The 106,818-nt window shown below is 60.3% G+C and carries 78 protein-coding genes and 2 pseudogenes; 36 read left to right on the top strand and 44 right to left on the bottom strand.

Translation table 11 applies throughout. The features are described from left to right. The 5 genes from BT116_RS17830 to BT116_RS17810 form a co-directional block, all read left to right on the top strand. Window positions 1–804, top strand: an 804-nt coding sequence (locus BT116_RS17830; RefSeq protein ID WP_139271888.1) for an APC family permease, incomplete at its 5' end; no start/stop codon positions are given. Window positions 805–924: 120 nt separating this feature from the next. Then, the gene (locus BT116_RS17825) at window positions 925–1,647 is read left to right on the top strand and encodes a haloacid dehalogenase type II (protein WP_072346050.1); all 723 of its coding nucleotides are present in this window, start codon (window positions 925–927) and stop codon (window positions 1,645–1,647) included. Between the two features lie 236 nt (window positions 1,648–1,883). Next, the gene (locus BT116_RS17820; protein ID WP_072346048.1) at window positions 1,884–2,576 is read left to right on the top strand and encodes a phosphoribosyltransferase; all 693 of its coding nucleotides are present in this window, start codon (window positions 1,884–1,886) and stop codon (window positions 2,574–2,576) included. Window positions 2,577–3,007: 431 nt separating this feature from the next. Next, a complete protein-coding gene (locus tag BT116_RS17815; protein ID WP_072346046.1) occupies window positions 3,008–3,325 on the top strand; it encodes a helix-turn-helix domain-containing protein in 318 nt (105 codons plus the stop codon). Beyond that, the gene (locus BT116_RS17810; protein WP_072346044.1) at window positions 3,318–4,604 is read left to right on the top strand and encodes a type II toxin-antitoxin system HipA family toxin; all 1,287 of its coding nucleotides are present in this window, start codon (window positions 3,318–3,320) and stop codon (window positions 4,602–4,604) included. Before BT116_RS17815 ends, BT116_RS17810 begins: the two co-directional genes overlap by 8 nt. Before the next feature lie 241 nt (window positions 4,605–4,845). On the opposite strand, the gene BT116_RS17805 is transcribed toward BT116_RS17810, so the two are convergent. The 4 genes from BT116_RS17805 to BT116_RS17790 all read right to left on the bottom strand — a co-directional run bounded on the left by BT116_RS17805 (window position 4,846) and on the right by BT116_RS17790 (window position 8,878). Next, entirely contained in the window at window positions 4,846–5,868 is a 1,023-nt protein-coding gene (locus BT116_RS17805; protein WP_072346042.1) for a transketolase family protein, read from the bottom strand. Beyond that, window positions 5,865–6,713 (bottom strand): transketolase, encoded by an 849-nt coding sequence (locus BT116_RS17800; RefSeq protein WP_072346040.1) that lies wholly within the window; start codon window positions 6,711–6,713, stop codon window positions 5,865–5,867. Before BT116_RS17800 ends, BT116_RS17805 begins: the two co-directional genes overlap by 4 nt. A gap of 17 nt (window positions 6,714–6,730) precedes the next feature. Beyond that, on the bottom strand, window positions 6,731–8,032 hold the full coding sequence (locus BT116_RS17795; protein WP_072346038.1) for an MFS transporter: 1,302 nt from the start codon (window positions 8,030–8,032) through the stop codon (window positions 6,731–6,733). Window positions 8,033–8,128: 96 nt separating this feature from the next. Beyond that, complete coding sequence (locus tag BT116_RS17790; RefSeq protein WP_072346036.1) at window positions 8,129–8,878, bottom strand: SDR family NAD(P)-dependent oxidoreductase; 750 nt, start codon at window positions 8,876–8,878, stop codon at window positions 8,129–8,131. A gap of 191 nt (window positions 8,879–9,069) precedes the next feature. On the opposite strand from BT116_RS17790, the gene BT116_RS17785 reads away from it, so the two are divergent. Beyond that, window positions 9,070–9,987, top strand: coding sequence for a LysR substrate-binding domain-containing protein (locus tag BT116_RS17785; protein WP_072346034.1), 918 nt, complete (start codon window positions 9,070–9,072; stop codon window positions 9,985–9,987). A 114-nt stretch (window positions 9,988–10,101) separates the two neighbouring features. Here the strand turns inward: BT116_RS17785 and BT116_RS17780 are convergent, their stop codons facing one another. After that, complete coding sequence (locus BT116_RS17780) at window positions 10,102–10,485, bottom strand: winged helix-turn-helix transcriptional regulator (RefSeq protein ID WP_072346032.1); 384 nt, start codon at window positions 10,483–10,485, stop codon at window positions 10,102–10,104. Window positions 10,486–10,586: 101 nt separating this feature from the next. Here BT116_RS17780 and BT116_RS17775 point away from each other — a divergent pair, with 101 nt between their 5' ends. Both BT116_RS17775 and BT116_RS17770 read left to right on the top strand, forming a co-directional pair. Continuing rightward, window positions 10,587–11,705 carry an NADH:flavin oxidoreductase gene (locus BT116_RS17775; protein WP_072346030.1) on the top strand — a complete coding sequence of 373 codons (1,119 nt, stop codon included), beginning with the start codon at window positions 10,587–10,589 and terminating at the stop codon, window positions 11,703–11,705. Window positions 11,706–11,963: 258 nt separating this feature from the next. Then, window positions 11,964–12,890: an NADP-dependent oxidoreductase gene (locus BT116_RS17770; RefSeq protein WP_083569161.1), complete on the top strand. Its 927-nt coding sequence runs from the start codon at window positions 11,964–11,966 to the stop codon at window positions 12,888–12,890. A gap of 166 nt (window positions 12,891–13,056) precedes the next feature. On the opposite strand, the gene BT116_RS17765 is transcribed toward BT116_RS17770, so the two are convergent. The 4 genes from BT116_RS17765 to BT116_RS31485 form a co-directional block, all read right to left on the bottom strand. Further along, the gene (locus tag BT116_RS17765) at window positions 13,057–14,475 is read right to left on the bottom strand and encodes a sugar porter family MFS transporter (protein WP_072346026.1); all 1,419 of its coding nucleotides are present in this window, start codon (window positions 14,473–14,475) and stop codon (window positions 13,057–13,059) included. 95 nt (window positions 14,476–14,570) lie between these two features. Then, entirely contained in the window at window positions 14,571–15,530 is a 960-nt protein-coding gene (locus BT116_RS17760; RefSeq protein ID WP_072346024.1) for a sugar phosphate isomerase/epimerase family protein, read from the bottom strand. Continuing rightward, window positions 15,527–16,555, bottom strand: coding sequence for a Gfo/Idh/MocA family oxidoreductase (locus BT116_RS17755; protein WP_072346022.1), 1,029 nt, complete (start codon window positions 16,553–16,555; stop codon window positions 15,527–15,529). The genes BT116_RS17760 and BT116_RS17755 overlap by 4 nt, the downstream gene beginning before the upstream one ends. 13 nt (window positions 16,556–16,568) lie before the next feature. After that, entirely contained in the window at window positions 16,569–16,694 is a 126-nt protein-coding gene (locus BT116_RS31485; protein WP_256572548.1) for a hypothetical protein, read from the bottom strand. A 208-nt stretch (window positions 16,695–16,902) separates the two neighbouring features. On the opposite strand from BT116_RS31485, the gene BT116_RS17745 reads away from it, so the two are divergent. Further along, window positions 16,903–17,928 (top strand): LacI family DNA-binding transcriptional regulator, encoded by a 1,026-nt coding sequence (locus BT116_RS17745; protein ID WP_072346018.1) that lies wholly within the window; start codon window positions 16,903–16,905, stop codon window positions 17,926–17,928. A gap of 395 nt (window positions 17,929–18,323) precedes the next feature. On the opposite strand, the gene BT116_RS17740 is transcribed toward BT116_RS17745, so the two are convergent. The 4 genes from BT116_RS17740 to BT116_RS17725 form a co-directional block, all read right to left on the bottom strand. After that, window positions 18,324–19,553, bottom strand: coding sequence for a hypothetical protein (locus tag BT116_RS17740; protein ID WP_072346016.1), 1,230 nt, complete (start codon window positions 19,551–19,553; stop codon window positions 18,324–18,326). A 303-nt stretch (window positions 19,554–19,856) separates the two neighbouring features. Continuing rightward, complete coding sequence (locus tag BT116_RS17735; protein WP_072346014.1) at window positions 19,857–22,478, bottom strand: AAA family ATPase; 2,622 nt, start codon at window positions 22,476–22,478, stop codon at window positions 19,857–19,859. Between the two features lie 90 nt (window positions 22,479–22,568). After that, entirely contained in the window at window positions 22,569–23,246 is a 678-nt protein-coding gene (locus BT116_RS17730) for a DUF5710 domain-containing protein (protein WP_072346012.1), read from the bottom strand. 297 nt (window positions 23,247–23,543) lie between these two features. Next, entirely contained in the window at window positions 23,544–24,188 is a 645-nt protein-coding gene (locus BT116_RS17725; protein ID WP_072346010.1) for a DUF2026 family protein, read from the bottom strand. A gap of 685 nt (window positions 24,189–24,873) precedes the next feature. On the opposite strand from BT116_RS17725, the gene BT116_RS17715 reads away from it, so the two are divergent. Further along, the gene (locus BT116_RS17715) at window positions 24,874–26,166 is read left to right on the top strand and encodes an AAA family ATPase (protein WP_072346006.1); all 1,293 of its coding nucleotides are present in this window, start codon (window positions 24,874–24,876) and stop codon (window positions 26,164–26,166) included. Continuing rightward, the gene (locus tag BT116_RS17710) at window positions 26,163–26,840 is read left to right on the top strand and encodes an HNH endonuclease family protein (RefSeq protein WP_072346004.1); all 678 of its coding nucleotides are present in this window, start codon (window positions 26,163–26,165) and stop codon (window positions 26,838–26,840) included. Before BT116_RS17715 ends, BT116_RS17710 begins: the two co-directional genes overlap by 4 nt. A gap of 387 nt (window positions 26,841–27,227) precedes the next feature. Here the strand turns inward: BT116_RS17710 and BT116_RS17705 are convergent, their stop codons facing one another. Further along, window positions 27,228–28,142 (bottom strand): LysR family transcriptional regulator, encoded by a 915-nt coding sequence (locus BT116_RS17705; RefSeq protein WP_072346002.1) that lies wholly within the window; start codon window positions 28,140–28,142, stop codon window positions 27,228–27,230. Between the two features lie 257 nt (window positions 28,143–28,399). On the opposite strand from BT116_RS17705, the gene BT116_RS17700 reads away from it, so the two are divergent. From BT116_RS17700 to pgm, 4 genes are all read left to right on the top strand, one after another. Then, window positions 28,400–29,425 carry a zinc-dependent alcohol dehydrogenase family protein gene (locus BT116_RS17700; RefSeq protein WP_072345999.1) on the top strand — a complete coding sequence of 342 codons (1,026 nt, stop codon included), beginning with the start codon at window positions 28,400–28,402 and terminating at the stop codon, window positions 29,423–29,425. Window positions 29,426–30,101: 676 nt separating this feature from the next. Next, the gene (locus BT116_RS17695) at window positions 30,102–31,592 is read left to right on the top strand and encodes a hypothetical protein (protein ID WP_072345997.1); all 1,491 of its coding nucleotides are present in this window, start codon (window positions 30,102–30,104) and stop codon (window positions 31,590–31,592) included. 96 nt (window positions 31,593–31,688) lie between these two features. Then, window positions 31,689–33,086 (top strand): aminotransferase-like domain-containing protein, encoded by a 1,398-nt coding sequence (locus BT116_RS17690; RefSeq protein ID WP_072345995.1) that lies wholly within the window; start codon window positions 31,689–31,691, stop codon window positions 33,084–33,086. Window positions 33,087–33,177: 91 nt separating this feature from the next. Then, entirely contained in the window at window positions 33,178–34,824 is a 1,647-nt protein-coding gene (gene pgm / locus BT116_RS17685; protein ID WP_072345993.1) for a phosphoglucomutase (alpha-D-glucose-1,6-bisphosphate-dependent), read from the top strand. A gap of 175 nt (window positions 34,825–34,999) precedes the next feature. Here pgm and BT116_RS17680 read toward each other — a convergent pair whose 3' ends face one another. Next, the gene (locus BT116_RS17680) at window positions 35,000–35,695 is read right to left on the bottom strand and encodes a pirin family protein (protein ID WP_072345991.1); all 696 of its coding nucleotides are present in this window, start codon (window positions 35,693–35,695) and stop codon (window positions 35,000–35,002) included. A gap of 234 nt (window positions 35,696–35,929) precedes the next feature. Between BT116_RS17680 and BT116_RS17675 the strand changes: the two genes are divergently transcribed. Continuing rightward, window positions 35,930–38,416 (top strand): UvrD-helicase domain-containing protein, encoded by a 2,487-nt coding sequence (locus tag BT116_RS17675; RefSeq protein WP_072345989.1) that lies wholly within the window; start codon window positions 35,930–35,932, stop codon window positions 38,414–38,416. 311 nt (window positions 38,417–38,727) lie between these two features. After that, a complete protein-coding gene (locus BT116_RS17670) occupies window positions 38,728–40,077 on the top strand; it encodes a hypothetical protein (RefSeq protein WP_072345987.1) in 1,350 nt (449 codons plus the stop codon). A gap of 157 nt (window positions 40,078–40,234) precedes the next feature. Here the strand turns inward: BT116_RS17670 and BT116_RS17665 are convergent, their stop codons facing one another. After that, window positions 40,235–40,672, bottom strand: a complete 438-nt coding sequence (locus tag BT116_RS17665; protein ID WP_003202176.1) for an Lrp/AsnC family transcriptional regulator — start codon at window positions 40,670–40,672, stop codon at window positions 40,235–40,237. Window positions 40,673–40,805: 133 nt separating this feature from the next. Between BT116_RS17665 and BT116_RS17660 the strand changes: the two genes are divergently transcribed. Continuing rightward, window positions 40,806–41,699 carry a DMT family transporter gene (locus tag BT116_RS17660; protein WP_072345985.1) on the top strand — a complete coding sequence of 298 codons (894 nt, stop codon included), beginning with the start codon at window positions 40,806–40,808 and terminating at the stop codon, window positions 41,697–41,699. A 19-nt stretch (window positions 41,700–41,718) separates the two neighbouring features. Here the strand turns inward: BT116_RS17660 and BT116_RS17655 are convergent, their stop codons facing one another. The 17 genes and pseudogenes from BT116_RS17655 to BT116_RS31870 all read right to left on the bottom strand — a co-directional run. Continuing rightward, window positions 41,719–43,344, bottom strand: a complete 1,626-nt coding sequence (locus tag BT116_RS17655; protein WP_063321162.1) for an NADP-dependent glyceraldehyde-3-phosphate dehydrogenase — start codon at window positions 43,342–43,344, stop codon at window positions 41,719–41,721. A gap of 196 nt (window positions 43,345–43,540) precedes the next feature. After that, window positions 43,541–44,455, bottom strand: coding sequence for an autotransporter domain-containing protein (locus tag BT116_RS17650; RefSeq protein ID WP_072345983.1), 915 nt, complete (start codon window positions 44,453–44,455; stop codon window positions 43,541–43,543). A 294-nt stretch (window positions 44,456–44,749) separates the two neighbouring features. Beyond that, window positions 44,750–47,209 (bottom strand): autotransporter family protein, encoded by a 2,460-nt coding sequence (locus BT116_RS17645; RefSeq protein ID WP_072345981.1) that lies wholly within the window; start codon window positions 47,207–47,209, stop codon window positions 44,750–44,752. A 387-nt stretch (window positions 47,210–47,596) separates the two neighbouring features. Then, window positions 47,597–48,361 (bottom strand): endonuclease/exonuclease/phosphatase family protein, encoded by a 765-nt coding sequence (locus tag BT116_RS17640; protein ID WP_219737683.1) that lies wholly within the window; start codon window positions 48,359–48,361, stop codon window positions 47,597–47,599. Window positions 48,362–48,560: 199 nt separating this feature from the next. Then, on the bottom strand, window positions 48,561–49,325 hold the full coding sequence (locus BT116_RS17635; protein WP_063321166.1) for a PIG-L deacetylase family protein: 765 nt from the start codon (window positions 49,323–49,325) through the stop codon (window positions 48,561–48,563). Window positions 49,326–49,575: 250 nt separating this feature from the next. Beyond that, window positions 49,576–51,735, bottom strand: a complete 2,160-nt coding sequence (glgX, locus tag BT116_RS17630) for a glycogen debranching protein GlgX (protein WP_072345979.1) — start codon at window positions 51,733–51,735, stop codon at window positions 49,576–49,578. Between the two features lie 229 nt (window positions 51,736–51,964). Continuing rightward, window positions 51,965–52,318, bottom strand: a complete 354-nt coding sequence (locus tag BT116_RS17625; RefSeq protein ID WP_072345977.1) for a DUF2934 domain-containing protein — start codon at window positions 52,316–52,318, stop codon at window positions 51,965–51,967. A gap of 20 nt (window positions 52,319–52,338) precedes the next feature. Beyond that, window positions 52,339–55,125 (bottom strand): malto-oligosyltrehalose synthase, encoded by a 2,787-nt coding sequence (locus BT116_RS17620; protein WP_072345975.1) that lies wholly within the window; start codon window positions 55,123–55,125, stop codon window positions 52,339–52,341. Next, on the bottom strand, window positions 55,122–57,200 hold the full coding sequence (gene malQ / locus BT116_RS17615; protein WP_072345973.1) for a 4-alpha-glucanotransferase: 2,079 nt from the start codon (window positions 57,198–57,200) through the stop codon (window positions 55,122–55,124). Before malQ ends, BT116_RS17620 begins: the two co-directional genes overlap by 4 nt. Further along, window positions 57,197–58,999 (bottom strand): malto-oligosyltrehalose trehalohydrolase, encoded by a 1,803-nt coding sequence (gene treZ / locus BT116_RS17610; protein WP_072345971.1) that lies wholly within the window; start codon window positions 58,997–58,999, stop codon window positions 57,197–57,199. The genes malQ and treZ overlap by 4 nt, the downstream gene beginning before the upstream one ends. A gap of 7 nt (window positions 59,000–59,006) precedes the next feature. Beyond that, complete coding sequence (gene glgA, locus BT116_RS17605) at window positions 59,007–60,578, bottom strand: glycogen synthase GlgA (RefSeq protein ID WP_063321172.1); 1,572 nt, start codon at window positions 60,576–60,578, stop codon at window positions 59,007–59,009. A gap of 619 nt (window positions 60,579–61,197) precedes the next feature. After that, window positions 61,198–62,160, bottom strand: coding sequence for a D-2-hydroxyacid dehydrogenase family protein (locus BT116_RS17600; protein WP_072345969.1), 963 nt, complete (start codon window positions 62,158–62,160; stop codon window positions 61,198–61,200). Window positions 62,161–62,171: 11 nt separating this feature from the next. Then, window positions 62,172–63,203: an alpha/beta fold hydrolase gene (locus tag BT116_RS17595; RefSeq protein WP_072345967.1), complete on the bottom strand. Its 1,032-nt coding sequence runs from the start codon at window positions 63,201–63,203 to the stop codon at window positions 62,172–62,174. Window positions 63,204–63,288: 85 nt separating this feature from the next. After that, a complete protein-coding gene (locus BT116_RS17590) occupies window positions 63,289–63,723 on the bottom strand; it encodes a YqaA family protein (protein ID WP_072345965.1) in 435 nt (144 codons plus the stop codon). Continuing rightward, window positions 63,723–64,169, bottom strand: coding sequence for a DUF411 domain-containing protein (locus BT116_RS17585; protein ID WP_072345963.1), 447 nt, complete (start codon window positions 64,167–64,169; stop codon window positions 63,723–63,725). Before BT116_RS17585 ends, BT116_RS17590 begins: the two co-directional genes overlap by 1 nt. Window positions 64,170–64,386: 217 nt before the next feature. Further along, window positions 64,387–64,914 (bottom strand): annotated as a pseudogene (locus tag BT116_RS31875) (methyl-accepting chemotaxis protein); the annotation flags it as partial. Window positions 64,915–65,247: 333 nt separating this feature from the next. Further along, a pseudogene (locus BT116_RS31870) lies at window positions 65,248–66,327 on the bottom strand (HAMP domain-containing protein); the annotation flags it as partial. Between the two features lie 306 nt (window positions 66,328–66,633). Here BT116_RS31870 and BT116_RS17575 point away from each other — a divergent pair. After that, on the top strand, window positions 66,634–66,822 hold the full coding sequence (locus BT116_RS17575; protein WP_003202135.1) for a hypothetical protein: 189 nt from the start codon (window positions 66,634–66,636) through the stop codon (window positions 66,820–66,822). 9 nt (window positions 66,823–66,831) lie between these two features. On the opposite strand, the gene BT116_RS17570 is transcribed toward BT116_RS17575, so the two are convergent. Next, complete coding sequence (locus BT116_RS17570; protein WP_072345959.1) at window positions 66,832–67,212, bottom strand: fe2+ zn2+ uptake regulation protein; 381 nt, start codon at window positions 67,210–67,212, stop codon at window positions 66,832–66,834. Between the two features lie 294 nt (window positions 67,213–67,506). Here BT116_RS17570 and BT116_RS17565 point away from each other — a divergent pair, with 294 nt between their 5' ends. Further along, the gene (locus BT116_RS17565; protein ID WP_072345957.1) at window positions 67,507–69,855 is read left to right on the top strand and encodes a bifunctional acylase PvdQ; all 2,349 of its coding nucleotides are present in this window, start codon (window positions 67,507–67,509) and stop codon (window positions 69,853–69,855) included. Window positions 69,856–69,921: 66 nt separating this feature from the next. On the opposite strand, the gene BT116_RS17560 is transcribed toward BT116_RS17565, so the two are convergent. Together BT116_RS17560 and BT116_RS17555 are read right to left on the bottom strand one after the other, a co-directional pair. Then, window positions 69,922–70,923 (bottom strand): FecR family protein, encoded by a 1,002-nt coding sequence (locus BT116_RS17560; RefSeq protein ID WP_072345955.1) that lies wholly within the window; start codon window positions 70,921–70,923, stop codon window positions 69,922–69,924. 159 nt (window positions 70,924–71,082) lie between these two features. Continuing rightward, on the bottom strand, window positions 71,083–75,915 hold the full coding sequence (locus BT116_RS17555) for a dermonecrotic toxin domain-containing protein (RefSeq protein ID WP_072345953.1): 4,833 nt from the start codon (window positions 75,913–75,915) through the stop codon (window positions 71,083–71,085). A gap of 234 nt (window positions 75,916–76,149) precedes the next feature. On the opposite strand from BT116_RS17555, the gene BT116_RS17550 reads away from it, so the two are divergent. Then, a complete protein-coding gene (locus BT116_RS17550) occupies window positions 76,150–77,181 on the top strand; it encodes an Ldh family oxidoreductase (protein ID WP_072345951.1) in 1,032 nt (343 codons plus the stop codon). Window positions 77,182–77,281: 100 nt separating this feature from the next. Continuing rightward, window positions 77,282–77,995 (top strand): GntR family transcriptional regulator, encoded by a 714-nt coding sequence (locus BT116_RS17545; protein ID WP_063321180.1) that lies wholly within the window; start codon window positions 77,282–77,284, stop codon window positions 77,993–77,995. Window positions 77,996–78,189: 194 nt separating this feature from the next. Here BT116_RS17545 and BT116_RS17540 read toward each other — a convergent pair whose 3' ends face one another. Both BT116_RS17540 and BT116_RS17535 read right to left on the bottom strand, forming a co-directional pair. Next, window positions 78,190–79,140 (bottom strand): PDR/VanB family oxidoreductase, encoded by a 951-nt coding sequence (locus BT116_RS17540; protein ID WP_072345949.1) that lies wholly within the window; start codon window positions 79,138–79,140, stop codon window positions 78,190–78,192. Further along, on the bottom strand, window positions 79,137–80,222 hold the full coding sequence (locus BT116_RS17535; protein ID WP_072345947.1) for an aromatic ring-hydroxylating oxygenase subunit alpha: 1,086 nt from the start codon (window positions 80,220–80,222) through the stop codon (window positions 79,137–79,139). Before BT116_RS17535 ends, BT116_RS17540 begins: the two co-directional genes overlap by 4 nt. A gap of 281 nt (window positions 80,223–80,503) precedes the next feature. Between BT116_RS17535 and BT116_RS17530 the strand changes: the two genes are divergently transcribed. The 4 genes from BT116_RS17530 to BT116_RS17515 all read left to right on the top strand — a co-directional run bounded on the left by BT116_RS17530 (window position 80,504) and on the right by BT116_RS17515 (window position 87,994). Continuing rightward, window positions 80,504–80,929 carry a heme-binding protein gene (locus BT116_RS17530; RefSeq protein WP_072345945.1) on the top strand — a complete coding sequence of 142 codons (426 nt, stop codon included), beginning with the start codon at window positions 80,504–80,506 and terminating at the stop codon, window positions 80,927–80,929. A gap of 179 nt (window positions 80,930–81,108) precedes the next feature. After that, window positions 81,109–81,945 (top strand): AraC family transcriptional regulator, encoded by an 837-nt coding sequence (locus BT116_RS17525; RefSeq protein ID WP_072345943.1) that lies wholly within the window; start codon window positions 81,109–81,111, stop codon window positions 81,943–81,945. A gap of 54 nt (window positions 81,946–81,999) precedes the next feature. Continuing rightward, entirely contained in the window at window positions 82,000–82,602 is a 603-nt protein-coding gene (locus BT116_RS17520) for a LysE family translocator (RefSeq protein ID WP_072345941.1), read from the top strand. A gap of 295 nt (window positions 82,603–82,897) precedes the next feature. Beyond that, window positions 82,898–87,994, top strand: a complete 5,097-nt coding sequence (locus BT116_RS17515) for a dermonecrotic toxin domain-containing protein (protein ID WP_072345939.1) — start codon at window positions 82,898–82,900, stop codon at window positions 87,992–87,994. 3 nt (window positions 87,995–87,997) lie between these two features. Here BT116_RS17515 and BT116_RS17510 read toward each other — a convergent pair whose 3' ends face one another. Then, complete coding sequence (locus BT116_RS17510) at window positions 87,998–88,960, bottom strand: class I SAM-dependent methyltransferase (protein ID WP_072345937.1); 963 nt, start codon at window positions 88,958–88,960, stop codon at window positions 87,998–88,000. Window positions 88,961–89,142: 182 nt separating this feature from the next. Continuing rightward, entirely contained in the window at window positions 89,143–89,826 is a 684-nt protein-coding gene (locus tag BT116_RS17505) for a murein L,D-transpeptidase catalytic domain family protein (RefSeq protein WP_072346052.1), read from the bottom strand. A 162-nt stretch (window positions 89,827–89,988) separates the two neighbouring features. On the opposite strand from BT116_RS17505, the gene BT116_RS17500 reads away from it, so the two are divergent. Next, on the top strand, window positions 89,989–91,551 hold the full coding sequence (locus BT116_RS17500) for a L,D-transpeptidase family protein (protein ID WP_072345935.1): 1,563 nt from the start codon (window positions 89,989–89,991) through the stop codon (window positions 91,549–91,551). A gap of 2 nt (window positions 91,552–91,553) precedes the next feature. Here BT116_RS17500 and BT116_RS17495 read toward each other — a convergent pair whose 3' ends face one another. Beyond that, complete coding sequence (locus BT116_RS17495) at window positions 91,554–92,186, bottom strand: NAD(P)H-dependent oxidoreductase (protein WP_072345933.1); 633 nt, start codon at window positions 92,184–92,186, stop codon at window positions 91,554–91,556. 82 nt (window positions 92,187–92,268) lie between these two features. Here BT116_RS17495 and BT116_RS17490 point away from each other — a divergent pair, with 82 nt between their 5' ends. After that, window positions 92,269–92,892, top strand: a complete 624-nt coding sequence (locus tag BT116_RS17490) for a TetR/AcrR family transcriptional regulator (RefSeq protein WP_072345931.1) — start codon at window positions 92,269–92,271, stop codon at window positions 92,890–92,892. 80 nt (window positions 92,893–92,972) lie between these two features. On the opposite strand, the gene BT116_RS17485 is transcribed toward BT116_RS17490, so the two are convergent. Continuing rightward, window positions 92,973–93,386 (bottom strand): CBS domain-containing protein, encoded by a 414-nt coding sequence (locus tag BT116_RS17485; RefSeq protein ID WP_072345929.1) that lies wholly within the window; start codon window positions 93,384–93,386, stop codon window positions 92,973–92,975. Between the two features lie 558 nt (window positions 93,387–93,944). Here BT116_RS17485 and nirB point away from each other — a divergent pair. The 3 genes from nirB (at window position 93,945) to BT116_RS17470 (ending at window position 97,554) form a co-directional block, all read left to right on the top strand. After that, on the top strand, window positions 93,945–96,506 hold the full coding sequence (gene nirB / locus BT116_RS17480) for a nitrite reductase large subunit NirB (protein ID WP_072345927.1): 2,562 nt from the start codon (window positions 93,945–93,947) through the stop codon (window positions 96,504–96,506). Further along, window positions 96,506–96,892 carry a nitrite reductase small subunit NirD gene (nirD, locus tag BT116_RS17475; RefSeq protein WP_072345925.1) on the top strand — a complete coding sequence of 129 codons (387 nt, stop codon included), beginning with the start codon at window positions 96,506–96,508 and terminating at the stop codon, window positions 96,890–96,892. Before nirB ends, nirD begins: the two co-directional genes overlap by 1 nt. A 221-nt stretch (window positions 96,893–97,113) precedes the next feature. Further along, window positions 97,114–97,554, top strand: a complete 441-nt coding sequence (locus tag BT116_RS17470) for a CBS domain-containing protein (protein WP_072345923.1) — start codon at window positions 97,114–97,116, stop codon at window positions 97,552–97,554. 49 nt (window positions 97,555–97,603) lie between these two features. On the opposite strand, the gene BT116_RS17465 is transcribed toward BT116_RS17470, so the two are convergent. Together BT116_RS17465 and BT116_RS17460 are read right to left on the bottom strand one after the other, a co-directional pair. Continuing rightward, window positions 97,604–98,641 (bottom strand): AraC family transcriptional regulator, encoded by a 1,038-nt coding sequence (locus BT116_RS17465; RefSeq protein WP_072345920.1) that lies wholly within the window; start codon window positions 98,639–98,641, stop codon window positions 97,604–97,606. Further along, complete coding sequence (locus BT116_RS17460) at window positions 98,638–99,552, bottom strand: GGDEF domain-containing protein (protein WP_072345918.1); 915 nt, start codon at window positions 99,550–99,552, stop codon at window positions 98,638–98,640. Before BT116_RS17460 ends, BT116_RS17465 begins: the two co-directional genes overlap by 4 nt. A 471-nt stretch (window positions 99,553–100,023) precedes the next feature. On the opposite strand from BT116_RS17460, the gene BT116_RS17455 reads away from it, so the two are divergent. The 5 genes from BT116_RS17455 to BT116_RS17435 all read left to right on the top strand — a co-directional run bounded on the left by BT116_RS17455 (window position 100,024) and on the right by BT116_RS17435 (window position 106,711). Beyond that, on the top strand, window positions 100,024–102,546 hold the full coding sequence (locus BT116_RS17455; RefSeq protein WP_072345916.1) for a TonB-dependent receptor: 2,523 nt from the start codon (window positions 100,024–100,026) through the stop codon (window positions 102,544–102,546). A 195-nt stretch (window positions 102,547–102,741) separates the two neighbouring features. Then, window positions 102,742–104,667, top strand: a complete 1,926-nt coding sequence (locus tag BT116_RS17450) for a phytase (RefSeq protein WP_072345914.1) — start codon at window positions 102,742–102,744, stop codon at window positions 104,665–104,667. A 64-nt stretch (window positions 104,668–104,731) separates the two neighbouring features. After that, on the top strand, window positions 104,732–105,439 hold the full coding sequence (gene tolQ, locus BT116_RS17445) for a protein TolQ (RefSeq protein ID WP_072345911.1): 708 nt from the start codon (window positions 104,732–104,734) through the stop codon (window positions 105,437–105,439). Window positions 105,440–105,452: 13 nt separating this feature from the next. Then, window positions 105,453–105,899 carry a protein TolR gene (tolR, locus tag BT116_RS17440; RefSeq protein WP_072345909.1) on the top strand — a complete coding sequence of 149 codons (447 nt, stop codon included), beginning with the start codon at window positions 105,453–105,455 and terminating at the stop codon, window positions 105,897–105,899. Further along, complete coding sequence (locus tag BT116_RS17435) at window positions 105,896–106,711, top strand: energy transducer TonB (protein ID WP_072345907.1); 816 nt, start codon at window positions 105,896–105,898, stop codon at window positions 106,709–106,711. Before tolR ends, BT116_RS17435 begins: the two co-directional genes overlap by 4 nt. The last annotated feature ends 107 nt before the right edge of the window (window positions 106,712–106,818 follow it).

Raw genomic sequence — 106,818 nt, 5'->3', positions numbered from 1 at the left:
TTCATCGGCTTCGAGGCCACCACCATCTACGGCGAGGAGGCCAGGAACCCGCACCGTACGATTCCCATTGCTACCTACAGCTCGGTGCTGTTGATCGGTGGTTTCTATGCCCTGTCGGTCTGGGCGATGGTGATCGGCGTCGGGGCTGACAAGATCGTGCCGACCCTGCAGGCGCTCCAGGATCCGACGACGTTCATCTACGGCATGTCCGATCACTTTGTCGGCCCGCACCTGACCCAGGTCATCCGCGTGCTGTTCATGGTCAGCATCTACGCCGGGCTGCTGGCGTTTCACAATGCCGCGGCCCGTTACTTCTACGCCATCGGGCGTGACGGTTTGCTCCACAGCCGCTTGGGCACCACCCATCGCGTCCATCAGAGCCCGCACATGGGCTCGGCGTTGCAAAGTTTGATCTCTGCCGTGGTCGTGCTGGTCTTCGCCGCGATGGATGCCGATCCGATCCTGCAACTGTTCGCCTGGCTGTCCAACCTGGCGACGCTGTGCGTGATTTTGCTGATGGCGCTCACGTCCGCGGCGGTATGGGTGTTTGCCCAGCGTCACCCCGAGCTCAAGCTGGGGATCTGGCGTGGGCGAATTTTCCCGGGCTTCTCTTGCCTGGCGCTATTGGCGGTGCTGTTTATCGCGGTGGTGCACTTCGATGTGCTGACGGGCGCGAGCAAGGCCTTGTCATACGGCCTCTGCGCGATCATCCCCGCAGCGCTGCTGGTTGGCGTGTTCCTCGCGGCGCGACTGCGCAAGGCGGCACCGCAGCGGTATTGGGTGCTGGGTAGTCACAAGCTATAGATGCTCGTGCAGTATCGATGACGCATGAAAAGGATAAGGCTAAGCTCATTGGGTTCCCGCGTTCCAGAGCCTCGGCGGCCGGTGTGCCAGGCTGGACCTAAATAGCAGAGGAGTCTTGCGATGGCGCTTGCACGAGCGTTGGCATTCGATGTGTTCGGTACGGTGGTTGACTGGCATTCAGGCATCGCACGTGAGGCGAGTCCATTCGTGTCGACCTACCTGCCCGCTGTCAGCCCTGCGGAATTTGCCATGCAATGGCGCCGGTTGTATGCGCCAGCGTTGCGCGAGTGCATCAAGGGGCATGGAGGCTTTGTTGTCCTGGACACGCTGCACTACGAGACGCTGGTCCAGTTGTTGACGGCTTACGGCCTGGAAGTCGACCAGGTTGACCCCGAGGTATTGCACACGCTTGCCCATGCCTGGCGTCGCCTGGACCCTTGGCCTGACGTAGCCGAGGGCCTGGCCCTGCTGCGTCGGCGCTTTACGGTGGTGACCTTGTCCAATGCCAATGTGGCCTTGATGATCGCTATGAACCGTTACAACGGTTTGCAATGGGACGCGCTACTGGGAGCGGAGTTCGCGCAAACCTACAAACCGGATCCGGCGGCGTACCTGTCCACGGCCAGGGCATTGGACATCAAACCCGTTGAACTCTGCCTGGTGGCCTGCCACCACAGCGATCTTGCGGCAGCCAGGGATTGCGGCCTGATGACGGCCTATATCGACCGGCCCATGGAATATGGCGGAGCGCCTGCACCCGATGCAGCCCAAGCCCAGGATTGGGATTGGCAGGCCGATGGTTTCATCGACCTTGATCGCAAGCTTCAGGCGATGTCTACCTGATCAAACGCCGGGCGACGCCATGGTGCACCACCCGCCCTTTCCAGCGAGCATGAGTTGCCGGATGTCTGGCTGACGAAGGGGCTTGATATATATCAACGCCAAGGTTGCTCTGACAGAGGATGGTGAATCTGTAACGGAGGTGCCCGTTGTAACGCAACGACGGCGACCCGTCGCAGCGTACTAGCCATCTGGCGCGACCAGGATCGTCCATCACGTCAATGCCTCAGGAGGTTCCCATGATTCAGAGCCCCTCATTGCAAACCACGTTGCCGAACCGCGCAGAGGCTGGCCGGCGACTGGTGGAGCCCTTGCTCAAATACGCCAACCGGCCTGACGCTGTCATCCTGGCCTTGCCCCGTGGTGGCGTCCCGGTGGCTTATGAAGTGGCGACGGCCCTGAACGTTCGCCTGGACCTGATGCTGGTGCGTAAGCTCGGCATCCCGTCGCACCCGGAGTTTGCCATGGGCGCCATTGCCAGCGCAGGCATACAAATCCTCAACGACGAGGCGCTGCGGGTGCACCCGATCGACCGCGCCAGTTTCGATGCCGTCGTCGCCCGGGAAACGCAGGAATTGTTACGGCGCGAACAGGTGTATCGCGGGAATCGCCCGCCGTTGCAGCTCAAGGACCAAGTCGTGATCCTGGTTGACGACGGCTTGGCAACCGGTTCCTCCATGATGGCCGCGGTCCATGCGGTACGCGTGCAGTCCCCGGCGCGCATTGTTGTCGCGGTGCCGGTTGGTCCGTTGGAAACGGTCGAGGCGTTGCGCAGCGAAGTGAATGAAGTGATTTGCCCACTCATTCCCGAGTGGATGATGTCGATCGGTTATTGGTATTTGGATTTTGCCCAGACGTCGGACGCAGAAGTCATTGAACTCATGCGCCAGGCCTGGCAGCGGGAAGCTTTGAGTGGTGACAGGAAGGAGTGAACACGAACCTGCGATTACATTGGACCACTTCAACAGTGGCGCGGTGTACGGCGCTCTCCAGCTTTCCAGGAATTATGCCCAGTTCGAGGCTGAGAAGACTAAGCGATTTCAGGACGTTGTACTCACGGTCACGGAGGGCCCTGACAAGACCTGACAAGATGCCAACCGCCAAAGCTCTTGAGGCAGCAGCTGAGAGCAAGGATAAAGTCAACGCCTACCTGATCGAGAAGCTGACGGAGAAGATGGGGCCCAAGAAGAATAACGATCCGGGTAACTGACAGCTTACAATGAGATAAATCCATTAAATTGTGGCTAAAGCCATAAATCAAGCGATAAGACACAGCTTTAGGGAATTAAGTTGCTTGATAGGGCTGGGCGTTAATTCTATAATTTTGTGAACTAACTGGCACAGAACGGGCTTGGTACACGTTATGTTGGATTTAAGCTTCAGCAAGCCGAGCGAGGTCGTCAAGCGCCTCTGCGATCGCTTGCGCACAGAGCGCTTGGCGCGGGATATGACACAAGCCGACTTGGCCGGGCGTGCCGGCATCGGCACAAATACAGTGTCCAACCTTGAAGCCGGGCGCAATGTCGGATTCGAGAACGTCGTTCGGGTGGCGATGGCTCTTGGCCGAACCAAGGAACTGGAAGGTCTGTTCCTGCCAAAGCTGGACAGCATCGAGGATATTCGGCGCTACGAGAACAGCGCCAATCGTCTGCGTACAAAGAGGAAGTCCGGCAATGCTTGAGCAGGTCAACGTCTTCTACGAGGGATGGGGTGAGCGATGGCAATGGGGCACGCTGGTCTCCACGACTGCCCTGACCGGTCGCCCGCTGATCGTGTTCGAGTACAGCAATGAAGCCAGGCAAAGGGGCTTGGAACTATCCTCCTACACGCTGCCGTTGGAGGGGGCTCACTTGCGCCGAGATTTTCCGGACCACCAACTGTACCTGCCAGGGCCTGTTTACGACTCCTTGCCGGATGGGTGGGGCATGTTGCTGATGGACCGTATGTTCAGGCGCCGCGGGCTCACCACGGCGCGCATCGGCTCACTGGAACGGCTGGCCTACATCGGTAGCAATGCAATGGGGGCCATGACGTTTGAGCCCGTGGCACCCGAAGGGCAGGAATCTGATGTCCACATCCCGCTGGAGCAGCTTGCGGCCGAAGTGCGGGAAGTGCTCCATGGAGACGGTGGCGAGTTCCTGCAGACGTTGCTGTTGGTGGGTGGCTCGCCTCAAGGTGCAAGGCCCAAGGCCCTCGTCTATCGCGATCCCGAAACTGGCCGGTTTACCACTGCCGTCACGCCGGGTTTTGAAGCCTGGTTGATCAAGTTCCCGGCCAAGGAAGAACAGGCCGAGGTTTGCGCAATCGAAATGGTCTACGCCGAGTGCCTGCGCATGTGTGGTATCGAAACCCCTGACACGCAGTATTTCAGTCTGCCTGACGGGTTGGCAGCGTTTGCCAGTAAGCGATTTGACCGCCGGGATGGTCTGCGCGTACCCATGCAAAGCCTCGCGGCCTTTACGGGGGCAAATTACCAATCTGCGGGGGTGTTGGACTACGTCAATTTTTTGCGGGCAACACAGATGTGTACCAACGACGTGCGACAGATGGCGGTGGCCTTCGAACGTGCCGTCTTCAATGTTGCGTTCAACAACAGAGACGATCATCCCAAGAACTTTGCCTACATCATGTCGCAAGACGGTCAGTGGAGACTGTCGCCGGCTTACGACGTGACCTTCTGCGAGGGGCCAAGTGGATATCACCAGATGGATGTGATGGGGGAAGCCCTGTCGATTTCCCGCACGCAAATGCTTCGGCTTGCCGAGGAAGCCGAGGTGCCCCCGGACGTCGCAGGCAGAATGATTGACGGCATTTGTGATGTGGCGAGCCAGTTTGCAAGCATTGCCGAGAACCTATACCCACAGGTTATTACTCGAGACACCTTGCGCACGATCCAAGACCGCATCGATCAGAACGTAGCTCGGTTACACTGCGATCATGCGGTCGGCGGTCGCCGTTGAAGATCGGCGGAGCAGACGCTCATCGACTGCATGTTCACCGTTGCGCTGAAAGTCTCATATCGGTCTAGTGACTCGCAAAGAGTCCGGTCGGAGCTATCACATCAATATGGGCTAAGGAAAGGCAGGATGATCAGATGAACAGCCTGCCAGAAGACGCTTAGAGACTCTCAGGGAATATTTTCAGTGAGCGGAGGAGGCCCTCCTGCCAAGGGACTCACTCAGTCCCTTGTAGGTTTGAACCCTATAACCAACCCTTGATCTGTGCGCACACAGCTTGGGTGGAAATACCGTAGCGATCGTGCAACGTCGGAAGCGCACCAGCATCGAGAAACGCGTCCGGCAACGCTATTTGCCGGAACGTCGGCGTAACGCCATTGCGCAACAGCACGGTCGCCACCGCTTCGCCCAATCCGCCGATGATGGAGTGATTCTCGGCAGTCACGACCAGTCGTCCCGGCTTTCTGGCTTCCGCCAGAATAGTCTGCTCATCCAAAGGTTTGATGGTGGGAACGTGAAGCACCGCGACATCCACGCCGTCAGCCTGGAGTTCCTTGGCGGCTTCCAGGGCACGCATGGTCATCAAACCGGTGGAAATGATTAAAACCTCATTGCCCGTGCGCAGGGTCTTGGCTTTGCCGATCTCGAATTCATAGCCATATTCGTCGAGCACCAGCGGTACGTTGCCGCGCAGTAACCGCATGTAGACTGGCCCTTGGTGCGCGGCTATGGCGGGCACGACTTGTTCGATTTCCAGGGCATCGCAGGGGTCGACGATCATCAGGTTGGGCATGGCGCGGAAGATCGCCAGATCATCCGTTGCCTGGTGGCTGGGGCCGTATCCGGTGGTCAGGCCCGGCAGACCGCAGACAATTTTAACGTTGAGGTTTTCCTCGGCAATCGCCATGCAAATGAAGTCATAGGCCCGGCGCGACGCAAACACCGCGTAAGTGGTGGCGAAGGGCACGAACCCCTCCCGAGCCATGCCGGCTGCTGCGCTCATCAACAGCTGCTCAGCCATGCCCATCTGGTAGAAGCGCTCTGGGTGCGCCTTCGCAAAAATGTGCAGGTCGGTGTATTTGGACAAGTCAGCCGATAAACCCACGATGTCCTGGCGCTGGTCCGCGAGTGCGGCCAGTGCGTGACCGAATGGCGCTGGTTTTGTGGCCTGGCCTTCAGCGGCAATCGAGGCAATCATCGCCGAGGTGGTCAGCTTTTTCTTCGGCGCTACAGGCGCCTGAGCCATCATGTTGGTTGCGTTGCTCATACTGTTTTGCCTTCTTCCAGGTTGTTCAGGGCCACATCCCATTCATGCTCGTCGACGCGGATGAAGTGAGTCTTTTCGCGGTTTTCCAGGAACGACACGCCTTTGCCCATCCTGGTATCACAGATGATGACGCGCGGTTGTGCGCCAGGGTGGCTGCGGGCAGCGTCGAACGCCTTGACCAAGGCGTCCAGGTCGTTGCCGTCTACCCGCTGGGTGAACCAGCCGAAGGCTTGCCATCGGTCAACGATGGGTTCAAATGCCAGCACTTCACTGGAATGTCCGTCGGCTTGCTGGTTATTCACGTCGACGATGGCGATCAGGTTGTCGAGTTTCCAGTGCGACGCTGACATGACCGCTTCCCAGGTGGATCCCTCATTCAGCTCGCCGTCCGACAGCAGGTTGTAGACGAATGAGGCGGACTGTTTGCGCCTCAAACCCAGGCAGGCACCCACTGCGATACCCAGCCCCTGGCCCAGCGAACCACCGGTGATCTCCATGCCGGGGGTGTAGGCAGCCATGCCGGACATGGGCAGGCGGCTGTCATCCGAACCGTAGGTTTCAAGCTCATCCAGTGGAATGATTTGCGCCTCGATCAGCGCGGCATACAGCGCAATCGCGTAATGACCGATGGAGAGGTAGAAGCGATCACGCTGTTCCCACTCAGGCTCTTCGGGCTTGTAGTTCAAGGCATGAAAGTACGACACGGCCAGCAAGTCTGCCGCGCCCAGCGCCTGGCCGACATAGCCCTGGCCCTGGACTTGGCCCATGCGCAAGGCATGGCGGCGAATGTTATGGGCGCGCTGCACCAGTGTGATGGAGGACGCGCGCGATAAGGTGGCAGTCATGGAAATTCTCCGTTAACTCAACGATTGACCGAAGCGGCAGGAATACGCAGCACCAAACAGGCACCGATGCACAGCACACCGGTAATCAGGTACATGCCGATGGCGCTCGAACCGGTCGTGGTAGTGATCCAACCAATCAGGTAGGGCGAGCAGAAACCCGCCAGATTGGCAAAGCTGTTGATTCCAGCGATCCCGGCAGCGGCGGAGACGCCTCCGAGCAAGGTGGTTGGCAGCATCCAGAACAGTGACGACGCCGACAGCACCCCTGCTGCTGCAAGGCACAGGCAAAACACCGACAGCATCAGCTGGGTGCCAAACACCGCCGCCAACGTGAGGCCCAGCGCACCGGCAATCATCGGCACCACCAGATGCCAGCGGCGCTCCTGGTGCTTGTCGCCGCTGCGCCCCATCAGCACCATCGCGACGATGGCGCACAGGTAGGGGAGGCTGGTGAGCAAGCCGATGTGCATCGGATCGGCAACACCGGCATTACGGATAAGGGTCGGCAGCCAGAAGGTGATCGCGTATTGGCCCATGACCACGCAAAAGTAGATGCAGGCGAGAATCCACAGGCGGCGGTCGCGCAGGAATGCGCCGACCGATGCATGGGTGACTTTGCGGCTGTTGTCCTCGGCCAGTTCTTTGCTGACCAGCGCTTTTTCTTCATCGGTAAGCCAGGTTGCCTGGTGCACGCCGTCCTTGAGGTAGGTCAGCACCATCAGGCCAACGATGACGGTCGGAATGGCTTCGATCACGAACATCCACTGCCAGCCCGCCCAGCCATGCACGCCGGCGAACTGGGTCATGATGTAGCCTGAGAGCGGCCCGCCGATCATGCCGGAGAGCGGGATGGCGATGAACCACAGCACGGTCATTTTGGCGCGGCGGTAGGAGGGGAACCAGTAGGTGAGGTAGAGCAGCAGGCCCGGTGCGAGCCCGGCTTCGGCGATGCCGAGCAGGAAGCGCAGCGCATAGAACTGCCAAGCCGTTTCCACGAAGGCGAAGAGGGCAGAGATAATGCCCCACGAAATCATGATGCGCGCGATCCAGCGACGGGCACCTACCTTGTGGAGAATGAGGTTGCTCGGCACTTCGCAGAGGAAGTAGCCAAGAAAGAACATGCCCGCGCCGAGCCCGTAGACGGTTTCGCTCAGGGATAGGTCGTTCATCATCTGCAGCTTTGCAAACCCGACATTTACCCGGTCCAGATAGGCGCACAGGTAGCACAACATCAGGAAAGGCATCAGTCGCCAGGCAGTTTTTCGATACGCGCTTGCGCGCACTGTGGACACAGTGTCGAGCGTCATGGTGGTCATCATAAGGGTCTGATCTCTTGTTTTTATAGAACGCCGCGCTTGAAGCCCGGCGTATCTTCGATCCTGAACTTGATGGACAGCGGGTGCTGACACCTGTGGTCAGTGGATCAACATGCCGCCGTTTACATCCAGCGTGATGCCGGTGAGGTAAGAGGACAAGTCGCTGGCGAGAAACAGTGCCGCATTGGCAACATCCTGCGCTGCACCAAGCCGACCCAGCGGGATGCTTTCGATGATTGCGTGGCGGCGTTCATCCTGCATCAGGCCCCCGGTGATGTCGGTATGGATCAGGCCTGGCGTAATGGAGTTGACGCGGATGTTGTCCGCGCCAAATTCGCGTGCCATGGCTTTGCCCAGCCCGAGCACGCCGGCCTTGGCGGCGCTGTAGTGCGGGCCGCCGAAAATACCGCCGCCGCGCTGGGCCGATACGGATGACATGCAGACGATGCTGCCCGAAGCCTGAGCGCGCATCACCGGGATCACTGCCTGGGACATCAACAGCGTGCCGCGCAGGCTGACATCCAGGACCTTGTCGTAATCGCTCGGGCGAATATCCAGGGTCTTGATGGGCTGGGTGATGCCGGCATTGTTGACGAGTATGTCGATACGGCCGTAGTGCTCCACCACCTTGGCGACCGCTGCCTGGACTTGTGTCTCATCGGCGACGTTGGCAGCCAGGCCCAGGTGGCCTTCGCCGAGGGTGGCTGCGGCGTCACGGGCGGCGGATTCGTCGAGATCCAGGATTACAACGCGGGCGCCGTGTTGGGCGAAGGTGAGCGCGGTTGCGCGGCCGATGCCGCGTGCGGATGCGGCGCCAGTAATAATCGCGACTTTGCCTTGAAGAAGCATGAGGGATACCTCTGATTGTTTTTATGGTTCGATTCAACGATCGATGGCTCAGAGTGGTCCCCGTCGACAGGCCGAGCAATAACGCAAACGTCACTGCTACATGAATAAAATTCAGCACTCGTCAATGCGGACCGCAAATGCTTGAATGGCACGATCCGCTCGCAACCCAAAAAACAATAGGCTGAATACCGATGCGCCAGGACGATCTCCCTTCATCCCATCTGCCACCGCTGAGAGCCATTCAAGCCTTCGAGCAGACTGCCCGTTTTGGCAACCTGGCAAGAGCCGCCGAAGTACTCGACCTCACACCGTCAGCGATCAGCCACCAATTGGCCAAGCTAGAGGTGATGATTGGTCGACAGTTGTTTGTGCGGGCAGCGCGTGGGGTGACCCTGACGCCAGTGGGTGAGCAATACTTGAAGGACATTTCCGGTCTGTTGCAGAGCCTTGAGGTCGCCACCGCGCGGGCAGCGAGTGACGTCAGCATGGATTGTCTGCGGCTGCATTCCTCCCCCAGCTTTGGCTTACTCTGGTTGATGCCGCGGTTGGAGTCGTTTCGCTTGAGCAATCCGGACATCCAGATCAATTTGTCCTGTTCTTATGAATCGCTGCACTTCAGTCAGGACAAGATCGATGTCGATATTCGTCACGGCCGGCCTAATTGGCCCAGCTATGAAGTGCGCACCGTGCGTAACGAAAGTTTCGCTGTGCTGGCCTCGCCCAAGCTGATCGCGCGCTGCGCGGTAAAAAACGCAGCAGATCTTCTGGCGCAAGAGCTGATCCTTTCCGAAGCAACCTTGCTCAAGTGGCCTGAGTGGTTCGCCCAACATGGTCTGGCGCGCCCCGAAAAGCCCTACGCCTTGAGTTTTGACCGGTCCTACATGAGCCTGGAAGCCGCGAGCCACGGCTTGGGCTTCGCCCTTGAAAGCACGCTGCTGGCGCAAAAGTACCTCGCCAACGGTTCGCTGGTTGAAGTCGCCCCCGAAGCCTTGAGCTCTGCGGTCGCCGCCCACCATTTGGTGTTCCCCAAGGCACACTCGAGCTTTCCCAGAGTCCGGCGATTCCTGGGTTGGATGGAAGTGGAGTTAGGGCATAGCTTTGTGTTTTAGCGCTGTGGTTTTCCAAAGGGAACTACCACTGGCCTACACCGTGAAGGCGATTTTGACACTGTCAATTATGGAGCGCGGTGTAATGCACCGATGTAGCTCGTGCGACTAACCGAATCACTCCGCCAACTTGAACTCCGCGGCCTCGTCAAATTTCGACCGGGCCGCTTCAACCTCGGGCAATTTGTCGAGCGTCCATTTATGCAATTCGCGAAATGGCTGCTGCAGTGTTCGACCCAATGAGGTGATCTCATACTGCACTGCCACGGGCGAGAACGAAATGATCTGGCGCGAGACGAGACCATTGCGTTCCAGCCGCCGCAGGCACTGGGTAAGTGCCTTCTGGGTGACGCCCTCCAGACGACGTTTGATGGCGTTGAAGCGATGGGGCCCGTCATCAAGCACTGCCAGAACCATCATTGACCACTTATCCGCGATCTGGTCGAACAACGCCCGGCTTGGGCACTCCGACGAAAAACACTGCGGCTTTAATTCCAGCATTGAAGTTTCCTCACGTATACCTAGGCGACTTTAAGTGCCTAATTGACATCAGGTTTACAAAATATACTTTATGGCCTCCGAAAACAAATGGAGTCCATCCGATGTCGATCCTTGATACCAGCATCTTATTCCGTCCTTTTTTCATCCGGTCGCTCGAACTGAAAAACCGCATTGTCATGGCGCCGATGACGCGTCTGTTCTCACCCGAGGGCATCCCGGGTGAAGCGAGTACTGCCTACTACCGGCGGCGGGCAGAGGGCGGTGTCGGGCTGATTTTGTCGGAAGGCACCGTGATTGATCGCCCGGCATCGCGCAATGATGCCGGTATTCCTTTTTTTCACGGCGAAGCGGCGCTGGCGGGATGGAAGAACGTGATCGATGTAGTCCATACGGCTGGCGGGCGCATGGCACCGCAGATCTGGCACACCGGCTCCACGCGTTACATCAACGACTGGGAGCCAGATGCACCCGTTGAAAGCCCGTCGGGCCTTGTTTCGCCAGGTGACCTGCGTGGCGTGGCGATGAGTGAAGAGGACATTGCCGACACGGTAGCGGCATTCGCCAAGGCCGCTGCGGATGCCAAACGACTGGGCTTCGATACCGTTGAGATCCACGGAGCCCATGGTTATCTGATCGATCAGTTTTTCTGGTCTGGTAGCAATCTGCGCACCGACCGCTACGGCGGCCCGACAATCAAGGAACGCTCGCGTTTTGCCAGTGAGGTCGTCTCTGCCGTTCGTCAGGCTGTTGGCCCGCAATTCCCGATCATCATGCGCGTCAGCCAGTGGAAGCAACAGGACTACAGCGTACGCGTCGCGGAAACGCCGGCGGTGATGGAAGACTGGCTGTTGCCACTGGTCGAGGCCGGTGTCGACGTCCTGCACTGTTCGCAGCGCCGCTTCTGGGAACCTGAGTTTCCCGAAATTGACGGTGAGGACGGGCTGAACTGCGCGGGCTGGGCGAAGAAAGTCACTGGCGCCACCACCATCAGCGTCGGTTCGGTTGGGCTGGAGAATGATGTCACTAACGCCTTCGCCGGAAAGGGCTCAACCCCCGCGAGTCTGGATCGGCTCATCGAGCGTATGGAGCGCGGAGAGTTCGATCTGATCGCAGTAGGACGTGCTCTGCTGAGTGACCACGATTGGGTCGCCAAGGTGGAAAAAGGCGATTACGCCGACCTGAAGGGCTTCAATCCGGCCTCTTTAGCTGAATTGGTTTGAAGCAGGAGTTGGCCAGCGCATTCCCCGGCAAGCGCAAAAAATAGCGAACGCCTGAAATGGCGCTTGGGATGGATAAGCATCAGGCACTCCCGGGTGATGGCTGGATACCGTTCGGACGCGGGGTTTTGGACAAGGGTTCGACTGGATTGCCGGGCGGAACATGCCGTTTGTCTGCGTCGTTCGACATCAAGTGAACCCTTGGACATTGACCGTCCTCCACAGCCCTGTGTGCTCTGAAAAGACGAAAAGGTGCGTAGCATGAAAGCAATCAGGATCGACCGGTTCGGCGGCTCCGAGGTCATGCAGCTAGGTGACGTCGAAGTGCCGGAGCCTCAGGCAGGCGAAGTGCTGGTCAAGAATTTTTTCGTGGGTACCAACCCCGTGGACTACAAGATTCGCGAGGGCCATTACCCAGAGGTCAAACAAGATAAGTTGCCGCTTACCCTGGGCCGCGAGGTGGCCGGGCTCGTCGAAAAGACCGGGCAGGGCGTTGGTGATTTCAAGAGGGGCGATCGGGTCTTTGCGATGATTGGGGCCGATGGTGGCTATGCCGAGTATTCGCGGGTGCCGGCGGCGCACCTGGCGCGGATCCCCCAAACACTGGATTGGCCGGCCGCGGCCGGTGTACCACTGGCGGGACATACCGCTTGGCAAGCCCTGGTGGAGCACGGACACATCGAGCAAGGGCAGAAGGTGCTGATCCATGGCGGGACTGGGGGCGTTGGTCACTTTGCGGTGCAATTCGCCAAGGTCAAGGGCGCCGAGGTGTATGCGACCGCGTCCACCGCCAGCCTACCGTTCCTGCGGGAACTGGGCGTGGACCGGGCGATCGATTACAAGACCGAACGTTTTGAGGAAATCTGCAAGGATTTTGACCTGGTCATCGACTTGATCGGCGGTGATACCCAGGCAAGATCCTGGCAGGTACTGGGCGAGGGCGGGCGACTGGTGTCGACCCTGACGATGCCGGATGCCCATCATCCGCAGGCGGCAGGCAAGACCGGCGCACGATTCATCGCTGCGCCGCGTGGGGAGGAACTTACGGAGATCGCCGGCTTGATCGAAGCCGGGAACGTGCAGGTCTACATCGCCAAGGTCTTTGAGCTGGAAGCGGCGGCGCAGGCCCTTGACTACCTGGCCAATGAACATGTTCACGGCAAGGTCGTGTTGCACATCAGTGATTGAGCAGGCCATGCCGCGGAGACTTGAAACGGCAACACTCAGAAGGGGGGCGATCTGGCTCGACGCCCTCACTTCCAAGCAGAGACCAAGGACTTCGCCGTCGGCGTGTTTGGTCAGCGAGCGGTGAGGGCAATCGAGGGTTTCTGAAGCCGGCTATCGAGCTCCTTGCCTAACCATACAACCGCTGCTCAATCTCTTCGAGCGTGCTGCCGCGTGTCTCCGGTACCCATATCGCGACGAAGGTCAGGGACAGGAGTCCTGCTCCCACGAACACGAAGAAGGTTTGGCCGATCCCGATCATCGCAACCAAAGATGGAAAGAACATGCCGATCATCACGTTGGTCAGCCAGAACGCTGCGATCGCCATACCCATGCATCCGCCGCGGATGCGCATTGGGAAAATTTCCGCCAGAAGCACCCAAAAAGCAGGCCCGATCAGCCCTTGCATGGAGGCCAGGAACATCGCCATGGCGCCGAGGATGAGCATGGCGCGGGTGACGGAGGGATCGACAAAAACCGAAACCAGGCCAATCAACAGCAAAGACAATGTGGTGCCAGTGAAACCGAGCAACATCATTGGACGACGGCCTACGCGGTCCAGCAAAGCAATACCCACGAAGGTTGCGCCAATCGAGATAACGCCGTTTACGACGTTGGCGATCAGTGCGCTACGTTGCTCCAGGCCTGCTTCTGTGAGGATCTGGGTGCCGAAGTACATGATTGAATTGACTCCGGTCAGCTGCGACGTAACAGCGATACCGATGCCAATCAAAAAGATTCGCCGCGCACCCTTTTGAGACAGGTCACGCCAGCCGCCTTTTTTGATGAATCGTTCGTTGCTGATCTGCTGGGTGATGGCTTCCATTTCAGCCTTGGCGTAGTACGCCTCCCGTACCAGTTTCAGCACCTCCAGGCCCTCTCTGAAGCGCCCTTTGGTGGCCAGCCAGCGCGGGCTTTCCGGCATGTATAGCATTCCCAACCAGAGTGCCACTGCTGGCAGGGTTGCCAAGGCAAGCATCCATCGCCACACACCGTCGAGATCGCTGAACAAATTGCCCAGTGTGGCGTTGGTGGTGAAGGCCAGGAATTGCCCGGTGACGATCATCAACTCGTTGCGGGTAATGATGCGACCGCGGATGCTGGATGGCGCCATCTCCGAAAGATACGCCGGCACGACGACCGATGCGCCGCCCACTGCTAACCCCAGCGTGAAGCGGGCGGCCACCATGACGTTGAGGGTGGGCGCCAGCGCACAAGCCAACGCGCCAAGAAAAAACACTACGGCGAGGAAAAGAATGAGACGGCGGCGACCCTTGAGGTCCGATAAGCGACCGCTGAACAGCGCCCCCATCATGGCGCCGATCAGTAGGGCGCTGGCGACCAGACCCTCCGTAAAGGGTGTCAGGCCCAGGTCATCTTTCATGTAGAGCAAGGCGCCGTTGATGACGCCGGTGTCGAAGCCGAATAGCAAGCCGCCAAACGTGGCAATCCAAGTGATTTTTTGCAGGTAGCGCTGTGCCTGGTGCTTTTCAGGGCTTACATAGGCGGCTGAAGTGTCTGCCGTATTTCCGTAGGAATTAATTGTCATTGTGATATTCCTGACTGAAACTCATGGGGATACTCACTCGCCATCGCGGTGAGCGTTTCAATATGCAATTACATGGGTTTTTCTCGTGGTGCGATTCAGATGGGTTGGGGTTTGAAATCGCTGGTGGCAACCGGCATGACGCTCTGTAGCAGTCTTACGGATTTTTCCAAACCCTCGAGGCTGTTGAGTAAAACGTCCTCATGCTCGATCGATAGCCAGCCATCGTAGCCGGCCATCTTCAGGCGGTAACAGAACTGCCGCCACCATTGCTCACCGTGGCCGAATCCAAGTGTGATGTAGGACCAGCTTCGGGATGAGATATCCATCAATGAGCCATTTTCCAGGAGTGAATCCACGGCCTGGACTGGCGCATTAAGCAAAGTGTCTTTGGCGTGCACATGATAAATGGCGTCGCCCAGTGCCTCGGCGGCGACCAGCGGGTCAGCGCCCATCCAGAACAGATGCGAGGGATCAAGGTTGGCGCCAATCACCGGTCCGATGGCATTGCGTAGCTTCAGCAGCGAGCGGACATTGTAGACGCACTGGTTACCGTGCAATTCCAAAGCGATGCGCTCCACACCATTTTCCTTGGCCAGATCAGCTATCTCGCTCCAGAAGGGCAGCAGGCGTTCTTCCCATTGATAGCGCAGCATCGCCTGGGTTTCGGGAGGCCATGAGGCAACCACCCAGTTCGGCATCCTGTCGCCGGCCTGACCTTCAGGTAAGCCAGACATGGTGCAGACGGTCTTGACTCCCAACTCACCGGCTACGCGTATCGTGTCCCTGAGGCACTGGCCTTGTGCAGGCTGCGTGGGGTGCAAAGGGTTGCCGTTAGCGTTCAGGGAAATGATTTCCAGACCGTGCTCCTGGAAGCTGCGTTTGAGGGCCTGGCGGTGGTCGGCGCTGGCGAGCATCTGGGCCAAGTCAAAGTGCGGCGCGGTGGACCATCCGCCCGTGTTGATCTCCAGGCCCGACACTCCCAGCCGTTCAGCCTGCTTGAGCATCTCCCGCAGGGGCAGGTTGCCGAGGCTATCGGTGACGAATCCCAGCTTCATGACGTAGCTCCTTCTCGCGACCGGTAGAGGGGCGGTGCTTCCAGCGTCGGCAACACGACCCGGCGACGCTGATTGAGTGCCTCGATGCCGGCTTGGGCGACAATGGCTGCGCAATAGCCGTCCCAGGCATTCGCGGCATGAACTGGGAACCGACCTGTGTTGATGAACGCCACGAATGCTTTGTTCTGCAGGCGGTAGGCGTCGGCGAAACGCGGCCGCCAATCGGCCGCGTACCTTTCAAAACCCTGAAGACAGGTGTTGAAACGAGCATGTACGGGTGTGTTCAGTTGCACGGAACCTCGCTCACCCACCAACTCGCCACGGACGTCGTACCCGTAATGGGCGTTGTTGTTGATTTCGATGTTCACCAGATGGCCTTCCCGGGTTTCCAGCACCATGAATACCGGGGCGCCGACGCCGTCCTCAGACGTGTGGGTGGGTTGGAACACTGAGATGGCAACGTATTCAGTGTCGAGCACGTGACGTGCCACATCGAATTCATGCGGCGCGGAGTTACTGATCGCCATTTGCCCGCTGAAGTTGGCGGGGGCTTCTACGTTGCGGTGGAAGTTGTGCATCATCACAGCCCGACCTATCACGCCGTCGCTCAAGGCGCTTTTCATTTCCCTGTACGAAGGGTCAAACCGGCGCATGAAGCCCAGTTGCACGAATTGGCGACCCCGAGAGGCCTCTTTGTCGATGACCGCCAGGCACTGGTCCGGGCTTTGAGACAGCGGCTTTTCACACAGTGCGGGTTTCCCTGCCTCGATGGCTGCCATGGTCAGGACTGCATGGGTTTCGTCCGGGCTGGCGATGATGATTGCATCGACATCGGACCTTGAAAGCGTGAACAGAGGATCAGTGGAAACGTCAGCCGCGCCATAACGGTCAGCTATCAGTTTCGCTCGCTCTGGTGACGCATCACACACCACATGCAAAGTGGCGCCCGGAAGGTCCTGGGCAATGATGCGGGCGTGATCCTCCCCCATGATACCCGCGCCGATAACGGCGATTCGTATGCTCATATTCAACGACCTATCAATGGGCGAAAGTCATCAACGCAGCGTCGAACTCGCGTGCGCGTTGACTGGGAAAGGAGATGTCTGTGGCCATAAGCGGCGTAGCCGTGGCGGTCGAAACCAACCGATGAGGCGAGTTATTCATGGGACTATCCTGGCGGTTTGTTGTGTTTGTTGTGTTTGTTGTGCCTCGATTATTAGCACCGAACAAGCAATCATCAAGGCGCGCCATAGGCTATTTATGATGTGAAAAACCTCAAATTTGAAGGTGTAGTAGTGGTTTTCATTGCTCTTGAAAACAGTCATCAGTAATACGTATATGATGTAAATAACATCAAGAGAGAGCAGGCTATATGTCCATGCAAACATCGGCGCGTTTATGGAAGGGGCCCACTGTTCAACAGGTCGCCAAGGTGGCCAGGGTCGGAGCAGCCACCGTCGACCGCGTGCTGAATAACCGCCCCGGCGTGCGAGAAAACACCCGTATGAAAGTGCTGGCGGCCCTGGATAAGCTAAAGAAAGACTTGGCTGATGGCATGGCCACGTTGCAGATCAAGCTCTTTTGCGATTCGGGCGAAACCTTCAATGCAACGTTGGCCGACGCCGAGGCATTGGTGAACGCTTCGACGCCAGGCGTCGTGGTGCATGGCTACTATGAACCGACTAACCAGGTCGATCCCGCCACGTTTGCTGATCAGGTTCAGGTTGAGGGCGCTTCAGCGGATGGTGTGATCGTCGTATCGCGCGAGCATCCGGCGATCAACCGCGCGATTCGCAAACTCTGCACCCTGGGTATTCCAGTTGTGTGCCTGACCACCGACCTGCCTAACTCCGGGCGTAGTGCCTACGTTGGCAATGATCAATATGCGGCAGGCAGTGTCGCCGGGTTGCTGATCGGCAATACGTTACCTAAAGAGCCCGCGAAAATCCTGCTGGTGACCAGTGTGCCGTTTCGCTGTCAGCAAGAGCGGGAGATGGGGTTTCGCCGGGTGCTCCGCTCCGAATTCCCGTATCTGAAAATCGATGAACGAGTGATGTCCGACGATCGCCCTCAGACCACGACTGAACAATTGACGCGTTACTTTTCCAAGCACGACTATCCGGCAGCCATCTACAACGTGGCCGGTGCCAACCGGGGCGTCGCTCAGGCAATGGAGACTATCGCGGCTGAGGATCGGCCTATTTTCGTCGGCCATGAGCTTACGGTTCATACGCGGGCGATGCTTGAGTCCGGCGTCATGGATTACGTTATCTCTCATGATTTCGTTGGCGAGACGGCTGCCGCGGTGCGCTGGATACGAGGAGCGATCGAGGGCGCGGCGAGCGCGCCACCCTCAACACAGATCATGATCCACACTCGATATAACTGTGGTGCGTAAGGTCACGTTGCGTTCAACCCGGCCGTGTCCCTCAGCAAAGCCAAGGATGGAACCTCTGTCGGAGTCAGTGCCAATCGAGGAACGCTGCTCCTTTTCACGCAGCAGGTGCCATTACAGGCTATCCGGATCGCCAAAGAACATTTTGACTTAGCTCTAGAACGGTAGTTTTAGCTTAAAACGATCTTGATATGCCCCCTGATTTGCCCCCAATCGCATGCAATACACGAGCGATTTCAAACGGCAATTTCTGACAGGGCCGAGGTGGCACAAGGCGGCCTTCAGCGTACCTTCACGCAGGGATAGCGTCTGTTCAGCGTCGTGTGACTGCTTCCCTTGCTGCAATGTAGGCCGCTCCTAGAGAAGCGGAGGTAGCGAAGGATACCGAATCCTGCTATTTATCTGGCTGGACTCTGGACGCGCGGTCCCGCTTTAAGGGGAATCATGATTACTTCTTGGGCTGGGATTTTACTGATGAACTTCACGGGATCTATGCCAATCGCTCGATATCCTATCGCCATAGGGCGAGGAAAAATCTGAGTCAGCGTAATCCCTGACGATGAGATGTTCTTCACCGAACCGGTTATTCCAGGAGCGCTTGGTACTATGGTTTTCGACAGTAGATCGATCTCAGTCTCGGCATCTCTAATCCTCTGTTTCAAATCTGTCGCTGTGGCTTTGTTCTCACTGGAGGTTGCTTGAGGTTTGCCACCGCTGGTATCAGGTTTATCGTTGCCGAGTGACTTCAGTTGCTCTCGAAGGTTCGTCAGTCTGTCAAAGCGTTCGACCAATGCCTCAGTGGTTAGAGCAAGCTGGCCTGAGTGAGCAGCTGTGCTCGTGAGCGAAATGTCTATGGCATTGGCGTAATACACTTCTGACACAAGCAATAGCTCGGGATTCGAGCTTTTGCCCTCGCTGTCTATATAGGTTTGTGGCTTCATCAGACCGCTCACCACATCTTGCAGCTCCGGGAAGTCGACCCCATCAAACTCCGCATTTCTGAGGGCTGCTAGGAGTCGAGGGGTGTCGACCCTGATAACAGTCGCGCTGGGCACAGAAATGGTCATGATGTACTCGTCTTGCTTGACGGCTCCTCCTTTGGCTCCAACGGCTCCAGCCATCAAGTTGGCACCTGCACCGACTTCAGTTAAAGATCCAAATCGAAACGCAGGGAAGGCCATGGTGCGGTTGATCTTAAAATCTGAATCCGCAAAATCACTGCATTTAAAGTTCGAGTATTTGATGTCGATCGGTTGCCATGGCGTTACAGATTTTCCGGTAGCCTGTATCTCGCCAGGAGCTTGGTAGTTGGATATAGGGGGAAGCTCGGGAGCATTTTGGAGGGTCAGGTACAGCTTGCATAAATCCAGTGAGCCGACAGGCGCGGTGTAATGGGTGTAGAAATTTGCTGGTTTGAAGTCGGAGCGAGATTTACCAGGGTAGGAAGGCACCAAGAGCAGATTCCCGGGGTATAGGTCTTCCTGCAGGGGATACACGGCTCGAATTCCTAGATTCCCGACACCTTCTGACCAGGCTTTGATCATGGACCCCGACTCAGGCCTAGACGCATTGCATCCCGCGATCCCGATCAATGTGGGCAACAGGCAAATAAAAAAAGTGAAGCGCATGACGTCTCCTTTTCGTGCTGGCGATTGGCTATAATTGGTATAGACGTCAATCTCAAAAGCTCAAGGCTGACTTGAGGCTCTCAGGCAAGCCGGAAACATTTTTATATGGCTCTAGAACAATATTTTCAGGCAGAAAAATTTCAAGTTTGCTTCTTGCAGGCTTTTGTCCTTCCCACCGACGGCATGGGCTCGACTCAATTGACAAGGTCGGCTCCGGTTTTCACTGCAAAAAAGCTAGCGCATCAGTGGATGCCGGCCTGACTTACGCGAGGTGAGTTGGGCGGACGCTTACTCTTGACGGGCCTAGCCTTGTTCTACAACGCTCTCTGGCGCCGTTTCGAGGTGATCACCTTCACTGCCTTGGCTTTCTTCATTGATCTCGCCATCTTTACTGGCCTCGTCGTTCCCGTCGAACCTAAACCTTATTGGCACAGGCGCCTGGTCGTCCTCTACCGGGGAATAGAAGCCTTTGCTGATCTTTTTCGTGTAGCCTTTCGAGTAGAAAGTACCCATCGCGTTAGCGAAAATCTTTCTCCACTCGACTGAAGAAATTAATGTGAGTCTGTTGAACCGCCCATGGATTTCATCCGCGAGGGCATTCACGTCCATGACCGCTCCGGGTTTGAAAGTAGCAATCCTTACTTGAGCGAAAATGAAAGCGATCAAATAGAATCTTCGCCCTTCGGGTAGTTGGACTTTGAGTACATTTGAGCGCATTTTGTTTCGTTCCGCACGGAATAGCGAGGCGGCGGCGGCAATGTTTAGTGACAGGTTCGGTTGCAGCTCACGAATACGATCTTTAGGCAGCTCACCGGACACCACTCGATCCATCAAGAGGATTTCATCTATGATAAATTTGTCCGGATATGGCGTTCTGTCTACCTCTGTGTCACACAGCTTACAAATAGGTTTGGCGATGTCAGTGTGTGGTGTTAAGTCGCCACACTCCTTGCATGCATAGAACATTAATCTTTGCGGAGAGTACGACTCCGGAGAGTCGGCGGAATCTGGCGATGACGGATTGATCTTGGCCAAATGGAAACTACTAGTTGAGTTTTTCGGCCAAAAAAAGATGGGCTGAGGTAGCTTGTGCGCCAGATAAGCGATCCACATTTTCACCAGTGACTGATCTTCGTCTGCCTCTATGAGCCAGGCTTGCCAAGATTCGGCCCAGGAAATGTTAAGGCTAGCGAGATTTAGCGGTGTTCTTTTTGTGGAGCGAGCTACTATGTTATCGATACGCAGCTTGTTTTTTTCATCTTGCAAGGTCGCTTGGTGGTTGGGGAGGCTTTTAAGTCTGGACCTAAATGCTTCCTTTCCTGACCAAGTACGACTAGCAGCATTGTAAATGGCTATACATTTTGACGTTGCCCGAGAGTAGGCGCTAAATAACTCAGCGGTATCGAGCAGCTCCGCGCCAAGGATCAAAATGACAGGTGCCTCCAATCCCCGGAATTTCGTAATTGTTTCGCAAAGTGGACGCTCTTTTATCAAGTAGTCAATGTATTGTCTTGATATAAACCTGGCGATTAAAATTACAATATCTTCAGGTAAAACTCCGCTATCAATGAGTTTTTGTCTGATGTCAGAAGCTTCCTTGCATGGATTAGCGCTAATTATCTCTACGGCGGTCTCATACTCCAGTGTCCTTGGGGTCGAATGTTGAAGTTTAGGAGGCATGACCTCTTCGAGTATGCTCGTGACCGCCTTTGGCATTCGCAGGATGATGGTTAGTGGAAATGGATCTACGCCAAGCAGCTCGGTAAGGCCCTTCAGGGAGATGTTCCCGCGTTCGTACGGGAATACTTGCGTTTCGTCGCAGAAGAACGCTTTGGGTTTGTTATGGAACCAGCTGGTTAGAGTTTCGCACCAGGAAGGGGTGAGCGCTTGGGACTCGTCGACAAGCAAGGCGCTGTAATCGGCCATGCGCCCTTGATCAATGGCGTCTTTCAGATCGAGCTCGCATTGCTGCCTATACCACTCATCTTCCTTTCCCGCTTCACTGGTGCGGCCCAGGGCGTTGCGCGCCTGCCCACATAGGCCGTGCCAGGTCGCCACTTCGCAGCCTTTTGAGTCAGTAAGCTGGGTGCGGACGTACTCCGTGAGCTTGTTGTTGAACGAAACCACCAGCACCTTCTTTTGCTGCGCGGCCAGTCTCCGAGCGGTTTCGATTACGATCAGTGTTTTGCCGGTTCCAGGCCATCCGGTCACGAGCGACGTCTGATTCTTTAACACCCTTGTGACTACCGTGCTCTGTTCCTCGGTCAGTTGGAGCCAGAGCTTGTTGTCGAAGAAGATGCGACTGGCCCAGCCACGCCTGCCGTCGATTTCTGGGGTGAGAAATTCAACGACACGAGTGAAGCGGGCTTCGCCCAAATCGGAATTTCCCAGGGTGGTTTTCCAGTAGTCCATCAGGTCCACGACACGCTGCGTAACGTTCGGCATCTCTCGATAGTCGATGTATAGCGGCTGTGGGGGAGTGGAAGTCGTGTCGTACATTCCAGGCGTGGTCGCCTTTCCTGCAAAGTCGGAGTTGGGAAAAATAAACCCGTAGCCGATCCGGAATCGAAGTGACGGATCGGAACCCAACCACCGGGCGATTCCGTGGACGTTGTCGCGGGTCTGGCCGATGGGGTCGATGGTGTAATGCTTGTGGAGGTGGACAAACTGGTTGTTCCTAACGCCGTATTTGCCGCTCTTCACTTCAAGCACGAGCAGCCCTTTTTCCGGATGGACGATCAAGAAATCGATCTCTCCGGTCGGCTTTGCTTGAGGGTCAACCTTGTTCACAGCGGAGCAGAGCCAGGGAAGGCGGTGGATGACAACGTAGTCGTCCGGTAGCTCCGTCTTGAAGACGGTGTAGAGATCTCGTTCGCCCTTGCTCTCGGTGCCGAAAGGCCCGTTGTCTGGGAACATCCTTGCCATCGATGCAGCGCCTTCTACTGATTTAATTCATACCGCAAGTGGGCCTGAGGTGCGCGGGGTCCTCGGGCAGTCCGGGATTGGATCGGGTAATTAGGGTTGCTGGCGAACCTGCATCCAGTCGAAAAAATCTTCGGATGCAAAGCCGACGCTACAGTTGGCGTCGAACCGCTCGTTGATTCTGATGAGAGTCATCCGCTGAGCTTCGTGTGGTGAGGTCGGAAAGAAAGCTCCACCAAGTTCGCTGTGCATGAAGAAATCGCCGAGCTTTGCGCCGCAGTTTTCGCAGTGGTTCATCAGGTAACGGCTGCCTGCTGTTTTGCTGTAGGCCTGCTTGAACTTGTTGGTGAAGCGATGGAGTTGCTTCGTGACTTGGGGGGAAAGGCTGTCAACGTTGGAGACCGTCCCGCGATGCCCATGGCACTTCCATTCGCCGAGGTTGCTTGTGAGCGGGAAATCTTCGTCCTCATCCACATAGTAATCGAACTCTTCGTGTTGCTGGGGCAGCTTGAACGAAAACACGCGGGTCAAATTGGAGCAGCCCCAGCAGTCGGACACTGACTCTATGACGTAGTAATACGATGCTCTGACGCTAAATTCAGGTCCGTGCTCCAGGTCTGCGTGCTCTGTTACGGGCAGCCATTGAGCCAAGGGGCCGATGTCGACACCCTCGGGGATGTACCAAGTCTTCAGGCTCGGGTCCCACCTGGCACCGAGTGATTTCGCTTCATCTTTTTCTGAGAGGGGGACTTTCAGATCAATCCTTGCCATTCCTGTATCCGTACGTATTGGCCATCAGTAAATGCCGGATCCCATGCTAGACCCTTCTGGTCTTGTTGGGGGCCCCGGAATTCTAGAAAACGAGCGACAAAGCAGGCTGATGGCGGGATGTGCTGCAAAAGCCCGCTGGTGTGTCTTGGTCAAAGGCTGGTCCTTAACCGCGCTCAATGGTTGGGTCTTTCAATCAGGCGGTACACGTAGCCCGCTACGCGGAAAGTCGCCAGGGCGGTGTGGGAGGAGGCTCCTCTCAGGGGCAACCACCTTGTGAATAGCCCAACCCAGCTTCGCTTACCAAGAACCGACTACTGACACATCCTTGAGCTTCACGGTGGTCATCTGGCCTTTTTCATCACCCACCGTGATTGTCGGAGGGATTGTTTTCGGGGGGCGCCTGTACCAGTCACAGCATCCATTTATCACATCACTGAGAAATCGGCTTTCCAGGACTTTCCGCACAAGTTTGTCGGTCAGCACTGGATTCGGATCGAAGAAAAAATCACCAGCCTGTTCGAGTTCCATAGGGGATGGATTCATGGTCTCGAATTTTCGCTGAAAGGACTTGGCTAGTGGGGTAAATGCGTGGTGGGAAGATTTAGCCGTCTCTGGAAAAATCGGGCTCATAAAATCGATCAGATAGCCGTCGCACGCGACCATCGCGTGGAAGGCGCTGGGGCTGCTATGGGCTTCGCCATCTTCAATTGTTGCGAAGCACATGACCTTCGAGTCTTCGACATCCGTCATCAGGCACATTGCGCCTGCGAGGGGATGAGCCTTTCTCCTGTAGTGTTGGCTTAGGATTGCAGCGCCCGCCATGCTGAAGTACCAGCAAGCGTGAGCAGTGTCTGCCTGACATGAGTCCAGCACGCTGCGAATGACACGATGAATCCGCAAATAGTCGAGGAGCGGTATTAGCTCAGGCGATTTCTTACTCATGGTTGTCCTTTTCAATAAGGGTAGCCCGGTCCCCCGGCCTCCATCGGTGCACAGAATCAGTGTCCAAGCTTGTTATTCAGGTAATGAAAAAGCGTTCTGACCGCGTTGACGTGTCGGCGCTGATACGATTTTTACCTCAGGCTGCTGATTTTGACTGACCCACATACTGCCTCCGAAATCACCCACAAGGTCATCATTTTTTGAGTACTCGGGTGGGTCAATGAATTCCGGTAGTCTGGTTCAAAATCGCATCAGCGCCAACAGCATGCCCTTCCGGGTGCGAGCTTGGGCGCTTTCGACGAGTTTGCCTCGATGGATTACAATAGGCACATGTGCCTACGAGGCTTTCCATGTACTCTAAAGACAAGCTCCTGTGGCTTATAGAAAAATCGGGCGTTACTCAAGCCCAAGCAGCTGAGCTCATTGCCCAAGAAACTAAGCGTCCATGTAGTGCACGTAGTGTGCGAGCGTGGCTGGCGGACTCAGAGAAAACCAGCGCAAGGACATGCCCAGCTTGGGCGGTCAACGCTTTGGAGACTCGCCTACGTTTCCTCAAAATGATTGCTTGATAATAGGTACAAGTGCCTTGTTGGCGGACAGCACCCAACGGTTTTGTGAACATCACATTGCACCTATGGGGCGGCGCCTGAATGCCTGAATGCCTGAATGATTGGAGACACCGCCCATGCTTAAAAACCTGACGTTCGAAGGTGTTGGTCCTGCAGAGAGGCTCGCCATCGACTTCAAACCGCGTCTGAATTTCCTGACCGGCGACAATGGTTTGGGTAAAAGCTTTGTTTTAGACATCGCCTGGTGGTCACTAACGCGCACTTGGCCTAGAGACGGCATAGCCACTCCGCGTAAGGACGCCAGTCAGTCGAGTATTGCTTACTGCTACGAAGGTAGCACCGGCGAATTTGTCTACAAAAGTAATTTCGACCATGAGTCTCAGCAATGGTCGGTTAAGCAGAGCCGTCCGGCAATTCCAGGAGTAGTGATCTATGCCGGAGTCGACGGCAGCTTCTCTGTCTGGGACCCGGCCCGTAACTACTGGAAGGGGGACAAGGGAGAAGCAGCGGCACCGAACCGTCCACGTAGCTTTGACTTTTCACCTGATGAGGTCTGGAATGGTTTGCTTTCCAGCGACGGCAAAACCCAACTGTGCAACGGGCTGATCAGTGATTGGGTTCTGTGGCAAGAAGGTAGCAAGCCCGCTTTCGATGATCTGGTCAAAGTGCTGGATGCTCTTTCTCCTTCTGGTGTAGAAAAAATGAAGCCGGGGGAGCCGATGCGAGTGGGCGATAGTGTCCGATACATTCCCTCTTTACACATGCCTTACGGACAGGATGTGCCGTTGACCCAGGCTTCGGCAGGGATGCGTCGTATTGCAGCATTGGCCTATCTGCTGGTATGGACTTGGCGAGAGCATCAATTAGCTTATGAGCGTTACCGGGTCCAACCGGCAAGAGAGATCATCTTTCTAATTGATGAAATCGAGTGCCACCTGCATCCGCAATGGCAGCGCCGTATCGTCCCCGCGTTGCTCAATGTCATGAATGCACTCACTGGCAGTCGTGAGGTACCTGTGCAGCTGTTGGCAGCGACTCATTCACCGTTGGTGCTGGCTTCGGTCGAACCTGATTTTGATAGTGCGCGTGATTGCATCTGGGATTTCGACTTGGTCGGTGCCGAAGTACAGGCATCGCTCTATCCCTATTCGCGTAAAGGGGACGTGAATGCTTGGCTCTCTTCTGAGGTTTTCAATCTGAAGGAGCCCAGCTCCGTGGTTGCCGAAGAAGCGCTGGGTCGTGCCCGAGCATTTTTGCGGCAAGTCAGCCTGCAAAAGGCGCCTTTAACAGCTGAGCAGAAGAGCACGCTTAGCGATATTGACTCGGCACTTCGGGGTAGCTTGAGTGATGTCGATTCTTTCTGGGTTCGCTGGAGCAACTTCCGCGAGCAGAGGTTGGGCAACATATGATTCGAGTCGAGCCGGCGAATGAGCCTGAGAGCTTTGATGAAATAGTCAGAAAGCCTGGTCATCGAGCTATTGCCGAGCTGGTAGGTGAGGAGGCCTTACCCGCGCGTAGAGGGCGGCCCAGGAAGGTCGTGGCGCAAACACGCGAAGATATTCCGGCTGACAAGTTTCCACCTGTGTGGACCCATGCTCTACCGGACTTGATGGAGGCGTACGGCCGTCTCTGCGCCTATATCTGTATCTATATCGAGCGAGTCACGGGCGGTGGTTCAGTGGACCATATGCTAGCTAAGTCTCATGCGTGGCAGGACGTATACGAATGGCAGAACTATCGCTTGGCCTGCACGCTAATGAATGCCCGCAAGAACAACTACCAGGATGTCCTAGACCCTTTCGAGGTCGAGGATGGATGGTTTCGTCTCGAACTGGTCAGCTACCAGGTTATTCCCGGCGAGGGTCTTGATCCCGCGATTGAGGCGCGGGTGCTCGCTACCATTACACGCCTGAAACTGAACGATCATGATTGTCTGAAGGTCCGTGAAGAGTACGCAACAGCATTTTTCGATGGCGACATCAAATTGGACTATTTGCGGCGGCGCGCGCCGTTTTTGGCAAAGGAAATTGAAGGGCAGGGTGCGGTTGACCTCATGGAAAGACACGAGGAGTTGGGGGCTTAACCACGTCGACTGACGCTTCTTTTCGGTACCAGACGAACCGCATCCTTTTTCCCTTTGGAGTTCAGACATGCTGCTTTCTAAGGAACTTGAGGTCGACAGGCAAATTACCGGTTAGCTGCCCCAGAATACCTTCGCGATTTGGTGTTGCTTCGCCAAAGCGACCAGAGCGTTGACTGCTTTCCGGGTGCGCTGGATGCGATTCTGGTGGCGCTTAACTATGTCGAGGGGTAGGTCTTGTTGTGGCGTTAGACTGGGGGCATCCGTTTCAAACCATCCAAAGCATGCCCTCAGATGTGCCCCCAATGTAGCAATCCACTGGAAGTGAATGGAGCTCCATGGTTTGTGGAAAGGCAAAAATGATCAGATGAGCAGCCCGCCCGACGCCCCCTAAAGACTCTCAGGATCGCCAAAGAACATCTGAATCCGCGACCGCAACCAGCGCTCCCCAGGATCGTTGTCCTGGGACCCGCGCCAAGCCATGTGCAGCTCGAAGCTACGCACTGGAATCGGTGGGTCTTCGGCGCGTACGCCGCCGGCGGCGGTCAGGGCGTCGGCGGTGTAGTCAGGGACGGTGGCGATGATGTCGGTGCCCGACAGCAGCGTGCTCAGGCCATTGAATTGCGGTACGGCCAGCACCACATGGCGCTTGCGGTCGAGTTTCGCCAGCTCTTCATCGATGAAGCCGCTCAAATCACCCGCGAAAGACACCAGGGCATGGGGGCGAGCACAGAATTCGTCCAGGGTCAGTCGTCCCGGCGCGGTATCGGCCCGCAACACTTTGGGCAAGCTGCGCCGCAAGACCTTGCGCTTGGCGTTGGCCGGCAGGTCGTCGGTGTAGCTGACACCGATGGAGATTTCCCCGGACGCCAACAAGCCTGGCATCAGAATGTAGTTGACCCGGCGCACCACCAGCACGATGCCGGGCGCTTCGGCCCGCAGGCGCTTGAGCAGCATCGGCAGCAGGGCGAATTCGGCGTCGTCCGACAGGCCAATGCGAAACACCGAGGTGCTGGTGGCCGGGTCGAATTCCGCCGCGCGGCTGACCGCCGTGGAAATCGAATCCAGGGCCGGGGAGAGCAGGGCGAAGATCTCGATCGCCCGGGCCGAAGGCTCCATGCTGCGACCGGTACGTACGAACAACGGGTCATCGAACAGGCTGCGCAGGCGCGACAGCGCGGCGCTGATGGCCGGTTGGCCTAGGAACAGTTTCTCGGCCGCGCGAGTCACACTGCGTTCATGCATCAATGTTTCGAACACGATCAACAGGTTCAGGTCGACACGCCGCAGGTCATTACGATTCATCTGGGGTCCTGGCAGATTCAGCAAGCTTGACGTGAGCGGCCATATGGGAACAATGGCCGGCATGAATCTTACGGGGAAAGACTGGTACTCTGCACCGGCTAATTGAGTTTTCTTAGGTTAAGTCCTACGCAATGGCTTGGTTTTTCTTGCTGCGGAATCAATGACAGGCATGTCGACTATTAATAGCCACTGATGGTCTTGGGTACAAAGCCCGGATAGAGTTCATGGCATTAGAGGTTACTTTGACGAGGTTTGCGATGTCCCGCACGATCCGTTTTCACAAGTTTGGTGGTGCCGAGGTGCTCAAATGCGAAGAGCATACGGCGGCTCTTCCTGCGCCAGGAGAAGTGCAGGTCCGCGTCGAAGCGATCGGCATCAGTTGGTACGACACCTTGTGGCGCCAGAACCTGGCGTCGTCCCAGGCGCGCCTGCCTTCGGGCCTGGGCCATGAAATGGCCGGCGTGGTCACGGCCGTCGGCGACGGCGTCGATGACTTGGCCGTGGGCGACAAGGTCGCCAGCTTCCCGGCCGAGAGCCCGAACGATTATCCGGTGTACGGTGAAGTCATCGTGCTACCGCGCACCGCCCTGACCCGTTATCCCGACGTGCTCAGCCCGATCGAAGCCGCTGTGCATTACACACCGCTGCTGATCGCCTATTTCGCCTACATGGACCTGGCACGGGTCAAGCCGGGGCAATTCGCCCTGGTCACCGATGCCAGTCATTGCGCCGGTCCTTCCTTCGTACAACTGGGCAAGGCCCTGGGTGTGCGGGTGATCGCGGCCACCAAGACGGCTGACGAGCGTGAGTACCTGTTGTCACTGGGCGCCGAGAAGGTCATCGTCACCGAAGAGCAGGACTTGCTGATGCAAATCAACAAGCTCACCGACAACCGTGGCGTCGATGTGGTCTTCGACGGCCTCGGCGGGCCGCAGATGTCGCTGCTGGGTGACGTGTTGGCACCGCGTGGCAGCCTGGTGCTGTATGGCTTGCAGGGCGGCAACCAGACGCCGTTTCCAGCCTGCGCGGCGTTCCAGAAGAACATTCAGTTCTTTGTGCACTGCATCGGCAATTTTACCGGCAAACCGGAACTGGGCATTCTCCAGGACCAGGTGGCCTTGCAACGAGCACTGCGCGATATCAATCAACTGACCGCCGACCGTGTGCTGTTGCCACTCAAGACTCGGGTCTTCCCGTTCTCCGAGTTTGTCGAGGCTCACCGCTACATGGGCGAATGCCCTTGCCGTGAACGTGTTGCCCTTCAGGTCATCGACCCAGTCTGAACCCTGTCTTGCGCAAGAGTCATCGCCCGGGCTCTTGCGCTGCCCTCGTCCTGACACCTTCTCATCTGACGGCACCTCCTGCCTGGTGGTGCTGCGTTCTTGCCTCGCCTTTCGTGCCTTGAATGGCCTGTCCCGGTTCGCTCAAGACTGAAACGGTCTGCCGACCAACATCTGAACTGGTTTTTGCCCTCAATCTGTATCTTCTAATCATTGTTTAAGTCTTGATAATTGAACGCTGATTTCCATATCAAGGAAGAAATCGTGGTGCTGTATAACTTTTTCGAAGGTCTTCATCCTTCAAGATGCATTCAAGGGGCAATAAACATTAATGGGTGCGGGGCTATCTATCGACCCTGGGGAAAACAGGGCGGGGTAGAGAGCCAATTAAAGTTCGGCAAGTTCTTTGTTTCTCGTACTCATTGTCTGTGGGACGTTGTCGGAATTCTCCTAGGACGTGCCGTTCGATCGGTTAGGCCCCCTGATTTCAAGGCTTTCGGCGGGGGAGTGCTGGGGCGTGAGCCGACTCTCAGTATATGTATCAAATAATTACAACAAGCAATGCTCGAGCGTATTGCTAATACTCTTTGAGTGCTAGAACAATCATCTAGACCAACACGTCGTGCAGTCACGTTGGTGCGGGTGCGACGCCGATAGTTGAATTTCCAGGTAAATGGCTATGAGTGCAATTCATGAGCAGGCAATGACTCACGTGTATCAACAGATACTGCAACGACTGTCAGGTTTTTATTCCCGGGCAGAACGTACCGCGTTGCAGCTTTTGATCCAGCGTTTAATTGTCGCCGCCGGAGGCATCGAGCGGATTGGCGATTATCGCGTGTTGACGGTCCTGAACGGGAGCCGGGAAAGCTTTTATGTGCTGACCGCCTTGCGGGCCGCACAGCTGAGTATCGCGGGGCGACATCCGGTGACCTTCACCTTGCGTGTCGCCACGCCACGCTTGAGCGAAACCACCCAGGCGACGCTGGAAAACATCCACCGCTGCTACAGCGCGCTGTTTGTCTACGATGATCCCCGGGTCGAATTGCTGATGGCGGATAACCGCGAGGTGTTGCCGTTCAATCACCGGCAGCCCTTGTCGGTGGCGGGGCACGAAGCCAATCGCATGGACCTGCTGGTCCTGGGACACCTTCGTGCGGTCGACAGCCCCTTGGAGATTGGGGACGACGGCTACCTGGCGATGGCCGAATTCTATCGGCATATGGCTCGCTGGGAGTCGGGCGTGGATTCGTTGGTCAGCAGCGATACACCGCGCCAGCAAAAACAATTCATATCGGGCCTTCGCCGCGCGACTCGCAAGATCGGCCTGCAGACTGAGCACGCCTGCGGTTTCGACAACCTCTTTGCCCACCTCGACACCCTGGGTGGTGATATCTACCGGCATTTCTATGGGCCGGAGCGCCTCGATGCCTGGAGGCCCGAGGGTCACTTCGAGGCTTGCCGGCGAGTGGGCCACGTCGGCATCGACGACCTGATCGTCGTTCGTTCGGAGGGAACCAACTGGCCGCTCTTCAACGAGTTCCTGCGGGTGCAGACCGAGGGGCTTGTGCCATCGGCGCCTGAAAACGAATACATCAGCCCGCTGCTGTCGGCCCATCTGCACGGTCTGCAGGCCTGCTACCTGCATGGCCGCAGCTATGAAACCGGCTATGGAGACTACGCGCAGCGAGCGATCATGATCATGCATCGCAAGCAACTGCCGGAACACGCCTGCGAACAGGCCCGGGCACTGTTCGGCTCACCGTCGTCGATTCCCGAGCGTCGTGCCTACGCCGCCCTTGAAGCGCAAAAGATCCTGGGGCTCAGCGAAACGCAACTGGTGTGCATGCTGTTCGCGCCCTTCGTGGGACAGGGGGCGGGCCTGGAGCATTTTCTGCGTTGCTGCCATCCCGGCATGCTGGTGGCGATGCCGGACCTGCACAAGGCCATGCAGGGGGCGACCGTTGTCGATCAGGTTGCGCAGTGGATGGTCGATGTCAGCGGCCTGCCCATCGACATCCTTGGCAAGTTGTACCGGGCGAGCGTCTCACTGCCGGAACAATCGGACATTACCCCGGGCGCCGATCTGCAGCAGACCAGTGACAGCATCGACACTGCAGAAGCCGGGTCGCCTGCCGATGGGCTGCATGAACGCTCGGCAAGGCATTGAGGAACGAGGTTTGACGCAATCATCTACCTCGTCCCCAGTCCTTGTACCCGGCGTTGCGACTGGGTCGGCGGCGACGCGCTGTCCTGGCCTGAGCCGATGAAAGGTTGCCGGGAGACAGGCTTCGCCTACCAGGCGGTTTATCGCTACCTGACCACGCTGATCAACGAGCTGGAGGTTGATGCGCGAGTTCGCCTGCCGTCGCTGCGGCAATTGGCCGAGCGTCTGAACGTATCGATATCGACCATTCAGTACGCGTATTCGCTGCTGGAAAAGGAAGGGCGGGTCTATTCGATCGCCAAGTCCGGTTACTACGCACTGCCAGTGCCCAGCATGGCCACCCTGGACGGCGGTGACGATTTGCTCGAAACCTTGTACGTCAATGCCCGACGACCAGGCATGCGGGTGCTCAGTGCGGACGAACCGGCGTCGATGCAGCCATTGGACAGCCCGCTGTTGCTGCTCGAACGCGAACTGCTGCGCCAGTACCCACGCTCCTCGCAGACACCCTCGCAACCCTGGGGTGAGCTGGAGCTGCGCACCGCGCTGGCTGCCCGCTACACGTCTTCGCCGGCCCGTTGCTGGAATGCCGATGACGTCTACATTGGCGCCGACCTGCGTGGCGTGCTGGAGATCCTGATCGCGGTGCTGGCACTGCGCGGGTCCGCCGTGCTGATCGAATCGCCCTGCGATTGGGCAGTGTTGCGCCTGCTGCAGGCGGCGGAGGTCAACGTCATCGAGCTGCCACTGCTGACCAGCGGCGAGCTCAATGTCGAGCAACTGGAACAACTGCTGGTGAACGAAACTGTACGCCTGGTGGTGCTGTCGTCGGTCTTGAACATGCCGAGGGGCACGCTCGTTCCGGAAGAGAACCGTCGTGCCATCGCGCATCTGCTGGAGCGGCACGGAACTTGGGTGCTGGAGAACGACAGCCATACGGACCTGGCGTTCGAGGCGAGGGGGGTGCCTTTTCGAGACTTGCTCGACCCGGACCGGCTGATCGTCTATTCGACGTTCGAGAAAACCATCGGGCCAGAGGCGCCGTATGGCTACGTGTTGTCGCGCCAGTTGACCCTGCACCTGCAGCGACATTTCCTGCTGCGCGCGTTTTGCTTGTCGCCGATTCGCCAGAAAGCCATCGCCCGGTTGTACAGCAACGGTCGGATTGACCAGCACTTGCTGGTGTTGCGGCGCCTGCTGCGCGAAAGCGCGGTTTCGACGACGCAATTGCTGCGCGAGCGGCTAGGGGATAGCCTGCAATGGGCAGAACCTCAAGGTGGTGCGACGATCTGGATGCAATCGACGCGACGGGTCGACTTGCGGCGGGTCTTCCATCGGCTGCTTGCCCAGCGAATCGTCATCGCGCCAGGGGAGTTGTTCAGTCTCCAGGGCCTGTATGCACAACATATGCGCCTCACCCACGCCCTGAACGGGCCACAGGAGATGGACGCTGCGCTCTGCGCGCTGGCCGATGCCTTGAGGCTCGAACAAGCGTAGTCGGCAGCAATGGATCGAACCCATCGCGCCATGGTCGAACTGTCAGTAAACTGCACCCCATTTACCGAGCCACTCCACTCAGAGGTTTTGCATGACAGTCAGTCCATTTGCGGGCAAGCCGGCACCGGCAGAGTTGTTGATCGATATCCCGCGACTGGTGACGGCCTACTACACCGGCCGACCCGATGCCTCGGTTGCGACCCAGCGCGTGGCTTTTGGCACTTCCGGGCACCGTGGCAGCTCCTTAGACCTGGGCTTCAACGAATGGCACGTGTTGGCCATCAGCCAGGCGATCTGCCTGTACCGTGAAGCCCAGGGCATCAACGGGCCGCTGTTCGTCGGTATCGACACCCACGCGCTATCGACCCCGGCGGGAGCCAGCGCGCTGGAAGTATTCGCGGCCAATGGCGTCACCGTAATGATCGCCGAAGGCGATGAATACACCCCGACACCGGCGGTTTCCCACGCCATTCTCTGCTACAACCGTGGCCGCACCTCGGGCCTGGCGGACGGTATCGTCATCACGCCGTCCCACAACCCACCACAAAGTGGCGGTTACAAGTACAACCCTACCAACGGTGGCCCGGCCGATACCCACATCACCAAATGGATCGAAGCCAAGGCCAACGAATTGCTGGCCAACCAGCTCGCCGGCGTCAAGCGCGTCAGCTACGAGCAGGCCCTGAAAGCCGATACCACCCACCGTCACGACTATGTAAACACCTACGTGGCGGACCTGATCAATGTCATCGATTTCGATGCCATCCGTACCGCCGGGTTGCATTTGGGCGTCGATCCGTTGGGCGGCGCGGGCGTGCGCTACTGGCCGGCCATTGCCGAGCATTACCGCCTGGACCTGGACGTGGTGAACACCCACGTGGATTCCACCTTCCGTTTCATGACCGTCGACTGGGACGGGCAGATCCGCATGGACCCGTCCTCCAGCCATGCGATGCAAGGGTTGATTGGCCTGAAGGAACGTTTCGACGTGGCCTTTGCCTGCGACCCGGACCATGACCGCCATGGCATCGTGACCCCGTCCGGTGGCCTGTTGGCGCCGAACAACTACCTGGCGGTCTCCATCGACTATCTGTTCCAGAATCGCCCGCAATGGCGCGCCGATGCCGCCGTGGGCAAGACGGTGGTCAGCAGCGGCCTGATCGATCGCGTGGCCAAGCGCCTGGGGCGCCGCCTCTATGAAGTGCCGGTGGGCTTCAAGTGGTTTGCCGATGGCCTGTTCGATGGTTCCCTGGGCTTTGGGGGTGAAGAAAGTGCCGGTGCTTCGTTCCTGCGCAAGGATGGCGGCGTCTGGAGTACCGACAAGGACGGCCTGATCCCGGCGCTGTTGGCAGCTGAAATGACCGCGCGTACCGATCGCGACCCGAGCCAGGCCTACCGCGCGTTGACTGACGAGCTGGGCGAACCCTTCTCGGTACGCGTCGATGCCAAGGCCAGCCCCCAACAAAAGGCGCTGTTGAGCAAGCTGTCGCCCGATCAGGTGGCCTCCACCGAACTGGCCGGGGAGAAGATCCAGAATATCCTCAGTCATGCGCCGGGCAATGACCAGGCCATTGGCGGCCTGAAGGTCATGACCGAAAACGGCTGGTTTGCGGCGCGCCCGTCCGGGACCGAGGATATCTACAAGATCTACGCCGAAAGCTTCCTTGGCGATACGCACCTCAAGCAATTGGTGGCTGAGGCGCAAACGTTGGTGGATGGGGCTATCACCAGCAAGTGATACATGTGATGTGAGCTTGTGGCGAGGGAGCTTGCTCCCGCTGGGCTGCGCAGCAGCCCCCCTCAAGCTCACTCAATCGACCTGATCCACCGCGTCGCCGGGTTCTAGGGCCGCTGCGCGACCCAGCGGGAGCAAGCTCCCTCGCCACAAGAGCAGCAGTGCTGCGATGCAGGGGTTAGGCGAGGTCAACGAGCACGATTTCGCTGTCTTCGATCGCGGTCACCCGCAATATCCGTTCATCTTCAATCGCAACACCGTCTCGAGCTTGTGCGCGCAAGCCATTGATTTCTATCAACCCTGTGGCCGGCACAAGATAAGCTCGACGTGCGGCGTCCAGCCGATACTCCGCACTTTCACCCGCCTTGAGATTGGCCGCTACCAGTCGTGCGTCGGCGCGAATGCGCAGGCTCTGGTCATCGCCGGCCTTGCCACTGGCCAACGTCACGAAACCTTCGCGCGAGTCCTTGGGAAACGGCTTGGCGCCCCATGACGGTGCCAGGCCTTCTTCGTTGGGGATGATCCATATCTGGAAGATGCGGGTGGCCGTCGACTCCAGGTTGTATTCGCTATGGGCAATGCCGGTGCCGGCGCTCATGACCTGTACATCACCGGCCTCTGTACGGCCTTTGTTACCCAGATTGTCCTGGTGGCTGATCGCGCCTTCGCGCACATAGGTGATGATTTCCATGTCCCGGTGCGGGTGTTGGGGAAAACCGCTGCCGGGGGCGATGACATCATCGTTCCAGACCCGCAAGTTGCCCCAATGCATGCGTTGCGGGTCGTAATACTCGGCGAACGAAAAATGGTGGTGGGCATCCAACCAGCCGTGGTTGGCGGCGCCCAAGGTGGCGAAGGGCCTGAGTTCGAGCATGTTCGTGTCCTTTTCGCTGGGAGCGAAAGCGATGGTTGATGCGCTATTCTCGCGAAGGAAACCATCGACAAAAAGCGTAAAAAACGCGTCAAACCTATCGACTAACCAGATATGAATTCGTGAGCCAACTTTCACTTCATCGCCTAAACCCATGACTTAAAAGCTTTTGGGTGGAACCTGGCGGCAAATACAGACACCATAGCCGTCATGGTTCATGAACACCGGAGTCCCAGCGTGGCGCAACACACTCCCGATCTTCCCCCCGAGCTTTTATCCCTGGCCCAGATGCCGCTGTTCAAGCGCCTGGCCGCCCGGCTCTTCGGCCATGGCCTGACACGCCTGCGAGCCCAACATCGTGCCTCCTGGTTGCATGGCCAGGCCGACGGTTTCCGCAGCGGTCATACCGCCGGTTTTGACTATGGATACAAGGAAGGCCGGGCCGAAGGGCTTGAGGAAGGCCGTCAGGTCCTGTTGATTCGTGATTCGCGCAGCACGGAGCATCCGGCACCGCAGGTCGATGATCTGCTGTTCGATGACTGGCGCCTGCCGCTGACCGCTGAGTTGAAGAAACGCATCAAGGCAGATGTCGCCCGATTGCTGCCGGTCCATGCACAACCGAGTGCTGCGCAATGGAAGATGATTTTCAGCGACACACCCTCGACCTCGGTGGTCGCCGGGGCCGGGGCGGGGAAGTCCACCACCTTGGTGCTGCGCATTGTGCTGTTGTCCCATTACCTGGGTTTCGAATTGGACTCGATGACCGTGGTGACGTTTACCCGGGAATCGCGCAAGGATTTCATCCAGAAACTGATCGAAGTGTTTGCCCTGTGGGAGCGTACCGTCAGCCTCAAGGAAGCTCGGGACTTGGTGCGGACATTCCATTCGCGAATCTTGCCCATGGTTCGCAGCCTGCCCGGGTTCGAACGGCTCCAGGCGTTCGAGACCCTGAGCCATCGCGCCGAAGCGGGTGACGATGATGCCCAGGGCAATCCTTTTGATTTGCGCATCAATGACGCCCAGCGCCAGCAACTCAACGCCTGTTATTACAACCTTTACCAGCGTGACCCGCGTTTCCGTGAGCTGATCCTGCCGTTGTCCCGCCACGCGCTGCAGCTCAAGGAACTGGAGCGCGATCACCCGGATGTACAAAAGCGGGTCGCCGTGACCGCGCTGGCAGCCCAGCGCGACGAAGAGTTGTGCGATGCCGTCGAAGACCTGTGGTTGCGCGCGGGTGCCTGGCCGATCAAGGGTATCGAGCCGAAACGACAAGCGTTCGAGATCAATGGGTCGACGTTTCACTGCCATGGTTACGCGCCTTCCCTGGATGCCTGGGTAATGCTGGGGTTCGATCCACGGGAAGACGCCCGGATCAGTCGTCCGGGCGCCAAGTTGAGCATCCGCGCGGAATGGGCGGTCAAGCGCACCCTGTTTCAAGCTTTCTGTCGTAAGCCACTGATATGGCTTGAAAGTTATGAGGCGTCAAAACGTGTGCTAGCGTCAATGGTCGGCGATGCCAGTGCCGGGCCTGGGTTCGATTACAAAGTCAAGGGCGAGCTGGGTTCGGCACCGTTGCTGGACTGCTTTGTCACGGCGGCAGGTTTTATCGAGAACCTGGGCCTGGACGTCCCGGATGCCGTGGGTCGGATGTCCTTTGCCCAGGATGACCCCGATCGGTATTTCTTCGAGGCGCTGAGTCGCTACTGGCGGGCATTCGAAGACCATCTGCTCGACCAATCGCCGCCGGTCATGACCTACAACCGTATGTTTGCGCTGTTCAGCGAACACTCGCCGGAAAACTTCAAGTTGCTGGGGGATGCGTTGCTCCGGCCGCTTTCGCACCTGATGATCGACGAATTCCAGGACGTGTCGCCGCAGATCGTCTCCTGGCTGCGAGCCAGTCTTCGGGAAATACGCGGCCGTGGTCCTGCGATGCACGTGGGGCGCGGCGCCCAGCGTTCTTCCTTGTTGTGTGTCGGGGATGATTGGCAATCGATCTATGGCTGGCGCGGCAGTTCACCGAGCTATTTCATGGCATTCAACCAGCAATTCCCGTCGCCGACGACGACCCGGGTCATGCTCACTGACAACTATCGCAGCCACCAATACATCATCGATGCGGCCGAGCATATTGTTCGCGCCGCTGCGGCTATCCCAGGCAAGAAGGCCAAGGCCAGTGGCGTGTCTCGCTCGCTGAGCCCGGTCAATGTGTTGGATCGAGACGATGAAGGGCTGGCGCGGCGACTGGATGAGCACTACCGCAAGGGCGATTCGATCTTGATGCTGTATCGAAAAAGCAGCGATAAGCTATTGATAGAAAAGTATATTCAGCCAACAGTTAATGTGGATTCTAGCTTGCCGTGGGAGGCGAGACGGCTCAGGCAGATGACTTACCACAGCGCCAAGGGGCTCCAGGCCGATGTGGTGTTCCTGCTGGGCGACTGCCAGCACCTGAGCAGTTCACCCTACAAGAACCAGGTCTACCGAATGGCCGGGCTAGGCAAGGACGGTGATGCCGAGCCTTACGACTCGGCGCAAAAGGACGAAATCCTGCGCCTGGCGTATGTGGGCATCACTCGTGCGGTGCAGCACTGTTACTGGTACGTCGATGGCCAGGACGGCCAGGCGGCCAATGGGCCCAAGGCTTCGGATCGTATTGCCGGGGACAAGCCCTTTTTTGCTGACCATCGCCGGAGCGTGGCAAATGGCCGGCAAAAAGCCTGAAGCATGATGGCACCTTTGGATAAATGATCTACACCTATGGCAAGGGATTGCATTGCCAAGGTCGGCATGCGGTTGATCGATCGATCACCGCGCGAAATCTTCGCCACACTCCCTCGATATCGTTCCCACCCGGCAGCCAGAGCCAGGCCTGACCGTGCCCGCTTGGCGGGCGCCAAGGAGGTGCGTCACATCGCTGAGCGTGGACCGTGAACAGGTCTGGCATCGTGCCAACGCCTGATAGCAGAAGGAGGCCCTGCGCATCGCTCAGCCCTTCGATGGGACGGCAGGCGTCTCCCTATAAGGAGATATCGATGAACCATTTCCAAGGAAAGATCGCTGCACTACTGGCCCTGACCGGCACGTTGTCCATGGCTGGCGCCCAGGCCGGGACGTTCCCTGATTACGGCTTCGCGCCACCCAAAAGTTCGTACCCCTCCGCATTTTTCCGGCTCAGTCAGGACTACCCCACCGTGGCGCCGGGCCCGTCTTCGATGCCGTCGTTTTTCAAGCACCTGCCCGCCAATTTCAGCAATGATTTTGAAAGCTGGCGCACCTATATGAACGAGGTAAAGAACTACTGCCTGGAGGGCAATACGGAAGTCGGCTGGAACGTGCAGAAAAACAAGGTTCGTCAGTGGTATCACATGCCTTGGCAACACTATGGCCCCAACGGTCGTGAAGCTATTCACGGGCTGACCAAAGAGGCGCCGATCCAGCCCAAACAGTTGGCGAGTACCCAAACCGTGAATGGCCAGACCTATGCGGTCGGCATCTATAACGATATAGGGGCGTACACCATCGGCCAGGTTTGGAAGGATCCGCAGAACCCTGACCCGAGCTACACCTCGCAACCAAAGGGATTTCCCAATGGCACAGTGGTGTGCAAGGCGTTGTTCGCAGACATCGATATCAGTACGGTGCCCTCGCTGGTCAATCCGGTACTTTGGAGTGCCTACACCACCAAGGACTTCTACTCAACCAAACGCGCCATCACCAAAGTCGCGTTGATTCAGATGGACATCGCCGTCCGGGACACGCGCGTCAAAGATACCGGCTGGTTGTTCGGCACCTTTCAGTACAACGGTGCGATGACCGGTAAATCGGGCTGGGACAACCTGGTGCCGGTGGGAATCATGTGGGGGAACGATCCGAAGGAGAACGGCAACGCGTTCACCAACCCGACGCCGACTGAAACCAAGATCAACCCGGCGCTGAAGCAGACCGCGATCAATGCCAACACCAAGGAGCTGCCACCGACCCACCTGGGTTGGAACGGCCGCCTCAACGGCCCCGTGGACAACCCTCAGGCCTCCTGCCTGAGTTGCCATATGACCGCCGAGTACCAGCAATTGGCGCCGATGAATCCGACCTTCCAAGCCAACCCGCCACCGGTGGGAGGCGAGGAGTGGATGAAATGGTTCCAGAACATTCCGGCTGGACAGCCGTTTTCGCCGGGTACCCGCAGCACGGACTACAGCCTGCAATTGTCCGGCGCCCTGGCGAACTTCTATGAATGGAAATGCAACCACAGCGGAATCTATGCCGACGGCAAGAATGCTTGCGCCAAAGTCCAGCCCCTTAACCTGATGAAGGCGAGCAATGCGCCTGAACAAGAGGTGTTTAAAGTACAGCGCAGCCCTGAACTGGAAGAGCTCAAGTAGTGTGCCCCCGGCCTCGGACAAGCGCCGAGGCCGGACTTCCTGTGGGGGCGAGCGTGCTCGCGAAGAGGCCGGCACATCCAGCCTCGGTGTGACTGACCCGCTGTCATCGCGAGCAAGCCCGCCACCGGGCCATGCGTTCGCTCAAACCAGGCGGCACCTAAGCCATCGGCGGCAACCGCCGCTTGACGGGCGTCTTCTTGACGATGGCCGTATTGGTCTCGGCGTGGACATTGAGTTTGTCCAGCAACGTATCCAGCTGTTCCATCGAGCGCACATGCAGGCGGGCGATGAAGCAGTCGTCGCCGGTCACCTTGTCGCATTCGGTGAATTCAGCGATGGCCTGGATCTGCCGCTCCACTTCCTGCAACTGCCCCGGCAGCGGGCGGATACGCACGATGGCCTGGAGTTGATAGCCGAAGCACTTGGGGTCCACTTCGACGGTGTAGCCCCTGAGCACACCACGTTCTTCGAGCCGGCGAAGGCGCTCGGCGACACTGGGGGAGGACAGGCCACTGAGGTTTGCCAGGGCCTTGAGGGAGCGTCGGGAATCTTCCATCAGGGCACTGATGAGGATCTGGTCAATATCGTCAGTCATTTCAACTCCATTAGGCGAATGTGTGAAGTTGCCTTGATAAAAAAGGTCGAATCGCAGTTTAGCCTTTTTCAAACCATGGAGAAGCCTCCCGACGGCTCGGCATACTGTGCCCACTTGCTGAAGGAGCCTGAAGATGGACAAGACCTTACGCCGCGGTTCGCTGGAAATGACTGCCGCCATGCTGATCTCCGGAACCATTGGTTGGTTCGTGCTGGTTTCCGGCCTGCCGGTGCTGGATGTGGTGTTCTGGCGCTGCGTGTTCGGCGCCGTGACCTTGCTGCTGATCTGCGCCGGTTTCGGCTTTTTGCGCCCCGGCATCCTCACCCGTACCACCTTCCTGCTGGCGGTACTCAGCGGTGTGGCGATCGTCGGCAACTGGGTATTGTTGTTTGCCTCCTATTCCCGCGCCTCGATTGCCATCGGCACGGCGGTGTACAACGTCCAGCCGTTCATGTTGGTGGGGTTGGCGGCGCTGTTTCTGGGGGAAAAAATCACCGCACAGAAACTGTTCTGGCTGGCGGTGTCGTTTCTCGGAATGCTGGCCATCGTCAGTGCCCATGGCGAGCAAGGGCAGGGTGGCGATGATTATCTGCTGGGCATTGCCTTGGCGCTGGGGGCTGCGTTGCTGTACGCCATCGCGGCGTTGATCATCAAGCGCCTGACCGGCACGCCGCCTCATCTGATCGCGCTGATCCAGGTTGGCACCGGCGTGTTGCTGTTGGCGCCCTGGGCGAACTTCTCGGCGTTGCCGCGGCAAACCGAAGCCTGGGCCAGCCTGCTGACCCTGGGCATGGTGCACACCGGCGTGATGTATGTGTTGCTGTACAGCGCCATACAACGCTTGCCGACCGCTTTGACCGGTGCGCTGTCGTTCATCTACCCGATCGCAGCGATCTTCGTCGACTGGTTCGCCTTTGCCCATCGCCTGGAGCCGCTGCAATGGTTGGGCGTGGCGGCGATCTTGCTGGCGGCTGCCGGCATGCAACAGGGCTGGGGCATCAAGTCGCGGCGCCCAGTCCTGTCGTAGCCCACCGTTCGGGCGTGGATCAGAAGATGTAGTCAGTGGTCAGGAAGTTGGAATCGCGCTCACGGATGATGTCGCTGATCAACGCCTTGTTGTTCTCCTGGAACTTGGTTGCCACCAGCGTGCGGATGGAAAAGGTGCGCAGTGCATCGTGGACCGACAAGGTGCCCTCGGCCGAATTCTTCCGGCCATTGAACGGGAACGTGTCCGGGCCACGTTGGCACTGGGCGTTGATGTTGATGCGTCCGACCTGGTTGGCGAAGGTGTCCACCAGCTTGCCGACTTGTGCCGGGTTGGTGCCGAAAATGCTGAGCTGCTGGCCGAAGTCGGATTCCAGTACGTAATCGATGACGGTATTGAGGTCGCGGTACGGCACGATGGGCACGACCGGACCGAACTGTTCCTCATGGTAGACCCGCATCGCTGTGTTCACTGGGTACAGCACCGCGGGGTAGAAAAACGAGCTTCGCGATTCGCCGCCATGGGCATTCTTCACTTCTGCACCTTTGGCGAGTGCATCGGCGACCAGCGAATGCAAGTAATCGACTTTGCTCGCTTCGGGCAGCGGCGTCAGCGCCACGCCGTCTTCCCAGGGCATGCCAGGTTTCAGGGTGGCGAGCCTGGCGTTGAACTTCTCGATGAACGCCGGCGCGACATCCTCATGGACAAACAGAATTTTCAGCGCCGTGCAGCGCTGGCCGTTGAACGACAGCGAGCCGGTCAGCGCCTCGTTGACCGCGTTGTCCAGGTCGACGTCCGGCAGCACCAGGCCAGGGTTCTTCGCATCCAGCCCCAGGGCGGCGCGCAAGCGGTGTGGTCGTGGGTGGAGCTTCTTCAGGTCACTGGCCGCCTTGTTGGTGCCGATAAAGGCGAAGATGTCGATTTTGCCGCTGGCCATCAGCGCGCTGACCGTTTCGCGGCCGCTGCCGTAGATCACGTTGATCACGCCCGCCGGGAAGCTGTCGCGGAAGGCTTCCAGTAACGGCCGCACCAGCAGGACGCCGAGCTTGGCCGGCTTGAACACCACGGTGTTGCCCATGATCAAGGCCGGGATCAGCGTGGTGAAGGTTTCGTTCAGCGGATAGTTGTAGGGGCCCATGCACAAGGCCACGCCCAGGGGCACGCGTCGGATCTGCCCGAGGGTGTCCTGTTCCAGCTCGAAGCGGCTGGAGCGCCGGTCCAGCTCCTTGAGGGCGTCGATGGTGTCGACGATGTAGTCGCAGGTGCGGTCGAATTCCTTCTGGGAGTCCTTGAGGTTCTTGCCGATTTCCCACATCAGCAACTTGACCACGGCCTCGCGTTGCTCGCGCATGCGTGCCAGGAAGGTTTCCACATGGCGGATGCGCTCGGCAACGCGCATCGTCGGCCACTGGCCCTGGCCGCGATCGTAAGCCCGCACGGCAGCGTCCAGGGCGGTGAGGGCGGTCTCGGCATCCAGCAGCGGCGTGCTGCCGAGAATCACTTGTTCATCGCCCAGCTCACCCGTCAGGTAAACGGGGCTGCGGACGACGGCCAGTGGCCCTTGCCAGGTTTCCAGGACGCCGTCGACCAGGTATTCACGCTGTTCGATCCGGCCTTCGAGGCGGTAGGCCGGCGGGATGTCGGTGGCGCTGGGGAAAAGGTTGGCGAGGAAGGGGACGGTGGTCATGTCGTTACTCCATCAATGAAATGAGCCAGGGCAGACGGCTTGCAGGTATAAATCGCTATTAGCGTTATACGCCTTAATGGAGGTGTTTTTTAAGTGGCGGCAGTTTGCTTGTGCCGGACTTATGCAGGAGCCGCCTCGCTTCGCTCGACAGCTCCCACAGGCCCGGCCTTGGAAAGCGGTGGGCCTTATCAACGACTCACCAGCGCATCCGCACGCCCATGCTGGTAATGATGCCATTGAGGTCGTTGTCGTCGACGTCACTGCTGTAATCGGCGCTGACATACAGGCTGACCGCCGGCGTGACCCGGGCGACCAGCCCCAGGCCGACTTCGACGGTGGAGGATTTTCGGCTACTGCTGATCTTGTCGACCTTGTCCAGGGACACCGTGCTGGCGTCCTGGACGGTGTGCCACAGGTTGGTTCGCAGGTAAGGCTCCACACCAAGGCCGTTGACCTGGTAGTTACCTTTGAGGCGTGCGCCAACGCGGCCGCTCCAACTGCTCAGTTCATCGCCGGTGCCGCTCTCGGCATTCGGCGTATCGAGGGTAACGCGCTGGTTGATCAGTTGCGCCTGGGGTTCGACCACCCAGTGGGTGCTGATGCCAATAGGGAAGCCACCTTCGACCGACAGCGTCACCGCATGGCCTTCGGTGGCCTGGCGCTGACCTTGTTCGGTGTGGCTGTAGCCATTGACCCGGCCGCCGCTGGCGCTCAGGTCCACGTGCCAGCCCGCAGGTCCGGTCAGGCTCCAGTAGGCGCCGAGGCTCGAACCTTTCAGGTTGACGGCATCTTTGTCCGGGTCGGCCAGCGCGGGCATCACCAGCAGGCCGCCGCCGGTTGAAATGATCTGGTGTTGCCCACTGATCAGTCCCATGCGCTGGGTATGACCGTCGCCGTTTCGCACTGTGAACAGGGCGGGGCTTTTGCCGGAAGCAGGCTCACTTCCAACCAGTGCGGTATCGAGGTGGGTGGATGATGTTCGGTCGTACCAGGGCTGCACGGTCTCCTCGGCAGGCCAGGCCTGGACCTCCATGGATGAAAGCAGCAGCAACGATGTCGAGACGGTATGGAAAGTGGTGGTGAGCTCTTGTGGACGGAGGGAGGTTTTCATGGGGGTCTGCCTTGCAATCGCATGCGTTTCTCGCTTTTTGGCGTCTCTCCTACCCCGAATGAGGGGCGACCGAATGGATTGAGGCAAGCCTCTGGCGGCCCGTGTTGGCGGGTTCCAGAGGCCTGCCCCTGACTGTATTTCCGGGGGTAGTACGGTGTAGTCAAGAAGACCGATGGCGGCGCGTCAAGAAAATGAACGATGAATGGCAAGATGAAATCGGCGCTAATAAGCTGCTGATTTCAATTGTTTATTGTGGTGGTTATTCGGGCGTCAAACCTCTGTCGTAGACCCTGCCTACCAACTGATCCGAAAACCGACGTTGCCCATGACGCTGTGTTGCTGGTTGCTGTCGAGGTTTTGGCTATAGTTCGCGCCGGCGTACATGGCGACGCTGGGAGCCAGGCTCACGGTGACGCCAATCCCGAGGTCGCCGGTGGAGGCGCGCTGTTGGGTCTCGACCCGTTCGGTGTCGTCGAATATCACCGAGTCGGTGCCGGAAAACGTATGCCAGAGGTTGGCGCGCAGGTACGGTTCCACGGGCATGCCGCTGACCTGGTAGCGGCCCTTGAGGCGCGCACCGAGGCGGCCGGTCCAGGCACCGTCGGAGTCGAATTCGACCTTGGAGACTCCATCGTTTTGCGTATCCAGGGAGACCTTTTGGTAGATGATCTGGGCCTGGGGTTCAAAGTCCCAGTCAGCGGTCACCTTGACGGGGTAGCCGGTCTCCGCCGAAGCGGTCAAGGCGTGTCCGCGGTTGTCGATTTTCAGGCCGCGCTCGGAACGGTTGTCGCCGTTCAATCGCGTGCCCATCACCACGGTGTCGACGTAGCCGCCGTTGGGGTCGGTGAGCGTCCAGTAGAGCCCGTAGCTGTCGCCGTCGAGTTCTATCTTGCCGGCGTGTCGGCCTTCGAAACCCAGGTTGAAGCCTTTGACATTGCCGTTCAATTCCGTGTGCCCGACGAAGAAGCCAATGCGCTGGGTCTGGCCGCCGGACAGAAGCGAACTGTATAGATCGTTGCCCACCTGGAACCCTTTGATCGACCCATCGAACTGCGGCGTCACCGTACCGGCCCAGGTTTTATCCAGGTCTACGCCATAGACCCGACCCCAACCCGCGCCGAACGCGCCGGTTTCCGTGAGCAGGCGCTGGTCACCCTGGCGGTCATGGAACGTACCGAGGGCCATCAACGTCAATTGCGCCGCCGCTGGAGGCAGCACCGACCAGGTCGGCACTTCCGGGCGATACAACGGGATGGGGGCCGCGCCGGGCACTGCGGTTGGCAAGGGCGGTAGCGTCGGGACGGGGGGCGCGCCCGGTGCGGGGGGCGCCGTCGGGATGGGCGCCGCTACCGGTCCGGCGACCACGGTGGAGCGCAGGTACCAGTTGTTTTGATTACCCGTCACGCCGCCTTTGAACAGGCGGTAATCGAACGCGCCGGCCGAGACGGACTGCGCCAGAGAAAAGGCATCGATGTTACTGACCGCGCCGCCCTGGGCCTGGACCACTTCAATGCCATCCTGAGTCGTCAGTGCGCCCGTGCCGCCCAGGTTCGTGACTGTGATGGCGGTATTGCCGGTGAGCGTCCCGCCGTTGACCACCAGCTTGTCGCTGGCGGAGCCATCGGCGCCGATTGCCGTTTGCACGTGCAACTGGCCGTTGTCGCCGACGTAGTTACCCTGGACGGTGAGGGTATCGATGGTGCGGGTGTTGCCCTGGGTAAGGTCTATCGTGCCGGCATTGTTGAGCGTCGCCAGTTGACCGGCAGTAAAAGGGGCGACAACGCCTTGGGTCGCCGTCAGCGTGCTGCCGCTCTCGATGTTGAGCGTCCCTGTGCCGGTGGCGCTGTCACCCAACGTCAGCGTGTCATTAAGGTCCAGTTGCGAGCCTTGGGTGAGGTTGACCGTTTCCCAATTGAGGTAACGGGCGCCGGTGCTGGTGGTGCTGCCTTCAAAGGTCAGGACGTCTTGGCCCAATCCGCCATTCACGCTGGGGGTGATGCTCAGCCCGGCTTCATCGAGGTTGCTCAACAGCGCCGTGTCGCTGCCGTCACCCATCAGGATGACTGAGTGAATGAGGCCGCCGCTCCACTGCAGCTGGTCATCGCCGGCACTGGCCCGGACCTCGCCGATGATTTCGCCACCGCTGATGGTAATGCTGTCATTGCCGCCGCTGACGCTGACATTGCCGCCGATGCGTCCAGCGGAGAGGATGATGGTGTCCCGGCCGAAACCGGTCACCAGGTTGCCAATGATTTGCCCGCCTGACATATCGAAAACGTTGTCATCGAGTTTCATGTCGACCCGGCCGATCGTGCCGCCGGTCATCTTCGCAACGTCGCCGTCTTCGAACGCGTCGACGATGGTGCCGCCGGTCATCAAGAACGTATCGAGACCGTCACCTTGCGCCAGGGACAGGATCCTGCCGCCATTCATGATGAAATCGTCCACGCCGGAGCCTTGCTGGACATCACCGTCAATCAAGCCGTTGGCATTGATCACGATGCGGTCGACGCCGGCACCGAATGTGACGTCGCCGCTAATGACGCCACTGCCGTTGGCGGGCATGGTCAGGCTGTTGTTACCCGAAAGGTCCGTCAGCCCGGGGCTGGTGCCGCTGTCGCAGACATAAGCGTCATCGCCTGCGGTTGGCGTCAGCGTGCAAGCGGCCATGGCGGCCGGGACGGGTAACAGGAAGGGGGCTGATATCCACACAGCGTTGAACAGCCGATTGAATCCTCTATCGTGCCGAATCATGTGCTATCCCTCTGCGTCGGCATCTCGTAAATGCCGGTTTCAGCATCGGTTGCACTACAGATGGCACACAGGGCCTGGCAACGCTCGCTGTATGGGATGGCACCCTAGCAATGAAAAACCAGCGTCGCTACTGTCAGAACTTACAGGTCCACGGGCAGAAAGAGCAGAAAAGGCCCGTTCTACAAATTAATGCCGTTCAATTAAGGCCATCGACAAACCCGTGGTGAGGGAGCTTGATCCCGCTGGGCTGCGAAGCGGCCCCTGAACCTGCCAAATGCGCAGCATCAGACACACCGCACACGCCGGTTTACGACTGCTTCGCAGCCGAGCGGGATCAAGCTCCCTCGCCACAGGTCCGTCATTTTCTTAAGTGAACAGCATTACGCTCTACAAATGCACTTCCACCGAAAGCGGCAGGTGATCGCTCAGGTGCGTCCAGGGTTTGTTGCCCAGGATTTGCGGGGCGTGGCTGCTGGCGTTGCGCAGATAAATACGGTCCAGGCGCAACAGTGGGAAGCGGGCGGGATAGGTCCTGGCGGGGCGACCATGGTGGTGCTCGAAGGCTTCATGCAGATAGCCGCGGCGGGCGAGGGCGAGGTTGCCACGCAGCTGCCAGTCATTGAAGTCGCCGGCAATGATCACCGGGGCGTCCTCGGGCAGCGAATCGAGCAGTTGGCAGAGCAGTTTGAGCTGCAATTGGCGATGGCTTTCCAGAAGACTCAAGTGCACGCAGATCCCATGGACAGCGGCGTGCCCGGGCACATCCAGCACACAGTGCAACAACCCGCGCCGCTCCGGGCCGGTGATGGACACATCGAGATTGCGAAACTGGCGGATCGGGTATTTGGAGAGCAGGGCGTTGCCATGGTGGCCATCGGGGTAGACGGCATTGCGGCCGTAGGCGAAGTCGCTCCACATGCTGTCGGCGAGGAATTCGTACTGAGATGTCTGGGGCCAGTTGTCGTAGCGTGACGCGTGTCGGTCATGTTCGCCCAGCACCTCTTGCAGGAACACCAGGTCGGCGCCGGTACTGCGCACCGCTTCGCGCAATTCGGGCAGGATGAAGCGACGGTTGAGGGCGGTGAAACCCTTGTGGGTATTGACCGTCAGGATCCGCAGCCGATGAACCGCAGCAGGCAGCTCCGATGGCATTGGTTCGACGGCCCGCCAATCGGGATCTTGAGTCACGTTCCCTCCTGAATCAGACGTACCTGTTCATGCGACTGACCCAAGGCGTCGGCAGTTCCGGATTTTTCGTGTCCTTGCCGAGCGCTATCGCGAGCTCGCTCGCGGAAGCGGTGTATCTGAACCACCACCATCGCGAACAAGCCCAGTTCCTACAGGCAGGTGTTCAGATGAAGACAATCTCATACGGCATACCCATCCGATCCAGGATAACCCGGGGCACCAGCGGGGCGATGCCGCTGGCCGGTTCGCCGTTGAGTTGGCTGACGTAAGCGTACATGGCGTGACGCTTGCGGGCGGTAGTCCAGACATCCAGGCGCAGTTTACGGGCCCGGTGCCAGGGGATCTTATTTTGCTCACGGACCGGCCAGTGCCAGGCCCATACCGGCAGTTCGTTGAACGCCACCCCGATCCTGTCGGCGGCCAGGGCCCCGGCGCGCCCGACGGTTTCGTGGTCGCTGTCGCCATCCTGGCGCCAGGTGCTGAACACCACGTCACCGGGGCGCAAATGACGTGCAATGAAGTCGGTGAGCTCGGCCTCGTGTTCGGCCAAGGCCTTTTCCGGGAAACCGCCGCGTACCCATTGCAGGCCATGGGCTGCTATGCCCAAGCGATGCAGGGCGTCCACGCTTTCCTGCGGGTGAGGGCGGTGTGTACGCAGGCGCTCATCGGTCCACAACGGTGAACCGGGATGGATCAGGGCTCCATCGGACACCGAGATCAGCAACATGGGTTGATCCAGATTGTTCAGCAACTGCAGCAATCCGCCACAGGCGCCGATCTCATCGCCTGGATGCGGGGAGAGGACGACCGCGCGGGCGCCGGCGGGAATGAGCGTCTGGGTACTGATAATCGGGATATCGGCCAGTTGCGCAGCGCTGTTCCAGATTTGCGGATGCTGCCGGCCGGGCAAGCGAGAGGCGGGTTTCATGAGAGACATCCTTGTGTGTATTCAATCTTTCAGCCATCTACCGGGCCTACTGTCCGATGACGCCCGCGTGGGTATGGCTGCGATTCACAGCGCTCCGAATCCTGGAGACTACCGCATGTGAAGTATTGACCATGTCGGCCGATTCGTCTTGCGAGATGTGTGTCTGAACTGCACTTTTTTCTTAAAACTGGGCTGTGTGCAGCGAAAAACCGCGTCCTTGCGGTCTCTCTGGCTGTTTACAACCGGTACTTCATTCCTCTTCTTCGCGTTGCAGCTCAAACAGCAGCAGCGAGCGCCCGGTGACGGAATATTCGGAATCGAAATCGAAGCGCTCTTGTCCTCGAACAGTCGGCTGGTTGGTGTCGACCATGCAGGTCCAGAAACTGCCCTCGGGGACTTCCGGCAAGCGGAAGTTGACGATGTCATGGTGGGCGTTGACCACCAGCAGCAGCGTCGCATCGCCGGCCTTGCGTCGAATGCCGGTCTCCTGGGCGCGGCCGTCCATCAGCATGCCGAGGCAGCGACCATGGCTGTCCTGCCATTGCTCAATGGTCATTTCGCTGCCGTCCGGGGCCAGCCAGGTCACGTCCTTGACGCCGATGTCCTCGTTGTAGTTACCCACCAGGAACCGCCCGCGTCGCAGGATCGGATAGGTCAGGCGCAACTTGATCAGGCGCTTGACGAACTTGAGCAGCGTCGCGCCATCCTCGCTCAGGTCCCAATTGATCCAACCGATCTCGCTGTCCTGGCAATAGGCGTTGTTATTGCCGTGCTGGGTACGGGCGAATTCGTCGCCGGCGACGATCATCGGCGTGCCTTGGGCCAGCAGTAGAGTGGCGAAGAAGTTGCGCATCTGCCGATGACGCAGCGCGTTGATCTCTGGATTGTCCGTCGGCCCTTCGACGCCATGGTTCCAGGACAGGTTGTTATTGCTGCCATCCTGGTTGTTTTCGTCGTTGGCCTCGTTGTGCTTGTCGTTGTACGACACCAGGTCATGCAAGGTGAAACCGTCATGGGCGGTGACGAAGTTCACCGAGGCGTACGGACGTCGACCACGCTGGTTGAACATCTCGCCCGAGGCCGTCATTCGGCTGGCGAAATCGGCAAGTTGGCTGTCGTCGCCCTTCCAGAAGGCCCGCACCGTGTCGCGGAACTTGTCGTTCCATTCGACCCAGCCCGGCGGGAAGCGTCCCACCTGGTAGCCCCCGGGGCCGCAGTCCCAAGGCTCGGCGATCATTTTCACCTGGCGCAGCACCGGGTCCTGGCGGCAGGCCACAAGGAAGCTGTGGCGCTCGTCGAAGCCGTCATGGTAGCGGCCCAGAATGGTCGCCAGGTCGAAGCGGAAGCCATCGACGTGCATCTCCGTGGCCCAATAGCGCAGGGAGTCGGTGACCATCTGCAGAACGCAAGGATGGCTCAGGTCCAGGGTATTACCGGTGCCGGAATCGTTGATGTAGTAGCGTTTGTCGTCGGGCATCAGCCGGTAGTACGAGGCGTTATCGATGCCGCGCATGGACAGGGTGGGCCCCTGTTCGTTGCCTTCGGCGGTGTGGTTGTAGACCACGTCGAGGATGACTTCCAGGTTGGCCTCGTGCAGGTGGGCGACCATTTCCTTGAACTCGGCGATCTTGCCGCTGGCCAGGTAACGTGGGTCCGGGGCAAAGAAGGCGATGCTGTTGTAACCCCAGTAGTTGGTCATGCCTTTGTGCAGCAGGTGCTGGTCATTGACGAAGGCATGGATGGGCAGCAATTCCACCGAAGAGACACCCAGCTTGCGGATATGCTCCAGAACATCATCGACCATCAGCCCGGCGAACGTACCGCGCAGGTTCTCGGGCACCGAAGGGTGACGCATGGTGAGGCCGCGCACATGGGTCTCATACAGGATGGTCTTGTCCCAGGGGACGCTGACGCGATGGTCGTGGCCCCAGGTGTGCGCAGGGTCGATGACTTTGCACTTGGGGACGAACGGGGCGCTGTCGCGCTCATCGAAACTGAGGTCGCCATCGGGATGGCCGATGGTGTAGCCGAAGAGGGCTTCGGACCACTTCAACTGGCCGACCAGTTGCTTGGCATACGGGTCGATCAGCAGCTTGTTGGGGTTGAAGCGGTGGCCGTTCGCCGGGTCGTACGGGCCGTAGACCCGGTAGCCATAGATCAAGCCCGGGTGGGCATCCGGCAAATAGCCGTGGTAAATCTCGTCGGTGTACTCCGGCAGCTCGATGCGTTCGAGTTCGACTTCGCCGGCATCGTCGAAAATGCACAGTTCGACCTTGGTGGCATTGGCTGAAAACAGCGCGAAATTGACCCCGAGGCCATCCCAGGTTGCACCCAGTGGAAAAGGCAGCCCTTCACGAATCCGCGAAGCCTCGATCACGGGCGGCGGCGTGTTTTTTTTTGGACGGGTCATAGTTGCTCCTGCAAAAGACAGACAGATTCAGCGATGCGGTTCACTGCGGGCGGGTGGTTCCACCCTTCACCTGTGACGAGGGGATTTATCCCCGCTATGTGGGACAAAAGTTGTTTCTCTGTGGGAGCAAGGCTTGCCCGCGATGAAGTGATGCGCGCCTGCTGAAATCGAGGCGCCTGTTTCGCGAGCAGGCGTTGCTCCCATCTGACGAGGAGACCGATAGGATCAATCAAGCAGCCGGCGGCTTGCGCGGTGCCCGGGGCTTCTTGTCCGCTGTTTTGTTGGCGGGTGGCACTACTGCTGCAGTCGCCGCGGAGGGTTTGGGCGCAGGCTTGGCCTTGGAGGACGTGTTTTTTGCGGCAGCCTTGGCCGTGGCGCTCTTGGCGGCAGCAGGCTTGGCGCCATCGGTTTTGCTGGCCGCTGGTTTGCTCGCCGCCTTGGGTGGCTTGCTCGGTGCCAGCGCTTCGGCTTCGGCCAGTTTGCGCGCCATCTCCCAGTGGCGTTTCTCCTGCCCGGCGGGCTTACCCTCGGACTCCCAGATCTGATAGGCGAATTCGCGAATGCGTTTATCGTCGGTACTCATCGCAGTGCTCCTGATTCAACTCAAGGTTGGATAAAGACATTGACCGGGAAATTCCCCAGAGCGGTGCTGATCAGCAGCTCCCTTTGGGGTGTGACTGTTGCGCTTGAAAAAAGTCCCTTCAGTTTTTCATCCCCGGCGGCGAACGGTAACGACACACGGGTATCGCCCCAATCCGACGCAGCCACCAGCGGCGTGGCACTGTTTTCCAGCAACGGCGCCGCATGGACAGGTACAACAATGATCGCCCGTTGTTGCGAGTCTTCACGCATGAAGGCCAAGACTCGCTCCGCTTGCTCGCCGAGCACTTCCAGCGGCTGGTAGCGACCCTGGCGCCATAGCAGCGGATACTCGGCTCGCATGGCCAGTGTCCTGGCGATCAATGCCTGTTTGATCCGGCCGTCACGCCAATCGCGAATCAACGCGGCTGGCGTGCTGTCGGCCCCTAACGCCTCGCGGCGTGCCTGGAAATCCACCGGACGACGGTTATCCGGGTCCACCAGGCTGAAATCCCAGAACTCGTTGCCTTGGTACAGGTCCGGTACGCCGGGTACGGTCATGCGCAGCAAAGTTTGCGCCAGACTGTTGAGGGCACCCGCCGGGGCGATGGCCTGGACCGCCTCGGCGATGGCGCTGCGCAAGGGCAACCCCTCGTCGCCCAGCAGTAACCGTTCGAGGAACATCTGGGTGGCTTGCTCATAAGCGTCGTTGACCGCCGCCCAGCTGCTTTGCAGCTTGGCTTCGCGCAGGGCCTTGCGTTGCCATTGCCACAGGCGCTCGTTGTAGGCGGCCAGGGCTTTGTGGTCCTGGAGGTCGAGGTCCAACGGCCAACTGCCGAGCAGGGCCTGGTACAGAATCAGTTCATCCCCGGCCGAGGGCGCCGCCGGGTCACTGTGCAGCGAAGGCGAGAGGATGCGCCATTGCTCCACGCAGGCGGTGTACCAATCGGCGCGTTCGCTGAGCACGGCCAGCCTGGCGCGGGTGTCTTCGCCGCGCTTGTGGTCGTGGGTGGCGGTGGTGATCAGGTTGTCGGGGAAATGTTCGAGCCGATCGAGGCAGGCGTGGTGGAACACTTGAGGCGGGGCGCTGAAGCGCTCGGTGTCATAGCCCACGTCATTGCGTGACAACAGCACCGCCGAGCGATAGAGGGCGGTGTCCTCCACCGCTTTGGCGGCGGCCGGCGAGGTCAGTTGCTGGAAACGCACGCAGGCATGGCGCAGGCGTTTACGCTGGTTGCCGCGCGGACGTTGCCGCCAGGGCATCCCACCGAGCCAGCCGGCCAGGCAATCGATCACCGGCCAGTCGGCTTCGCTCAGGGTTTGCCGGGCGCCTTCCAGGGCCTGGTTGAAGAACACCTCGTCTTCGGCCGAGCGCCCCAGGGGCGTGATGTAGGTGCGATACACCGGGAAATGCACGATCAGTTCCTGCAAGGCGCGCCGAATCGCGCCCAGGGTCAGGTCGCGGGTCATCACATCGTCACGGGCCACTTGCAGCAAGGCCTGGGCGACGCTTTCGAAGTCTCCGGCCAGGGAGCCATTGAGAATCTGCTGGCGGGCCAGGTGGGCTTCTTCGATGAAGTGGGCTGGCCGCTCACTGTTCCGGCTCCAGAATTCGGCGAGGGGGGCGGCACCGGCCGGGTCATGCTGCAGCAGCGAGACCTGGTTCATGAACTCGTAGCCGGTGCTGCCGTCGATGGTCCAGTCCCGCCGCAACGTCTCGCCATCGCCGAGGATCTTCTCGACGAAAATCGGCAGGTGTCGGGTCGGCGACAGCGAATCGACGCGTCTGCGCAATTTGCGGCAGTAACCGCGAGGGTCGGCAAGGCCGTCGATGTGATCGATCCGCAGGCCGTCCACCAGGCCTTCGCCGATCAATTGGAAAATCTTGGCATGGGTCGCCTCGAATACCGCCGGACGTTCGACCCGCAGCCCACCCAGCTCGTTGACATCGAAAAAGCGCCGCCAATTGATGTCGTCCGCCGCCGTGCGCCAGCTGGCGAGCCGGTAGCTCTGGCGTTCGAGCAGTTGGTGCAGGCGCTCGAAGCCTTCGGGTTGAGTAGAGTCGTAGCCATTCAGGTTGTCGCTGATGGCGGCGAGGATGCCCGTTTGCGCCGCCAGGTCCTGCAACTCTTTTTGCAACGGGCGGGCGAGGGTATGGGCGTCGGTCTGGTAATTCAGCGTGGTGAAGCGCTCGGCCAGGGCCCTGAGCGATTCGGTTTGCTCGGCGGGCAAGGTTTCGCTGGGTTTGAGCAGTTCGCCGTAGTGCATCGGGCAAATCGGAAAGCGGTGTTCGTAGTGCTCGACGTAGAAGCTGCCTTGGCTGGCATCGAAGTGCAATTGCAAGGTGCCTTCCTGCAACGCCACGCCGTAGTCGCTGCCCAAGAACGGCAGCAGCAATTGGCCTTCCATCAGTGGATCGGGGGAGTGCCACTGAATGTCGAAGAACTCACCGTAGGGGCTCAGGCGACCCCATTCCAGCAAGTCCAGCCACCAGGGGTTGTCGTTGCCGCCGACGGCCATGTGATTGGACACGATGTCGAGGATCAAGCCCATCCGATGCTCGCGCAAGGTCGCGACCAGGCGCTTGAGGGCGGCTTCGCCACCCAGTTCAGGGTTGACCAGGGTCGGGTCAACGACGTCGTAGCCGTGCATGGACCCGGCGCGGGCCTTGAGCAGCGGCGAGGCATACAGGTGGCTGATGCCCAGCGAGGCGAAGTACGGCACCTGGGCGATGGCATCGTCCAGGGTGAAGCCTTTATGAAACTGCAGGCGCAATGTTGCCCGCAGGGGTTGGATCAACGTCTGTTTCATCGGTCACGCTCGTTCGCCTGAAGCCTGGCACAGGCGAGTATTTCCAGACGCCGGGCAGCGTCCGGGTGATCCAGCAACGCCTGGCTTTGCCCGGACAGGCGGCGGCGCCAATTGGGGTGGGTGTCGATGGTGCCCGGCAGGTTGGCCTGCTCCTCGATCCCCAGGGCGTCTTCGAGCGGCAACAACACCAGCGGTGCGCGGGTGTGACCGAGGAAGCGCACGCTGGCATCGAGCACCTGGTCGGTTTCGCGGTGTTCTTCGCGAAAGTTCTGCGGGTCCTGGTTCAGCACGTGGCGCAGGCCTTCGCGTTCACGCTCGCGGTGTTTGCGCCAGTCCATTTCGGTGTGGGAATCGATCAGGTCCAGCCGGGCGTTCCAGTCAATGTCGTGACCGTGCCACCAGCCATTGAGCGTCGGCAAGTCATGGGTGCTGGTGGTGGCCAGGGCATTGTCCGGCCAGTCGAGAATTGGCTTGAAGTGGGTGTTGTCCTGTTCAAACAACAGCACGCGCATGCCCAGGATCGAGCGGGCAATGAGTTTGTCCCGCAGGCCGTCGGGCACGGTACCGAGGTCTTCGCCGAGCACGATAGCCTGATGACGATGGGATTCCAGCGCCAATAGACGCAGCAGGTCGTCTACCGGGTAATACAGGTAGGCGCCATCGCAAGGTGGAGCGTCGTTAGGGATCACCCACAGTCGTTGCAAGCCCATGACATGATCGATGCGCAAGCCTCCGGCGTGGGCAAAGTTGGCCCGCAGCATTTCAATGAAGGCGCGAAAGCCGTTGCGCACCAGGCCTTCCGGGGAAAATGCCGAAATGCCCCAACCTTGGCCGGAGCGGTTGAGAATGTCCGGCGGGGCGCCCACCGTCAGCGAGGCAAGCAGTTCGTCCTGCCGGCTCCAGGCCTGGCTGCCACCGCCATCGGCACCCACCGCCAGGTCGGCGATCAGACCGATGCCCATGCCGCTGGATCTGGCTGCGCTCTGGGCGCGTTCCAGGCAGCGGGCGATCAACCATTGGCAAAAAGCGTAGAAGCCGATCTCATCGGCATTTTCCTCGGCGAAATGGGCCAGGGCGGGGCTGCGCGGGTCGCGCCATTCTTCCGGCCAGTGACGCCAGTCGAGGCTTTCCCCCCGGGCGGCGCGTTCGGCCTGCAAGGCCTCGAAGCGGCAATGGTTTTCCAGGGCTTCGCCGCTGGTGTGGCGGAAACTGCTGAAGTCCTCATGCAACGGATGCTCACCCTGGCTGAAACCGTCGTACAGGGCACGCAGGATTTTCTGTTTGGCCTGGGCGGCGACCGGCCAGTCGATCAGCGCCTGCTCTTCCAGGGTGCGCAGTTGATTGGTCAAGCCAGTGGCGTCGATGGCGGTGCGCAGCGCACGTTCACCAAGGATGGTGCCCGGCGCGGCGTAAAGGCTGTTGAAAAACAGTCGGCTCGACGGTGAGTAGGGGCTGTAGCGCCCGGTGTCGCTGCTGAACATCGCGTGCATCGGGCTGATGGCAACGGCCTCGGCGCCGCGCTCGCCGGCCACCCGCGCCAGCTCCTCCAAGGCCTGGGTGTCACCGAAGCCACCGTCACCGGGGCGGCGCAGGGCATACAGTTGCGCGCTCAGGCCCCAGGCCCGGGGCGTCGGGTCGTCCACCGCATCGGCCACGCTGTAGCAGCGGGCCGGCGCGACGGCCAGGGTGAAATGCTGGTCCTGGATGCTGACATGCTGATAACCCACCGGGACCATCCCCGGCAGCTTGGCATCGGCATCGAGGTTCAGATTCAGTGTCGCACCCTCTTCGAGTTTGATTTCGCAGGGTGTCCCGGCCTCGAAGTAGCGGCTCAAGTCCAGGCTGACCCCGACGTCGGCGGTGATCAGCGGTGGCAATTGATGATTCTGTTGAGCTTCCTGCAACTGCAGCAGGCTGGCGTCGATTTCCTGGGCGCTGCCGGCCGGATGGCCCAGGCCGCTGAGGACCGAACGCAAGACCGCCGGCGAGACTTTCTGGGCCCGGCCATTGGCATCGATCCAATCCACCGCCAGGCCCGCTCGGCTGGCGAGGATTTCCAGTTGCGCATCGCTCATAGGCGCTCTCCAGTGATGTTGGGCAAGGTTGTCGCCTGCGTCAGACTGACCAGCGCGCTGTAGGGCGCAAGGACGCCCTGTTGCAACAGACCCATGACCTGCTGCGGATGTTCGAAAAGAATGCGTGCCTCTTCCGGGGCATTGTGTTCGACGGGCTGGTCGCCGAGGTTGAAGTCGATGCGCAACACGCTGCCATCGCCCAACCGCCAGCGTGCGCTGATGGCGCCATGGCCCAGCACATCGGTCCCCAGGGCCTGGGCACCGGGCAGGCGCGGGACGATCTCTTCACGGCGGATTTTCAGCAGTTGCCGATACAGCGCCTCGTTGGCCTGCTGCTCCGGGCCTTGCGATTCCAGGCTTGGGCGTGACGCCTCGAAGGTGCTGGCGGCGTTGGGGTCGGGAATGCGTTCGCGCTTCTGCGGATCGGCAAAGGCGGTGAAGGCCTTGAACTCGTTGCGTCGGCCTTCGCGCACCTGCTCTGCCAGCTCGCCGTGGTGGCTGGTAAAGAACAGGAACGGTTGTTCGGCCGCCACCTCGTCGCCCATGAACAGCAGCGGAATCATCGGTGATAACAGCAACAAGACTGTCGCTGCTTGCAGGGCCTGGGGGGCGGCGAGCTGATGCAGGCGTTCGCCCAGGGCACGGTTGCCGATCTGGTCATGGTTCTGCAGGAACAGCACGAATGCGCTCGGCGGCAGGTGGCCGCTGGGCTCGCCCCGGGCTTCCCCATGGCGATTGAGATGGCCTTGGAATACGAAGCCCTGGCTCAGGCAACGGGCCAGTTGTTCAGTCGGCTGCTCGGCATAGTCGGCGTAGTAGGCGTCGGTCTCACCGGTCAGCAGCACGTGCAGGGCATTGTGTCCGTCGTCGTTCCACTGGGCGTCGTAGACATGCTCCAGCAGATGGGCCTGGTTGTGTTCGTTTTCCACGGTCAGCCAGACATGCCGGATCGGGTCCACCTGCTCGCGCACCCGGGTCGCCAGTTCCTGGAGAAAGTCCGGGTCCTCAATGGCGTGTATCGCGTCCAGGCGCAGGCCGTCGAAACGGTACTCAAGCAGCCACATGAGCGCATTGTCGATGAAGAAGTCCCGCACTTCGCGGCGGCGGAAATCAATCGCCGCGCCCCAGGGCGTGTGCTTGTCTTCACGGAAGAAGCCCTTGGCATAGCGGTGCAGGTAGTTGCCGTCGGGGCCGAAGTGGTTGTAGACCACATCCAGGATGACGGACAGCCCATGGCCGTGGGCGCTGTCGATCAGATGCTTGAGCTGTTCGGGCGTGCCGTAGGAGGCCTGGGGCGCGTAGGGCAGGACGCCGTCGTAGCCCCAGTTGCGATCACCGGGAAACTGCGCCAACGGCATCAGCTCGATGGCGGTGATGCCCAGCCCGGCCAGGCGTGCCAGATGCTGTTCGACGCCGTCGAAACCACCCAGGGCGCCCACGTGCAATTCGTAGATGACGGCTTCGTGCCAGGGGCGACCGGACCATTGGGTGTGTCGCCATGAGTAGGCATGCGGGTCGACCACCACGCTGTGGCGGTCGATGTCGCCGGCCTGGGCGCGCGAGGCCGGGTCCGGCACCTCCAGCTCGCCATCGATGTTGTAGCGGTAGCGGGTGCCGGCGGGGCAACGGGTCTGGATCATGAACCAGCCGTCGGCTTGGGGCAGTAGCGGTATTGAATCTCCAGTGTCGAGCTCGACACTGACAAAAAATGCATCCGGGGCCCAGAGGGCGAAGCGGGTGTGCTCTTCATCCAGCATGACCGCCCCGTGGGTCCATGTCTCAGGCGTCCTTGACGTCATTGTTACCTCATTGTCTGGCCGATTTTCCCAGTGACTTAGCCACCAGCTGTTCGTAGAGTTCGGCATAGGGTTCCACGGCCTTGCACCAGTTGAACGGCGCCGACATGGCCCGGCAGCGCATGGCGTTGAGCAGGTCGGGGAATTCGAAGACCTTGAAGGCCCGGCTCAGGGCTTGTTTGTAGCTTTCCACGGTGGACTCATCGAACAGGAAACCGGTGATGCCATCTTCGATGGTGTCCGCCAGCCCTCCGGTATTGCGCGCCACCGGCAGCGAGCCGAAGCGCTGGGCGTACATCTGGCTCAAGCCGCAGGGCTCGTAGCGCGACGGCATGAGCAGGAAGTCGCTGCCGGCGAACATCCGCCGCGCATCGGTTTCGTTGAAGCCGATGCGCACACCGATGCGTCCGGGGAAACGCAGGGCCAGTTCACGCATGGCCTGTTCTTCCTCCGGTTCGCCACGGCCAATGATGGCGATCTGGCCGCCGGACTCGACGATGAACTCGGCGACCGCTTCGGTCAGGTCCAGGCCTTTCTGGTAGACCAGGCGCGAAACCACGGCGAACAGCGGGCCAGTGGAGTCGTCGAGGCCAAAGAGTTCGCGCACATGGGACGCGTTGACCGCCTTGCCTTCCCAGTCGCCCATGGCGAACTGACGGAACAGGTGGGTGTCGGTGGCCGAGTCCCAGCTTTCATCGATACCGTTGGGAATGCCGCTGAGCAAGCCTTGTTGGGTCTTGGCAGCGAGGAAGCCGTCGAGCCCGCAGCCAAACGCCGGGGTGGTGATCTCCTGGGCATAGGTGGCACTGACGGTGGTGATATGGCTGGAGTACGCCATCCCGGCCTTGAGAAACGACAGTTTGCCGTAGAACTCCATGCCTTCCTGTTGCAGGGCGTGCTCGGGGATGCCCAGTTCCGGGCAGGACGCCAGGCTGACGACGCCCTGGTACGCCAGGTTGTGAATGGTAAACAGGGTCGGGGTGCGTTGCCCGCGCCAGTGCATATAGGCCGGCGCCAGCCCGGCTGGCCAGTCGTGGGCGTGGACCAGGTCCGGGCACCAATGGATCTGCGCGAGGTTGGCAGCGATGTCGGCCGCGGCCAGGCCCAGGCGAGCGAAGCGAATGTGGTTGTCGGGCCAGTCGCGACCGTTGTTGGCTCCGTAGGGGGAGCCTTCGCGGGCAAAGAGTTCCGGGCAGATCAGGACGTAGATCACCAGGCCGTCGGCCATGTCCATGCGCCCGATCTTGCAGGGCGGCAGTGCTGCGTGGCCGCCCAGTTCGCCGATGATGTGGATCGGATTGCCGCTGTTCATCACTTGCGGATAACCGGGGATCAGCACCCGGACATCATGCAGCCCGGCCATGGCCCGGGGCAGTGCGGAGGAGACGTCGCCCAGGCCGCCGGTCTTTACCAGGTCGGCGATTTCCGAGGTAACGAATAATACTTTCTTGCGGTTGGGATTCTGTCGAACGACGGGGAGCAGTGCCTTGCCGCCGGTGGCCAGCACCGGTGCCGTTGGCGATTCGGCCGCGGGCGGTAGTTGAGAACGAACTTGTTGTGGTTCCAAGGCAGCACTGATCATAAATATCTCCCATTTTCTCGATCTGTTTCCGGCAAGCGCCAGAGCTGTTGTTTCATTGGCCAAATCCTGCGGCCAGGCGCACAAGCGCTACGCAAGGAAAGCGAACGGCTACCCAATGCGGCGAAGCGAATCAGCTGAAGGAGCTGTTGCAATGACTAGTGCAAGGACTGCACCAGTCGCGGTTGCCCTACCTCTAACCTGACCTGTCGCCGTTGCGAAAAGTTTCGACTTTTTTTCGTCTGGATGACCGGTTGGTTTTCCCCCCGGTTAGGCAGTCTAGGTCAGAACGTAGAGCGGTGCGGCTCGGTTCGTCGCATTGTCCGACAATCACGGTTTTTGTCGGCAATCTCTTACATGACAAAGGGAGATACGCACCGACGAAGTGCAGTTTCCTGAAACCAGAAGGGTGTATGGGAACGGCGTTGTTTCATCGACGTGCGCGATGGAATGGCGCGGCGCACCATTGGAGGGCGGGTGGAATAGAGGCGTTTTAATGGCCAATAAGACACGATATCTCCTGTGGGAGCGAGATTGCTCGCGATAGCGTTGTGCCAGTCACCGACCTTGCAACTGATCCGCCGCTATCGCGAGCAAGGAAAGGTGTGTTGATGCTCTAGATTCAGCCTGCTGGCGTCAGCAACCGGATCGGCTGGCCCGCCGCCCAGGCCAGCAGGTCTTCGATCATCAGCGAGTAGAACCGCTGGTAATTCTGTCGGCTGACATAGCCCACATGCGGCGTGGCCAGTACGTTGTCCAGGGTTCGGAACGGATGGGCGGCGGGCAAAGGTTCCTGGGCGAATACGTCCAGGGCGGCGCCGGCCAGGCGCTTGTGCTGCAGCGCGTTGATCAGGGCGGTTTCATCGACGATCGGCCCGCGGGAGGTGTTGACCAGCAGCGCCTCGGGTTTCATCCAGGCCAGGGCCTGGGCATCCACCAGGCTGCGGGTGCGTTCGCCGAGCACCAGGTGGATCGAAAGAATATCGGCCTGCTCGAACAATGCCTGTTTGCTCACATACGTCACGCCCACTTCGGCGGCGCGCTCGGCGCTGAGGTTCTGGCTCCAGGCGATGACCCGCATGCCAAACACCTGGCCAAACTGCGCCACCCGTGTACCGATGCTGCCCAGGCCGAGGATCGCCAGCGTCTTGCCGTGCAGGTCGCCGCCCAAGCCTTGCTGCCACAGGCCGGCGCGCAGGGCGTTGGCTTCCTGCATCAGGTTGCGGGTCAGGGCCATGATCAGCGCCCAGGTCAATTCAGGCGTGGCGTGCTTGTAGCTGTCGGTGCCGCACACCTGGATACCCAGCTCAGCGGCAGCCTTCAGGTCCAGGGCGGCATTGCGCATGCCGCCCGTGAGCAACAGCTTCAGATTGGGCAAGCGACGCAGCAGGCCTTCGTCGAACAATGTGCGTTCACGCATCACGCAGATCACCTCGAAGCGCTGCAAGCGCTCGGCGAGGGTGTCGCGGTCAGCGGGATAGTCATGGAGAAACGTCACCTGGCCGACGCTGTCCAGCACCGACCAGTCCACGACATCACGTGCCACATCTTGCCAATCGTCGATGACTGCTATTTGCACCGCCATGGAACACCTCCTCAGGGAATGGGTTTGTCCAGCCAGCTCAACAGGGCCTTGTGGAACCGATCCGGCTCTTCCATCTGCGGGGCATGCCCCAGATTGGGGAACTCCACCAGCGTCGAGCTGGGAATCAGCCGGGCGGCTTGCTTGCCCAATACCTCGTAGTGGCCCAGCTTGGCCTTGACCACCGGCGGCGCGATATCGCTGCCGATGGCGGTGGTGTCCGAGGTGCCGATCAGCAGCAGGGTGGGTACCGTCAAGTCCTTGAACTCGTAATAGACCGGTTGGGTGAAGATCATGTCGTAGATCAGCGCCGAGTTCCACGCCACTTGCTTATGACCCGGGCCCTTGTTCAAGCCGGCGAGCATGTCTACCCAGCGCTCGAACTCAGGTTTCCAGCGGCCTGCGTAATAGGTCGTACGCTCGTAGTTGCGAATACCCTCGGCGTTGACTTTCAGCTCCCGCGCGTACCATTGGTCCACGGTGCGATAGGGTACGCCCAAGGCTTTCCAGTCTTCCAGGCCAATGGGGTTGACCATCGCCAGGCGTTCGACCTCGTCGGGAAACTGCAAGGCGTAGCGGGTGGCGAGCATGCCGCCGGTGGAGTGACCGAGGATGACGGCTTTCTGTACGCCGAGGGCCTTGAGCAAGGCCTGGGTGTTGCTCGCCAGTTGCTGGAAGCTGTACTGGTAATGCTCGGGTTTACTCGATGTGCAGAAACCGACCTGGTCCGCCGCGATGACCCGGTAGCCGGCTTCGCTGAGCACCTTGATCGAATCGCCCCAGGTGGCGGCGCAGAAATTCTTGCCGTGCATCAGTACCACTGTGCGGCCATTGACCTTGCCTTGGGCCGGCACGTCCATATAGCCCATCTGCAACGACTGGCCCTGGGACTGGAAGGCGAAGCGCTTGAGGGTGTAGGGGTATTCGAAGCCCTCCAACTGCGCTCCGTAGGCCGGGCCTTCGGGTGGGGTGGCGGCCAGGGCGAACAGGGGCAGGGCGGCGGTGAGGAACAGGCTGGGCAACCAGCGCGCGGGGGTACGGGGCATGGTCAATCTCCTTGTGGCCGCCGCCGATCCTGGCGCGACCCGATTATGGCGACATTAACCACAGGCAACCGAACAGCCCGAACGTTCAGTCCATCCATCCCAGTGTCGCCAGGGCGAGAACGCCATAGCGCAGGCCTTTGGCAAGGCTCACGAGCAGCAGGAAACGCCGCCACGGTTCGCCCATCACCCCGGCCACCAAGGTCAACGGATCACCGATGATCGGCAGCCAGCTGAGCAGCAGTGACCAGTGGCCGAAGCGTTGGTAGTGCACGCGAGCCTTGTCCAGGTGGGCCGGGCTGACCGGAAACCAGCCCCGATCCTTGAAGTGCTCCAGCCGCGTGCCCAGCCACCAGTTCACCAGCGAGCCGAGGACATTGCCGAGCGTGGCAACGGCCAGCAACAGCCAGGCCAGATGGCGCTCGCTGAGCAACAAGCCGACCAACACCGCCTCCGATTGCAACGGCAACAAGGTTGCCGCGCCGAAAGCCGCCAGGAACAAGCCGATATAGGCTTCGCCCATTAGTGGGCCGGGTACTCCGCCACTACGGTTTGGGTTCCGTTTTTCTTCAAGCCGATGACTTGGTAGGCATCGCTCATACCGTCCATTTCCATGCCGGGCGAGCCCATGGGCATGCCCGGCGCGGCGACACCGAGCAGGTCATCGCGCTTGCTCAGCGCCAGCACCTGGTCGGCCGGGACATGGCCTTCGACGAATTTGCCGTTGATCTCGGCGGTGTGGCAGGAATGCAGGTTCGGCGCCACGCCCAGGCGCTGCTTGACCGAACTCATGTCGGCTTCGACATGGTCGTTGACCTTGAAGCCGTTTGCCTGCAGATGCGAGATCCACTTTTTGCAGCAGCCGCAATTGGCATCGCGGTGCACATCGATGGTGACTGGTTCGGCGGCCTGGGCCAGGGTGGTCATGAACAGGGCGCTCAAGGCGAGCAGGTGCAGGGGATGGGCCATGGGGTTGGTCTCGTGTCGAACGGTTTGGAGGGAGGATAACAGAGTAGCGAGCGCGAGCTGACGGGGGGCTGAGGCGGGGATTACAGAATTGTCAGGTTGGGAGGGCGAATACAGTCCTGTGGAAGCGAGCTTGCTCGCGGTAGCGGTTTGTCAGTCACAACCTTGCAACTGATCCGATGCTATCGCGAGCAAGCTCCCACAGGGGATGGCGAAGCTTTCAGCGAACCTTGAACCGCCCCATGATCGCATTTACCCGAGTGTTGGCCTCCAGCAATTGCCGGGTGTTGGCCTCGCTGGCCAGGCCGCCTTCCACCAGTTCCTCCACCATGTGACGGATTTGCACCATGCTGCGATTGATTTCCTCGGTCACCGCGCTCTGTTGCTCGGCAGCAGTGGCAATCTGGGTGCTCAGGCTGTTGATCTGGCTGACGGAACCGGCCATTTCGTCCAGACCCGAGTTGACTCGAGAGGTGGCATCGGCGGCTGACTGGCAACTGGCCTGGGTGTTTTCCATGGCTGAGACCGACGAGCTCACGCCTTGGGTCAGGCGGGCCAGCATTTCGTTGATTTCCGATGTGCTGGCCTGGGTGCGGGCAGCGAGGGCGCGTACTTCGTCGGCGACGACGGCAAAACCACGACCTTGCTCACCGGCTCGGGCGGCTTCAATGGCAGCGTTGAGGGCGAGCAGGTTAGTCTGCCCGGCGATGGCGCCGATGACGCCGAGGATCTCGGTGATGCGCTGAGCATCCTGTTGCATGCTCTCGACCTTGCGGGTGGCGCTGGCCACTTCATCGATCAGCGCCACCACACTGTTGGACGCTTCACCGACCACCACGCGGGAGCGATCGGCATGCTCATTGGCGCGTTGGGTGAACGCCGCGGTCTCGGCCGCGTTTTGCGCGACGCTTTCAGCCGTTGAGCTCATCTGGGTGATAGCCGTCACGGTCTGGTCGGTTTCCGAGGCGTGGCGCATCAGGATTTCGCTGGTGTGGGCCGAGGTCCGCTGCAGATCGCCCAGGCTCGACGCCATGGCGCCTGTGGCCTGGGTGACTTCGCCGATCATGCTTTGCAGGTAAGCGATGAAGCGGTTGACCGAATGACCGATCGCTCCCAGCTCATCCTCGGCCCGGATGGTGATGCGTCGGGTCAGGTCGGCATCGCCGGTGGACAAGGCGTCGATGTTGCCTTTGAGGACCTTCATGCGATGGGTCAACTGGCGGATCGCGTACAGCTGCATCAACACCAGCAGGATCACCATCGGGATCTGCAGCAGGCTCAGGGTACTCAGTACATCGTCGCGCTGGGCGGTGATCAGGCGGGTTGGCAATGCGGTCGCCAGGAACCACGGCGAACCTTCGATAGGGCGCATGAAGAACGTGCTGGCCTCGCCCTTGTTGTCGAACTCGACCCGTTGCAGGGGCTGGTCGCGCTTGGCCAGGCCGGCCTTGACCTGGGCGGCGAAGGGCGAGGTAGCCGCCAGTTCGCTGATGTTTTTCAGTACGATCGGCCCGCTGATACGCGAACTGTTGCTGATGATCTTGCCGTCGCCTTCGACGATCAGCATCTCGGCGCTCAGGTCGGCTTCCTTGCGTGCCACCAGCTCATTGAAGAAGCCCAGGGTCACGTCGATGGTGGAAACGCCATAGGGCACGCCGTTTTTCTGAATTGCCATGGCGCAGTTGGTGCGCGGTTCGGCGCTGGCGTCATCTTTATACGCAGCGGCCCAGGCGCATTTGCCAGGTGGAGTGGCCATGCCGCCTTTGTGCCAGGGTTGTTCGTAATAGTTGGGTGCGGCGTCACTGTTCCAGAAGGTATTGACCGCCAGCTTGCCGGACGCGTCGCGGTGCCAGAACGTGCTGAATTTGTTGCGCCCCTCGGCTCGTTGGTTGGGCAACGGCCAGATTCCGCCGCCGAAGACTTTCAACTCGCCGTACTGATCCACCAGCCCCGGCAACACTTTGTCGATGGCATCGCTGTCGAGCAGCGGGATGGTCTGGGTGATGCTGCGCTGCTGCGCCTGCACCTTGTTCAGTTCGCCCTGGATCTGCTCGGCGACCTCGGCGATGCGGTTCAGGGCCACTTGCTCTTCAGTCTGGCGCAGCTTGGGCGCGACCAGGTAACTGATGCCCACCACGGTCAGGATGGACAGCACCAGCATGAAGATAATCAGGAACAGCGTGTAGCGAGCCTGAATCGTTCGGAATGAGGGCATGGGCGGTTCCTTGCACGGAGGCGTCTTTCAAGAGAAATTGGGATGATAGTACCAATTTGTATCGACTCGTCCGTGCGAAGCTTGAATGCCGTGCATCGGCGGCGTTGCCGCCCGTATGGGAAATGATCGCCCGTAGGCGAACAGTCGGGTTGGCCTGTACCATGGGCCGTCCGCGCGCTGCCCGTCATAGCTTGATCCAGCGTCACCCCGGCGGGCTCGGGCTACAGAACGGAAACATTCAGGAAATTGGCAATGACTCATTCACAACGCTTGAAATACTCGATTCTGATCGTCCTCGTCGTCCTGGCAATCATGCTGGGGCTGTCGTGGATGCAAGGCAAGGGCATGATCAGCGAGCAGCTGTTTCAATACATCGCCATCGCCGTGGCGGTCATCGTGGTGGTGATCAACGGCGTGATGCGGCGCAAGGTCAAGTCCTGAGCGCCGGCTTCATTCCTCGGCCTCGAGCACGGCCATCGCACTGGGGTGCAGGCGGTAGCTTTTATCCGGGTTGAGGGTGACGACGCCCTCGCTGCACAAGCGCTTCAACACCTCCCGCACGCTGAGAAAGGACAATGGAATGTCCAGCCCCAATAACTGGCTATGCACCCCGCGCACGCCCAGGCTGCGGTTTTCCTGGGCGGCCTTGAGCAGCGCGTCGATGACTTTGAGACGAATCAGGCTGGTCCTGAGCCCGAAGCTCTTGAGCAAGCGTCTGATGTGGTCATTGCCGCCTCGCTCTGCCGGCCTGTCGAATACACGGTGGGGGGCGCTCAGCGAGACGCCGGTCGCCCTTGGCTTGCCCTCCATGGGCAATTGCGCGTTACGCATGCAAAAACTCCTTACCAGCCTGATCAGAAAAGGTCACGGATACTCTCCTGTAATAGGACGAACGAGGACGCACAATCATGAGGACCATGATGTGAAAAAAATGCCTTTGCTGCGTAAAACCCCCACATTCAAAAGGCTGCCAGCCATTAATTTTTTTTCATCCGGTTCGTTTTCAAGGGAGGCACATTCCGGTTCAGCAAGCGGTATGTGATTTCCCAGGCGGGTCGAGTGTTTGTCTTCTGTCGCACCGGTAGCCGTCTGGTTTCTGAAGTTTTATCAGGAGTGAACGTGAGAATGTCCGGGCAGTTATCGAGGATTGGCCTCGCAGGCGCTTTTCTAGGGATCGCCCTCGGGCTCAGCCCCGTGGTCAATGCGCAAGACGATGGGCAGCAGGCCAGTGCCGAGATCCGTCGCACCCGTTTTGGTGTACCGCATATCCGGGCGCAGGATGAGCGCGGGCTGGGTTATGGCATCGGCTACGCCTACGCCCAGGACAACCTGTGCCTGCTGGCCAATGAGCTCGTCACGGTCAATGGCCAGCGCTCGCACTATTTCGGGCCCGAGCGCAGGACGGTGGAGCAGCGGGAGAACCGCGTCAGCGATCTGTTCTTCAGTTGGCTCAACACGCCACAAGCGGTTTCCGGTTTCTGGCAGGCCCAGACGCCTCAAGTGCAACAACTGGTCGAAGGCTACGTGGCGGGTTACAACCGTGCACTGGTCGAGCGCAAGGCCAAAGGCCTGCCCGAACAATGTGCCAGCGAGTGGGTGCGACCGATCACGGCGCTGGACCTGGTCAAGTTGACCCGTCGGTTGTTGGTGGAAGGCGGCGTTGGCCAATTCGCCGAGGCCCTGGCCGGCGCGCAACCGCCCCAGGCGAGCGCGCTCGCGGGCACCCCGGTCTCTGGTTTCGCGGCCGCCGCCACTCGGCAGCAGCGTTTTGCCTTGGAGCGCGGCAGCAATGCGCTGGCCATCGGCAGCGAGCGTTCTTTCAATGGCCGCGGCATGTTGCTGGCGAACCCACATTTTCCGTGGCTGGGCGGCATGCGTTTCTACCAGATGCACCTGACCATTCCCGGCAAGCTGGACGTCATGGGCGCGGCGCTGCCAGGCCTGCCGATGATCAATATCGGTTTCAGCCAGCACTTGGCCTGGACCCACACCGTCGACAGCTCGAAACATTTCACCCTGTACCGCCTGCAACTCGACCCTAAGGACCCGACCCGCTATCTGCTTGACGGCAAGTCTGTGCCGATGAGTCAGCAGACGGTCGCGGTGGACGTCAAGCAACCTGATGGACAGGTGCAGACGGTCACTCGAGTGGTCTATGGCTCGCAGTTCGGACCGATCGTGCAATGGCCTGGCCGGTTGGACTGGGATAACCGGTTCGCCTACAGCCTGCGGGATGCGAACCTGGAAAACGATCGCGTGTTGGCGCAGTGGTACGCCATGAACAAGGCGGTCACGCTCAAGGACCTGCAGGACGCTGTCCATAAGATCCAGGGCATTCCCTGGGTCAATACCCTGGCGGCGGACGACCAGGGGCAAAGCCTTTACATGAACGTGTCGGTGGTGCCAAACGTCGACGCCGAGAAGCTGGCCCGGTGCAGCGATCCCCGGGCCGGGTTGCGACTGATCGTGCTGGATGGCTCTCGCAGCGAGTGTACCTGGGGCGTCGATTCCAAAGCCGTGCAAAAAGGCACCTATGCCGCCGACAGGCTTCCGCAGTTGCTGCGCCGCGATTATGTGCAGAACTCCAACGATTCGGCTTGGATGGTCAACCCTGCGCAGCCGCTGTCCGGTTACTCCCCACTGATCAGCCAGCAAGGCCAGCCCCTGGGACTGCGGGCGCGTTTTGCGCTGGACCGGATGGGCCAATTGGCCAAGAGCGGGCCGGTGAAGATCGAGGATTTGCAGCGCATGGTCATGGACGATCAGGTTTACCTGGCTGACCAGGTGATGCCGGACCTGCTCGGCGTGTGCGCCGGTGACCTGGGGGCCGATGCTTCGGCATTGGTCGAGGCGTGTGCCAGCCTCAAGGCGTGGGATCGCAAGGCCGGCCTGAATAGCGGCCTGGGGTTCGTGCATTTCCAGCACATCATGGACCGCTTGCAGGCTGTGTCGGATTCATGGCGCGTCGCGTTCGACCCCAAAGACCCGCAACACACACCGCGTGGCCTGGCGATTGAGCGGCCAGCGGTACTCAAGGCCGTGCGCGATGCCATGCTGGCTTCGGTGGAGACAGTCAAGGTCGCCGGCTTGTCGAAGGACAGCCAATGGCAAGACGTCCAGGTGGCCAGCAGCGGCAGCCGACAGACACCGATTCACGGCGGTCCCGGGGAGCTGGGCATCTACAACGCGATCCAGAGTGTGCCCGGGGCGGACGGCAAGCGGGAGGTGGTCAGCGGGACCAGTTATCTGCAAGTGGTGACGTTTGACAGCAACGGTCCGCAGGCCCAGGGGTTGCTGGCATTCTCCCTCTCCAGCGACCCGGCATCGCCATATTCGGCAGACCAGACCCAGGCCTTTTCGCAGAAGCAGTGGAGTGTGCTGCCATTCACTGAACAGCAGATCAAGGCCGATCCGCACTATCAGGCGTTGATTATCCGCGAGCGTGATGAGACGGGCAGGGTGGCGACGCAATAGCCGCTGGTGAGCGGTCACATTCCCGGTGCTATCGCGAACAAGCTATGCTCCCGTAGAGAAAAGCTTTCAGTGAGTGGCTGGTCGTTGCCCGATTGAATTGAGGACCGGGTTGCCGTCCTTGTTCTGGGTCAGGTAGACCGGCAGCACTTTCGGCAGCGAAGGCACCAGGTTTTGCACTTCGCTGATGTTGTAGACACCACCGATACGCAGGCCCCCGGTGCTGTTGTCGGCCAACATGACAGGCCGGTCGAGGTAGCGGTTGATCAGCGGCAGTGCATCGCTCAGGGCAAGGTTATCCAGCACCAGTTTGCCGTTGCGCCAGGCCAGCGAACTGTCATTGGCATCTGTCTCACGAACTTGCGGTTGTTGGTCGCCTGCCTTGTAGCTGGCCTGCATGCCCGGGAAAAGCGGCAGGCCGTCACGGCTGAGTGCCTGGTTGCTGGTCACCCTCACCGAGCCCTCCAGTAGCGTGATCCGTACCTGGTCCTGGTACATCCATACGTTGAAACGTGTACCGGTCACACGCACCTGGCCTTGGCCAGCCCGAACGACAAACGGGTGCTGTTTGTCATGGCTGACGTCAAAAAACGCCTCACCCTTTTTCAGCGTCACCCGGCGTTCGTTTTTGTAGTTGGCAAATACCAGCTCACTGCCCAGGTTGAGTTCGACCTGGCTGCCGTCACCCAGGGTGACATGACGTACGCTGGCGCCCGCTTCGAAGCGCTGGTAGGAATTGGCAACCCAGCCCAGATTCCAGCCGGTGTAAGCAGCCAGGGGCGTGCCCACTACTAACACCGCAGCGGCGACCGCCAACCGGCTCCAACGCGACTGGGTGCGGCGTGCTGGAGCCGTCGGCGTTGACTCGACACGCGGCAGATGATCGGCAACAGCCCAGATCTCCAGCATGGCTTCGTATTCGAAAGCATGCAGGGGATCGGCATCGTGCCATTGCTTGAACGCCTGCCGTTCGGCATGGGTGCAATCGGCGGCATGCAAACGCATGCACCAATGGGCAGCGGCATCGGTAATGGCGTCGTATTCGGCTTCCGAGAGGGGATGTTCGGTCATTGACTCTTCCTGGTTTGCCGCATTCTAACCTTCGGCATGAGCTGCCGAGAACAACCGTCATGGCGTTTACGCATCAATCGCCTGTTTTTTTACTCAAACACTCGTTGTCGCCTACCGTCGCATACATTGCGTGAAAAAAAGATCAACCACCCAAACCGTTCATGGCACGGTAGTTTTCCGTGGTGGAGTGGGGTCGAGTTGGCGTCCCAATTCACAGATCAAGAGTGTGAGCGAGTCGGCGTTGCGAAGTATGACGTCGATGCGCTTGTCCGGCAAAATCGAATCGAGAAAATCATCGCGAGCGTTATCCATGGTTCTGGCGCCAGTAATCTTCAGGATTTCCCGGGTGATTTGACTGTATCCAGGCAACAGCTCCAGCTTCTTGTAAGTGTTATCCGTGCTGTCCCACTGCGTGAACAGTTTTGACTTTGGTGTGGTCAATGAAAGCCCGTTGAGTTGCAGGTCCCTTTGCTCGTCGTATCGCAACTTTGCGGCATAAGTCGCTGTTGAAATCAAATCGAGAAATGGCAGTGCGGCGTCCAGGTAGATGATGTCGAACGTATTGAACAACTGATGGGAAATTTCGTGGATGAGGGTCGCTCCCTGGGCATGCGCATCGACATTGAAGAACTCGGGTACGACGGCCTTGTACCAATCCAAGCCCATGTCGAAGAAAAACTGCGTGATATAGATTCTGCCGACGGCTGCCGGCTCGAGTACGAAGGCGGTTGCTCGATCTTCCAGGTGCTTGAGGTTGCCGATCACGATGCGGTCGGCATTCTGTTGCGCCCATAATGGATCGGCCAATGCCCGGCATATGGGCGAGATCGCCGTCTCTATCTTGCTGATAAGACGAGCGTCGACGCTGTCGACCCCAAAAAACAACCTTATGAAATTATCCAGCCGAGAGCCCGCGAGTGGTTGTCGCTTGAGTTGAGCAAGGTTGTGAAGGGCGTTGAATGAATAGAACCTCGCGGTCTCCAGTGCCTGCACAATTGCGTTTGCACGGTGCGGATATTTCCTGCGTATCTCAGCCATGCCCTTTGCTTCGATATTCAGTGAGCCCTTGGCCTTGAAGTCGCTGTAGGTGACGGCCATTTTCGATCCGGCTTTGCCGAAGCGTATGGTCTGGCGTTGTGGATCGAGTTCCCATGTCCGGCCGTCAGGCGACTTTCTCAATAACGGCCCCTCTGCGTGCTCATGCACGATTCGCCAGGTTTGGCCGGCTTTCGCTACTTGGAAGACTTTGCCGGCAAGGGGGATATAACGCCTGCCGTTTTCCAGTGCCTTGTAGGTGCTGTCGATCAGGTCTGGTTGAAGGTCCGACAGGCTGATCCCCATGGCCTCGAAAACGCTCAAGTCGGTTCGGATCCGGGCGGTGGAAGCGATGTCCCTCCAGCGATTGGCCAACGTAGCGCCTTGCGAAAGCGGTTCAATGGGATCGAGAAGACCGAATGTATCCTCGCGATTCATCAGGCCCAGCGACACCATCTCGGCAGCGCCGGCGATAAAATCGTGCAGGCCTGTTTTCCAGTCATGCTGCTGCAACGCTTCGGCTGAAGCCTTGAAGTCCTGGTAGCTTTCCCAAAGCGTTTCGATAAAAGTCAGTTTGCCCGACAGTTGCCTCCCCACTGACTTGATGCCGGAGCTGAACAGGTGCAGGACCGTTTCCCAGTCAAACTGTCGTTTTTCATTGGTTTGTGCGCTCAGCATGTCCGATAACAATGCTGCGTTGTCGTCGAACAATGTGTCGAACAGGTTGGTCTGGATAGGGTTCGAGGCCAGGGTGATTTCCGATCGCTGCCCGAGGGTGGCGGCGAACAGGTGCCTGAATGTGGCCTGCTGGTGTTCGGGAAGGCGGCGAATCAGCAGGTTCTGAAGTATCCCTGGTGTATTGAATGCGGCAATGACGCTCTCTTCATCCTTGAATTCGGTGAAGAGCTCCCCCTCATGGTAGGGCGAATACAGGACTTGGGGACTTGCCGCATCGACGCTCGAACCGATCAAGTAGAGCCCTTGCGCTTTGACCGGCACTGCACCACCGGTCTTGATCAACTCCAGCGGGCGAATAAACGCGTTGGCACCGTCAACGGCTTTCCGAGCGACGGCATCGGGCATGTCCACCACCTGGCGAATCAAATCAAAGGCCAAGGGGGAGAGGTGTTGTTGCAGATAACGTGCGTGAGCGTATTGCAGCAACTGCCAAGGCATTTGTTGGCGGAAGGCCGTTTTTCTTTGCCGGGCCTGGGCAGTGGGGCCGGACAGTTTCTGCGCCACCTGATTTTTAAAGTCGGTCGAGATATTCAACGAGGACAGCATCTGCCTGACGGTGCTCTCGTTCAGGCCGTCCGGCAGTTTCTGCGTGGACGTTGAAGAAACCTTGAAGCCCTCCCGGGTCACTTCGATGTGATGCATGGCGAAGTCGGTTAGCGAACTGGCCGGTCCGACTATGGCGAGGTTTGGTGTGATCTGGAGGGTGTCGGGGTCAAGGTTGTTTGCAGCGAAGCGTGCGCTCAGCAGTGCTTTCAATTTATTACGCACATAGGTGCGCAGCGGCTCGATACCGTCCAGATAGTCCTTGCCATCGACCACGCTGTTTTTATATTGCTCAAGCAACTCGACGTGCAGGCGTTGATCGTCAAGTGCCGCTGTACCGAGCCAGGCGGGGAGTTGCTGTTGCTGCTTATTGGCCCGGGCAATGTGGGTGGCGCGCTTGAGATTGGTCGGCGCGCCTTTGTCCAGCAATGCCTGAAGGCTTCGCGACAGAGCCTTGCCGGTCAGTTGCCAGCTTCCGGCTTTCAAAGTGCTCAGATAAGCATGCTCGGCCTCAAAGTGTTTGATGAACGAACTCATCCGATTCACCAGCACGTTGTCCTCGATCAGTTCATATGCCTGGAGTTGATAGTGTCCATGAGGTTGACGTTGGGCCGAGGTGAGGTTGGCGAGCAAACCAAAGCGTTTTCGGGAATCGAGCAGGTGCCGATTCAATTGCTGGGTCGCAACATCTACGGACGAAAACGCCTGCAGGCCATCGGCGGGCGTCCACAGGATGGCCATGCCCGAATAGGGGGTATCGAGGCCTCCGCGCTCAGTTAATAAAAAGCAGTTGGCAAGGGGCAGATAAACCGTTCGGTCTTCTTCGCTACAGGCCAGCGTCAACGAATAGACATCCGGCCGGAAGCCCCTGACGCCGATCCGTTGTGCACGGTCCGGGTATTCTGAGTCGTAGGCAAAAACCGTTCTGATCAGGTCATTGGCAATCGACGGCAGGCTCGCGTTAAGTGCCCTGAGTTCGGCCTCGGCCCGTATCCCCAAGGAAAAAACATTGGTCAGTTCAGCCAGTAATTGCCTGAGCCCATTGTGCAGCGAAACGGTGTGGGAGGTCGGCAACCGGGTAAAGAGGCTATCGAAAGCGGCTTCGACATCGGTGTAGCTCTTGACCTTTCTTTGCATCTGATCAGCCATGAAGTTGGACGGGCGCAGACTTCCATGAAAAGCCGGATGAGTCCCCCAGTGTCCGGCAGTAGGCGGGTCCAACAGGCTTTTATTGATGAAGGTGCGTATATCCAACGCCTTGTCGATGAGCGCGTGGATGTCGACATCGCCCTGGCGAGACATTTCCAGTGCGTAATGAAAGTTATTCTTCTGTTTTTCGATGATGGCGTTCGCCAGGGATTCGGACACTGGCAAATCCAGCGGCTTGCCCGAAATCTGCGGTTCGTCAAAGCGCAGGAAACGGTTGCGCTCTTCCAGGCTCAACAGGCTATAGAGCGCTTCCTTTTGTGCGGTGCTTGCGGGGTGACCGAACAGCGCAGCCTTGAAACCTGGAGGGTTGTCTATCTTCTGAAGACCCTGCATGGGGGTGTAGAGATAGTTGCCTTTGGCGCTGATCATCAAGGAGCCTGCAAGTTCTACAAAGTGCGGCTCATATTCCCAGAGGCGAATCGTTTCGATGAACAGCAGTGTTTCGTCCCGGCGCGAGGGCCTGAACAATCGGAGCAGTTCACGACTTTGTTCCTCCGTCAGTTGTCCTTTTTCCCGCTCGACCAGGATGGTTGCCCAGAGTCTGTCGTGGATGACTTGGGAAAGCAGTTTGCGCCGAGACATATAAAAGTGGGTCGTCGTGTTCTGCCAAAAGGCATCGATGCAACCGATAAGCGTTGGAATCAGTTTCCTGGCAACGTCTTTTATGATGTTTTCCCATCGCTGCGGGCTGTAGGACGATGCGGGCGTACCCGGGTGAGTCAGATCGATGTCATGCCCGACAGGCCAGCCTTGATGATGGAAATAGCTCAGGATGGCATCGCTCAGTGGAATGCTTTCGGTCACCTGGATGGCCCTTGGATTTCCTGGGTAAGCCCCCTTGCTGAAGGCCACGCGGATCTGTCGATGATCCAGGTCCGGCAGCGCCTCGTTCAATACCTGGTCAAGCATCGATCTTAACGAGGGCAATTTGATCAGTTCATTCACCATGGCCAGGGCATTGAGGCCTTGGGCGTGCTCGATGGATTCGAGCTGGGTCTTGAAAACATCCTCTTCGATGAGTTGTCGGGTCTGCCTGATGTCGGTGGTGCTGTTCAGTTCGCTGCGTTGGGAGATCGATAAGAGACGAAACAGGTCGTCGCGTTGCGCAGTGTCCCGACGCATCCGGTCAATCTGCGCTTCGAGGGATGCCAGGTTGTCGAACTTTCTTATGCCGCCACTTGGCGTGTAGAGGAACGCCGCGTGGGTGCTGGTTTTGCTGCTGTTCGACGAGGCGCTGAGGACAAAGCAGCCGGCCAATGCAATGGGCGGTTTTTCGTCGGCTTGCAACAGAATGGTTTCGGCGAACATCGGGGGTGTCTGCGCTGCGCGCTGGGTGTGGTCGGGCAGGGCGATGTGCTGCAACCAGTCGAGGTCTGCCTGCGTCAGTCCGTGGGTTGCGGTCAATTCGTCCAGGCGATGGGCGTGCAATAGCTCGGGAAATAAAAGCGGCGTGGTTTCAGTGAGCATCGTTGCTTCTCGATCGGGGCGCCTCAAAGCGGCGCGAACGTGGAGGAAGCCGCCAGACTAGGCAACGATGAATGAGCCAAGGTGGTACATAGTTACCGCATGCTGGTTTTCGACCTGCCAGGCCGGACAGATGCCGTGGACAAGGATTGACAGTGCGCGCCTGAACCGGTGTTTAATCACCCGGCGGGTCCCTTTACGCTGTTGCTACCTCCAACAATCATTCTGGAGCTTCAGATGTCTGTGCCATCCGATCATGCCGCTTCTTGCACCTTGTCTTTCGATGCTCTGGTGAGCTTGCTGGAGAACATTTTCCTGCGTCATGGCACGTCGACCGAAGTCGCTCGGTGCCTGGCTGAAAACTGCGCCGGGGCCGAGCGCGACGGCGCCCACAGCCATGGGGTGTTTCGCATTCCCGGTTATGTCTCGACACTTGCCAGCGGTTGGGTCAACGGCAAGGCCGTGCCGAGGGTCGAGGACGTCGCTTCAGGGTTTGTCGCGGTGGACGCCTGCAACGGGTTTGCCCAGCCTGCCCTGGCCGCAGCGCGTCCATTGCTGGTGGCGAAGGCCCGCAGTGCCGGTATCGCCGTCCTGGCCATTCGCAACTCCCATCACTTTGCTGCCCTCTGGCCGGATGTCGAGCCGTTCGCTTATGAAGGCCTGGTGGCGTTGAGTGTGGTCAACAGCATGACGTGTGTAGTGCCCCATGGCGCGGACCGCCCATTGTTCGGCACCAACCCCATTGCCTTCGCCGCACCACGGGCTGACGGTGAGCCGATTGTCTTCGACCTCGCCACCAGCGCCATTGCCCACGGCGACGTACAGATTGCTGCACGCAAGGGCGAGTTGTTGCCACCAGGAATGGGCGTGGACAGCCTCGGCCAGCCGACCCGCGACCCCAAGGCGATTCTCGAAGGTGGAGCGCTCTTGCCTTTTGGCGGGCACAAGGGCTCGGCGCTGTCGATGATGGTCGAGTTGCTGGCGGCAGCCCTGACTGGCGGCAATTTTTCCTTCGAGTTCGACTGGCACAACCATCCGGGTGCCAAGACCCCGTGGACCGGTCAGTTGTTGATCGTGATCGACCCGAGCAAGACCGCCGGGCAAAACTTCGCCGAGCGCAGCCAGGAGCTGGTCAGGCAGATGCATGGCGTCGGGTTGCGGCGCCTGCCGGGAGACCGTCGCCATCGCGAACGCAGCAAATCCAATGAGCATGGGATCAGCTTGGACGAACAGACCCTGGCGCAGTTGCGCGAGTTGGCAGGGATTTGAACAACGCGCTGTGGCGGCCAGCCTGGCTGCCACTGCCTTGCCGTGACACGCTGCGCCAAGCCTTCTACTATGACGGCTTCTTTTCTGTGGAATCGCCTGGATGAGTAAGCCCGGCCAAACGGTGCTGGTTGCGCTGCGCAAGATGATCGCCTCGGGCGAGTTGGCCGCTGGCGAGCGTCTGATGGAAATACCCACGGCCGAGTTGTTCGGCGTATCGCGCATGCCGGTGCGCATGGCGTTCCGCACCCTGGAGCAGGAAGGGTTGCTGGTGCGCTTCGGCGGAAGAGGCTTCCAGGTGCGTTCGGTCAGTGCCGAACAGATCGCCGGGGCCGTGGAGGTGCGTGGCGTACTGGAGGGCCTGGCGGCACGGCAGACGGCCGAGCACGGTTTATCTGAAGAGGCCCGTGCGATACTCGAGCAATGCCTGGCGCAGGGCGATGAACTGTTCGCCAAGGGTTATGTGACCGAGGACGACCTGGAGGTCTATCACGACCTCAACATGCGCTTTCACCAGGTGATCGTCGAAGGCAGCCACAACCCGGCGATTGCCGATGCCCTGGCCCGCAACGATCATCTGCCATTCGCCTCAGTCACCGCCCTGGCGGTGGATCGCCAGAACATGGCCGGCGAATTTCGCCGCTTCAACTATGCCCATATGCAACACCATTCGGTGTTCGACGCCTTGATCAACCGCCAGAGCGGCCGCGCCGAGGCAATCATGCGCGAGCATGCCAACGCGACCCTGCGCTACGCCGAAGTGTTCGGCTCGACACTGGCTGACGAGCGGATGACGGTGATTCTGCGTTCGGAGTGAACAGCCCGGATGACTGCTGTATTTGTGTAGCCAGCACGCATCCCCCTGTGGCGAGGGAGCTTGCTCCCGCTGGCCTGCGAAGCAGGCCCTATATCGTTCAGGTAAATCGCATTGTCTGGATTGCGAGTGCTGCGCAGCCGAGCGGGAGCAAGCTCCCTCGCCACGGGATTTGGGTGCCTGTTTTCCGGTGGTTGTCAGAGATCCAACACCAGCACCGGGGTTTTCGACCTGGAGCAGCACGGCGTGAACTGGTCGTTGCAGGCCTGTTCAGCCTCGGTCAGGAACATGTCCCGATGCTCGGGTACACCTTCCAGCACGCGGGTCAGGCAGGTGCCGCAGACCCCTTGTTCGCACGAGATCGGGATCTCGATGCCATGGCGCTCCAGCGCCTGCACCACACTGCAGCCCGCCGGCACGTCGAACACTTGGCCGCTGCGGGCCAGCTTGACCGAAAAACTGCCATCGGCACGGGTGTCGGTAGGGGCGGCGGCAAAGTATTCGCGGTGCAGGCAGGCTTCCTGCCAGCCCTGGCTTTTGGCGGTGTCGAGGACGTGTTGCATGAACCCGCCGGGGCCGCAGACGTAGAGGTGCACATCGTCACTCGGCGCGGCCAGCACCCTGGCGGCGTCCAGCAGGGTTTCCGGTTCTTCATCGAAATGCAGGAAGACCCGGTCGGCATAAGGCGCGTGGCGCAGGCGCTCGACAAAGGCCGCGCGGTCCCGGGCGCGGGCGCAGTAATGCAGCTCGAACGCGGCACCGCTCTGGGCCAGGTGCTCGGCCATGCACAGGATCGGCGTAATGCCGATGCCGCCGGCAAACAGCAGGCTGCGCCGGGCTTGCGGGGCGAGAGCGAACAGGTTGCGCGGCTCGCTGATGTGCAAACGCATGCCTGGCTGGATCAACTCATGCAGGCTGCGCGAACCACCGCGGGACGCAGGATCCTTGAGCACGCCGATGAGGTAGTGGTGCCGCTCCTGGGGATGGTTGCACAGCGAGTACTGGCGGATCAGGCCGCCGGGCAAGTGCACATCGATATGGGCGCCGGCGGTGAAGGCCGGCAGCGGCTCGCCATCGACACGTGTCAATTCGTAGCTGCAGATATCGAGGGCTTCGTTGTGTCGCGCCGCGACCTGGACTTCGATCATGGCCGTTGCTCCACCTGTTGTGGTTGATGGCTGCTGGCGATCAACCCGGCCTGTGCTTCCCGTTCCCGTGCGATCCAGCGCTCCAGCACCCGGCGGGACTGTACGCCGCCCGCGTCGATGTTGAGCTTGAGCAAGTTGCGTTGCGGATGGTCCAGCAGGTTGCGCTGTTGGCGTTCGAGCATTTCCAGGTCTTCGCTGAAAATCTTGCCTTGGCCTTCGCGAATGGACGCGGTGAGGACTTCATCCTGCGGCTGGAAGTGCCGGGCCATGCCCCAGAAGTACCAGATCGACGTCTCGGTTTCCGGCGTAATGAAATCCACCACGATGCTCGACGCCTTGAATTGCGGCGCGGCGTGATAACCGCCGTTGCCGGCATGGGCCACGCCGACTTCGATCAGCACATGGCTGGGCGGGGTGAAACGGCAGATCTGCCAGCGATCCACCGGCACGTCATCGGCCAGATTGTTGCCGCGCAAGGCCATGCGCCAGAACGGCGGGGCCATGATGTTTTCCATGTGCCGGGCGGTGACCACTTCATCGCCATCGACCGTGGTCACTGGCGGCGCCTCGTCGATTTCCTTCTGGCCGATGCTCGAGGCGTGGACGTAGGTTTCGTGGGTCAGGTCCATCAGGTTGTCGATCATCAGGCGATAGTCGCACTGGATATGGAACAGGCCGCCACCGTAGGCCCATTCATCGCTTTCAGCCCATTCCAGATGATGGATCAGCGCCGGGTCGGCCTGCGCCTGGTCTCCGGGCCAGACCCAGATGAACCCATGCCGTTCCTGTACTGCGAAAGTCTTGTTGCAGGGGAAGCCTCGTACCCGTTGCCCCGGCATCTCGACGGTCTTGCCGTCGCAACCCATCACCAAGCCGTGATAGCCGCACACCAGGTTGCCGTTTTCGACATAACCCAAGGAGAGCGGGGCGCCGCGATGGGGGCAGAAGTCTTCCACCGCCGCGACCTTGCCTTCATGCCCCCGGTAAAAAACCATTTTCTCACCACAGATCTGGCGACCCAGGGGTTTGTCGGCGATTTCATCGGGGGTGCAGGCAACGTACCAGGCATTTTTGGGGTACATAAGGGATCTCCAGGCGGATGTTGTTCTTGTCTGTGGATCCATTAACTCTCTTAACTAATTTAGTTGTCAACGTTTTTGCTGTGTTTACGGACAATTGGTTATTCTGGTGGATCCATTGTGGCGAAAATGGATGTTTGCGTCACCCGCAGTAAGCCACCGGGGCCGGGCTTCAATGAGCCGCTGGATGTGCGCTATGGTTCGCAGAAGGAAATATTCCTCGGCTTGCTGGGCGGGCGCCTGTTTGTCTCGCGAGCCTGCTGTGGCACAACACGGAGTGATCCATGAAAACCAAAGCGGCACTCACTGAACAAGACGTTGCCATGTTGCTGGTAGCGGCCAAAGATCTGGCGCACCAGCGGGAGTGGGCGGTGTCGATCTGTGTGGTAGACGACGGAGGCCATCCGCTGGGGCTGCTGCGCCTGGACGATGCCTCGCCGTTGTCGGCCTATATCGCTACCGAAAAAGCCCGCACGGCCGCCATGGGGCGGCGTGATAGCAAGGTTTTCGAAGACATGATCAATGGTGGTCGCTACGCGTTTCTCAGCGCTCCGCACTTGCAGGGCATGCTTGAAGGTGGGGTGTGCATTCATCATGACGGCCAGTGCATCGGTGCCATCGGGGTTTCTGGGGTCAAGGCTGAGCAGGATGCTGAATTGGCTCGCTTGGCGGTGGAGACGGTGTTGCCGGTGATTACTCCGGATTCCTGAGGCGGCTATAAACCTGTGGGAGCTTGCTCGTGATAGCGGTGGGTCAGTTACAGATGCATCTACAGACCGAACACCATCGTGAGCAGACCCGAACGCCACAAGGTTTGCACAAATCTTCCAGACACTCTCCTCATCGGCCGTTAATCTGCCAAGAGCACATTCACCAAGCGGGACAGGGCATGACAGCGCGCAACTGGATCGATCTCAAGCAGGACGCCACGTCCGGTATCGAGACCGTGCGCGCGCATTTCGAGGGGCATGCCTATGATCCCCACTGGCATGACACCTATCTGGTGGGCGTGACCGAGCAGGGCGTGCAGCAGTTTCATTGCCGCCGCCAGCAGCACAACAGTACGCCGGGCAAAGTGTTCCTGCTCGAGCCCGGCGAGCTGCATGACGGCAATGCCCCCCACGACCACGGGTTTACCTACCGCACGTTGTACCTGGAGCCTCAATGGCTGGAGCGCGAATTGCGTTCCTTGTTCGACGTGGCGCCGGACAACGCCCAGTTGGGGTTTGCCGCCACCCTGACGGACGATGCGCGGCTGGCGAGTGCCACGGCCATGGCCTTCCAGAGCCTGCACGAGCAGGAGATCCGCATCGTGCGCCAGACGGCCCTCGATACGCTGTTGGCCAACCTGACCCAACACCTGCACTGGCGGGCGCGGATCAACCCGGATCCGCGGCTGCCATTGGTGGCGCAGCAGGCCCGGGATTATCTGCACAGTCACCTGAGCGAAGACATCGGGCTGGATGACTTGGCGCAGGTCACCGGCGTGGATCGTTTCCGCCTGACCCGTGCGTTCAAGGCGGCATTCGGCCTGGCGCCCCATGCTTATCTGATCCAGTTGCGCCTGGCCCGCGCCCGGCGCCAGCTGGCGCGTGGCGAGAGTGCCGTGGCAGTGGCGGCCATGCTCGGTTTTGCCGATCAAAGTCACTTGGGCCGCTGGTTCCAGCGCGCCTATCGCCTGAGTCCGGCGGACTACCGCAAGCGCTGCTCAATTGTTCCAGACTGACCATGGCTTCATGGGGATGATCAAGCGATCGATCATTCACCGAGAAGTTGCTCCATGGACCAGTTGCTGCCGTTTGCCTTGTTCGCCTTTGTCGCCTCCATCACCCCGGGCCCGACCAATATCCTGGTGCTGAGCCATAGCTCGCGTTTCGGCCTGGCCACCACCTTGCCGATCATCCTCGGCGCGTGCGCGGCGGCAGCCTTGTTGGTGCTCCTGGTCGGCACCGGATTGGGGGATGTGCTGGCGCGTCATGCCACGATTCAAACATTGCTCTCATGGGCCGGCATTGCCTGGTTGAGCTGGATGGCCTGGCAGATTTTCAGCGCCCCGGCCCAGGCCATTGACCCGGACCGTCCCGCCGAAGGCCCGCGACTGGGCCTGGCGGGAGCGGCCGGGTTGCAGTTGGTGAATCCCAAGACCTGGATGATGGCGCTGGCGGTGGTCAGCGTGTTTGCCGGCGCCGAGGCTGACCGTACCGTGCGGGTGCTCTGGCTGTCCCTGGCGTTTTTCGCGATTTCCATTCCGTGCATGACCGTGTGGGCCTATCTGGGCCTCGGCGCGGCCAGGTTCTGCCGTTCCGCCGTAGCCATGGGCCGGTTCAATCGGACCATGGCGGTGTTGCTGCTGGTGTCGGCATGGGCGACGTTGGTGGTCTGAGGGATCGGAAAGAACCATTGTGGCGAGTGAGCTTGCTCCCGCTGGGGCGCGAAGCGGCCCTGAAACCTGGCGACGCGGTGAATCAGGTTGATTGAGCGGGCCTTGAGCCGGGGCTGCTTCGCAGCCCAGCGGGAGCAAGCTCCCTCGCCACAGGGGGGGTGTGCATGACACGGGTCAAGTGATCTCTCGACGCCCGCAACCCCTTGCAACGGTTGCGCGGTTTCAAAAAAAAATCAGTTTGGAGAGCATCGGCCACCTCAACGCATTCAATCGCCCCCAAGGAAGGAGGTCCAACATGTCCACGCTCCAGACCCATGTCGAGTTCATCCACGCCAGGCTGCCCATCTGGTTGAAACGCGCCTCGCGAGCCCGTCAGAAGCGTTTCAAGGTCCTGACCCAGCAATTGCAGCGCGACAGCGACACCCTCAATGCGCTGATGGTCGATTTGCCGCCCCCCGATACCTTTACGCGAGACCTGCTGCTGGCTCAGCCGCCCGTGCAGGCCTGGGGACCGGTGAAGGGCAAGGGCGGCGTCGTGGAGGCGGTACGTCGGGCACGGGTCAAGCGCTATGCCTTCGGCGCCTCGCTGTCGGTGGTCGAAGCGGCCATGCGCAATTACCCTCCCGCCGATGCCGCCGTCGGCAGCGAGTTCGACAAGAAAGGCGAGCTGTTCATCAAGGGCCAGCCCGGGGAGTTCCAGCGCTGGGGCGCTCCGTCAGCGACCCTGCCGCTGCCCATGACCCCGGCCAGTTTCGCCCTTCTGTGTCGAAGCATGGACGCGGGTGGCGCTTACCAGCGTTTGCTCAAACAGCGGCTGCCGCATATCGGCGCTGAGGTTCCCGCCGTTGCCAAGGCCTACAAGGCCTATGCACGCAGTCAGCTGGCCTACGACGCCTACGAGGCGAAACTGGATGGGCGCCTGGATGAGACCGGTGAGCGTTTGCTGGCCTATGTCGGTGTGCAGCTCGAAGATCGGCCCGTGGAGCCTCTGGCTTGCGAGATCAAGGCACTGCAAGTGCTGTCTGTGCCGTTGTTCGGTGCTCGGGTCTACTGGGGGGTGGCAGGGAACGCCCAGGGCGTACGCCCGGTGGTCTTGCACTTGCCCCATGACGTGGTGGCGCCCGTCAAGCAATTCCCCAGCCTACAGGCCATGGCAGCACAGCTGATCGAACGGCTGCGCAAGCGCAGTTATCGCCAGAGCCTGATGCGTTACCTCCCGTTGCGCCTGCAAGCCCAACTGGGCGATGCCCTGCATGACCAGGTGGAATGGGAGATAAAGGACAACCTCAATCTGTTCCAGGAAATCCATGCGCGTGTGACCGGCTGGCGAGAAGGGGAGCTGGGCGAGGATGGCGACCCCAGGCGTATCCGGGTGCCGACGCCCCACGTGCCCTGGAGTCTTGGCGATGTGCGCAAGAATCAATGGGACGATCGCTATCACGAATGGCGGACCCATATCCTGGCCAATGCCGCGACGCTGATGGTCCCCACCAAGGACCAGGACTGGCAGGCGCTGCTGGCACGCTTGGAGTATTGGGAAAGCCTCGCGGAGCGTTCGCTGATGCTCGCCGTCAGTTTCATCCCGTTTTGCGCACCGATTGGCATGGCCGCAGCGGCGGTGGGCGGGGTACGCCTGGTGTATGAGTTCTTCGAAGGTATCCAGGCATTCAACGAAGGCCACGCCCAGGAAGGCATCGACCATATCTTCAACGTCTTGTTTGGGATCGCTCAAGGCGCCTACCTGGGGTTTATCGGAGGGGCCGTTGAACCCATGCCGCTGAGTGACGGTACGACACGCCTGTGGAACGGCGATGTCACCCCGTTCCAGGCCCGGCAGCGCCCCCCCTTGGTGGCCGAACAGGACGCCTGGGGCGTCTGGCGCACGGCTGACCAGGCGTGGGTACAGGTCGAGGGCCGTTACTTCGAAGTGCAAGGGACTGCCGATGCCTTGGGCTTGCGCCTGCCCGCCGGCCATCGAGGCGTGACGCCTCTGCTGGAATGGAGCCGTGCTCGCGGCTGGCGCTGGGCGCACCGCAACCCATTGCAGCGCAGCAACCTGGAACTGCTGCGCGACTTTGCCGAAACGCCAGGCGAACTGGACGACAAGACGATCCTTGCCTTGCAGCGACAGGCCGGCATCAGTGAGGCGCACCTGCGTTACCTGCAAGTGGAAGGACAGCCGCTGCCGGCGCTATTGGCCGACGCCCTGAGTGAAGCGCGCAACTGGCAAAAGGTGCGGCAGACCATTGACCGTCTGCGGCGTGATGAAGCGCCCGGGCATGTGCCTGTGCAAATCGCCCACACCCTTGGGGATTTGCCGGGTTGGCCAAGCGAGCTGAGGCTGCGTTATCACGACGGCGGGCAGGTTCACGTCAGCGGTGACACAGCCGCTACGCGCGTTCTTGACGTACACGACGCAGACCTGGAGCAAGACGCCTGGGCGGGTCGCATCCTGGCTGGGCTGAGCATGGATGAACAGCGCGCGCTGCTGGGGCAAAGCCCCCTTGGCCTGCGCCCGGTGGAGCACAGCCGGTTGTTGGCCGGGCGCTGGTTCGACTACCTGGAACGCCATGGGACGCAAGTGAGCGCTGCACTGGCCCGGCCCGCAGCGCTCGATCCGCAGGCCGTTCCCGTGGCGCGTGCTTTCCCGGGCCTGCCGGAGTCCTTGGCCAACGAACTGGCCAGCCAGGCTCGAGGCCAGGACCGGCTGCGCCTGCTTGAAGGTCGGGTGACCGGGCGCCTGGGCAAGCAATGTGTAGAAGCCCTGAGCGAGTTGCGCCTGACCCGCGCCTTGCGTGCCCTGGAGCGCGGCGAAAGCAGCGCCGACCGGGACGCCATGGTCATGGGGTTGCTTGGCGACACGGCGCGATTACACGGTCGGCTGCACCTGCGTCTGTCCTCGCCCGAGCAGCAAGGCCCGCTCACGGTGGGAGAGGCAGGGCCGTTGAAAGTCATTCGCCAGGAGGACGGCCAATACCGTCCCTTTGACGAAGCGGATAACGAACTGGCCGGGCCTTCGAGCCTGGAAGAGGCATTGCTCAGGGCGATGCCGGACGAAGCGCGCAATGCCTTGGGCCTGAATATCTGGGACGCAGCCAAGCTGCGCGAGGCTCTTCTTGAGCAAGCCCTGGACGATCGACAGAGTCTGCGTCCGTACCTGCGACTCAAGCGCTTCGACAACATGAATGAGGGGCCGCAGTGGCTGAACGGATACTTTGGTTATCCCATGAGCGGCCGTGGCCGACTGCCGTTGCGGCGCTGGCTTGGCACCCTGCAAGGGCGCCTTGAACGGCTGTATCCCCACCATACCGGTGCCGCCTTCGAGGGGTTGCAACGCAGCTTGACCGAGCAGGCCGAGCGAGAAGGCATCAGTCTCGATGACCTGGTTGGCCGGTTGACGACTGAATGGGCAACCCTGGATGAAGGGCTGCGCCAATGGGAGGTTGAGGAGGGCTTTCATCACCCTAACGAGGGCCGTTACAACCGTGATGAACTGATTTCGGTGCGCAGGGAGGTGACGAGGGAAATCCGCCGGGCCTGGCGACGTGAACCCGATCCGGACCGGGAAGATAGCGAGCTGATATTGCGTCTATCGGGGTGGGACATCGGCCGGCTTCCGCCCCTCAGCGCGCGTTTCGACCATATCGAAGAGCTGATGTTGGCGCACATGGGCTTGAGTGAAGACCCCTCGGATTTCCTGCGGCTGTTTCCCAATATCGAGACGCTGCGCCTGCACGGCAATAATTTCACCACCGTGCCCGCGGCGGCCGGCGAGTTTCGCAACCTGCTGGAGCTGTCATTGGGCAGGAATCCGCTCAACCTGGACGCGGATGCTTTCGCCCCCTTGCTGGGCGCCGACCGCGCTCCCCGGCTGGAGGAGCTGAACCTGTCCGAGGTGAGCGGCGGGACCGTACCCGGTGCCGACCGAGCCGTGGCCATCGGTCGCTTGGCAGAATTGCCCTCGCTGCGGGAGCTGGTATGGTCCGACAACTTGCATTTCACCCCCGAGGAATTGCAGGCCATCACCGCTTTACCGGGATTGCGCACCCTGGACCTGGCTCGCTGCGGCCTGCGCCTGGATGAGGAGGGCAGTGCGTTCCTGCGTAGCGCCACGACCGTCAGGGATTTACGGCTGAGCGGTAACAACTGTCGCGATCTACCGGACCTCCCCGAACTGGTGTCCTTGGAGGCGCTGGAGCTGGCCAACGCCAGGCTTGAGCGCGTTCCCGCGCTGGCATTGCGGTTGCTCTCGAAAACATCATCCGAGCCAATCTTCATCGACCTCAAGGGCAATCGCATCACCGACATCCAGGGTGACTTGATCCCGGCGCTGGGCAGCATGCCAACGGGGAATACCCTTGGACTTTGGCTCGAAGATAATCCACTGCCCAGCGCCCAGATCCGAATCCTGCGGGCCATGGACCCCCAGGCTTTTCGCTACACCGTCGATGACTGGCTGGAAAACTCCGATGGGCTCCAGCGGGCGTTGGAAGTGGCCCGCGACGATGCTGGCGGGCGGCGGTTCATCGATTGGTACTCCGGCCTCATCCGTGACGCCGATGCCGATGCGCCGGGCGGGTTGGCCGCCGGTGATCGGCAAAGGGCGACCAGCATCCTGCAGTACTACACCGGTTTCCCGGACATCTATGCCGACCTCTCGGCGCGGGTTGCGGACTTCGACCAACAACTGGCTCAACTGCGTACACGCTTGCAGGCACGCGTGCTGGACAGGCAACCGCCGGACGTCCCCGAACTGGAGGCGCATTTCCTGATGTTCCAGGCGGTTCAACGTGCCCGCCTCGAGCCGCAAAGGGTGCCTTTCGCGAGCTTCCTGGGGCGTCACCATGACTATTGGGGCAGGGTATTGAGGGGGCGTTATCCCGACGTCTCGCAGTTGCGGGCGGCCATGACACGGGAAGGCTTCATCAACTGGCTCAGCGACGCCCAGGACTCCTTCAACGGCAACGATCAAATACCCCGCGTCGGCGAACTGACCTGGCGTCCCTACTTGGGGTTGATGTCCCGCGAGTGGTCCGACGGCTTGGCGATCTGGGACACCGTGGAAGACGATCTGGTGGATGCCTTCAGCGAGCCGGTGGACCCTTCCCATTGGCCCCAGGTGTTGCTGGATAACCTGGCACACCCGGATGCCGACCTGCCCAGTGCCCTGGAGTCAGTCACCGGGCCAGAAGGGATCGTCTGGCACCGTGTGAGGCTCGAGGCGGTGGCGGATGTGGATTGGGCCGCCGGCCAGCCGGTGACGCTCAGCGAAGACCAGTTACGGCGCACCATGGCCATCTATCGTTCGGTCAAGAGCCGGGAGGTTGAAGTGATGGTCAAGCGGATCACCACAGGCCTGGTCAGCCCTTGGTGGTCGTTGCGCACGCAATAGAGGTTACTGGCCGGCACCCTCGCCAGAGGCCGTCATCCTGAACACCAGCGCCTTCAGGCCACACGCCATGTCGGCATCTGGAAACTCCGGCGGATTCGCCAGCCGCTGTTCGAACATCAAGCCCGGTGCTTCGCGGGTGACGCCGTCGATGAGGAAGTCCGGGCCGGTGGCCGGGTCGTTGCTGCAGGCCAGGACCGTGCCGTCGGCGGTCAGCAGTTCCGGCAGGCGGCGCAGGACGCGCTGGTAATCCTTGGTCAGCAGGAAACTGCCTTTCTGGAACGTAGGTGGATCGATGATCACCAGGTCATACGGCCCGCTGTTGATCACCTTGCCCCAGGACTTGAACAAATCGTGGCCGAGGAAACTCACCTGGCCCAGGTCATGGCCGTTCAGGCGATGGTTGTCGCGGCCACGACTCAGGGCCGCACGGGACATGTCCAGGTTGACCACGTGCCGCGCACCGCCGGCGATGGCCGCCACTGAGAAGCCGCAGGTGTAGGCGAACAGGTTCAACACTCGCTTGCCGTTGGCATTGGCCCGCACCCAGTCGCGGCCATAACGCATGTCGAGGAACAGGCCGTTGTTCTGCTTCTTGCCCAGATCGATCCGGTAACGCAGGCCGCCTTCGGTCAGGGTCCATTCGTCAATGGGCTCGCCCACCAGCCATTGGGTGAGGCTTTGCGGCAGGTAGCGGTGCTGTACGGCCAGCGTATGGGCCTTGCTGTGTTGCCAGGCCGGCGACGTAGCGAGCGCCAGCAGTGTCGCGATCAAATCGTCCAGGTGCGTGGGTTCCGGTTCCTTGAACAGCGAGACCAGAACCACCCCTTGCAACCAGTCGACAGTGATTTGCTCCAGGCCCGGCCAGCAGCGCCCGCGGCCATGGAACAGGCGCCGGGTTTCTTCTGGCGCCGACTCCAGGGCTGCCAGCAAATGGGCGTGAAGGGTTTGAAGGGCTACGCAATTCATTCAGGCAACGCCAGGGATTCGAAAGGCCGGCATCTTAACCTGTGGCGAGGGGATTTATCCCCGTTGGGATGCGAAGCAGCCCTGAAATCTGCCAGCTCGGTGTGCCAGGAAGATGGAGTCTGCTGCATTGGGGCTGCTTCGCAGCCCAACGGGGATAAATCCCCTCGCCACAAAGGTGCCATCTAACCGCCGCTGGTAGCCAGAATGCTCGCAACCTGTTGCGGCTGGCAGTTGAGGTACGCCGAACGCTTGAGCCAACTGGGGTCCGGGTACCAGGAAAACATGAATTGACCGCCCTTGAGCTTGTCGATCACCTGGCGTGCCACCTGGGGGCGTACGGCAGGGCAACCCTGGCTGCGCCCGATGCGGCCCTGGCGCACGCTCCACAACGGGTTCACGTAGTCGGCGGCATGGATCACGATGGCCCGATCGCGGGCCTGGTCATTGAAACCCGGCTCCAGGCCGTCCATGCGCAGCGAATAGCCGTGGGTGCCCTGGTAGCTTTCCTGGGTGCGGAACAGGCCCAGGCTGGATTGGTAGCTGCCCAGGCGATTGGAGAATTGCGTCGCGAAGTTTTCCCCGGACTTTTGCCCGTGGGCCACCAGGTCACGCAATACCAGCTTCTTTTGACGCAGGTCGAAGATCCACAGGCGACGGGCCGTGGAGGGTTGCGAGTAGTCGATGACCGCCAGGTGGCGGGCCTGGCTGGCACCATTGGCGACTGCGCATTGCATGGCGCTCAAGGCACTTTTGAGTGCCAGGGGATTGAGTTCCGGCGCTGCGTGGGCGAGGCTGTTGTAGAGTGTTTGCGAATTCGTCTTCTTTTCGGCCAGTGCCGGGCTGCAAATGACGCCCAGGCCCAGCATGACCAGACAGAATCGGCGCAAAAAGCCCTGTACAGGCGAAGCGTTTCCAGCGTGGTGTTCGTTCGTGGCATCCCGTCCGATTTCGTTTGTTTGCATGATGGCGGGTCGTACCTGTCGCAAAATTCACCGTCAACGAGACGGCCATGGAGTGGAGTAAAGCAGTTGTTCAAAAAGTCCGCATGTTACCTGAGCCTTTTATTGCTCACTGCGCCATTGGTCGCGACAGCCGAAGACAGCGATCCGGCGCTCGTGCAGACCACACTGGCGCAATTGGCGGTCGCGTGCCCGGACGTCGCGGTGGGTGTCGACTTTCCGACGCTGCTCGATTTGCAAGCGTTCTATCAGCAAAACGCAGGCCAGCAAGCCTGGACGGACGACGAACGACGGATGGCGTTGCAGGTCCAGTTGCAACAACTGGCCGACGACGGCCTGGATCCAACGCGCTATAGCCTGCCGACCCAGGGGGTAGACCAGGGCGCTCATTGTGTCGACATCGCCATCAGCCAGCGCTACCTGCAAGCCTTGCATGACCTGCGTTTCGGCTATTTGCCCCAAGACCGGCTGGAACCGGTATGGAAGGTCAATCCGCCGCCACAGGATCACCAGGCCGTGGTGCTGGCCATCGCCGGGCTGGGCCTGCAAAACGTCGCCACTGCCTTCGAGCAGGCCCGGCCGAACCTGGACCTTTATCGCAACCTGCGCGGCCTCTATGCCCGCCTGCGGCAACAACCTTTATCCAACTGGCAACCCGTACCGGGCGGGCCGCTGCTGCAACCGGACAAGCAGGACGCCCGCGTCCCTGCCCTGGCCCAGCGGCTGTTCAACGAAGGCTACTTGAGTACACCGCCGCTGGTGAACGACGAGCATTACAGTCCCGTGTTGGTGGAAGCGATGAAGAGCTTCCAGCTCCAGCATTCGCTGCAGGCCGATGGGGTGGTGGGGCCGTGGACCGTGACCGAGTTGAACATCAGCCCGGCCATGCGCCGCGAGCAGTTGCGCATCAACCTGGAACGCATGCGCTGGCTGGCCCAGGACGTGGAGGCCGACAGTGTCCTGGTCAACGTGGCGGCGGCCCAACTGACGGTTTACCAAGGTGGCGCGCCGGTCTGGCAAACCCGCACCCAGGTGGGCCGTGCGCAACGGCAGACACCGTTGCTCAAGTCCCATGTCACTCGATTGACGCTCAACCCGACCTGGACCATTCCCCCAACCATCATGCGCGAAGACAAACTGCCCGAGATCCGCCGCGATCCGGAGTTTCTCAACCGCTACAACCTGCGGATCCTCGACAGTGAAGGCCAGCCGTTACTGGCAGAGGATATCGACTGGGAGCACCCGGGCAATCTCATGTTGCGCCAGGATCCAGGTCCGAAGAACCCGTTGGGCAAAATGGCGATCCGCTTTCCCAATCCGTTCTCGGTGTACCTGCATGACACCCCGAGCCAGGCGCTGTTCAGCAAAGGCCCGCGAGCCTTTAGTTCAGGCTGCGTGCGGATCGAGCAAGTAATGCATTTGCGCGACCTGTTGGTAAGCCCGGCCGAACGCGCGCGTACCGATACGCTGCTGGCCACCGAGACGACCCATGAATTCCGGTTGTCCCGGCCCGTGCCGATCCTGCTGGGGTACTGGACAGCGCAAGCGGACAGCCAGGGCCAGCCGTTGTACATCCCGGATATCTATGCGCGTGACGCGACACTGTCTGCTGCCCAGGGGCGGGCACTCTGAGGTCAAGCGCAGGCGCTGGCGACTGGCGCCTGCGGGGTCTCGTCGAGCGTCGTGAACAGTCGCTGGCCGATAACGCTGGCGGCCTGCAAATGCTGGTGCGGATCGACGGTTTCCGATTCGAGCAAACGTTGGGAGCTGACCACCCGGGCGCCGCAGTAATCGAAAATGCCATGGTCGATCTGCGTGGTCATCGCCTCGCCGTAGCCGTGGCGCTGGAAACTGTCGGCATCGGCGCCACCAACCGCCACCAGGTGCACCCGCAAGTGCTGCAGTTGTTGGACAAACGGCTTGTCGAGGCTGAAATCGAAGGCCCAGCCGTTGGAAAACACCCGGTCGATCCAGCCCTTGAGCAGCGCTGGCATCGACCACCAATAAATCGGATAGACCAGCACCAGCGCATCGGCACGGTCGATTCTGGCTTGCTCGGCCAGCACATCCGCTGGCGGCAAGGCTTCGCGGTGGTGCACGGCATGGTCGGCAAAGCTGAAACGCGGATCGAAGCCTTCGGCGGCCAGGTCGGCGATTTCGAACGTATCGGCGGGGTTGGCGCGGGTGATGCCCTCGGCGATTTTTCCGGCCAGGCTGTGGGTGAGGGAGCGCGGATCGTGGTGAGCCACAACGATGAGTGCATGCATGGCGAAACTCCTTCTGGTCACGAGGTCTTGATGACAGGTATGCTTAAGTTACGCTTAGTAAGTTACGGTTGGTAAAGTTAGCATGTCAAGCACTGACGAACATTCGCAGGCGTCACCTCGTCGTCGTTTATCCCGGCATGACCGGCAGCGCCAATTGCTGGATGTCGCCTGGCGACTGGTACGCGAGGAGGGCAGCGAAGCCCTGACACTGGCGCGGTTGGCGGACCAGGCGGGGGTGACCAAGCCCATCGTCTACGACCACTTCATCACCCGGTCCGGGTTGCTGGCGGCGCTGTACCAGGATTTCGACGCCCGCCAGACCGCGTTGATGGACGCGGCCCTGGACGCCAGCGACGCGACCCTGCAAAGCCGGGCGGCGGTGATTGCTTCTTCCTACGTCGAGTGCGTGCTGTTGCAGGGCCGAGAGATTCCCGGGGTGATCGCGGCGTTGACCAGTTCGCCGGAGCTGGAACGTATCAAGCGCGAATACGAGGGTATTTTTCTCGATAAGTGCCGCGCGGTGCTGGAGCCGTTCGCTGGCACGAAGGGCATCACCCAGGCCGGTTTGCGGGCGATGCTGGGAGCGGCGGAAGCATTGTCCAATGCCGCCGCCACTGGTGAAATCAGCGCTGGCGAGGCGAAGGAAGAGTTATTGGCCAGTATCGTGGCGATGGTGACCAGAACCGCCGATAACCCTTCAAGCTGACCCACCGCTATCGTCAGCAGGCTTGCTCCCAGCGCAAAGTGCATGCCGGACAACCGCCTCGTGCTTACTTCTGGGTTGTTTTAATGGGGCCGGGCCACGCCACGCAGCAGGTTGGCGCTGAGCTTGTCGGCATTGCAACTGGCGACGTTGGCCAGCGAGACCATGCCCACCAGGCGCTTGTCGCGATTGACCACCGGCAGGCGGCGTTTTTCGATCTGGGCCATGTTCTTGGCCACATGGTCGATCTCTTCGTCTTCGAAGCAGTAGCGCACCTCATCGCTCATGATCCGACTGACCGGGGTGTTCATGTCCATGCCATCTGCCATGGCTCGAACCACCAGGTCACGGTCGGTGATCATACCGGCCATGCGGTCGTCCTGATTGATGATCAGCGCGCCGATGTCGGCTTGGCGCATGATTTGCGCGACTTCGCGCAAGGAAGTCTCCGGGGAGACGGTGCGTACTTCCCGACTCATGACTTCATTGATTTTCATCGCTGAATCTCCTTTCTTTCGGGTTGGACAGCAAGCCTCGATCCGGGCCGGGCAAGTCACCAGCGCGACACCGGACGGGGGCCTCACTTATTGTGAAAATCCGGGTGGGTGATGGTTCAGGATTTTTCCCGACGGGTTCGAACGGCTGCACTTTTATGAAGCCACAGGTGGGTGATCGCACCATCGCAAGGCAGTGGGCGATGCCTGCAAAACGGCGGGAGAGGCCGCTCAGCTTGCGGTGGCTGGGCCGACGGTTGTGCGGCCAGGCCCGCTCCCACAGGGGATCGTCGGCGAATGCGAGGTTGCCAATAGCGTTGCGGATGAGGTTTGGCACGCTCGCTGCAAGAGGCTATCCAGGCCCACCGTGAACACAGTCGAGTGGGCAGCCCCGTCGGTCAACGAAGATCGAGCGCCAGCAGGCCGGGGGACATCGGTAGGTCAGGGCGCAGTCGCCGGGCCGATACCGCACAGAACAGGCAAAGACGCCTGGAACCGCAAGGTTTCAGGCGTCTTTTTTTTGCTTTCAAAATCGTGATGGGCTTTTGTCGGGTGCTTTTTATGAATTCCAACGTTGCTTCTCTGAACAAGCTGCAAACGCTGATCGTGATCGGCAATGGCATGGTCGGCCATCACTGCATCGAGCAATTGATCGAGCGCGGTGCCCTCAATCATTACCGTGTGCATGTGTTCAGCGAAGAGCCGATGCGTGCCTACGACCGTGTGCACCTGTCCGAGTACTTTTCGGGCCGCGATGCCGAGTCCTTGGCCCTTGGCGAAGCGGCGTTGTACCAGACCCCCGGCGTCACGTTGCACCTGGGTGTGCCGGTGCTGGAAATCGACCGTGACGCCCATCAGGTCGTTACCGCTCATGATCGTCTTCACTACGACAAACTGGTGCTCGCCACCGGTTCCTACCCGTTCGTGCCACCGATTGAAGGTGCCGAAGGCGATTCGTGCCTGGTCTATCGCACCCTGGAAGACTTGGACGCGATCCGCGTTGCCGCCAGCAATGCCCGTCGTGGCGTGGTGGTCGGTGGTGGCCTGCTCGGCCTGGAAGCGGCCAACGCTCTCAAGACCCTGGGCCTGGAGGCCCACGTGGTGGAATTCGCCCCCCGACTGATGCCGGTGCAGTTGGACCCCCAGGGCGGCTTGGCCCTCAAGGCCCGTATCGAGAAGCTGGGCGTCGGCGTGCACCTGTCCAAGGGCACCCAGTCCATCAGCGCCGGTGAGCAGTACCGTTATCGGATGAATTTCGGCGACGACGATTTCCTGGAAACCGACCTCATCGTGTTTTCCGCCGGTATCCGCGCACAGGATGCCCTGGCACGCCAGAGCGACCTGCAGATCGGCCCGCGCGGTGGCGTGGTGATCGACGACCATTGCCAGAGCAGCGACCCAGACATCTACGCCATTGGCGAATGCGCGGCCTGGAACGGCAGCATTTTCGGCCTGGTCGCCCCGGGCTACCAGATGGCCCGCAATGTCGCGGCCCGGCTGTGCGGCGAAAGCGCTGAAGCCTTCACCGGCGCCGACATGTCCACCAAGCTCAAGTTGCTGGGTGTGGACGTTGGCTCCATCGGCGATGCCCATGGCAACACCCCGGGGTCGCGCAGCTTCCAGTTCATCGACGAAACCAGCGCCAGCTACCGGCGGCTGGTGGTGGACGCCGCCGGCAAGCGCGTGATCGGCGCGGTGCTGGTGGGCGACAACAGCTACTACGACACCTTGCTGCAATACATGCAGAACGGTATCGCCTTGCCCAAGGACGCTGCCAGCCTGATCTTGCCCTCGTCCGAAGGCGCCCCGAGCCTGGGCCCGGCGGCGCTGCCGGAAACCGCCACGATTTGCTCGTGCCATAACGTTACCAAGGGCTCGATCTGTTCGGCCATCGACGGTGGCTGCACTGATCTGGGCCAGCTCAAATGCGACACCAAGGCCGGTACCGGGTGTGGTGGTTGCGCGGCCCTGGTCAAGCAAGTGTTCGAGCATGAGTTGACTGCCCGCGGCGTCAGCGTCGACAAGAGCCTGTGCGAACATTTCGCCTACACCCGCCAGGAGTTGTATGCGTTGGTGCGGGTGGAAGGCATCATCAGTTTCGAAGAACTGCTGGCCAAGCACGGTCGTGGTCACACCGGCTGCGACCTGTGCAAACCGGCGGTGGGCTCAATTCTCGCGTCGTGCTGGAACCAGCCGATCATGGACCCGTCCCTGGTGCCGTTGCAGGACACCAACGACACCTTCATGGCGAACATGCAGAAAAACGGCACCTACTCGGTGGTGCCGCGTATCGCCGGTGGGGAAATCACCGCCGACAAGCTGATCGCCATCGGCGTGGTCGCCAAGAAATACGACCTCTACACCAAGATCACTGGCGGCCAGCGCATCGACCTGTTCGGCGCCCAGTTGCACCAGTTGCCGGACATCTGGGCCGAGCTGATCGAAGCCGGTTTTGAAACCGGGCATGCCTACGGCAAATCCACGCGCACGGTGAAATCCTGCGTGGGCAGCACCTGGTGCCGCTACGGCGTGCAGGACAGCGTGCAGATGGCCCTGACCCTCGAGGATCGCTACAAAGGCCTGCGCTCGCCCCACAAGCTCAAGTTCGCGGTGTCCGGTTGCACCCGCGAGTGTGCCGAGGCCCAGAGCAAGGACGTCGGCGTGATCGCCACCGAGAAGGGTTGGAACCTCTACGTGGCCGGCAACGGCGGCATGCGCCCGCGTCACGCCGAGCTGTTCGCCACGGACCTGGATGACGCCACGCTGATCCGCTACATCGACCGTTTCCTGATGTTCTACATCCGCACCGCCGACAAACTGCAGCGCACGTCGGTCTGGCGCGAGAGCCTGGAAGGGGGCCTGGATTACCTCAAGGAGGTGATCATCGACGACAGCCTAGGCCTGGGCGCGGAGCTCGAGGCGCAGATGCAACTGGTGGTCGACCGTTACGAATGCGAATGGGCCAACGCCCTCAAGGATCCGGACAAACTCAAGCGTTTCCGCACGTTCGTCAACGACAAGCGCGGCGATCCGGATGTTCATTTCGTCCGCGAGCGCGGCCAGCGCCGGCCGGTTCACGCCCACGAACTCCACCTGATTCCCGTTACCGAGGAGGTGCTCTGATGAGCCAGTCAAACGTCGTTCGTATTCCTGTCCGCGATGTCGCTCAAGAACCGCTGCAATGGCGTGCCCTGTGCAGCCGTGACGACCTGGTCCCCAACTCAGGCGTGGTCGCCTGGCATGACGGCAGCCAAGTGGCGTTGCTGTACCTGCCCGAGCATGAGGACAAGCCGCTGTACGCCATCGACAACCGCGACCCCAAGTCCGGCGCGAATGTCATCGGCCGTGGTTTGCTGGGCAGCATCAAGGGCGACCTGGTGATCGCCTCGCCGATGTACAAACAGCATTTCCGCCTGGAAGACGGCCATTGCCTGGAATACCCGGAACAGCGCCTGCGGGTCTGGCCGGTGCGCCTCAATGGCGACGTGGTCGAGATCGGCGAAGACTGATAAACACCTGTCTGGCACATCTGTGGCGAGGGGATTTATCCCCGCTGGGTCGCGAAGCGACCCCATGGACAGCGATCTCGGTTTATCTGTTGCATTGGGATGAAAGGCTTTAGGGCTGCTGCGCAGCCCAACGGGGATAAATCCCCTCGCCACAGGAGCGGCGCCGGACTCCTTTTCTTTTTTTCAATTGGCAGTGTCTTAGCTGAATGTGGGGATAAGCAATGAAAACCGCCGCTCAACTGGTGAGACTTAAAAGCGCGCAGCACCAGCAGGTCCACAGCATCGCTCCAGAGCAGACGGTGCTCGAAGCGCTGCAAATCATGGCCGAGAAAAACGTCGGCGCGCTGCCGGTGATCGAAGACGGGCAAGTGGTGGGCGTGTTCAGCGAGCGCGATTACGCGCGCAAGATGGTGCTCAAGGGGCGGTCGTCGGTGGGTACGACGGTTCGCACCATTATGAGCGCCCCCGTGGTCACCGCCGACAGCCAGCAGAGCATCGACCGCTGCATGGAAGTCATGACCGACAGCCACCTGCGGCACTTGCCGGTGCTGGATAACGGGCAGTTGATCGGCCTGCTGTCCATCGGCGACCTGGTGAAAGAGGCGATTGTCGAACAGGCGGATTTGATCCGGCAGTTGGAGCACTACATCCGCGGGCACTGAGCCCGCAAGCTCGCCACAAGGTTGTGTCCGACTTCAGTACCTATAAGCCTCACCCCAGCATCAACAACTGCCGAATCAGGTTCGGCGTGCTACCGGTCCAGCGCTTGAACGAGCGACGGAAGTTCGCCGTATCGTTGAAGCGCAAGTACTGCGCCACTTCTTCATTGCTGAACCCTTTGACCTGATACAGGTACAGCGCCACATGGGTGTGCACCCGATCCACCTGTTGCTGGAATCCGGTGTGGTGCTTGTGCAGTTTGCGCTTGAGGGTTGCCGGGCTCATGGCGAAGGCCTGGGCGGTCTGTTCCAGGCTGAGCGTCTGCTGCACATGAGCGTGCAGGTAGTCGTAGATACAATCCAGAAAGCTTGAAGCGAAGCCCAGTTGATCAAGCTGTTCCCGGGCTTCGATCCGCGCCACCTGGCCGGCGGTGGCTGAAACGTTGGGCCAGGGCTGGGCGAGGCAGTGGCGGGGCAGGCGCATCAGGTCCAGGGGGCGGTCGAACTGGGTGTGCTCACCCAGGTGCACCCAATATTGCTCGACGTAACGCGGTTCGCTGTGGCGAAAGCTGCATTGCCAGGGCAGGCGTTCGCCGCTGAGCCAGGTGCTCATCGCCACCATCGAGGTCATACTCGCCTCCAGTACGAAGCGCCATTGCTCATCGGCGCCGCAGCTGTCAAGCCAATGGAGGTAGGCATAGTGCTCGTCCAACAGCAGCCTCGGGGCGGCCAGCGGGCTGAGCAGCGCCTGCTGGTCGATCAGGGTTTGCAGGGCTTGATGCAGATTCTGCGCGTGGCGCAAGGCGTGGCTCGCAGGCCCGTAGTGGCCCGGCAACAGCCGCTGGCCGAACAGGAAACTGCTGTCGCTGGCATCCAGCACGCGCCGGCTGTTGTCGATCAGGCCGAGGAACTGCTGCGGGCTGATACGGCTCTGGCCGGCGAGGATGTCGTCGTGAAACAACCCGGTGCCGCGCAGCAGGCGATGGCTGTCGATGTCTCGCGACAGCGCCAGGTCGATCAGCGCGGCAGGCTGATAGTGCCCCGGAATGAAGCGGCTGTCGGTTTCGTACCAGCACGTCTTGAGCGTCATGCGCTTTTCGCCAATGTGGTCCGGGACTGGGCCAGGGCCAGGTTCAGGCGTTTGAGCAAGGCTTCGGGGGACTCGTCGAACGCCATCACCACCGCCGTGCTGGCGACCAGTTGCAACCGTTCGCTGTGTTGCCGGGTCTTGTGGGCCAGGCTGCGCACCGCAATCTCCAGCTCCAGGGCCAAGCGCCGGGCCTGGCTCTCGCCTGTATCGGGCAGCAGCACCACGAAGCGATCACCGGCCAGGCGGCACAGCAGATCCTGGCGCCGCAGGTTCAATACCAGCAACTGGCTGACGGCCTGCAACACCGCGTCGCCTTCGCCGTGGCCGAAGCGCTGGTTGATGGCGGTGAAGTTGTCAAGGTCCAGGGCTAGCAGCGACAAGGGTTGCTGGCGGCGTCGACTGTCTTCCAGGCTGGCGGACAGTTCGTGCTTGAGAAAGTCGGCGCCTCCCAACGGCGTGAGTTTGTCGAACAGACGATGCTCACGGAACAGCCGCTCGCGCTTCTCCATCTGCCCGTTGATCGCCAGTTGCTCCCGGTGCCAGTGATAGATGCCGAGGGTCAACAGGATCATGCCCACCGGCATCGGCCCGGATTCGAGCCAGTGGTCCCAGGTGATGCTGTCGGGCAGGCGGATGAATTCATCGAGGCTGTCGATCCACCAGGAAAAGAAGATGCAGCCCAGGCCCAGGATCAGGTAGTTAGTGACCCGTCCGGTCGGGCGGCTTTTCAGCACCAGCCCCAACCAGACCAGCGCTAGCAGCGCCGAGCCACCTTCGCCGAGGATGTCCAGCCAGACCCATTCGGCGATGGGTTTGAGTTCGCCGCTGGCCAAGTGCAGGATCAACCCGACATTGGCCGCCAGAAGGAGCAGGGCGAGTTTGAGGCAGTGCGGGCGCAGCACGGAGAACATGGCCGGAATCCTTTGCCAGAAGCGGAATGCGGCCCAGCACAGCAGATGAATGTGACAGTGCGGTGACGGCGGGTGATGGGGTGGGGGAGGTCGAATCAGCTCATCCATTGTCTGAACTTTTCATTCATGACATCGCCACCTATCTCATTGTGGCGAGGGGATTTATCCCCGTTGGGTTGCGAAGCGACCCTAAAACCAGGCATTGCGGTATGTCAGACAATATGAATGAGGGCGCTTCGCGCCCAGCGGGGATAAATCCCCTGGCCACAAAAGTGATCGGCTGCGGATTGTCTGGGCGGCTCGAAACCAGGTCATTTCAGCTCATTCCGGCTCGCCAGCCCCGCTAAATCAGCCGATTGCTGCCCCTCCAGCCACACCCTGTCACAGAACCGTCATTCCCCACCCCTAGCGTGCCCTCCCAGTTGCCGGGCCATTGCCTGGCGGATTTCCGGATTCCTGGGGAGGACCACCATGTATCACCGCACAAGCACTGCCGGGCTCGTCGGTTTCACGTTCACCGCATTGGCGATGGCCATTGCCAGTGAGCGGTTGAGCGCCGCCGAGCAGGCGGCCACGGAACACGTTGAAGTGGTCGGCCAGGCGGCCAGCATCGACCAGGCCCTCAAGGAGCAGCGCAACGCCGACAGCATCAAGAGCGTGGTGCATGCCGACGGCGTGGCGCAATTGCCGGATGAAAACGTCGCCGAAGCGGTGCAACGCCTGCCCGGTGTCAGCGTCGAGCGCGACCAGGGCGAAGGCCGGTTTGTCAGCGTGCGCGGCCTGGGACCGGACCTCAACAGCGTGACCATCAACGGCACGCTGGTGCCAGCCCCGGAGAGCGAACGCCGGGCCGTTGCCCTGGATGTGCTGCCTTCGGAGCTGGTGCAATCGTTGTCGGTGATCAAGACCCTGACGCCGGACATGGACGCCAACTCCCTGGGCGGCACGGTGGACGTCAAAAGCCTCTCGGCCTTCGACCACAAGGGCCTGTTCTACACCGGCAGCAGCGAAGCCAGCTATGACAAGAACACCCGCCAGACCAGCCCGAAATTCTCCGGCGCCATCAGCGATCGTTTCAGCCTCGGCGACGGCATCGACAATTTCGGCGTGGCCGCGGCGCTGAGCTGGCAGAAGCGTGACTTCGGTTCGGACAACGTCGAAACCGGCGGCGCCTGGGATTTCGAGCAAGGCTCGCGCCTCGAAGAATTCGAACAGCGCGACTACGATATCCGTCGCGAGCGGGCCGGTGGCGGGTTGAACTTCGACTACAAGCCCGACGACTTCAGCAGCTATTACCTGCGCACGCTGTACAGCCGCTACAAGGACAGCGAAACCCGCAACGCCGCCAGCATTGCCTTCGAAGACCCGCAAGCCGCCGGTGAATTGGGGGACGCCGAGGGCAAGCGCAAACTCAAACAACGTGAAGAAACCCAGCAGATCCAATCCTACGTGCTCGGTGGCGAGCGCCTGTTCGGGCTCTGGACCCTGAGCGGTCAGGGCGGCTATAGCCAATCCAGCGAAGACAGCCCCGGTCACATCGCCGGCGCCACTTTCGAAGGCATCGACGGTTTCAACGGCGGCTTCTACGACAACGACAAGCCGCGGCCGATCATCGGCTCGGGGTTCTACGATCCCGCCAACTTCAGCCTCGACAAGGTGGATTGGGAGGAGCAGAAGACCACCGACACCGAGAAAAACCTGCGCCTGGACCTGGCCCGGGACTATGACCTGCGTGGCTACGCGTCCCAGGTCAAGTTCGGTGGCAAAGTCAGCCGACGTAACAAGGACAACGACCTCGATGCCTGGGTCTACGAGGATTTCGACGACCTGGGTTTTACCGACGAGCAGTTGAACCTTGGGCAGTTCCAGAAAGGCAACGTGGATTATCGCCTCGGCCGCTTCGGCCCGGGTATCAGCGCCGATGCGATCAAGCAGTTGCTCGGCGGTCTGAATCGCGATCAGTTCTTTGACGAGCAGGAGTCGCGAGTCAACGACTTCAAGATGAGCGAAGACATCAACGCCGGATACCTGATGAACACCGTCGATATCGATGACTGGCGCTTCATCGCCGGCATGCGCTACGAAGGCACCGAGTTCGAAGCCAAGGGCACCGGCGCCACCGACGGCGTATTCACCGACACCGAGACCCGGCGCAAGTATCACCACTGGTTGCCGGGCCTGCACGCACGCTATCAACTGGACAAGAACACTCAGGTGCGTGCGGCCTGGACCAAATCCGTGGTGCGTCCGACCTTTGGGCAGTTGGCGCCGGGTTTTGTCATCGACGATGACGAGGCCACGTTCGGCAACCCGGAGCTTAAACCGCTGGAATCGAGCAACCTGGACCTGGGCATCGAGCACTTCTTGGGGCACGCCGGCACGGTCTCGGCCTTCGTGTTCTACAAGGACATCAAGAATTTTGTCTACAACACCGACCTGGCCGGCACGGGCGCCTGGACCGATTTTTCAGAGGCCCACAGCTACGCCAACGGCGACAGCGCCAAGCTGTATGGCCTGGAACTGGCCTACTCGCAAAAGTTCGACTGGCTGCCAGCACCTTGGAACGGCCTGCTGCTCGGCGCCAACACCACCTTCAGCCGTTCGGACGCCGAGATCGAGGGCTTCGACCAAGCCAGTGGTACCCAGCGCAAACGTAGCATCGACTTGCCGAACCAGTCGGACACGGTAGGCAACCTGATGTTGGGTTGGGAAAACGACAAGCTGAGCCTGCGGCTGTCGGCCAACTACAAATCCGCGTACCTGTTCGAGCTGGCGTCCATCAGCGACCGCGACCATGACCTGCATGTCGATGCCCAGACCTTCGTCGACTTCAGCGCGCGTTACTCGCTGAGCAAGAACCTGCAAGTCAGCCTCGAGGCCCAGAACCTCACCGACGAGCCGTATTTCGTCTACACCGGCCACCGCTCCTACAACGGCCAGTACGAAGAGTACGGCCCGACCTACAAGCTGGGGCTGACCTTCACCCATTTCTAGATGCCGATGCTGATCACCTGTGGCGAGGGGATTTATCCCCGCTGGGCTGCGTAGCAGCCCCAAAAGACCTGACTGTGCGGTGTGTCAGACATCTTGGATGGGGCCGCTTCGCGCCCCAGCGGGGATAAATCCCCTCGCCACAAAAGGGTCCCACAGACCTGTTTGAACCCGGCTCAATGACAAGGACTTTTCCGATTGAACACGATGTTGTTTTTACCTAAGCGTTACCTGCTGTCGATGCTTTTCAGCCTGGCCACGGTCCCAGCCCTTGCGGCTACCGTGAGCCCCAACCTGAAGTTGCAACTCTGGCCTGCGCCCCAGGACCTGTCGCTTAACGCCTTGGCCTTTGTGCCCGGCCATTGGACGACCGAACGCCTGGCCAGCGCCCGCGAGGGCCTGTTCTTGCTCGATGCCCAAGGTCGCGAACTGACGCGCCTGAAGGGCACCTTCGAAGGTGTCGATAGCCGTGCCCAAGGCGAGAACGTGCTGGTCGCCAGCCTCGACAGCGAGCGCCAGCAAGCCATGGTCGTCAGCCTCGACCCAAAAAGTCGCCAGTGGAGCACGCCGCTGTACCTGCCCACGCGGGACTTCCCGGTCAACGGCCTGTGCCTGTACCGCGACGAGGCGAGCAACCTGTTTGTATTCCTGGTCGGCGAGGAAGGCAAGGGCGAGCAATGGCTGGTGGGCAATGGCGAGCGCCTGAGCGACACCGCGCAACGGGTGCGGGGCCTGCCGTTGCCGCCGGATGCCAAGACCTGCCAGGTGCAGGACAGCGCTAATCAATTGTTCGTCAACGAGGAGCGGGTGGGTTGGTGGGCCTACCCGGCATCCTCTGAGGCCGAGACCGTACGGGTGCCCGTGGCGATGCGCGCACCGTTCGGCGAGCTCCAGCAACGCGCCGGGGCCATGGCCGTGTTGCCGGGAGGCCTGTTGGGGCTGGACCCGGAAGCGGCGCGCCTGCATGTGTATCAGCAGCAGGGAGAGGGTTGGAGTGCTGAAGCCAGTCTGCCGCTGGCGGGTCTGAAGGAACCGGAAAACCTCGCGGCGCGGCTGACGAAAAGTGGCATTGAAGTGCTGCTGCGCGACGATGACAACGGGCACCTGTACCAAGGCGAAATCAGCTGGAAACCCACGCCAGTGCCTTTGCCGCCGGTACTGCCCACTGTGACGGCCATCGTCCAGAGCGAACCGGTGGCCCGCCAGGGCGATGCCGCCGATGACCCGGCGATCTGGGTGCATCCAACGACACCCGGGCTGAGCCGGGTGCTGGGCACCAACAAGAAGCAAGGCCTGCTGGCCTATGACCTGCAAGGCAAGCTGCTGCAGGAACTGGCGGTCGGGCGCCTGAATAACGTCGATGTGCGGGCGAACTTCAAGCTGGGCACGCAAACCGTCGATCTGGCCGTGGCCAGCAACCGAGATCGCAACAGCTTGAGCCTGTTCAGTATCGACCGCGCCAGTGGCGAGTTGCGCGAAGCGGGCGAGATCATGACGTCATTGCAGGAAATCTACGGCATCTGTCTGTTCCAGCCTGCCGAAGGTGAGCTGTATGCCTTCGCCAACGGCAAGGACGGGCGCTTCGTGCAGTACCGCCTGAGCGCGCCGGACGGCGTGGTGAAAGGCCAGTTGGTGCGCCAGTTCAGCGTCGACAGCCAGCCCGAAGGTTGCGTCGCCGATGAGCAGCGCCAGCGCTTGTTTCTCGGTGAAGAGGACGTCGGCGTTTGGGCGGTGGATGCCCGGGCCGACCAGCCGGCGACCTTGAACAGTGTGATCAAGGTTGGCCCATTGTTGCACGCTGACGTTGAAGGCATGGCCTTGTACCAGGCCAACGGCCACGACTACCTGGTGATCTCCAGCCAGGGCAACGACAGCTACCTGGTGCTCGATGCCGAGCCGCCCTATGCCGTGCGGGGCGCCTTCCGGGTCGGCCTGAACGCTGCCGCGGGCATTGATGGCGCTTCGGAAACCGATGGCCTGGAGGTGACTTCGATGAACCTCGGCGGGCCTTGGAGCCAGGGCACGCTGGTGGTCCAGGATGGACGCAAGCGCATGCCCGAGCAGACCCAGAATTTCAAGTTCGTGCCCTGGGCCGACGTGGCGAAAGCGCTGCGCCTGCCTTGAGCGGCGCTGTCATCAACCGGTCACGAACATTTCATCGAATAACCGCCAGACAGGAGTTTCAACCATGCAAGCCACTCTGGAACACATGACGATCTGGGGCCTGATCAGTGACGCGAGTCCGTTGGTCAAGGCGGTCATGCTCACGTTGCTGCTGGCCTCGCTATTGAGCTGGTATCTGATCATCCAGCGCAGCGCCGTGCTGCAACGCTACGAGCGTCAGCTCAACGGTTTCATGCAGCGTTTTCGCAGCAGCCAGGATCTGTTGCCCTTGTACCGGGAACACGCACAAGTCCGCGAAGAAGACGCTGGTGTCACGCCGATCTTTCAGGCGGGTGTGCTGGCCTTCACTCAGCTCAACCAACCTTCAAGCACGCCAGAAGTGGTGCTTGAAGGCGTCGAGCGCGCGTTGCAAGTGGCGATCAGCGAACAGGAAATACAGCTGGAAAAAGGCCTGCAATTTCTCGCCACCGTCGGTTCGGTCAGCCCCTACATCGGTTTGTTCGGCACCGTCTGGGGGATCATGAATGCCTTTATCGGCCTGTCCCAAGTGCAACAGGCCAGCCTTTCCACCGTGGCGCCGGGCATTGCCGAAGCGTTGATCGCCACGGCCATCGGCTTGTTCGCGGCGATCCCGGCGGTCATTGCCTATAACCGTTTTGCCGCTCGCGGCCAGACCCTGCTGACCCGTTACTACGCCTTTGGCAACGAGCTGCAGGCGCGTCTGCACCGCAAGCTGCACGGTGCACCGATGAACCTGGCCACGGCCGCTTGAGAGGAGAGGGCAGATGCTCGTCAAGCCACAACGCAAGCACGGTCCCAAGGCCGAAATGAACGTGGTGCCGTACATCGACGTGATGTTGGTGCTGCTGGTGATTTTCATGGTCACCGCACCGATGCTGACCCAGGGCGTGAAGATCGAACTGCCCAAGGTCGCCAGCGAAGCACTGGCCAACGACAGTCGCCAGCAAATCCTCACTCTGTCGGTCAAGGCCGAGGGCGGTTACTACTGGAACCTGGGCGGTGAGCTGGACACCCGCCACGCTACTGACAGCGCTGTGGATCTGGAGCAGATGCGCGTGAAGGTGGCGCAGGTCGTGGCCGAGCGCAGCGATACCCAGGTGTACATCCGTGCCGACGAGCATGCCGATTATGGCCGGGTCGTTGCAGCCATGGCCGCGTTGCAGCAGGGCGGTGTGAGCAATCTGGGACTGGTGACCGAGGCGCCGCAATGACGGCGATGACCATGCACAGGCCCTCCTTGAGCGTGCCTGCGCTGGGCCGTCGCTTCTGGAAAAACGGCCTGGCGGCGGGGCTCGCCGTTGCCCTGCACGCGGGTGTGGTGGCGTTGTTGGTGCTGGGTTGGAGCGTGGAAAAGCCAGCCGCCGAGGCGCCCCGGGTGTTGCGCACGCAACTGGTGATGTTGCCAGCGACACCGGTGCCCGAAGCGCCTGCACCGGCCGCTGTCATTCCTGTAGCACCGCCATCGGCCGAGCCGACTTCGGCGCCGGTAGAAGCCCCGCGTCCCGTTCCCAGCCAACCTGTTGTCGATCCGCGTGTCCAGGCACAGAAACTGGAGCAGGCGGCCCTGGCGCGCAAACGGGTCGAGGAGCAAAAGCGCGAGCAACAGGCCCAACAGCAGCGCGAACGCCAGGAAAGCGAACGACGCAGGCAAGACGCCGAGCAGCAGGCCGCCGAACAACAGCGCCAGGCCCGGCAGGCGCAAGCACTTGCCGAGCAACGCCAAACCGAGCAGGCGCGCCAGGCCATCGCCGACAGCCGCAGCTACCAACCGCTGAGCAAGCAAGCCCCGGACTATCCACAACGCGCCCTGGACAAGGGCCTGGAAGGCGATTGCACGGTGGAATACAGCGTGACGCCGGACGGGCGGATCGATAACCCCAAGGTGCTCGACGGTTGCCACCCATTGTTCATCCGACCGTCCCTGGCTGCCGCCCAGACGTTTCGTTATCAGCCGCGGATCATCGATGGCAAGGCGGTGACGGTGCCCGCGGTGCGCAATACCTTTCACTACCGGATCAAATAAAATACCTGTTCGATCGTTCCCGCGCTCCGCGTGGGAACGCCGCCAGGGACGCTCCGCGTTCCGCTTCTGGAGTGTGACGCAGAGCGTCACGGGATGCATTACCACGC

The organism is Pseudomonas sp. NFACC16-2 (assembly GCF_900119205.1).
Taxonomy (GTDB): Bacteria; Pseudomonadota; Gammaproteobacteria; order Pseudomonadales; family Pseudomonadaceae; genus Aquipseudomonas; species Aquipseudomonas fluorescens_Q.
This window is presented reverse-complemented; position numbering and strand designations above follow the sequence as displayed.

Bases quoted from the DNA above. Each gene is read 5' to 3' on its own strand.
- BT116_RS17595 (WP_072345967.1), bottom strand. From the start codon at position 63,203: ATGCCCCGTACCCCCGCGCGCTGGTTGCCCAGCCTGTTCCTCACCGCC.
- BT116_RS17725 (WP_072346010.1), bottom strand. From the start codon at position 24,188: ATGAGTAAGAAATCGCCTGAGCTAATACCGCTCCTCGACTATTTGCGG.
- BT116_RS17790 (WP_072346036.1), bottom strand. From the start codon at position 8,878: ATGCTTCTTCAAGGCAAAGTCGCGATTATTACTGGCGCCGCATCCGCA.
- BT116_RS17530 (WP_072345945.1), top strand. From the start codon at position 80,504: ATGAAAACCAAAGCGGCACTCACTGAACAAGACGTTGCCATGTTGCTG.
- pgm (WP_072345993.1), top strand. From the start codon at position 33,178: ATGACAGTCAGTCCATTTGCGGGCAAGCCGGCACCGGCAGAGTTGTTG.
- BT116_RS17670 (WP_072345987.1), top strand. From the start codon at position 38,728: ATGAACCATTTCCAAGGAAAGATCGCTGCACTACTGGCCCTGACCGGC.
- BT116_RS17710 (WP_072346004.1), top strand. From the start codon at position 26,163: ATGATTCGAGTCGAGCCGGCGAATGAGCCTGAGAGCTTTGATGAAATA.
- BT116_RS17505 (WP_072346052.1), bottom strand. From the start codon at position 89,826: ATGCTGGGCCTGGGCGTCATTTGCAGCCCGGCACTGGCCGAAAAGAAG.
- BT116_RS17820 (WP_072346048.1), top strand. From the start codon at position 1,884: ATGATTCAGAGCCCCTCATTGCAAACCACGTTGCCGAACCGCGCAGAG.
- BT116_RS17645 (WP_072345981.1), bottom strand. From the start codon at position 47,209: ATGATTCGGCACGATAGAGGATTCAATCGGCTGTTCAACGCTGTGTGG.
- BT116_RS17640 (WP_219737683.1), bottom strand. From the start codon at position 48,361: ATGCCATCGGAGCTGCCTGCTGCGGTTCATCGGCTGCGGATCCTGACG.
- BT116_RS17545 (WP_063321180.1), top strand. From the start codon at position 77,282: ATGAGTAAGCCCGGCCAAACGGTGCTGGTTGCGCTGCGCAAGATGATC.
- BT116_RS17695 (WP_072345997.1), top strand. From the start codon at position 30,102: ATGAGTGCAATTCATGAGCAGGCAATGACTCACGTGTATCAACAGATA.
- nirB (WP_072345927.1), top strand. From the start codon at position 93,945: ATGAATTCCAACGTTGCTTCTCTGAACAAGCTGCAAACGCTGATCGTG.
- treZ (WP_072345971.1), bottom strand. From the start codon at position 58,999: ATGACGTCAAGGACGCCTGAGACATGGACCCACGGGGCGGTCATGCTG.
- BT116_RS17535 (WP_072345947.1), bottom strand. From the start codon at position 80,222: ATGTACCCCAAAAATGCCTGGTACGTTGCCTGCACCCCCGATGAAATC.
- BT116_RS17700 (WP_072345999.1), top strand. From the start codon at position 28,400: ATGTCCCGCACGATCCGTTTTCACAAGTTTGGTGGTGCCGAGGTGCTC.
- BT116_RS17495 (WP_072345933.1), bottom strand. From the start codon at position 92,186: ATGCATGCACTCATCGTTGTGGCTCACCACGATCCGCGCTCCCTCACC.
- BT116_RS17825 (WP_072346050.1), top strand. From the start codon at position 925: ATGGCGCTTGCACGAGCGTTGGCATTCGATGTGTTCGGTACGGTGGTT.
- BT116_RS17780 (WP_072346032.1), bottom strand. From the start codon at position 10,485: ATGCTGGAATTAAAGCCGCAGTGTTTTTCGTCGGAGTGCCCAAGCCGG.
- BT116_RS17810 (WP_072346044.1), top strand. From the start codon at position 3,318: ATGCTTGAGCAGGTCAACGTCTTCTACGAGGGATGGGGTGAGCGATGG.
- BT116_RS17680 (WP_072345991.1), bottom strand. From the start codon at position 35,695: ATGCTCGAACTCAGGCCCTTCGCCACCTTGGGCGCCGCCAACCACGGC.
- BT116_RS17705 (WP_072346002.1), bottom strand. From the start codon at position 28,142: ATGAATCGTAATGACCTGCGGCGTGTCGACCTGAACCTGTTGATCGTG.
- BT116_RS17735 (WP_072346014.1), bottom strand. From the start codon at position 22,478: ATGGCAAGGATGTTCCCAGACAACGGGCCTTTCGGCACCGAGAGCAAG.
- tolR (WP_072345909.1), top strand. From the start codon at position 105,453: ATGCTCGTCAAGCCACAACGCAAGCACGGTCCCAAGGCCGAAATGAAC.
- BT116_RS17575 (WP_003202135.1), top strand. From the start codon at position 66,634: ATGACTCATTCACAACGCTTGAAATACTCGATTCTGATCGTCCTCGTC.
- BT116_RS17460 (WP_072345918.1), bottom strand. From the start codon at position 99,552: ATGTTCTCCGTGCTGCGCCCGCACTGCCTCAAACTCGCCCTGCTCCTT.
- BT116_RS17760 (WP_072346024.1), bottom strand. From the start codon at position 15,530: ATGAAGCTGGGATTCGTCACCGATAGCCTCGGCAACCTGCCCCTGCGG.
- BT116_RS17635 (WP_063321166.1), bottom strand. From the start codon at position 49,325: ATGAAACCCGCCTCTCGCTTGCCCGGCCGGCAGCATCCGCAAATCTGG.
- BT116_RS17660 (WP_072345985.1), top strand. From the start codon at position 40,806: ATGGACAAGACCTTACGCCGCGGTTCGCTGGAAATGACTGCCGCCATG.
- BT116_RS17740 (WP_072346016.1), bottom strand. From the start codon at position 19,553: ATGCGCTTCACTTTTTTTATTTGCCTGTTGCCCACATTGATCGGGATC.
- BT116_RS17600 (WP_072345969.1), bottom strand. From the start codon at position 62,160: ATGGCGGTGCAAATAGCAGTCATCGACGATTGGCAAGATGTGGCACGT.
- BT116_RS17655 (WP_063321162.1), bottom strand. From the start codon at position 43,344: ATGACCACCGTCCCCTTCCTCGCCAACCTTTTCCCCAGCGCCACCGAC.
- BT116_RS17800 (WP_072346040.1), bottom strand. From the start codon at position 6,713: ATGACTGCCACCTTATCGCGCGCGTCCTCCATCACACTGGTGCAGCGC.
- BT116_RS31485 (WP_256572548.1), bottom strand. From the start codon at position 16,694: ATGAATAACTCGCCTCATCGGTTGGTTTCGACCGCCACGGCTACGCCG.
- malQ (WP_072345973.1), bottom strand. From the start codon at position 57,200: ATGAGCGATGCGCAACTGGAAATCCTCGCCAGCCGAGCGGGCCTGGCG.
- BT116_RS17745 (WP_072346018.1), top strand. From the start codon at position 16,903: ATGTCCATGCAAACATCGGCGCGTTTATGGAAGGGGCCCACTGTTCAA.
- BT116_RS17555 (WP_072345953.1), bottom strand. From the start codon at position 75,915: ATGCTCACTGAAACCACGCCGCTTTTATTTCCCGAGCTATTGCACGCC.
- BT116_RS17585 (WP_072345963.1), bottom strand. From the start codon at position 64,169: ATGGCCCATCCCCTGCACCTGCTCGCCTTGAGCGCCCTGTTCATGACC.
- BT116_RS17795 (WP_072346038.1), bottom strand. From the start codon at position 8,032: ATGATGACCACCATGACGCTCGACACTGTGTCCACAGTGCGCGCAAGC.
- BT116_RS17515 (WP_072345939.1), top strand. From the start codon at position 82,898: ATGTCCACGCTCCAGACCCATGTCGAGTTCATCCACGCCAGGCTGCCC.
- BT116_RS17730 (WP_072346012.1), bottom strand. From the start codon at position 23,246: ATGGCAAGGATTGATCTGAAAGTCCCCCTCTCAGAAAAAGATGAAGCG.
- BT116_RS17525 (WP_072345943.1), top strand. From the start codon at position 81,109: ATGACAGCGCGCAACTGGATCGATCTCAAGCAGGACGCCACGTCCGGT.
- glgA (WP_063321172.1), bottom strand. From the start codon at position 60,578: ATGATCAGTGCTGCCTTGGAACCACAACAAGTTCGTTCTCAACTACCG.
- BT116_RS17520 (WP_072345941.1), top strand. From the start codon at position 82,000: ATGGACCAGTTGCTGCCGTTTGCCTTGTTCGCCTTTGTCGCCTCCATC.
- BT116_RS17785 (WP_072346034.1), top strand. From the start codon at position 9,070: ATGCGCCAGGACGATCTCCCTTCATCCCATCTGCCACCGCTGAGAGCC.
- BT116_RS17765 (WP_072346026.1), bottom strand. From the start codon at position 14,475: ATGACAATTAATTCCTACGGAAATACGGCAGACACTTCAGCCGCCTAT.
- BT116_RS17690 (WP_072345995.1), top strand. From the start codon at position 31,689: ATGAAAGGTTGCCGGGAGACAGGCTTCGCCTACCAGGCGGTTTATCGC.
- BT116_RS17565 (WP_072345957.1), top strand. From the start codon at position 67,507: ATGTCCGGGCAGTTATCGAGGATTGGCCTCGCAGGCGCTTTTCTAGGG.
- BT116_RS17470 (WP_072345923.1), top strand. From the start codon at position 97,114: ATGAAAACCGCCGCTCAACTGGTGAGACTTAAAAGCGCGCAGCACCAG.
- BT116_RS17490 (WP_072345931.1), top strand. From the start codon at position 92,269: ATGTCAAGCACTGACGAACATTCGCAGGCGTCACCTCGTCGTCGTTTA.
- BT116_RS17550 (WP_072345951.1), top strand. From the start codon at position 76,150: ATGTCTGTGCCATCCGATCATGCCGCTTCTTGCACCTTGTCTTTCGAT.
- BT116_RS17770 (WP_083569161.1), top strand. From the start codon at position 11,964: ATGAAAGCAATCAGGATCGACCGGTTCGGCGGCTCCGAGGTCATGCAG.
- BT116_RS17465 (WP_072345920.1), bottom strand. From the start codon at position 98,641: ATGACGCTCAAGACGTGCTGGTACGAAACCGACAGCCGCTTCATTCCG.
- BT116_RS17590 (WP_072345965.1), bottom strand. From the start codon at position 63,723: ATGGGCGAAGCCTATATCGGCTTGTTCCTGGCGGCTTTCGGCGCGGCA.
- BT116_RS17815 (WP_072346046.1), top strand. From the start codon at position 3,008: ATGTTGGATTTAAGCTTCAGCAAGCCGAGCGAGGTCGTCAAGCGCCTC.
- BT116_RS17665 (WP_003202176.1), bottom strand. From the start codon at position 40,672: ATGACTGACGATATTGACCAGATCCTCATCAGTGCCCTGATGGAAGAT.
- BT116_RS17510 (WP_072345937.1), bottom strand. From the start codon at position 88,960: ATGAATTGCGTAGCCCTTCAAACCCTTCACGCCCATTTGCTGGCAGCC.
- BT116_RS17620 (WP_072345975.1), bottom strand. From the start codon at position 55,125: ATGAAACAGACGTTGATCCAACCCCTGCGGGCAACATTGCGCCTGCAG.
- glgX (WP_072345979.1), bottom strand. From the start codon at position 51,735: ATGACCCGTCCAAAAAAAAACACGCCGCCGCCCGTGATCGAGGCTTCG.
- BT116_RS17570 (WP_072345959.1), bottom strand. From the start codon at position 67,212: ATGCGTAACGCGCAATTGCCCATGGAGGGCAAGCCAAGGGCGACCGGC.
- BT116_RS17485 (WP_072345929.1), bottom strand. From the start codon at position 93,386: ATGAAAATCAATGAAGTCATGAGTCGGGAAGTACGCACCGTCTCCCCG.
- BT116_RS17625 (WP_072345977.1), bottom strand. From the start codon at position 52,318: ATGAGTACCGACGATAAACGCATTCGCGAATTCGCCTATCAGATCTGG.
- BT116_RS17540 (WP_072345949.1), bottom strand. From the start codon at position 79,140: ATGATCGAAGTCCAGGTCGCGGCGCGACACAACGAAGCCCTCGATATC.
- BT116_RS17455 (WP_072345916.1), top strand. From the start codon at position 100,024: ATGTATCACCGCACAAGCACTGCCGGGCTCGTCGGTTTCACGTTCACC.
- BT116_RS17435 (WP_072345907.1), top strand. From the start codon at position 105,896: ATGACGGCGATGACCATGCACAGGCCCTCCTTGAGCGTGCCTGCGCTG.
- BT116_RS17805 (WP_072346042.1), bottom strand. From the start codon at position 5,868: ATGAGCAACGCAACCAACATGATGGCTCAGGCGCCTGTAGCGCCGAAG.
- BT116_RS17755 (WP_072346022.1), bottom strand. From the start codon at position 16,555: ATGAGCATACGAATCGCCGTTATCGGCGCGGGTATCATGGGGGAGGAT.
- tolQ (WP_072345911.1), top strand. From the start codon at position 104,732: ATGCAAGCCACTCTGGAACACATGACGATCTGGGGCCTGATCAGTGAC.
- BT116_RS17715 (WP_072346006.1), top strand. From the start codon at position 24,874: ATGCTTAAAAACCTGACGTTCGAAGGTGTTGGTCCTGCAGAGAGGCTC.
- BT116_RS17775 (WP_072346030.1), top strand. From the start codon at position 10,587: ATGTCGATCCTTGATACCAGCATCTTATTCCGTCCTTTTTTCATCCGG.
- BT116_RS17650 (WP_072345983.1), bottom strand. From the start codon at position 44,455: ATGAAAACCTCCCTCCGTCCACAAGAGCTCACCACCACTTTCCATACC.
- nirD (WP_072345925.1), top strand. From the start codon at position 96,506: ATGAGCCAGTCAAACGTCGTTCGTATTCCTGTCCGCGATGTCGCTCAA.
- BT116_RS17560 (WP_072345955.1), bottom strand. From the start codon at position 70,923: ATGACCGAACATCCCCTCTCGGAAGCCGAATACGACGCCATTACCGAT.